We start from the raw sequence: 114,497 nt of genomic DNA, 5'->3' as shown, positions 1-114,497 counted from the left end.
AGCGGCGTCTGCGGCTTCTTGTCGTCGCCGAGCTTGACCGCGAGCACCTGGTGCAGCTGGACCACGTTGCGTTCGAAGCCGAGGCGCGAGCCTGCCATGTACAGGCCCCACAGGCGGGCCGTGCCCTCACCGACCTCGGCGACGCAGGCCTGCCAGTGCTTCTCGAGGTACTCGCACCAGCCCTTCAGCGTCAGGGCGTAGTGCTCGCGCAGGTTCTCCTCGTGCATCACCTCGAAGCCGATGTTCTGCGCCTCGGTGATGATGCGACCCGAACCGGTGAGTTCCCCGTCGGGGAAGACGTACCGGTCGATGAACCCGCCGGCCTTGGCGCGGGTGTTGTTGGTCGGCCGGGTGATGCAGTGGTTGAGCAGCAGACCGCCCACCCGCAGTTTGCCGTGGAGGAACCGGAAGTAGGCCGGATAGTTGGCGACACCGATGTGCTCGGTCAGGCCGATCGACGAGATGGCGTCGAATCCTTCCTCGGGCACGTCGCGGTAGTCGGAGTGCCGGACCTCCGCCAGGTCGCTCAGGCCTTCCTCGACGATGGCCTTCTGCGCCCATTCGGCCTGTTCCTTGGAGAGCGTCACGCCGAGGGCCTTCACACCGCGCCGAGCGGCGTAACGCACCATCCCGCCCCAGCCGCAACCGATGTCGAGCAGGCGGTCGCCCGGCTTCAACCGCAGCTTCTCGAAGACCAGACGGTACTTGTTCTCCTGGGCGTCCTCGAGGCTCTGATTCTCGGATTCGAAGACGGCGCAGGTGTACGTCATCGAGGGGCCGAGAACGTACTCGTAGAACTCGTTGGACACGTCGTAGTGGTGATGGATGACCTCGGCGTCGCGCGATTTCGAGTGCCGCAGACCCTCGGCGATGCGGCGCCAGCGCGGCAGGTGCTCCTGCGGCGGCGGTGCGATCGGCTTGAGCAGTTCGGTGCCGAGCGACCGGGCGATCTGCGCGAGGATACGTGCCGGGGGACGCTCGAAGTGCAGGTCGCCGAGCGAGGCGAGCAACTCGTAGGGGTTGCCGGGATGCACTCCCTTCGCCTGGAGATCGCCCGAGATGTACGCCCGTGCCATACCCAGATCGCCGGGGGCCGTGGCGATGTACGTCGCGCCCTTGGGCGACGCGAGATGTAGACCGTAGGGAGAGTCCTCGGGACCGGCCGCCGATCCGTCGTAGGCCGTGAAGCGCAACGGCATGTCGCCGCCGGTCACGATCTCCACGATCTGGGCGAGTGCGAGCTTGTCCTCGGTGGACCGATCGTTCTCGGTCCTGAATATGGTCACTTTCGTTGCACCGCCTTCGAAAACAGGTCCAGTAGACGGGACCGAGGGTCGTATTTCTGCTTGAGAGCGGGGTATTCACCGCCGCCGTAATAGAGCTTCTCGAACTCGTCCTTCGAGTAGTAGGAGTCCGAGTAGAGCGATTTGTGCCCGTCGAGTTCGGCGACCTTCTTCTCGATCAGCCGGTTGGCGGCGCCCTCCTCGGCGCCGGGCACGATGGGAACGGACGACCAGAACCCGACGTTCACATAGGCGCGCTTCGGCTCGAGCGGGTACAGCGGCCAGGGACGCTGGGCGTCCGAGGTGCTCGGACGGCCGGCGTCCGGGGACGACTCGATGTCGCGCAACTTCAAGGGGCACAACCAGATCGGCTCGATGGGAATTTCGTCGAGGAACCACTCGACGAACTCCTGCGTGCGTTCGAGCGGGACCTCGATGTCCTGCACGACGCGCTCGCGGGGTGGATTGCCCTTGCGTGCCTCGATCCGGTCGGCCACCGAATACTTGTGGTCGAGCGCGATGAGCTTCCAGTAGAAACTGCTGCGCAGCAACTGTTTCGGCCACATCCGGCGGATCTTCGGGTTCTGGGCGCCGAAAGCCCGGGAGCACCAGAACCAGTCGGTGTCCCACCGCCACAGATAGTCGCGGATCGTGAGCCGATCCTCCTTGGGTCGGTTGACGGAGACGTGCTGGATCGACCGGTAGTAGATGTCCTGCCCGGTGTAATCGCTGACGGGACCCGGCTCGTCGGTCTGTGTGCCGAGCGTCAGGTAGCTCTCGGTCGCGGAGAAGACGACACCGTCGAGATAGTCGACCGGTGTGCCGTCCCAGGTCCGTTCGTCGACGATCCGCGCGAGGGCGGACTGCAGATCGGCGATCGTGTCGAAACGCAGGTGACGCAGTGCGACGAAACGTTTCACCGGTTCGAGTGCGATGCGCAGGCGCGTGGCGTACCCGAGCGAACCGTACGAGTTGGGGAAGCCGTGGAACAGATCGGCGTGCTCACCCTCCGGGCGGGCCGTGATGATCTCGCCGGACCCGGTCAGGATGTCCATCTCGAGCACGGACTCGTGGGGGAGGCCGTTGCGGAAGGACGTCGACTCGATGCCGAGCCCGGTGACGGCGCCGCCGAGCGTGATCGTCTTCAGCTGTGGGACGACCAACGGTGCGAGGCCGTAGGGCAGGGTCGCGTCGACGAGGTCCTCGTAGGTGCACATGCCGGCGACGTCGGCGGTGCGGGCCTGCGGGTCGACGGAGATGACACCGCCGAGACCGGAGACGTCGAGCCCCGGCGCGTTCGCCGCGGCGCGTGCCCGGAAGAGGTTCGACGTCTTCTTCGCGAGTCGCACGGGCGCGTCGGCCGGAATCGCGCTGTACGAGCGCAGCAGGCGGTCTACACCCTGGCGGTGTACCGCCTCCCCGTACGGGACCTTGACACCTGACGATCTCGGCATCTGCATTCGACTCCTCCGGAGCGGCGCATCAGTGGCACGTCCACAATAGACCCGGCGGTCGCATCCGTCCCGGAACGCGCAGGGCAGGATGGATGCTGTCGTCACAGGCACATTCGAGCCCGCATCAGCGCGGAAGAAGCAGAAGGAGTCGTTCATGGCACAGGTCAGCGCAAGCAGTTCGATCCAGTTGGCGGCAGCTCCCGAGGTGGTGCTCACCGCCCTGGCCGACTACGAGACCGTGCGCCCGCGCATCCTCACCGAGCACTACCGCGACTACCGCGTGATCTCCGGTGGTCGCGGCGACGGCACCGTCGTGCACTGGATCCTCCAGGCCACGGAGAAGCGTCAGCGCGACGTGCAGGCCACCGTGTCGGTGAAGGGCAGTACCGTCACGGAGACGGACGCGAACTCGACGCTCGTGACGACCTACAGCGTCGTGCCGAACGGGACGGGTTCGACGGTCGTCGTGCTCACTCAGTGGAAGGGTGCCGGTGGCGTCAAGGGCTTCTTCGAGAAGACGTTCGCGCCGCTCGGCCTGAAGAAGATCCAGCAGCAGGTGCTCGAGAACCTGAAGAAGGAAGTCGACTGAGCCCGGTTCGGTCGACCTCGGCGTCTGTGTCCACCCCGATGCGCGGCGACTAGGCTGGCATCACAAACGTGCAGAAAGGACGTGCCGTGCAACCCGGTGGTGGAATGCCCGACATGCAGCAACTCCTCGCTCAGGCCCAGCAGATGCAGCAGCAACTCGTCGCTGCGCAGAACGAGATGGCGCAGGCGGAGGTCACCGGCCAGGCCGGCGGTGGCCTCGTGACCGCGACGGTGAAGGGCACGGGCGAGGTCGTGTCCGTGAAGATCGATCCGAAGGTCGTCGACCCCGAGGACGTCGAGACCCTGCAGGATCTGGTGGTCGGTGCGATCGCCGACGCCTCGGCGAAGGCCCAGGAGATCGCGGCCGAGAAGCTCGGTCCGCTCGCGGGTGGGCTCGGCGGCGGAATCCCCGGCCTGCCCGGTTTCTAGAGGTCGGCGTTGTACGAAGGACCGGTACAGGACCTCATCGACGAGCTGGGCAAGCTTCCGGGCGTCGGCCCGAAGAGTGCCCAGCGCATCGCGTTCCATCTGCTCTCGGTCGAGCCGCCCGAGATCGACCGCCTGCAGGCGGCGCTGCAGCGGATCCGCGACGGCGTGCAGTTCTGCGAGGTCTGCGGAACGGTCTCCGACCAGCGGCGTTGCCGCATCTGCTCCGATCCTCGCCGCGACCGCACGGTGATCTGCGTGGTCGAGGAACCGAAGGACGTGCAGGCGATCGAACGCACCCGGGAGTTCCGGGGGCGCTATCACGTCCTCGGTGGTGCGCTCGACCCGCTCAATGGCGTCGGCCCCGACCAGCTGCACATCCGCGAACTGCTCACCCGCATCGGCAACCAGGAGGACGGCGTCGACGTCTCCGAGGTGATCATCGCGACCGACCCCAATACGGAGGGCGAGGCGACGGCCACCTATCTGGTGCGTATGCTGCGCGACTTCCCGGGGCTGAGCGTCACCCGCCTCGCGTCGGGTCTGCCGATGGGCGGCGATCTCGAGTTCGCCGACGAGCTGACGCTCGGGCGAGCGTTGTCGGGGAGGCGGGCGATGTGACCGTGCGCAGCACGGAGGCATCGCACCGGGGTGAGCCCGAGAAGCGTCGCCGGACTTCCGACGAGACCCGGAAGCTGATCATCGAGGCTGCGGGGAAGGCGTTTGCGACGCGCCCCTACCGCGACATCACGCTCAAGGACATCGCGGAGGAAGCGGGGGTCAGCGCCCCGCTGATCATCAAGTACTTCGGCTCGAAGGAGCAGTTGTACGAGGAGCTCGTCGACTTCCAGTACGGCGCGCAGGTGCTGTTCGACGGGCCGCTCGAGAGCCTGGGGGAGCGGATGGTCGCGATGCTCGCCCGCCCGCTCGAACCCTACAAGCCATTGTCGATGAACATCCTGTTCATGAGCGGGGGCAGCGAGGAGAGCAACCGCATGCTCCGCGACAACTACTCCGCGCAGATGGTCGACGCGCTCGCCGCGCGGCTGCCGGGGTCGGATGCCCGTCTCCGGGCCGAGCTGGCGATGTCGGCGGTGATGGGGTTGGCGATCATGCGGCGCCGCATGATGCAGGAGCGCGCGACCGGCACGGTCGAGGAAGTTGTGGCCATGTACGCGCCGCTGGTTCAGCGGTTGCTCGACGGAGACGGTTCTTAGCGGCACGAATGACCTTGGTCACTACTCTTGAGGGTAAATAGCCGTTCACCTAATGTGGTGAACGGCTATTTACCTGTTTGGCGAGAGGGGGTGTCGATGTCGATCTCGCTCCCCCTGCGCCTGCACGTGGCGGGTAGGTCCGCCGCCGCGCCGACGCGCTCAGCGTCCGGAACGACGAAGGTGAGCGGACCGGCGGAGAAGAAGACGCGCAACCTGCGGCATCTCGTCTTCCCGGTTCTCGCGGTCGGCGCCGTCTTCCAGGCCATCATGCAGACCGTTATGGTGCCGCTCCTGCCGAGCATGCCGGGCTTCACCGGCGCCGGAACCACCGCCGTCTCGTGGCTGGTGACGAGCACCCTGCTGGTCGGTGCGGTGATGACGCCCATCTTCGGCCGTCTCGCCGACATGATCGGCAAGAAGCGGATGCTCCTCATCGCGTTCTCGCTTATGACACTCGGCTCGTTGATCTGCGCGCTGACCTCGGACATCGGACTGCTCATCGTCGCCCGTGGCCTGCAGGGCGCCGGCGCGGCGGTGCTGCCGATCGGCATGGCGATCCTTCGCGAGGTCCTGCCCCGTGAGCACGTGGAGCGCTCGATCGCGATGCTCAGTTCCACCCTCGGCATCGGCACCGCGGTCGGTATCCCGTTCGCTGCCGCCATCGTCCAGTTCGCCGATTGGCACCTGCTCTTCTGGACCACCGCCGCCATCGGCGCCGGTGTCGCCCTCGCGGCGTGGATCGTCATCCCGGAATCGGACACCCGCACCGGCGGTCGCTTCGACGCCGTGGGCGCCGCCGGCCTGTCCGCCGCCCTGGTGTGCCTGCTCGTGCCCATCACCCAGGGCAGCACGTGGGGCTGGACGAGCCCCGCAGTGCTGCTCTCGTTCGCCGCGTCGGTGCTGCTGTTCGTGCTCTGGGGAGTGCAGCAGCTGCGCAACCGCAACCCGCTCGTCGACCTGCGTGTCTCGGCCCGCCGTTCCGTCCTCGCGCCGCACCTGTCGGCACTGCTCGTCGGGTTCGCCTTCTACGGCAACACCCTCATCACCACACAGTTGCTGCAGGCGCCGTCCGGGCACGGAGCCGGATACGACCTGACCATCCTCCAGGCCGCGGCCTGCCAGCTCGCCGCGAGCTTCGCGATGATGATCTTCGCGATCGTGGCCTCCCGGATCACCGAACGTTTCGGACCCAAGATCACGATCATGACCGGAGCGGTCTTCCTGCTCNCCCGGCAAGCCGCTGTGGCTCGTCGTCGCCGCCATCTTCGTCGCGGCGATCGGCACGTCGCTCGTGTACTGCACGCTGCCGGTGCTCCTCCTCGGCGCGGTGCCGCTGTCGCAGAACGCCGCGGCGAACGGCGTCAACGTCCTGCTCCGCACCGTGGGCAGCACCGTCTGCAGCGCGGTCGTCGCCTCGGTGCTCGCGGCTCACACCCTCGGGGGCGGGCTCGGCATCGGCACCGCGGGCTTCGTGATCGCCTACCTCGTGTGCGCCGGTTGCGCCGTGGTCGTCTTCGTCTCGGGCTTCGCACTCCCGTCGAAGCAGGCCCTGCGGCCCGTCGAGAACTGACCCCGGCCCGCCCTCCCGGAACAGTTACGGCCCTGCACCCCGGTGGTGAAACCGGAATGCGGGGCCGCCCCTCCTGTCCCCCAGGTCTGTCGGTGCGTCAGTGTTCGACGCCCAGATCGTTCGGACGGTAACCGAGGGGGTAACCCGGATACGTCCGGTTGGTGGCGTTGCCCGCCGACAGCGACACGCGTCGCTTCGGCAGTCGCCGCACGAACGCCGACCGTGCCCGCAGCGCGCCCTCGACGATCTCCGTCACCTGCGGTGAGCTCTTCGGGAAACCGAACGCCGACGCCATGCGGTCGTCGATCAGCGCGAAAACGACCTTCTCGATGCCCTTGTTCAGCACCTTCGGGTACCACGACTGGAAGAGGTGCAGCGTGTAGGTGCCGATGGCGTGGTTGTCGTCGCTGTAGGTGAACTTCTCGCGCTCGTATTCGAGCTTGAACCGGTGGAACTCCTGGAACGACTCCGGGATGTCCTTGATGCCCATCCGGATGCCCACCTGGCGGTAGAAGTAGAACGACGCCAGCCGCTCCTTCGGGTGCAGGCGACGCCACCCGTAGCGGTCGATCCAGTCGAGCGGGTCGTACACGAAGGTCGACAGGACGTACAGCATGTCGTCGTTGTCGATCGAGTACTTGCCGTGCATCCGGTTGATGTTGCGCAGCGACTCGCGTCCCCGCTCGGCGTCGTAGCCGTGCTCGACCAGCTCGGCCATCAGCAGCGCCGTGTCGTCGTACCGCTTCTGCGGCCGCTTCTCGAACTCGCCGGTGCGGGCGAGCAACTCCGAGATGCTGGGCACACAGTACGTGCGGAAGAGGGCGAACTCGAGCGACCGCTGGTAGTCCCACGGGAACTCGTAACCGGCGGTGATCCGCACGATGTCCTGGTGCTGCGTGACCGGGTCGAGCTCCTCGATCACCTCGACCCAGCCCATCCGCCCACGCTTCGGGTGCGGGTCCCTGTTCGGGGGTGGGAACGTACCGGCCTTCTCGATGCGTGCCTCGGGCTTCGCGACGACGGCGGCCTTTCGGCTGCGAGTGCGCGGGGGAGTGGTCGTCATCGGCTCACCTTCCGTGCATGAACTGGAGCATCGCTCGCGAGATTTTCAGATCGCGCTCCGGACGCTCGAGGCTCATGAGTTTGAGCGGCGAGCTGAACTTCGCCACCGTGACCGACTTGGGACGGCTGAACTCGCGCAGGCCGTCGGCGCCGTGGATGCGGCCGAAGCCGGACTCGCCGATGCCGCCGAAGGGCAACGAGGCGATGGCGGCGAAGCCGAGCACCGAGTTGACCGACACCATGCCGTTGCGCAGGCGCTCGGCGAGCTGACGGCCTTTCTTCTTGTTGCGCGTGAAGATCGACGCACCGAGACCGTAGTTCGTGCCGTTCGCGCGTTCGACGGCCTCGTCGAGGTCGCGAACCTTGTTGACGACGACCGTCGGGCCGAAGGTCTCCTCGCACACCGCGGCCGAGGTCTCGGGCACGTCGGTGAGGATGACGGGCTCGACGATGCGCTCCTGCACCGAATCGAGTCCGCCGAGGACGGCCTTGCCACCGGACTTCAGGGCGTCCTCGATGTGACTGCGCACGATGTCGACCTGGCGCGGAAGCGTCATAGGGCCGTAGGTGGAGTCCTCGTCGCCGCCCGGCTTCGCGCGCCGGACGGTGGCGGTGAGCTTGTCGAGGAACTCGCGGTAGACAGGCTCCTCGACGTAGATGCGCTCGACGCCCGCGCAGGTCTGGCCGGCGTTGCCGAAGGCGCCGAAGGCGGCGAACTCGACGGCCTCGTCGATGTTCGCGTCGGCCGCGACGATCATCGCGTCCTTGCCGCCGCATTCGGCGACGAGCGGGGTGAGCGACTCGGCGCACACCGCCATGACCTTGCGGGCGGTGGGGCCGGAGCCGGTGAAGGCGACCTTGTCGACACCCGAACGCACGAGCGCCGAACCCGTCTCACCGAGACCGGTGATGACCTGGAAGACCGGCTGGGTGGGGGCGATCGAGTTCCACTTGTCCTCGAGCCACTTCGCAACACCGGGGGTGAGCTCGCTCGGCTTGAAGACGACGGCGTTGCCGGCGGCCAGCGAGTAGGCGATCGAACCCATCGGGGTGTACACGGGGTAGTTCCAGGGGCCGATCACGCCGATGACACCGAGGGGCTTGTACTCGAGGGTTGCGGCCTGGTTGAAGCTCGCGACGCCCGAGGGCACCTTGCGGGGCCTGAGCACCTTCTTGGCGTTCTTGGCCGCCCAGTCGAGGTGCTCGACCGCCAGCATGACTTCGAGGAAGGCGTCGCCGAAGGGCTTACCGGTCTCCTTCGCCACCACCGATGCGAGCGAGGTCGCGTCGGATGCGATGGCCTTCTTGAACTCGAGGAGCCAGTCGCGGCGGCCGCGGAAGCCCTGCGCCTCCCACCAGCGCGCGGCGACGCGGGCGCGCTCGACGGCCGCGCCCACGGCGGCCTCGTCGGCGACCGGATACTCGGCGATCACCTCGCCGTTCCGGGGGTCGAGGCTGGCGAAGGTGTCGGTGTTCGCTGCCGTGGATGCCTTGTTCGAGCTGCTCTTCGCGTTCTTCGGACTGGTGAGGTTCTGGGTCATGTTCGACACTTCCTGGTGAACCACATCACATATATTTGATGTGATAGCTGTAGTGGACATCACATTAGGCGTTCGCGGGACAATTGGACAACCCCCGTGCGCAGTTGTCCGGATTCCTACAGGAGACACGATGGCGGCACCGACACGTAGCCCCGGGACAGCGGCGGATCACGCTGCGGCATCCCGACGTTCGGAGGGGGCCGTACGGCGCCGTCCGCAGCTTTCCGACGAGGTGGCCGGTCACCTCCGCGGCTCGATCATGTCCGGCGTGTTGCGTCCGGGCGACTTCATCCGGCTCGACGAGACCGCCGTCGAACTCGGCGTCAGCGTCACCCCGGTCCGGGAGGCGCTGCTGACGCTGCGCGGGGAGGGGATGGTCGAATCCGCCCCGAATCGCGGCTACCGGGTCTCGCCCCTCACGCGCGGCGACATCGACGACATCTTCTGGCTGCAGGGGCAGATCGCCGTCGAGCTCGCGCTCCGAGCGGCCGACCGTGCCACGCCGGCCGACCTCGAGCGTCTGGCCGAACTCAACGAGAGGCTGCGCAGGCTCGTCGTTGCCCCGGAGGGAGTGACACCCGACATCGAGCGGATCGCCGACGCGGAGTTCGACTTCCATCGCGAGCTCAACCGCATCGCCGACAGCCCCAAGCTCGCGTGGTTCCTCAACACCGCCGCGCGCACGATTCCGTACCGCCTCTACGCGCGCGACGCCGAGTGGGGAACGCTCGCCATCCGATCGCACACGAAGCTGATCGAGGCGATCGCCGCGCAGGACCACAGCGAGGTGATCACGCAGACGCTGGTGCAGTTCGAGGACGCGGCCGCGCGTCTGGTCGTCCACCGCGAGCGAGCGGGTGTCGATTCGCCTCCCGGATAGGCACTTGCATATCTGAGTACGGGTGTGAACAATTTGTATGACAGTGCTGCACCAGTGCTTTCACCGTCAGGAGACCTCCGATGACGACCCACGCCGAAGAGCGCGTCCCCACCGTCACCACCGACGAACCGGTGGCGACCCCCGCTCCGCTTCCGGCGGGCTCGGTCGAACTGGCCGACTTCGTCGGAGAGTCGATGCTCCTGCTCGGCGCCGGCGCGACGGTCCTCCTGCAGCTGGCATCGCGCGGTGTCGGGCACGGCGTCGCCGATCACAGCACCACCCTGCAGCGGCCGCTCGACCGGTTGCGCACCACGATGACCTACGTCTACGCGGTCACGCTCGGTACTCCCGAGGAGAAGAAGCAGATCGTCCGGATGGTCAACAAGGCGCACGTCCCGGTGCGCTCGGAGACCTACAACGCCTTCGATCCCGAACTCCAGTTGTGGGTCGCCGCAACGCTGTACCGTAACGGTGTCGACATGTACCGGCGGATGTTCGGGCCTGTCACCGATGCCGACATCGAATACATCTACCGCCAGTCCGCGGTCTACGGCACGGCCCTGCAGGTCGAGGACGACATGTGGCCGAAGACGCGGGAGGAGTTCGACAGGTACTGGGACGAGATGATCGCGACCTTCGAGGTCGACCGGAAGGTGCGTTCGTTCACCCGCGATCTCCTCACCGGCGGTGACGCCCCGCTTCCCGTTCGCGCCCTCGTGCCGCTGCAGCGCTTCATGACGATCGGTCTTCTCCCGCAACGCATGCGCGACGAATTCGCGCTGCCGTGGAGCCCGCGCGACCAGCGGCGCTTCGACCTGTTCTGGAAGGTGGTCCCGCCGATCTACCGCGCGGTGCCCAGGCCGATCCGACAGCTGTCGGCCACCTACTACCTCAACGACATGCGCCGCCGGATGAAGGCGCACGGACACGTCATCTGAGCTCTCCGCCGAGAACGTCGAGTGGCCGGACGCGCGTCCGGCCACTGTGCGTTTCCCGTCCGACGGTCACACGGCGGTGTCGCGTTCGAGACCGAACCAGTAGTGCTCGCCGTCGTCGAACACCAGCGAGCCCTTGCCGTTCATCACCCCGACGACGGTGTCGTCGTCGACCTTCTTGAAGTGGTCGAAGACCGGCATGCCGTCGTAGACCATCGTCGCCGTCATCTCACCGCGGAAGACGATCTCCCACAGGCTCGCTTCGCCGCGTCCGGTCTTCGTGTCGGAGAACAACTCGCCGTCCTCGCCGTAGCACACGAGCGGCTGGACCTCGGACACCGACGCGAACGTCTTTCCGTACCACCGCGACCTGCCGAGCAGTGTGTGGGTGCGGTGCCCGGTGTCGAAACTGTAACCCTTCCACCGGTATCCGACGAGATCGTCGAGGCGTGCCGGAGCGAGATGCTCCCAGAGGGCATCGAGTTCGCGAGGATCGATCCGGTCGGTGCGGGCGCGCAGTTCCTCGAGTCGCTGGACGACGTTCATGTGTTCCCCCGGATGTCGAAGGTGAGTACGGCTCTGATGATCTCGCCGGAGGCGACAGCGGCGAGAGCGTCGTCGAGTTTCGTGAAATCGAAGGTCTGCACGAGTTCGTCGAGCGGAAAGTGCCCGTCGCGTCACGGCGCGGCCAGCTCGGGAAGGAGACACCGGGGCTGGTCAGCGACGACAGTGCCTGCCGGATCACGGATTCGGCGCCCACGGACTCCACCGCATCGCCGGCACCACCGCCGGTGAGGCGACGCAGATGGCGTCCGAGGTCGTCTTGATCGTCGGGGGAGAGGACCTCGGTGGCCCCGAGCGATCGCGCGAGCCCGTGCCGTCGTGGATCGGCGGCGACGAAGATGATGTTCTCGCACAAGGAAATCCGTTCTGTCATCACCGCGGCCGTGCCGACGGCGCCGAGATCGAAGACGACGATCGTCGAACCCTGTTCCGTGACGACTCCGGCACCCTCGTGTCCCGGTACGACGGGCCTCGGGACGGGAACGCCTCCCGCGGCGGCGGTGAGGTCGGTGTGGCAGATCCCGACCCCGTGGATCTGTACGAGCACTTCGTCGTCGCGCAGTTCGGGCACGGTCACGGTCTCGAGCCTCAGCGGTGCACCGTACTCGCGGAGTACCGCTGCGGCCCTGGTGCGGGTCATCCCACCGCCTCCGGCGAACCGGTGTCGCCGAGCAGTACCGAGAGCATCAGTTGCTGCACCCTGCGCTGCCGGGAGGGGGTGGGCAGGAAGTGCACGAGGTTGCCGGTGTCGAGCACGAGGTTGAGCGCGGCGTGCACGAGGAAACGGCATTCGACGGCGGGCAGCTCGGGGCGGAGCTCCCCGACCAGACGGGCCCATTCCTCGATGTTGAGCCGCTGGATGTTCCGCAGGTCGCTGCGATGGTGCGCGGGCAGGTTGCCGATCTCGGCGAAGTACACCGACATCAGTTCGCTGTTCTCGAACGACATCCGGACGTACGCCTCGGTGAGGACGTCGAGGGCCTGCGCGGAGGTCGTCGAGTCGGTGAGCGTTTCGCCGATGATCATCGCGACGCGATCACCGGCCCGGTGGAAGGCGGCGGCGAGCAGATCGGCCTTGCTCGCGAAGTGACGGTAGACGCCGGACGCGTTGATACCTGCCGCAGCACCGATCTCCTCGATGCTCACCTCGTGATAGCCCCGGGCGTCGAAGAGCAGCACGGCCTCGTGCAGGAGGACCTCGCGCTTGTTCGCCACGGACAACCCGCCCGGCTCGGGAGTCGGTGCGGGTTCGTCGATGTCGGGCACCAGGTCGGTTGCCGCGACCGCTGTGCACGCGTCGAGCAGCAGCTGCTGCAGGCGCCGGTTGGACAGCGGAACGCGGTGAGTGGTGATGGAGCCGATGACGCTGAGCATCGCGCTGCTGAGCAGCACGTAGTCGTCGTCGGTGAGATCGGGCCGCAGCCGCGCGGCCGTGCGGGCGAGATGGCGGTTGAGTGCCCGCGTCTTCGAGCGGATCTCGCTGTGGTCCTCACCCGTGAGGTAGCGGCGTTCCCAGCGGTACAACCCGCCCGTCCGGCGGTTCTCGATCGTGGTGCGGATGAGCGCGAGGAGTTTGCGTTCGAGCTCCTCGGCGGCGGCGAGTCCGGTGGCGTTCGCTCCGCTCTGCTCGTCGAACTCCGCGAGGGCGGCGCCGAGGGCGTCGGCGAGGGTGACCACGGCGTGGTGGAACAGGGCGTACTTGTTCGGGAAGTGCCGGTACAGGGCGGGGCCGGAGATGCCGACGGCAGTGGCGATCTCGTCGATGCTCACGCCGTGGTAGCCGCGTTCGCTGAACGCCTCGGCCGCGACCGTGGCGATCTGTGCCTTGCGGTTCTTCGGCCGGCGCCGCACGGTGGGGGTCGGGGTGCCGGTCTTGGCGGCTGTGCGTGCCCCGCCCTGCGCTTGTTCGGGCACCCTGCCTCCTCGTCGTGGATCCTGTTGCCGGCCGCGATGTCGCGGTGAATGTTCGTCGGCCTCAAAGGTAACAGTCGAACCCCCCTGCGCAGAAACACTACTTTTGGGTAAGAAATGCCAAAACTGCAGGGCAGAACGTATTGACAAACCAGCACCCAGACCGCAAAGTTAGCACCAATTCTCCAGCTGCGTCACCGCTGGGCGCATACGGAACCGTCACGACAGCGGCACTTTTCGAAGGACCGAGGAGGACTCGTGAGAACCCGATTCACCGAGATTTTCGGGGTGGAGCATCCCATCGTCCAGGGAGGCATGATGTGGGTCGGCCGCGCCGAACTCGTGGCCGCCGTGGCGGAGGCGGGAGCGCTCGGCTTCATCACTGCACTGACCCAGCCCACCCCGGAGGATCTCGTCCGCGAGATCGAACGGACACGCGAACTCACCGACAAGCCGTTCGGCGTCAACCTCACCATCCTGCCGTCGATCGATCCGCCGCCGTACGCCGAGTACCGCCAGGCGATCATCGACTCGGGCGTGAAGATCGTCGAGACCGCCGGCTTCAACCCGGCCGACCACCTGCCGCACTTCAAGGATGCCGGCATCAAGGTGATCCACAAGTGCACGAGCGTGCGGCACGCGGTCAAGGCCGAGCGCATCGGCGTGGACGCCGTGAGCATCGACGGCTTCGAGTGCGCCGGGCACCCGGGCGAGGACGACGTTCCGGGCCTGATCCTCATCCCCGCCGCGACGAGCAAGCTCAGCATTCCCGTGATCGCGTCGGGCGGCATCGCCGATTCCCGCGGGCTCGTGGCGGCACTCGCGCTCGGCGCCGACGGTGTCAACATGGGCACCCGCTTCATGTGCACGGTCGAATCGCCCGTGGCCCACGAGGTCAAGGAGCAGATCGTCCGCAACACCGAACTCGACACGAAGCTCATCTTCCGCACGCTGCGCAACACCGCTCGTGTCGCCACCAACGCGGTGAGCGAAGAGGTTGTCGAGATCGAATCGCGCGGAGCCGAATTCGGCGACATCGCCCACCTGGTCGCCGGCGCCCGAGGCCGCAAGGTCTTCGAGGACGGCGAACTCGACGCCGGCATCTGGACGGCCGGGCAGAGCCAGGGGCTCATCCACGACATCCCCACCGTCGGAGAACTGGTCGACCGCATGGTCGCCGAGGCGGAGGCCATCATCACGGGTCGCCTGAACGACATCGCCGGTGCAGATCGGGCGGTGCGCGCATGACCTCGACCACCACCGAGAGCCTGCGGTCCGAACTCGCCGACGGCATCCTGCGACTGACCATCACGCGTCCGCGCCGGATGAACGCGATCGACCTGACCACGATGAAGACGCTGAGCGACGCGGTGAAGGCGGCCGGCGACGACGAACGCGTCCGTACGATCGTCGTCACCGGTGAGGGATCGGCGTTCTGCACGGGCGCGGACCTGGCTGCGGGAGCGGCGGATCCGCAGGACCCCGGTGTCGTCATGGACACCGCCAACGAACTGGTCCGGACGATCGCATCCGTCCCGGTGCCCGTCGTCGCGGCGGTCAACGGTCCCGCGGCGGGCGTCGGTGTCTCGATCGCCCTCGCGGCCGATCTCACCTACGCGGCCGAGAGCGCGTACTTCCTGCTCGCCTTCGTCAACATCGGACTGATGCCCGACGGCGGCGCGAGCCTGCTGGTTCCGGCCGCGATCGGGCGGGCCCGGGCCGCCGAGATGGCACTGCTCGGCGAGCGGGTGTCCGCGCAGGACGCCGACCGGTTCGGGTTGGTCGCCCGCACCCTGCCCGATGCCGAACTCGCCGCGCACGTCGACGCCGTCGCCTCGCGGACCGCATCCGGTCCGCGACGTGCCCTGGAACTGACGAAGCGGGCCCTCAACGCCTCGACGCTCGGCGAGCTCGACACGGCGCTCGCGCGGGAGAAGGACGGTCAGGTCGAGCTCCTCGGCTCAGCCGACTTCGCGGAGGGTGCCATGGCGATGCTGGACAAGCGTCCCGCTCGCTTCGCCTGACGGGACGATCCTTCCCGGCATGGTTCTAGGAGGATCGACAAGGAACTTTCCGGACGGGAGCAGGAACCGACGTGCTCGTCGAACACCCGCTCCCGTCCGGTGAAACCAACGCTCTACCAGTGTTTTCTGCCTCTTTCACCCGTTCTCGCTCGGCGACGACGCCTGGAGCGAGGCGGTCCGCATTCGTGGAATCTCCGTTAACAAAAGCTCTGGCCCAAACCGTTCCGGGTCTGTAATGTGCCTCACACATCGACGGCTCGGAACAGGCCGTGCCCGCACTCCCGCCACGTCACGAGAGGATCATCGATGGTTCCCCCCTCTGTCGTTTCCGAAGCGGTCGGCTCCGACGCCACCCGCTTCCGTAGCAACAACTGGAACAATCAGGTGGCGCGCCACGCCCTGATGATTCCCCATCGCACGGCCTTCCGATTCCGCGGCGAGACCATCACCTGGTCGCAGCTGGACACGCGTGTCGAGAAGCTCGCCGATGCACTCTCGCGTCGCGGCATCGGCTTCGGCGACCGCATCATCATCCTCATGCTCAACCGTCCGGAGTACGTCGAGATCGTGCTCGCGGCCAACGCCCTCGGTGCCATCGCCGTGCCGGTGAACTTCCGCCTCATCGCACCCGAGGTCGCCTTCCTCGTGGGCGATTCCGGCGCCACGGCGATCGTCGCGGAGGGGCCGCTCGTCCCGCTCGCCGCCGCCGCGCGTGGCCAGGCGGAGGGCATCGAACTGTCCATCACGGTCGGAGTCGAGCCGGAAGGCGACTCGCTCTCCTACGAGGCACTCGTCGCCGAAGAGGGCGAACCCCACCCGCCGGTGGAGATCCCGAACGACACGCCCGCGCTCATCATGTACACCTCGGGCACGACGGGCCGGCCCAAGGGCGCCGTGCTCACCCACTCCAATCTCGAAGCGCAGTCGCTCACCTGCATCCGGGCCTTCCGTCTGTTCGACGAATCGGGCATCGGTTTCTGCGCGTCGCCGATGTTCCACATCGCGGCCCTCGGCTCGATCGCGCCGAGCCTGATGCTCGGCACGCCCACCGTCATCCACCCGGTCGGTGCCTTCGACCCGGAGGAACTGCTCGACGTGCTCGAGGCCGAGAACGTCACCAGCCTGTTCCTCGTGCCGGTGCAGTGGCAGGCGATGTGCGCCGCGCAGCAGGCCGAGCCGCGGAAGTTGAAGCTGCGCAACATCTCCTGGGGTGCGGCGCCGAGCTCCGACACGATCCTGCGGGCCATGGCGGAGACCTTCCCCGATGCCTTCAACGTGGCGGTCTTCGGCCAGACCGAGATGTCGCCCATCACCTGCGTGCTCGACGGCGACGACGCCATCCGCAAACTCGGCTCCGTGGGCCGGGTCATCCCCACAATCCAGGCGCGTGTGGTCGACGACGAGATGAACGACGTCGCTCCCGGTGAGGTCGGCGAGATCGTCTACCGCGGTCCCACCATGATGCGCGAGTACTGGAACAACCCCACCGCTACCAGCGAGGCATTCTACGGCGGATGGTTCCATTCCGGCGACCTCGTGCGCGTCGACGAGGAGGGCTTCGTCTACGTCGTCGACCGCAAGAAGGACATGATCATCTCGGGTGGCGAGAACATCTACTGCGCCGAGGTGGAGAACGTCCTGTTCGGGCACCCCAAGGTGCTCGAGGCCGCGGTCATCGGTCGCCCCGACGCGAAGTGGGGCGAGGTGCCCGTCGCCGTCGTCGCGCTGAAGCCCGGCAACGACGACCTCACCCTCGACGAGCTCCAGCCGTACCTGGACGAGCACCTCGCACGGTACAAGCACCCCAAGGAGGTCGTGATCGTCGACGCCCTGCCGCGCAACGCGAGCGGCAAGGTCGTCAAGGGTGAACTCCGCGGCGGTCTCCCCGCCGTCGCCCAGGGCTGATCCCCGGCTCACTCCTCGTACGAACGAACGGGGACCGGACCACTGCGGTCCGTGTCCGCGTTCGTCGTCGTGCCGGAGGGACGCACCGACGCGACCCGCTTCGTCATCACGTTGAAGAGGGTCGACGACCGGTGGTTGCTCGACGGAGCCGACACGCGGTAGCGCGGGCCGGCTTCCGTCGTAGCGGAACGTCGGGCACCACCGAATTCGTCAGGCCTCGGTGAGCGTCTTCGACGCGGTGTCGTCCGGGCTCGTATCGGCCCTGCGCGGGACGGTGAAGGTCGCAGCGACACAGGCGATTGCGACCGCGAAGCATGCGACTGTGTACCACAGGCTACCGATCGGGTCGCCTGCCTCGGTGACCCCGTCGACGGCGGAGAACCAGTCGGGCAGAGCACCGATCCACAGCACGGTCATCACGACGAGATAGGCGACGGCGTACCAGCGGACGAGGTCGTTCGAATAGGGCCGATCCGTGGGTGTACTCCGCAGCCGGGACCACTGGCGTGAGAGCACGTAGATCGCCACGATCGACAGGATCACGAGTTCGGCCGCGTAGATCGTTGCCCGAACCGTCGTGCTGCCCATGCCGATGACGGTCGCCGGCGCAGGGAGGATCACCACACCCACGGACGCGAGTAGTCCGACGGTGACCGTGCGCCAGGTCAGTTCGAGCCCGCCGAAGGTGCGACCGGCGTCGATGTGCCGGCCGACGAAGAACTGCGCGCAGAATGCGAGCGACATCGGCCACAGGGCAGCGAAGACCACGACGCTCGGGAGCGGAACGGAGTCGAAGAAGGGCTGGTTGATCGGGTTGTCGAGCGACCACTCCCACCACCGCAGCTGCGGTCCGAGGTGATCGAAGATCTCGTAGAAGGCGTGGTGGACGAAGCCCACGCAGACGGCGCCGACGACGGTGCCGTACTGCCGGAACACCCCGAGCATCCGAACGATGTCGAACGCGATCGTCGCCATCATCGGGTAGATCGCGATGATGTACAGCGGCAGGCGTCCCCACATGAACTCGACGGTGAACACGTTGTGCGCGAACATCGTGTCGAGGTAGTCCTCCACGCCGAAGGCGTCGGGGAAGTACAGCAGCGGTTCGATGATGAACAGGAACGCGAGGGTGCCGAGCCAGACGACGAGGTTCGTGGCGTCACCGGTGCGCCGCAACCGGACGATCGCGTACACGAGCATCAGCACCGCCCCGAGCACGATGGTCAGCTCGAGGACGGGCAGCGTCCAGTTCTCCAGCGCGAACGGACTGCGCAGTTCGAAGATTCCCCCGGCTTCGTCGCACGAGAATCCGAGGCGGGTCGAGAGGTCCTCGAAGGTGGGCGAGCACAGGTCCGACATCAGTTGTTCCTCCCGCCCACGGTTTCCGCCGTGTACCAGTGCGAGACGTCGTAGCCTTCGTCGAATCGACGGAACCACACGTCGGCGAGGGCCGGCAGCTTCTCGTGGTCGGGATTGTGCTTGGGCATCTGGCTGCGGATGATGCCCACCAGCGCGACGAGCTGTTCGCCGAGCGGCAGGACGTCGAAGGCGCGCGGCATCGGGCCGTGATCCTGGTACTGGAGGAACGGCAACCGGCGCCGCAGGTTCTGCTTACGGCGGTGCGACGCGAACATCGACATCGTGTTGATCTTCCGTTCCTGCAGCGGCACATGCTTGTTGAAGCCCTCGCACGCGATGGCGATGACGTCGAGCACGTGCTTGAACACCGAGGGGGCCTGCCGCATGCGGTACAGATCGCTGCCGACCACCGCGTCGAAGATGATGAGCGCCGAACTGCGGTGTTCGACCTCCTCGACGAAATGCCAGATGAACAACGAGGCGACCCGGTCGTCGCCGGGGCGGAAGAGCGCCGCGTCGTTGTCGAGCATGAGCTTGAAGACGGGAGTGAAGGTCGCCTCGAGATCGGCGGTGTACGCGAGGCGGTATTCGGGGGAAGTCTCGGCGGTGAGCTTGTCGAAGGCGCCGATGACGTCGTCGAGCGTCTCCTGCAACCCCGGATAGCTCTTGATCAGTCCCTTCACGTGCTGCCGGTGGGCGGTGGAGTGCTGCCCCTCCTGGTACATGAAGGCGTTGGCCTCTTCGAGGACCTCGGGATCGGTGATGCGCGGGGTGATCTCGCGGATCATGTTGACGATCATCTTCTCGAAGCCGATCGCGAGGAGCGAGACGGCGTTGGCCATGCTCGAGAAGGCCGGGTTCTCCTCGTTCCACAGGAACGGCACGTCGTAATCCGCGAATGCGAAACGCATCTTGCGGACCTGCAGGTTCGTCATGGGGCGGTACCTCGTCTCGTCGACGCCGGGCTGGCTGGGGACCTGTTTCGGGACACGGTCGGGAGGACCTCTAACGAGCCGGGAGGCCCCGATCGACGTGACCATACACGAAATGCGTCATGTGTATGATAGGTGTCCTATTCGCCCGCGGGAGCCCGTTTCGCACCACATCCACCGAGGTCGGCTGTGTTACCGTCGGGCCTTCTCCAGGCGACGGCTCGAGGAAGCGCGAAGTGGCACGTAGACGTGGGTGGGGTGGGAGTCCTCCCGCCGACGACGAAGAGGCGTCGCAGCGGATCGTTGCCGCTGCCGTCGACCTGATCGACCGGACCGGCGCGGAGATCAACATCGCCGATGTGGCCCAGTCCCTCGGGGTGATCCGCCAGACGGTCTACCGCTACTTCCCCAGCGCGGACGCCCTCATGCGTGCGGCCGCCATCGCCTCGGTCGAAGGATTCCTGGAACGACTCACCCGGCAGGTCGCGGGACTCGACGATCCGGTCGAGGCCATGACCGAAGGTGTGGTCTACACGCTCGCGGAGGTGCGTCGCACCCCGCATCTCGGCATCCTGCTGTCGAGCACCTATTCGAACCCGCATCCCGAAGCGATCGCCTCGGAGGAGGCGTGGATGTTCGGCATGGCGATGATCAAGCGGTTCGACGTCGACTGGGAGGAACACGGCTACGACGACGACTCCCTCGCGGAGTTGGTCGAGTACGTGCTGCGCACGATGCAGTCGTTCTTCGTCTCGCCGGGAACCCCGCCACGCTCCGACGACGATCTGCGCCGCTACCTGCGACGATGGATGGGTACGGCGATGCTCGCCCAGCGGGAGTGGGATTCCGGCAATCTCGCGAAGCGCGACTGCTCTCCCGTAGAGTCCGGCTCGTGACGAACGAGCAGCAGATCAGGCGTGCCGATCGTACGCGCGACGGCGATCCCCAGAACGTTCCCCGCCCGCTGGAGGGTGAAGCCGACCGCACGGTGGTGGAGACGACCTGGGGCGAGGTGCAGCCGATGCAGGTGGCGGCGGGCGTGGCGACCGTCGGTGAACTCGAGGTGATCGAACTGCTCGACCGGGGCGCTGCGCTGGTGGACACGCGGGTGCCCGATTCCCGGAGCGGGGTGAGCCTCCCCGGTGCCGTGAACATCCCGCACGAGGATATCGTCGAGAGGAGGGGTGAGCTCGACCCCGCCCGGACGACGATCGTCTTCTGCAACGGTCCCCAGTGCCCTCAGTCGCCCGATGCGATCCGGAAGCTGATCGATGCCGGATATCCCTCGTCCGCGCTCGCCTATTACCGCGGGGGACTGCACGACTGGGCGACTCTGGGATTCCCCCTCGCCCCGGTCCGGCCGGCGTCGTGAAAAGGGCTTGCGTTCGCACTGTGATGTAGCTAACATCGAAGGTGCGAATCGAGCTTATGAGACGTCCGCGGACGACAGAGAGAAGCTCGTGAAGCAGAGATCCGGCCCGGAGAACGCGTAAAGCGAATCACCGGGCCGAACCCCTGTTCAGGGGAGGTTTCGGGGCCGATCGCCGCGACTGCAGCAGGGGTTGCACAGGGCGTCTGGGAGGCGGTCGCGCCCCACCACCCCGCCGCCGTGACTACGGCCTCGACCTGCTCGTCGGCGACGTCGCGGCGCTCATCGAGTCGGTACCCGGTGGTCGCGCGCACGTTGTCGGCCACGACTGGGGAGCCGCCGTCGCGTGGGTGCTCGCGGCGCATCGTCCCGATCTCGTCCGCACCGTGACGGCGGTGTCCGTTCCGCATCCGACGGCGTTCATGCGCTCGTTCTTCACCAGCGGGCGATCGGATCCGCCGGGGTCGACGCGACGGCCCACTACGTCAGTGGGCCGTACCGACGGGAAACGCTCGTCGGTACGAGCCACTGGATTCCCGACGAGGAGCCGGAGAAGCTCGCGCGGCTGGTCCTCGAACACATCGCCGCGCACGGTTGATCACTCAGGCGCGCAACCGTTCCTGCCGCAGCAGATCGACCTCGGGCAGATCCAGCGGCGGCAGCGAGTCGACTCCCAGAGCGCGCATCAGGAGATGATCGGCGAGCTCGGGATTGCGGGCGAGCACGGGACCGTGCAGATAGGTGCCGATCACCGAACCCTGCACGGCACCTTCGAGTCCGTCGCCCACGCCGTTGCCGACACCGCGGTCGACGCGGCCGAGTCCGGTGGCATCGGACCCGAGAGTCGTTCCACCGCGGTGGTTCTCGAATCCCGTCAGCGGCTGGGTGAGGCCGGAGAGGGTGGGGCGGATGACAATCTCGCCGATCGCGCGGGTCTGCTGCGGCGAGGTGGTCGCGTCGAGGATGCCGACACCGTCGACGCGTTCGCCCGAGGACGTCTCGTACCAGTGGCCGAGCACCTGGATCGCGGCACAGATGGCCAGCACGGGCGCTCCGCGCTCGGCGGCGCGCTGCAGACCCGGATAACGCTGCAGGTGCCGCGTGGCCAGTCGCTGCGCGGCGTCCTCGGCACCACCGAGGGTGTAGAGATCGAGGGACTCGGGGACGGGATCGTTCAGTCCGATCTCGACGATCTCGGCGTCGTGACCGCGCATCCGCAGGCGCTGGCGCAGCACCAGGGCGTTGCCTCCGTCGCCGTAGGTGCCCATCACGTCGGGCAGGACGAGTCCGATGCGGACGGTCGACTCAGACATGGGCAGCTCTCCTGGCGATGGCGGTGTTGAGATCGCGGAACGCGGTGTAGTTGGCGAGCACCTCCACGCGGCCGGGAGGGCACGAGGCGATGGCCTTCAGCGGATCCGGCACCAGCGTGTGCTCGACACCCGCGTAGGTCAGGCGGACGGCGAGATCGGTGCCGCGTTCTCCGGCTGCCACCACCTGCACGCCTTCGAAGTGTTCGAAGCGGACGTCCCACAGCCACGACAGGTCCTCACCGTCGGGCACCTGACCGTTGACGGCGATCACCAGGCCGTCGACGGTCGGGTCGATCATCGACAGGGCCTCCTGCCAGCCGGCGGGGTTCTTAGCGAGCAGCATGTGCACCGAATGCGGTCCGACCTGCACCGTCTTGTAGCGACCGGCGACCTCTTCGACGACCGAGGCGGCAGCGACGGCCTTCGCCGGATCGGCACCGAGGGCGACGGCGGCCGCGACCGCCTGGGCGGCGTTGCCCCGGTTGGCGCGACCGGGGAGGGTCAGCTTCAGCGGGAGGACGAGGCCGTCCGGTCCGTACAGGTTCTCGTCGTCGACCCACCAGTCCGGTGTCGGCCGGGCGAAGTCGGAGCCGGTGCTGTACCAGTGGTCGCCTTCGCGAGCGATCGGCTCGCCCGTGCGCGGGCAGCTCACCGAGTCGTTGGCCCAGCCGGCGCCGGCGGCGACCCACACGACGTTCGGGTTGTCGTAGGCGGCGGACGTGACGAGCACGTCGTCGCAGTTCGCGACGATCACGGCGTCGGGATGCCGCTTCAGGCCCTCACGCAGCTTCCGCTCGATCATGTTGATCTCGCCGACCCGGTCGAGCTGATCGCGGGTGAGGTTGAGCAGCACGATCGCGCGGGGCTCGAGGGCGTCGGCGACGTGCGGGGTGTGGAGTTCGTCGACTTCGATCGCGGCGAGCGGCGCCCGGAGATCGGTGGCGAGCGCGGCGACGATCCCGGCGTCCATGTTCGCGCCGTCCGCCTGGGTGACGACCGAATCGATCGTCTCGAGCGCGGCGGCCGTCATACGGGTCGTTGTGGACTTGCCGTTCGTCCCGGTGACGAGCACGGTCTGCCGGCCGTGGCCGAGCTGCTTCATCAGTGCCGGGTCGATCTTCAGGGCGACGAGCCCTCCGATCATCGAGCCCTTACCGCGTCCGGCCTTCTGGGACGCCCACGCGGCGGCTCGGGCTGCGCGCAATGCGAGCCGTCCACGTGCGGTGATTCCTGTGCTGGTTCCCACGTCGGCGAGTGTTCCACAGGCGCGGGAGCGTTGTGTCGCCGGAGGAGCGTCCTGCTCGTCACACTGCGGTGTCCGCCCTGGGCGGCGAGGGCTCCGACGATGACGATCACACCGCCGATCAGGGAGGACGGTGCCGGTCGCTCGCCGAGCGTGATCCACGCGACGGTGAACCCGACGACCGGCACCATGAGGGAGAGCGGCGCGACGGCCCCGGCGGGATAGCGCGACAGCAGCGAGGCGTAGATGCCGGTGCCGGCGATCGTGCCCGCCAGGACGACGTAGGTGAGTCCGGCCAGCGCCAGGCCCCCGTCCACGGTGGTGACGGCGGTGCCGAGGGTGGACCAGACCTGCGGGCCCTCGGCGAACCAGGAGATCCCGAAGAAGGGGAGCACGGGCACGACGCACATCCACAGCATCAGGCGCATGGGGTCGGCGGCGCCCGCTTTGCGGGTCGCGATGTTGCCGACCGCCCACGACAGACCGGCGAGCACGGCGAGGGTCATGGGGAGCAGGCTCGCGTCCGCGACGCCCTGCCCCACGGCGACGATCACCATGCCGGACACGGCGACGACGAGACCGGCGAGGCGGACACCGTCGAGCCGTTCGCGCAGGAACAGTACGGCGAGCAGGACCGTGAAGGGCGCGGACGACTGCAGTACGAGCGACGCGAGGCCCGTGGGTAGACCGGCCTCCATCGCCCAGAACAGGAAGGCGAACTGGGCGAAGCCGAACCCGGCGCCGTAGAGCAGGAGCCAGCGCAGGGGAACGGCGGGTCGCGGGACGAACAGCAGGACCGGGACGGCGATGATCGCGAAGCGCAGTCCGGCGAAGAAGAACGGCGGGAAGTGGTCGAGGCCCAGTCTGATCGCGAGGAAGTTGCATCCCCAGAGCACCACGACGGTGAACGCGAGCAGACGGTCCCGGAACGACATGCCGTCAATTCTTTGCGCAGGAAACAATCAGGACAAGCGAATGTTCCTGAAGAAAGTGTGTAGTTTTACTACATGGATGTCGTGCGATTGCGAATACTGCGCGAACTCGCCGACCGCGGAACCGTGGCTGCGACAGCCGCAGCGTTGTCGATGACACCGTCAGCCGTCTCGCAGCAGCTCAAGGTGCTCGCCCGGGAGGCGGGAGTGCCCCTGCTCGAACCCGACGGCCGACGCCTGCGGTTCACCGACGCGGGTCGTGCGCTCGTGGTGCGCACCGACGAGGTGCTCGACGCCCTCGACCGGGCCGCCGACGAGATGACCGCCTATGCGCGGTCGCCCCGCGGACGGGTGCGCGTGGCGTCGTTCCCCTCCGGGGCAGCACTCCTGCTGCCGGCCGTGCTCGAGGCGGCCGGGGCGATCGGCGTCGAGTTGGACGTGAGCGACGAGGACGTCCCGGCCTCGGCCGCGCCCGCACTGCTCGCCGACTACGACGTGGTGCTCACCCACCGCGACGAGCGTTCGGCTCCGCTGTCCGGTCCGCGTGTCCACGTCGAGACGCTCATGCGCGAACCGATCGATGTCGTCCTCCCTCCCGGGCACCGGCTCGCGGCGCAGGACCGCGTGCAGGTCGACGAACTGGTGGGGGAGCACTGGATCAGCGTGCGGGGTGGATTCCCCGTCGACGACGTGTTGCTCTCCGTCGCGGCGGTGACGGGCATCCGTGCTCGGGTTGTGCACCGCATCAACGACTTCCGTGTCATCGAGGAACTCGTCGCGGCGGGGCACGGGGTGGCCCTGCTGCCGCGGTACTCGGTTCTGCATCCCGCCTTGGTGCGCCTGCCGCTGGCCGGTGTACGTGCGGCGCGGCTCTACGAGCTCGTCACCCGCCCGGGAGCGTCGCGACGGCCAGCCGTGGGTGCCGTGCTCGACAGCTTCCGGACCGCAGCGGCACGGAAGCTGTCGATGTGAACGAACGGGTGGTCGCGCGGGATCAGGCGAGTGCCTTGGCCTTCAGTGCGTCGAACTCGGCCTGGTCGATGACACCCTCGTCGAGCAGCTTCTTCGCGTCGGCGATGTGTTCGGCGGGCGACTTGCCGGCGACCGAGCGGATGTAGTCGTCCTGCACGGCCTTGTACTGCGCGGCCTCCTTCGCGGAGCGCTCTGCCATTCCGGTGCCGTGGACGATCAGATAGATCAGGCCCGTGAGCCACGGGAAGACGAACAGGAAGACGATCCAGATCGCCTTGACCCAGCCGGACTGTTCGCGGTTGCGGAACAGATCCCCGATGATCATCCACAGCATGATGAGGTACGCGATGAATGCGAAGCAGACGATGATGTACCAGATGATGTCCATGAATTCCATACGCACACTCCGGGTTCGAGCAGAACGACTCTGCGGGACGAGAATTGCGGAATTCGACGGATATCACCCGTGAACGGGTTCGTTCTCGTCGAACATTCGGAACTGTATCTTTCCGGAGAGTGCGGTAATTGCCCGAAACGGTATTTGCGAGATGAATTGTCGGGGTGAAAATCCCCGAAAACGACGAATGCGGTGGACCCTCATGGGTCCACCGCATTCGGTTCGGAGACGGATCAGCGGTGCGAGCGGTTCACCGCGGAGACCATCGCGCGCAGCGACGCCGTGGTGATCGACGGGGCGATGCCCACGCCCCACACCAGGACGGTCGTGCCGTCGGGACGCGTGACGTCGGCCTCGACGTAGGCCGCGGCGTTGGCGTCGTCGCCGGCGGACATGGCGTGCTCGGCGTAACCGCGAACGGCCACCTGGTAACCCAGCGACTCGAGGGCGTCCACGAAGGCCGCCAGCGGGCCGTTGCCGCTGCCGGAGATCTCCTTCTCCACGCCGTCGACCTTCAGCACGGCGACGATGCTGTCCTCACCGTCGTCGGTCTCGGCCGCGGTGACCTTCTGCCGGATGCGCTCGAGCGGCGAGACCGGGGCCAGGTACTCCTCGTGGAAGATGTCCCACATCTCCTTGGGGCTGACCTCGCCACCATCACCGTCGGTGACCTTCTGGACGGCCTGCGAGAACTCGATCTGCAGGCGACGCGGCAGGTTCAGGCCGTGGTCATGCTTCATGATGTACGCGATGCCGCCCTTGCCGGACTGCGAGTTCACGCGGATCACGGCCTCGTAGGTGCGGCCGACGTCCTTCGGGTCGATCGGCAGGTAGGGCACGGCCCAGGTGTGGTCGTCGACGTCGACACCGGCGGCTTCGGCGTCGACCTTCATCGCGTCGATGCCCTTGTTGATCGCGTCCTGGTGGCTGCCGGAGAAGGCGGTGTAGACCAGGTCGCCACCGTAGGGGTGGCGCTCGTGGACGGGCAGCTGGTTGCAGTACTCGACCGTGCGGCGGATCTCGTCGATGTTCGAGAAGTCGATCTGCGGGTCGACGCCACGGCTGAACATATTCATGCCCAGGGTCACCAGGCAGACGTTGCCGGTGCGCTCACCGTTGCCGAACAGGCAGCCCTCGATGCGGTCGGCACCGGCCTGGTAGCCCAGCTCGGCAGCGGCGACGCCCGTGCCGCGGTCGTTGTGCGGGTGCAGCGACAGGATGATCGAGTCGCGCTTCGCCAGATTGCGGTGCATCCACTCGATCGAGTCGGCGTAGACGTTGGGGGTGGCCATCTCGACCGTGGCCGGCAGGTTGATGATCACCGGGTTCTCGGGGGTCGCGCCCAAGGTCTCGACGACCGCGTCGCAGACATCCTTGGCGTACGACAGCTCGGTTCCGGTGTACGACTCGGGGGAGTACTCCCAGCGCCAGTTGGTGTCGGGGTGGTTCTTCGCCTCTTCGAGCACCAGCTCGGCGGCGTCGGTCGCGATCTTCTTGACGGTCTCCTTGTCGGCGCGGAACACCACGCGACGCTGCAGGATCGACGTCGAGTTGTAGAAGTGCACGATCACGTTCTGCGCCCCGGCGCACGCCTCGAAGGTGCGCTTGATCAGTTCGGGGCGGGACTGCGTCAGCACCTGGATGGTGACATCGTCGGGAATCGCGCCGTCCTCGATGATCTCGCGGACGAAATCGAAATCGGTCTGGCTCGCGGACGGGAAACCGACCTCGATCTCCTTGTAACCCATGCGTACGAGCAGATCGAACATGCGCCGCTTACGGGCGGGGCTCATCGGGTCGATTAGCGCCTGGTTGCCGTCGCGCAGGTCCACGGCGCACCACGCCGGGGCGCGATCGATGATCTTGTCGGGCCAGGTGCGGTCGGGCAGCGAGATCGACTCGACTTCCTCGGCGAACGGCCGGTACCGGTAGGTCGGCATCGACGAGTTCTTCTGCTTGTTCCACGACGGCTGGTCGGCCGGGGCCGGCTTGCTCGGCGGGGTGATGGTGCGCGAGCCGGAGGTGAAAGCGTCGGCGGGTGACATGACGTAACTCCAAAGAGAAAAGGGGACCTGTGGGCCCAGATCGAATATCGACCGGCGCGTCGAAACCCCGCGACGGGAAGCCGGTCTGGTCAGATCCCGCCGCGGCGGCCGAGGAGAAGCACGCGCTGCATGCCCTGCAGTGTATCGCGCCATACCCCACCTCGACCAAGTGGCACCTCCCACACGCATGCGTTCCGTGTGACCGGGCAGCGGTGATGTCGTGACCCGATCGATACGAACGCGCCTGACAGAGCGGTACTTGCGCCCCTAGCGTTACCGAACGTAACTCCCGCAACATCAGTAACACCGGTATCTCCGGTAACACGATGGGTGAAGGGCGTATCGATGGGATCGTTGCGCACGGCGATTGCCGGATCGTGCAGTGCACTGCTCGCACTCGGACTCATGGCGGTCTCCGCCCCCGCCGCGCACGGCGAACCCTGCGACTCGGGACTCCCCGGCTCGGGTTCGGGCTCCGGATCCTTCGGCACGGGATCATCAGGACCGCGGCTCGGAAGCAGCGGATCGGGGAGTGGAGGACTCGCACCCGAAGGCCCGCAGGGACCGCTACCGGCACTCGGCCCGGGCCCCACCAGCACCGTCGCCTGGGTGACCGGCCCGCGCAGCCCCAACAGGACCTACGACAGGTTCTCCATCTCGGGAACCGACCTCGGCATCATGTGGGACAACGGTGCGCAGGGCGAGGACCGTCAGGTCCTCATGGCCTTCGGCGACACCTTCGGCGACTGCTCGCTGCCCGACCAGCAGTGGCGCCACAACGTCCTCATGCGCACCACCGACGCCGACCTCTCCGACGGCATCGACGTGCCCGATCCGGTGCCCGGCGACCCGCGTGCGGGTTCGCCCGTCCTGCCCTCCGCGCCCGACATCTCCCGCGAACTCGTGGGCAGCCTCGCACTCGACGGCGTCGAGATCACCGTGATCCCCACGGCCGGCATCGCCGTCGACGGCATCCAGTACGTCAACTTCATGTCGGTGCGGTCGTGGGGCGACCACGGCGAGTGGTGGACCAACGCGTCGATGATCGCGACCTCGACCGACAACGGGGAGACCTGGCAGCTCGACCCGGCGACGGCGCGGATCAACCTGCCCCTCGACGTACCCACGGTGCAGCAGCTGTCCACCGGGAACGAGAACTTCCAGCAGCACGCCTACGTCCGCCACGAGGGATACGTCTACGACTTCGGCACACCGCAGGGCCGGTTCGGCGCGGCCTTCGTCTCGCGCGTCCCCGAGACCGCTCTGCTGGACCTGGCCGCCTACGAGTACTGGAGCGGCGACGACTGGGTGTCCGGCGACGCCGCCGCGGCCACCCCGGTCGTGCCGCCCGCAGTCGGGGAGATGTCGGTGCAGTTCCTGGGCGACGAGTTCGTCATGCTCTACGGCAACGAGGCGAACGGCACGATCGAGATGAGGACGTCCGCGAGACCCGAGGGGCCGTGGAGCGAGGCTCGCGTGCTGGTCACCCACCGTGAGATCGGTGGTCTCTACGCTCCGTTCATCCACCCGTGGTCCACGGATACGGACCTCTACTTCACCGCCTCGCGGTGGGGCGACTACAACGTCATGCTGTTGCGCACGACACTTTCCTGAGACGCCCCGGGTCGATGGAAGCCGCGGTCGGTAAGCTGGGCCACTGGACTTGTTCCCGAGACCCGGAGGTTGGCCAGCGTGGCACTCGTCGTCCAGAAGTACGGAGGATCCTCGGTCGCGACGGCCGAGCGGATCCGGCGCGTCGCTGAAAGGATCGTCGAGACCAAGAAGGCGGGCAACGACGTCGTGGTCGTCGTCTCGGCCATGGGAGACACGACCGACGAACTCCTCGATCTCGCACAGCAGGTGTGCCCGGCCCCGCCGGCCCGCGAGATGGACATGCTCCTCACCTCCGGTGAGCGCATCTCCAACTCCCTCGTCGCGATGGCGATCCACTCGCTCGGCGCCGAGGCCCGGTCGTTCACCGGTTCCCAGGCCGGCGTGATCACCACGGGCAGCCACGGCAAGGCGAAGATCATCGACGTCACCCCCGGCCGCGTGCGCACCGCCCTCGACGAGGGCAGCATCGTGCTGGTCGCCGGCTTCCAGGGTGTGAGCCAGGACAGCAAGGACATCACGACTCTCGGTCGTGGCGGTTCGGACACGACCGCCGTCGCACTCGCCGCCGCGCTCGACGCGGACGTCTGCGAGATCTACACCGACGTCGACGGCGTGTTCTCCGCGGACCCGCGCATCGTCAAGGACGCGCAGCGCCTCGAGAAGGTCTCCTTCGAGGAGATGCTCGAGCTCGCCGCGTGCGGCGCGAAGGTTCTCATGCTGCGGTGCGTGGAGTACGCCCGCCGCTACAACGTGCCCGTGCACGTTCGTTCGTCGTACACCACCAAGCCCGGCACCATCGTGTCCGGATCGATGGAGGACATCCCTGTGGAAGAGGCCCTGATCACCGGCGTTGCGCACGATCGCAGCGAAGCGAAGATCACCGTCGTCGGTATCCCCGACACCCCCGGTTACGCCGCCAAGGTGTTCCGCGCCGTCGCCGACGCCGAGATCAACATCGACATGGTGCTGCAGAACATCTCGAAGGTCGAGACCGGCAAGACCGACATCACCTTCACCTGCCCGAAGAGCGACGGCCCGCGCGCGGTCGAACTCCTCACCAAGCAGCAGGGCGACATCGGCTTCACTCAGGTCCTCTTCGACGACCACATCGGCAAGGTCTCCCTCGTCGGTGCCGGCATGAAGAGCCACCCCGGCGTCACGGCCAAGTTCTGCGAGGCCCTCGCCGACGCCGGCATCAACATCGACCTGATCTCGACGTCGGAGATCCGCATCTCCGTGCTCGTGGATGACAACGAACTCGACGACGCCGTGCGCGCTCTGCACGCGGCATTCGAGCTCGGCGGCGACGAAGAGGCCGTCGTGCACGCAGGAACGGGGCGGTAATCGTGACCACCAATCAGGCGAGCGAAGCGACGGGCAAGACCATTGCGGTCGTAGGCGCCACGGGGCAGGTCGGTATCGTCATGCGCACCCTGCTCGAGGAGCGCAACTTCCCGGCCGACACGGTTCGGTTCTTCGCGTCGGCCCGCTCGGCCGGCAAGAAGCTACCGTTCCGCGGTGAGGAGATCGTGGTCGAGGACGTCGCGGCGACCTCCGACGAGGATCTGAAGGGCATCGACATCGCGCTGTTCTCGGCCGGTGGCACCCTCTCCAAGGAACAGGCTCCGCGCTTCGCGGCCGCCGGTGCGATCGTCGTCGACAACTCGTCGGCATGGCGCAAGGACCCCGAGGTTCCGCTCGTCGTCAGCGAGGTCAACCCGGAGCAGGTGAAGAACCCACCGAAGGGCATCATCGCCAACCCGAACTGCACCACGATGGCCGCGATGCCGGTGCTCAAGGCACTGCACGACGAGGCCGGACTCCAGCGCCTGATCGTGTCGAGCTACCAGGCGGTCTCCGGTAGCGGACTGGCGGGCGTCGAGGAACTCGTCGGCCAGGTGCGTGCCGTCGCCGACGAGGCCGACAAGCTCGTCCACGCGGGCGACGCCGTCGACTTCCCGGCCCCGAACAAGTACGTCGCGCCCATCGCGTTCAACGTCGTGCCGCTCGCCGGCTCGATCGTCGACGACGGAACGGGTGAGACCGACGAGGACCAGAAGCTGCGCAACGAGTCGCGCAAGATCCTCGGCCTGCCGGACCTGCTCGTGTCGGGCACGTGCGTGCGCGTTCCCGTCGTGACCGGCCACTCGCTGTCGATCAACGCCGAGTTCGAGCGGCCGCTGTCGGTCGAGCGTGCGCAGGAGCTGCTCGCGAACGCTCCGGGCGTCCGTCTCGTCGACGTGCCGACCCCGCTCGCCGCAGCGGGCGACGACGTCTCGCTCGTGGGCCGCATCCGTCAGGATCCGGGTGCTCCTGAGGGCCGCGGTCTCGCGCTCTTCGTCTCGGGCGACAATCTGCGCAAGGGTGCTGCTCTCAACACCATCCAGATCGCTGAGCTGCTCGTCTAGGCGACCTTNGGGTGGACCTCTTCGGGTCCACCCGCTCCGTCGCGTTTCGGGCCTGATTCGGTATACCCGAGAAATATTTACAAGCAGTCTGGACTGTTTGTTGTTTTCCCGTTACGCTGCGATGCGTGATCCAGGACACTGCGCCGAACGGTGGTCGCACCCAGGCGCAACGCACAGCCGCGACGCGAGCCAAGCTGCTCGACGCCGCGGTCGACTCGCTCGTCGAGCATGGCTATTCGGGAACCAGCACGCAGGGCATCGCCAAACGTGCCGGAGTCTCGCGAGGCGCCCAGCTCCACCACTTCCCGACGAAGGAGAGCCTTGTCGTCGCGGCGGTCGGGCACCTCGTCGACAGGCGGCTGCAGGAGATCCTCGAGACACGACCCGATCCGGAGCACGGCTTCGAAACGCTCATGGATGCCTTCTCCGGCCCGCTCTTCGCCGCAGCGCTCGAACTGTGGGTCGCGGCGCGGACCGATCCGTCCCTGCACGAGGCGATGATCCCGCTCGAACGCAAGGTGTCGGACGCGCTCCGCGCGGGTTGCCTGGAGATCATGGGCGACCGGGTCTCGCCCGACCACATCGACCTCAGCATCGAAATCGCCCGGGGCTTCGCCGTCTCGGCCCTGATGCGTACCCCCGAATCCGATCGAGAATTCCGGGAGCGCCTGCTCCCGGTCTGGAAGGCGCTGGTGATGAAATGAGTCTCGCACTGCTTCCCGATCACGTGCACACACTCGTCGTCGGCGCGGGCTTCGGTGGCATCGGTATGACCGCAACGCTGTTGCGCGAGAACCCCGACGCCGACGTTCTCGTCCTCGAGCGCGGTGACGACGTCGGCGGAACCTGGCGCGTGAACACCTATCCCGGTGCCGCATGCGATGTTCCGAGCGCGCTGTACTCGTTCTCCTTCGCGCCCGAACCCGACTGGTCGCGAGCGTACGGCACCCAGGAGGAGATCTACGCGTACCTCCGCCGTGTTGCACGTGAGCAGGGCGTGACCGACCGGACGATGTTCGGGTGCGAACTGCGCGCGGCGCAGTGGGACGCCGAGCGTGCCGTGTGGCGGATCTCCACCTCCCGTGGCGACCTGACGGCCGACGTGCTCGTCGCCGCGACCGGCGCCCTCTCCACACCCACCTATCCGAAGGTTTCCGGCCTGGAGTTGTTCCGCGGCAAAAAGTTCCATTCGGCCGAGTGGGATCACGACCACGACCTCACGGGTGAGCGTGTCGCCGTCATCGGTACCGGCGCGTCGGCCATCCAGTTCGTGCCGGCGATCGTCGACCGCGTCGAACATCTCACGCTGTTCCAGCGCACGGCCTCCTGGGTGATGCCCAAGCACGACCACGTCATCGCGCGGTCGGTCCGCACGCTCTACCGGCGCTTCTCCCTGGCTCAGAAGCTCATGCGCGGATTCGTGTACGGGCACAGGGAGATCTACGTCGTCGGCATGACGAAGCCCTTCGCCCGCAAGTACCTCCTGCCGCTGTTCGAGGTCCGGGCACGCCAGGTGTTGCGCAAGAACGTGCGCGATCCTGAGCTGCGCAAGCGCCTGACCCCCGATTTCGCGATCACCTGCAAGCGGATCCTGTTGTCCAACGACTGGTTCCCGGCCATCACCCGCCCGAAGGTGGACGTGGTGTCCTCCGGTCTGGCGGCGGTCACCGAGAACGGTGTCGTCGACGACAAGGGCACCGAGTACCCGGTCGACACCATCATCTTCGGTACCGGTTTCACGCCGACGGAACCGCCGGTCGCGCACCATATCCGCGGTGGCGACGGCCGCACCCTCGCCGAGACCTGGGACGGCAGCCCCTCGGCCTATCTCGGCATCACCGTGCCCGGCTTCCCCAATCTGTTCCTCATGTACGGCCCCAACACCAATCTCGGCCACAGCTCGATCGTGTACATGCTCGAATCCCAGGCCAACTACATCTCCGACGCGCTGCGCACGATGGAGCGTCACGGCATCTCGGCCGTGGAGGTGCGCGACGACGCGGTGCGCCGCTACACCGCCGATCTCGACCCGGCGCTGAACAACACGGTCTGGAACCAGGGTGGCTGCAGCAGCTGGTACATCGACGAGAAGGGCCGCAATTCCGTGATGTGGCCGACCTTCACGTGGCAGTACCGGGCGCGGACCAAGCAGTTCGACCCGGAGAGCTACACGGAACACCGAGCGACGGCAGGAGCGGGCGCATGAAGCAGAGCGACGGCAGGAGCGGGCGCATGACCCATTACGACGTCCTCGTCATCGGATCCGGATTCGGCGGCAGCGTCGCAGCACTGCGCGCCACCGAGAAGGGATACAAGATAGGAGTTCTCGAGGCCGGACGGCGTTTCGAGGACGACGAGCTGCCCGAGACGAGTTGGCGGCTGCGCAAGTACCTGTGGGCGCCGCAGGTGGGATGCTACGGGGTGCAGCGCATGCACCTGCTGCCCAACGTGCTCGTCATGGCGGGAGCCGGTGTGGGCGGCGGGTCGCTGAACTACGCCAACACCCTGTACAAGCCGCCGACGCCCTTCTTCCGCGACCCGCAGTGGGGTCACATCACCGATTGGGAAGCGGAACTGACGCCGTACTACGACCAGGCGGCACGGATGCTCGGCGTCCGCCCCAATCCCAGCATCACGCCCGCGGACGAGGTGATGCGCCAGGTCGCCGACGAGATGGGTGTCGGCCACACCTACACGACCACCCCGGTCGGTGTGTTCTTCGACGAGCCCGGCAGGACGGTGCCCGACCCGTTCTTCGGTGGAGCCGGCCCCGACCGCACCGGCTGCACGGAGTGCGGCAGCTGCATGACGGGTTGCCGTGTGGGAGCGAAGAACACGCTCGCCAAGAACTACCTCTACCTCGCGGAGAAGGCCGGCGCGCACATCCACGCCCTCACGACGGTGACCCGTGTGGTGCCCCGTACCGGTGGTGGGTATGAGGTCCACACCCGCAGCACGAACGGCATCAGGAAGCGCCGCAAGGTCTTCACCGCCGACCAGGTGGTGATCGCGGCCGGTACCTACGGTACGGCGCGCCTGCTGCTCGCGAGCCGCGAGACCGGCGACCTGCCGAACCTGTCTCCGGCCCTCGGCACCGTGGTGCGCACCAACTCCGAGGCGGTGCTCGCCGCGACCGCGCAGGATCGCGTCGTCGACTACACGAAGGGCGTGGCCATCACGTCGTCCTTCCACCCGGACGACCACACCCACATCGAACCGGTGCGGTACGGCAAGGGCAGCAACCTGATCGGTCTGCTCCAGGCGCTGCTCGTCGACGGTGGCACGCGGATGCCGCGACTGCTGAAGTTCTTCGGTGTCGCCGCGAAGAATCCCGCCGCCTTCCTCCGCTCGCTGTCGGTCCGGAACTGGTCCGAGCGCACGGTCATCGCTCTCGTGATGCAGACCGACGACAACTCTCTCGAGCTCGCGACCCGGCGCACGCCGATCGGCCGGGGCCTGACCAGCAAGCAGGGGCCTGGCACTCCGCCGCCCGAGTGGATTCCGGTGGGCCACGAAGCGGTCCGCCGCGTCGCCGACAAGATCGACGGCGACGCCGGTGGTTCGATCGCCGACCTGTTCGACATCCCGATGACCGCGCACTTCCTCGGCGGGTGCGCGATCGGCGATTCGCCGCGTACCGGCACCGTCGACCCGTACCTGCGTGTCTACGGGCACAAGGGTCTGCACGTCGTCGACGGCTCCGCGGTGAGCGCCAACCTCGGCGTGAACCCGTCCCTCACGATCACCGCGCAGGCCGAACGTGCGCTGGCGCTGTGGCCGAACAAGGGGGAGAAGGACAACCGGCCTCCGCTCGGGTCGGCCTACGAACCCGTGCAGCCCGTGCAGCCCGTGCGTCCGGTCGTGCCCGTCGAGGCCCCGGCGGCGCTGCGACTGCCCATCACCCCCGTTCGGAAGGAGAGCGCCCGTGCTCTGGACAGTGCCTGAGAGCGAGGACGAACGCACCGACTATCCGGTCTCGCCGCCACCGCCATGGCCGGCCTCCGTGCGGGCCGCCCTGTGGTGGCATCGCAGCACCCCGGACGCCTCCCAGTACGGGCCGGCAGGCGCGACCCTGCCCATCACCCTCGCGATGATGGTCGACTACCTCGACTCGCCGGTCGGGCCGTACCGCGAGGTGCTGGCCAGCCCGGTGCTGCGCCGCGACCTGATCCCGGCGATGGCGGTGCCGTTCATCGCCGTCGACTCCGAGCCGTCGGTGCACGGTGGTCGCGAACACTGGAAGCTGCCGAAGGTGCTCGCGAAGTTCGACGGCGACGTCCTCGGCGATTTCTCCGCGACCGGCGCCCGATGGAGCGTGGCCACCTCGGCCGCGCCGAAGGGCCCGGAACTGCCGATCGCAGGTGGACTGACCTTCGCCCAGCCGATCCCCGGCGGCGCCGTCGAACGCGCCACCGCCCGGCTGCGGGGGAAGTTCCGTTACGCGCGGGTGACCGTCGCGGCGGAGGGACCGACGCTGAGCCGCTGGCTTCGCCCCGGCACCCACCACGGCATCGTCATCACCTCCGGACGGATGTCCACGGGCGCGTCGCGAGTCGTGTCGCGTATGTAGGTCAGCCGGTCTCTCCGCCGTCGAGGAGATCGCCGATGCCGACGCACACGCGATGTTCGACGTGCAGATCTTCGGGGTGCTGAACGTGATGGGGCGGCGTTTCCGGTGTTCAGGAGCAACCGTCGCGGGCACATCGTCAACGTCTCGTCGATCCTGGTGCTCACGACCTTCCCGGGCTGGGGGCTCTACAGTGCGGGCAAGTTCGCGCTCGAGGCCCTGACGGAAGCGCTCGCCGCGGAGGTCGCCGATCTCGGTATCGGGGTGAATCTGATCGAACCGGGATACGTGCGGACCGATTTCCTGACGAAAGACTAGCTCGCACTTCCCGATTCGACACTCGGTGAGGATCCGGCCGTGCGGAGAGACGACCGAGGCGCGCCGGGCGCCGGCGGGCGCCGACCGCACCGACCTCTGATCCGATCGGAGACCCGAAGTAGGCGTGACGGGCACCGCACCGATCCTTTTCTTGACTTATTCCAGAAAAGGGGCATACTTGGTGTCATGCAACAAGGACACGAGCATCACTTCGACCCCAAGGAGCAACTGCGCTCCGTGGGTCTGCGGGTGACCGCTCCCCGCGTTGCCGTACTGAGAACCGTTGCCGAGCATCCGCATTCCGATGCGGACGGAATTGCCGCCCACGTGCGCGACGAACTCGGCTCGGTGTCGACGCAGGCCGTGTACGACGTACTCAAGGCATGCGTGGGGAACGGGTTGCTCCGCCGGATCGAACCGGCCGGATCACCCGCACGGTACGAGACCCGCATCGGCGACAACCACCACCACCTCGTGTGCCGCGCATGCGGCACGGTCGTCGACATCGATTGCGTGGTCGGGGCCGCGCCCTGCCTGACGCCGTCCGACGACCACGGCTTCGTCATCGACGAAGCAGAGGTCACCTTCTGGGGCATGTGCCCCGATTGCCGCGCCGACTAGCGCCCACTCGCTTCACCGGTGGTCCGGCCCCTCCGCGGGCCGAACCACCGGCTTCGTGTCCCGAGACCCGGAACATCCGTATACGGAGGTCACCATGACGAATGCCCGTTACACCACGAACAACGTCGGTATCCCCGTCGCCAGCGACAACGAGTCGCTCACCGCGGGCACCCAGGGGCCGATCCTGCTCCACGACCACTACCTGGTCGAGAAGCTCGCGCACTTCAACCGCGAGCGGGTGCCCGAGCGCGTCGTGCACGCCAAGGGCGCCGGCGCGTTCGGTGAGCTCGTCGTCACCGAGGACGTCTCCGCCTACACGAAGGCCAAGCTGTTCCAGCCGGGCGTGAAAACCGAGATGCTGGCACGCTTCTCGACGGTCGCCGGTGAACAGGGCAGCCCCGACACCTGGCGCGACCCGCGCGGTTTCGCTTTGAAGTTCTACACCGAGGACGGGAACTACGACCTGGTCGGCAACAACACGCCGATCTTCTTCATCAAGGACCCGATCAAGTTCCCCGACTTCATCCACTCGCAGAAGCGCCTGCCCGGCTCCGGCCTGCGCGACCACACGATGCAGTGGGACTTCTGGACCCTGCGCCCCGAGACCGCACACCAGGTCACCTGGCTGATGGGCGACCGTGGCCTGCCGCGCACGTGGCGCCACATGGACGGCTTCGGTTCGCATACCTACCAATGGATCAACGCCGACGGTGAGCGCTTCTGGGTGAAATACCACTTCAAGACCGACCAGGGCATCGAGTTCCTCACCCAGGACGAGGCCGACCGCCTCGCCGGCTCGGATCCCGACTACCACCGCGCCGACCTCTACAAGGCGATCGAGCGTGGCGAGTTCCCGAGCTGGACGCTCCACGTGCAGATCATGCCGGTCGCGGAGGCGGAGAACTACCGGTTCAACCCGTTCGACCTGACCAAGGTGTGGTCGCAAAAGGACTACCCGTTGATCAAGGTCGGCACGATGACCCTGAACCGCAACCCACGCAACTTCTTCGCAGAGATCGAGCAGGCCGCGTTCGCCCCGTCGCACGTCGTGCCGGGCATCGGTTTCTCGCCCGACAAGATGCTGCTCGGCCGCGTGTTCTCCTACGCCGACGCCCACCGCTACCGCATCGGCGTCAACCACGCACAGTTGCCGGTGAACTCCGCGAAGGCCGCCCGTGTCGACTCCTACAGCAAGGAGGGCAACATGGCCTTCCCTTTCAACGATCCGCAGACCCCGGTCTACGCACCGAACAGCTTCGGTGGTCCGCATGCCGATCCCGAGCGGGCCGGCGACGAAGGTCTGTGGAACTTCGGAACCGAGGCCGTGCGCGCGGGCTACGTGCAGCACCCAGAGGACGACGACTTCGGTCAGGCGGGCACCCTCGTCCGCGACGTGATGGACGACGCGGAGCGCGAACGCCTCGTGTACAACATCGTCGGACACGTCCTCGGCGGTACCTCGGAGGCGCTCTACGAGCGGATCTTCGAGTACTGGCGCAACGTCGACGAGGAGCTCGGCAAGCGGGTCGAGGCGGGCGTGCGCGCCGGAGCCTGACCCGTCACCGGGGGAGATGCGACGGGATCAGAGCAGTCCCCACCAGTAGATCAGGGCTGCCAGCGCCAGCACGATCAGCGTGGTGTCCATGTCGCTCTCCCTCCATCCGACGACGACAACTCCATCTTCCTCGCAAACGAGGAATCCGGCACAGACGCCAGGGCCGTCCATCTCTCCGGTGGGCGGCCCTGCCGGCGTCTGCCGAGCATATCGGCTGTTCGAACACGCGTGTGACAGGTGTGTCGGCTGTGGTTGTTAGGTTGGAGATCCGGGGCCGGCGTCGTCACGCCGGGTCGGGTTCGCGCTCGTTCGTCGAAAGGTGTTGTCCGACATGGTGATGGGTCCTACCCATGCAGTATCCGGGGCGCTGGTGGGGCTCGTCGTCGCAGATCTGCTTCCTACCGACTGGGGTGCACCCGCGTCCACCGCGGAGACCTTCGCCTTCGCGGCGGTGTGTTCGGGGGCGGCCCTGCTTCCGGATCTCGACACGGCACAGTCGACGGTCGCGAGGTCGTTCGGGCCCGTGAGCCAGACCTTCGCCAGGGGCATCGACGCGGTCTCGCTCGGCTACTACTCGCTCACCAAGGGCAGCCGCGACCGGAAGCGGCGCGGCGGGCACCGCACCATGACGCACACCGCGCTGTTCGCGGCACTGCTCGGAGCCGGAGTCTCGGCACTCGTCGCGAGCTTCGGCAGGGAAGCGATCATCGGGGTCCTGTTCGTCACTCTCGGTCTCGCACTGCGCGGGTTGTTCGGGTCGTGGGCGAAGAAGCGCGGGTGGGTGATCGTCACCCTGAGCGCGGCAGTGCTGTCGATCCTGTCGTGGACGTGGTTCCCGCAGGAGGTTGCGTCGACGGGCCTGGGGGTCGCGGTGGCCCTCGGATGCGCGACGCACTGTCTCGGCGACGCCATCACCAAGGAGGGAATCCCCTTCCTCGCTCCGTTCGTGCCCTGGCGCGGGTCGCGCTGGTGGGAGATCAAGCTGCCGTCGGCGTTGTCCATCCGTGCGGGTGGCCCGTTCGAGCTCGGCATCCTCGGTCCGGCCCTCACCGTGGCGGCGGTCGCGATGGCGGTCTGGTCGGTCGACGGCGCTCCCGAACACATCCTCGGCACGTTGGAGGCGTCGGGTCTGTCGTTCTGGAGCGAGGGCGCCGCACACCGGTAGCGGTACTGGAGAATAGAGAGAACTTGTTCTATTTTCGCGGAGTCCGCGCCCGCAGAACAGAACGGAACCCGCCCTCGTGAGCGCTCGAGCCTCTGGTCCCACCCTCAGCCGTCGCGGTCTTCTCGGAGCAGCCGCCGGAGCAGCCGTCCTTGCAGGCACGGGATGGACGCTCGCGGGTGCGGTACCGCTCGGCGACCCGGCAGCCACGATCCCGGCGCCGCCGGACTTCCCGGCCGACATCCCGCTCTCGCAGCAACAGTTCGTCAACTGGGCGAAGACCATCCGGTTCGACGCGGTGTGGACCGCGACCGCGCGCACCGCCGACGACGTCGTCCGCCTCGCGAACTGGGCGCACGCCCACGGCTTCCGCATCCGTCCCCGCGGATCGATGCACAGCTGGAGTCCGCTCACCCTCGAGGCCGGGCAGGACATCGAGAACGTCGTGCTGGTCGACACCATGTCGCAGCTGAACCAGGTCGTCGTCGATGCGGACGCCGCACCTCCGCGCGTGACGGCCGGAGGGGGCGCGAGCATCGAATCCATCCTCACCACGCTCGAAGCGAACGGACTGGGCTGGGCCAACTCGCCCGCCATCGGCGACATCTCCATCGCGGGGGCACTGTCGATCGGTGCCCACGGAGCCACCTACCCGGCGGCGGGGGAGACGGTGATCCCCGGCCAGTCGTTCGGCTCCCTGTCCAATCTCGTCCTGGCTCTGACCGCCGTGGTGTGGAACCCGTCGGCCGCTGCCTACGAACTCCGCGAGTTCCGCCGCGCCGAACCGGAGATCAGACCCCTGCTCGCCCACCTCGGACGCACCTTCGTCACTTCGGTGACGCTGCAGGCCGGAGCGAACTACCGGGTGCGCTGCCAGAGCTTCACCGACATCCCGTGGCGCGAACTGTTCGCCCCGCCCGGCTCGCCGGGGCGCACTTTCGAGCGCTACGTCGAGGAGCACGGGCGGGTCGAGGCGATCTGGTTCCCCTTCACCGAGACACCCTGGCTCAAAATCTGGTCGGTCTCCCCGGAGAAGCCCGCCGCCTCCCGCGAGGTGCAGGATCCGTACAACTACTACTTCTCGGACAGTCTGCCCGAGGAACTCACCGACCTGCTGGGACAGGTCGTGCGTGGCGCCCAGGGCGTCACACCGACCTTCGGTGCGTCGCAGTTCGGTGCGGTGGCAGCGGGACTCGCAGCGACCGGCACGAAAGATCTGTGGGGCTGGTCCAAGGACCTGCTGTTCTACCTGCGCGCCGCGACCCTGCGCGTGGTCGCCGGTGGCGGTGTCGTCGTGACGAGACGCGACAACATCGCCCGCGTCATCAACGAGTTCACGACGTGGCTGCACGAGCGGATGACGCACTACGCCTCGCTCGGGCAGTACCCCGTGAACATGCCGTTCGAGGTACGTCTGTGCAAGGTCGACGACGCCGACGAGGTGCTCGTCGACGCCGCCGGTGTGCCCGACCTGTCGCCGGTGCGTCCCCGCCCCGACCGGCCCGACTGGGACACCGCGATCTGGATGAACGTCGTCTCCATCCCCGGAACGGCCGGGATGCCGGCCTTCTTCCGCGAGATGGAGCAGTGGATGGCCGCCCACTATTCGGGCGATTACGCGACCTTCCGGTCCGAGTGGTCGAAGGGTTGGGCGTTCGACGACGAGGGCGGCTACCGCGACCCCGGTTTCCTCGGTGAGACGGTGCCGGCCATGTACCGCACCGGCCTACCGTCCGGGCAGGGTTGGGACGCCGCGCTCGCGGCTTTCGAGCAGTACGACCCGCACCGGGTGTTCAGCAACCGGTTCCTCGACCGGTTGCTGCCCTGACGTTCCGCTTCAGCACCCCGTGTGCGAGAAGGCCCGCATGTAGCCGGCGGTCTGATAGGCGTACGCCCATGCCCAGTACGACAGGGCGATGTCGGCCGGGCTGGCGGCCATGATGAGTTCGCCGTCGAAGCATCGGTCGAGGATGAAGCGCGCGCGGGAGACGTGCGGCACGAACGTCACGACGATGACGCTGTTCCAGCCGCGCTGTTCCGCGAGACGACGCAGTTCCATGGCCTCACCGCGCGTGGTCGGCGGGTCCGGTTCGAAGCACGTGACGGGGAATTCGTAGCGCGGGTGGTCGCACAGGTCCGTCAGCCAGACGTCCTTCGCGCCGTTGGGATTCGACACCACGACCTCGGGTGCGAAGCCTTCGAGTGCGAGTTCGAGCGCGTAGGGATAGCGCTCGTAGATCGCACCGCCGAGGACGAAGATCGCGTCCGCCCGGCGATACGGGCTGAGGTTCTCGATCTCGATCTGCGGGGCCACGTAGACGGGAAGGCCCGCGGCGATGATCGCGCACGCGACGAGCACGAGGACGGCGAGCCACCGCCGTCGCCGGGGGCGTGGTCTGGTGAGTGTGGAACCTCCGGAATTCTCCGGTGCGTCCTGCCGGGAGGCCCTGTGTCGTCGCGTCATCCGCCGAGTCCGTTCCCGCCCGACCAGAGCCGAGGCGTCTCGCGAGTGCGGTGCCGCCTTTCAGTTTAGGGTATTCAAGTCTGTTTTAATCCCTAAAAACAGACTTGAAGAATCTTTTGTGACGGGAGGGGACGTCCTTTTCCGGAGAGGTGAACAAGGTGCCCCGGAATGCGGTCAGGGCACCTTCTCCGTGAGGAGAAAGTGCCCTGACGAGTTCTTCCACGAGTCGGGGTGGCGGGATTCGAACCCACGACCTCTTCGTCCCGAACGAAGCGCGCTACCAAGCTGCGCCACACCCCGTATTGAACCCCGGTCAGCTTACAACACGAGTCCGCAGAAGATTAAATCGGCTGGTCAGCGACGTAACCCGGCGCGCTCTGCCGAATCACCGCTGGCCTGCTGCGCGGTGTCGCGCGAGGCCGGAACGAGGGTCAGCAGGGTGGCCTCCGGACGGCAGAAGAACCGGGCGGGAGCGAACGGCGACGTGCCGATACCCGCGGAGACGTGCAGTCGCATGTGGGCACCCCAGCGCGACGCGCCCTTCACCCGCGACCGGTCGATCCCGCAGTTGGTCACCAGCGCGCCGTAGAACGGCAGGCACAGCTGGCCGCCGTGGGTGTGGCCCGCCAGAACGAGGTCGTAGCCGTCCTCGGCGAAGCGATCGAGCACCCGCGGCTCGGGGGAGTGAGTCATGCCCAGTCGCAGATCGGCCGAGGGATCGGCCGCACCTGCGATCGTCTCGTACCGGTCGCGGTCGAGATGCGGGTCGTCGACACCGCCGACGGCGATGCGCACGCCGCCGATCTCGATGTCGCGGCGCACGTGCGTCATGTCCTGCCAGCCACGTTCGGTGAACGCCGCACGCAGGTCGCCCCACGGGAGCGGAGGCCCGTAGACGCGGTCGTGGTCCTTGTCGAAGTAGGCCAGCGGATTCTTCAGCACGGGAGCGAAGTAGTCGTTGCTCCCGAAGACGAACAGACCCGGGCGGGCGAGGAGTCCGCCGAGGGCCTGGACGACGGCCGGAACGGCCTTCGGGTGCGACAGGTTGTCGCCCGTGTTCACGACGAGATCGGGCTCGAGGCCGTCGAGTTCGCGCAACCAGTTCTGTTTCAGCTTCTGATTGGGAGTCATGTGCAGGTCGCTGATGTGCAGGACCCGCAGTGTCGACGCGCCGGGCGCGAGCACCGGCACCGTGACCTCGCGAAGGGTGAACGCGTTCCGTTCGATCAGCGTGGCGTAACCGAGGCCGAGAGCGGCGGCGCCGGCAGCACCGAGGGTTACGCGGCGAATTGCAGACAGGTCAGGCACTTCTCCAGCGTACCGCCGTGCGTGGTCCTCGCACGTGGTTCGCCTGTCCCGCGTAGCGTTTCCGGCATGAGCGACACCACATCCTCCCTCGAATCCAGGCTGCGGACCGACCTGACCGCAGCGATGAAGGACAAGGACAAGCTGCGGACCGAGACCCTCAGGATGCTGCTCGCGGCGATCCGGAACGAGGCGGTGTCCGGCAAGGAGGCGCGTGAGCTGTCCGACGACGAGGTGCTCCAGGTCCTCGCGAAGGAATCGAAGAAGCGCGGCGAGGCCGCCGAGGTCTACACCGAGAACGGACGCGGAGAGCTCGCGGCCAAGGAGCACGCCGAGGCACGGATCATCGACGAGTACCTGCCCACCCCGCTCACCGATGCCGAACTCGTCGACGTCGTCGACACCGCCCTCGCGCGCGTTGCGGAGGAACTCGGCACGCGGCCGGGTCCGAAGAACATGGGCCAGGTGATGAAGGCCGCCACCGAGATCGCGGCAGGCAAGGCCGACGGCAAGCGCCTGTCCGCAGCCGTGCGTTCACGCCTGTAAACCGACCGTGGAAGCCCTGCGGCTCAGTTGTCGGGGCGGCTCGGTGTCGTCGTGGGAGTGGACTCCTCCTCCGCCGGCGGACTCGACTCGCTCTGCTCGAGCTCACGTCCCGGGATGGGCGCGGGCGTCGACCGGCGGGTCGTGTCGGGCACCTCGCGGTCGCGCGGGCGGGCCGGGGTGGCGCTCGTGGTGGGAGCGACGCGGACCGATCCGTCGCTGATGAACAGCGTGACCGTCGATCCCGGGACGGCCGAGCCGCTCGGGGACGTACCCGTCACCGTTCCGGCGCGTTCCTCACCGGCGATCGTCGCCTCCGAGACCGAGAATCCGGCGTCCTGCAGTCGCTGCACCGCGCGGTCCTTCGACAGGCCCGTCACGTCCGGAACCTGGGCGTTGCCCGCGCCGCGGACGTACCGGGGATCGGGGGCGGGCAGTTCGATGGAGCCGAACTTGTTCGCCACCGGCAGCATCGCTGAGAACCATGTCCGCGCCGGTTCGGTACCGCCGAAGAGGTTGCCGTCGTAGCAGGGGCGGACCGGACCCGAGCAGATCTGGCCGGGAGTGGGGGAGTCGCCGTAGGTGTAGACCACGCCGGCGAACCGGTTGGTGAAGCCGAGGAAGGCCGACGACATGTGCGACTCGGTAGTACCGGTCTTCGCCGCGACCGGCAGGTTCCAGCCCACCGACCCCGCGGCGCCCGAAGCGGTACCGCCGGCGGCGGTGTCCTTGCTCATCGCCGTCGTCAGGGTGTCGGCCAGACCGGGCTCGACGGCCTGCTCGCACGCCTGCTGCGTGATCGGCACGGGCTTGCCCTCGCGGTCGAACACCCCCTCGATCGGGGTGGGCGGGCACCACTTGCCGTGCGAGGCGAGGGTTGCCGCGACGTTCGACAGCTCCAGCGCGTTGATCCACGTCGGGCCGAGCGTGTACGAGCCGAGGTGCTGGTTCTTCTGCATCTCGGCCATCGACTGGTCGCCGAAGCCGGAGGTGCGGGGCTGCAGGTACGACCGCAGACCCAGGCGCACCGACATGTCGACAACCGCGTCGACGCCGGTCGCCTCGATGAGCTTGACGAACGCCGTGTTCGGTGACTGTGCCAGCGCGTCGGTCACCGACAGTCGCGACGGATACGGCGCGGCGTTCTCGACGCAGTAGTAGTTGGCCGGGCAGCCGCGGGCACCGCCGTCGCCCAGACCGCGGGCGTTGTAGCGGGACGGGACGTCGAGCACGGCGGAGGTGCCGAGACCCTGTTCCATGGCGGCGGCGACGGTGAAGATCTTGAAGATCGACCCGGCGCCGTGACCGGCCAGCGAGTAGGGCTGCGGCTGGACCGTCTCCTTGGCCTCGGCGTCGAGACCGAACTTGCGGCTCGACCCCATGGCGAGGACCTTGTGCGAATCCTGGCCCGGCTCGATCACGTTCATCACCGAGGCCACGTCGTCGACGGTGGGGCTGGTGAACCGGTCGAGCGACTCTTTGACGGAGTTCTGGACCTCGGGGTCGAGGGTCGTGCGGATGAGATATCCGCCCCGGTCGATCTGCTCGCGCGACAGGCCCGAGTTCTCGAGATACTGCAGCGCGTACTCGCAGAAGTAACCGCGGTCGTCGGCAGCGATGCAGCCGCGGGGGAGCGTGTTGGGCTCGGGCAGCACGCCGAGCGGCAGTTCCTTCGCGGCGCGGATCTCGTCGGCGCGCTCCGGGATGTTGTCGATCATCGTGTCGAGCACGATGTTGCGACGGGCGAGCACGCCGTCGGGATTGGTGTACGGGTTCAGCGCCGAGCTGGACTGCACCATGCCCGCGAGCATCGCGGCCTGCGGGATGTTCAGGTCCTTGGCGTCGATGCCGAAGTAGGTCTGGGCGGCGTCCTGGATGCCGAACGAACCGTTGCCGAAGGGGACGAGGTTCAGATAGCGGGTGAGGATCTCGTCCTTGGTGAGCTGATCGTCGAGGGTCAGCGCCATGCGGATCTCACGGATCTTGCGGGCCGGCGTCGTCTCGATCGCCGCGCGGCGTTCGGCGTCGGTCTTCGCGATCACGTGGAGCAGGTAGTTCTTGACGTACTGCTGGTCGATCGTGGAGGCGCCCTGCTCGACCTGACCGCTCGTGGTGTTGGTGAGGAACGCGCGGATGGTGCCCTGCCAGTCGACGCCCTGGTGCTCGGGGAACCGCTTGTCCTCGATCGAGACGATCGCCAGTTTCATCTCGTTGGAGATCTGGTCGCTGGGCACCTCGAAGCGACGCTGGTCGTAGAGCCACGCGATCGGCTCGCCCGCCTTGTCGACCATGGTCGTCACGGCTGGGACGACACCTTCGACGAGCTCTGCGGAACTGTTGTCGACGGTGTCCGCGGCTCGGTTCGAGACGTACCCGAAACCACCCGCGGCCGGGAAGAGCATCCCTGCTACGAGAACGCCGCCGAGGGCCGTGCAACCAGCGAGCTTCGCCACCGTTCTTCGGATCGACACGCCTACACACTACGTGGCGAGGGACCGGCCGGCCGTTTCCAGGGAGCGGGCGTGGCACGACGGGCGAGGTGAAAACGCCTCCGACGTGGGACTTTGTACGTGCGTACCAGAAAAGGTTTCGTTCGCCTTGCGCGTGGGCATCAGTTTACCTAGATTGAGACATCAGTGTGACGCAGATAACACCTTGACGGGCAGGTTTTGCGCCGTTGCGGCACACGGACGGCGCAGACCTCGAACACCGCGAACCGGCGTTCGGAAAGTAAAGGGGCAACTGAATGCACATGACCACCCCGACGACCCGACTCGACGTCGACCAGGCCGAAGCGCGTATCGCTTGGGTCTCCAAGGCTCGCTGCCGCGAAGTCGATCCAGATGAACTGTTCGTGCGTGGCGCAGCGCAGCGCAAGGCTGCGGTGATCTGCCGGCACTGCCCGGTGATGCTCGAGTGCGGGGCGGACGCCCTCGACAACCGTGTCGAGTTCGGCGTGTGGGGAGGCATGACGGAGCGGCAGCGTCGTGCTCTCCTCAAGCAGCATCCCGAGGTCGAGTCCTGGGCCGATTTCTTCCAGGCGCAGCGACAGCACCAGAGCGCGGTCTAGTCACCACCTCACCGGTACACGAACCGCCGAGATCATGACCCGCGAGACATCACGCCTCGCGGGTCAATTGCTCGCCCACCGCCCGCAGCGCCTCGAGATCCGAGACCTCGAAGGGCAGCGAGGGCACCCCGACCACGGGGACGGCAGGGTTCGCCGCGGTGAAGTTGCGTAGCAACCGCAGCTCCCGCTTGGCGATCACGGCCCGGTGCGCGTGGATGCGGAGAACGGCCTCAGCGGCCTTCCCGTCCACGCCCTCCTCCTCGGCGAGCTGGTCCGCCGCGGCGAGGGCGTGATCGGACGGCAACGCCGACAGTGTCGGATGGGTGCGGTTGAGCACCAGGCCCGACAGCGGCATGCGATCGCCCGACAGTCGTTCGACGAAGAACGACGCCTCGCGCAGGGCATCGGGTTCGGGTGCCGCGACCACCATGAAGTGGGTTCCCGGCTGCTGCAGCAACCGGTAGGTGCGGTTGGCGCGCTCGCGGAAGCCCCCGAACATCGAGTCCAGCGACTGCACGAAGGCCGATGCATCCGACAGCATCTGGCTCCCGACGATCGTCGAGACCGCCTTGAGTGCGAGCCCCATCGCGCCGGTCACCAGGCGGCCGAAGCCACGCCCGGGTGCCGTGAAGATCCGGATCATCCGCCCGTCGAGGAAGGCCCCGAGCCGCTGGGGAGCGTCGAGGAAGTCGAGCGCGTTCCGGGACGGCGGGGTGTCGACAATGATGAGATCCCACTCGTCGCTCTGCGCGAGCTGACCGAGCTTCTCCATCGCCATGTACTCCTGCGTGCCGGAGAAAGACGACGCCACGGTCTGATAGAAGGGGTTGTCGAGGATCTGCTGGGCCTTCTCCGGCGTCGAGTGCTCGAGCACCATGTCGTCGAAGGTGCGACGCATGTTGAGCATCATCGCGTGCAGCTCGCCCTTCGCCTCCGGCCCGAGCTCCACCTTCTGCGGTGAATTGTCGAGCGAGGCGACCCCGAGGGCCTGTGCCAGTCGCCGCGCCGGGTCGATCGTGAGCACCACGACGCTACGGCCCCGCTCGGCCGCGCGCAACGCGAGCGCCGCGGCGGTGGTCGTCTTGCCGACACCTCCCGACCCGCAGCACACGATCACCCGGGACGAGCGGTCGTCCAGGATGCGGGCGACGTCGAGGACCTTCCGGATCGGTGCGTTCATCGGACACCCTGCTCGGCAAGGACGTCGGCGAGTTCGTAGAGGCCACCGAGATCGACACCGTCGGCGAGGGCCGGTAGGGACATGCGTGCCACCTTCACTTCGTCGAGTTGAGCGGCGCTCACCTGTTGCGCCTGGAGTACCGCGGCGTGCTCGATGGTCTCGGTCAGCAGGCCGGCGAAATCGTCGTCGGAGAGCTTGATGGACACCTTCTCCAGCGTCGTCCGGATCGCGGGCCCGGCGATGCGGCCGGCGGCGACGTCGTCGACGAGTTCCTCGGGCAGGTGCTCGGGAGCGGTGCGGTTGACGATGACCGTCCCCATCCGGAGATCGGCGGCCTCGAGCTCCTCCACCGCGTCGGCCGTCTCCTGCACGGGCAGAGCCTCGAGTAGGGTCACCAGATGGACGACGGTCTGGTCGGAGTGCAGCAGCCGGACCACACCCTCGCTCTGCGACCGGATCGGACCGGACTTCGCGAGATCGGCCATGGCCTTGGTGACGTCGAGGAAGCTGCCGATGCGGCCGGTGGGCGGGGAGTCGACGACGACCGCGTCGTAGACGGGTGCGCCGGACGCGTCGGTCCGTACCACGGTCTCCTTGATCTTGCCGGTGAGGATGACGTCGCGCAGACCCGGCGCGAGCGTGGTCACGAACTCGATCGCTCCCATCCGTCGCATCGCGCGACCTGCGAATCCGAGGTTGTAGAACATGTCGAGGTATTCGAGGAAGGCCGCCTCGATGTCGATCGCGAGAGCCGAGACCTCACCGCCACCCGGTGCGGTCGCGATTTTCGTCTCGACCGGCGGGAGCGGCGGCACGTCGAACAGCTGCGCAATGCCCTGACGTCCCTCGGTCTCGACGAGCAGAACCTTGCGACCTCCGGCGGCGAGCGCCAGTGCGAGCGCCGCGGCCACGGTGGACTTCCCGGTGCCACCCTTGCCGGACACGAAGTGCAGTCGCGCCTGGGCGGCGCCTGCCGGCCATTCGCCGGAATGTGATGTCGGAGATGCCACGATCACGAGCCTATAAGTCGTGGACGGTGAACGGTGCCGGATAAGGTCAGGATATGAGTGAAACCACCACATGGGAATACGCAACCGTGCCGCTGCTCACGCACGCGACCAAGCAGATCCTCGACCAGTGGGGTGCCGACGGCTGGGAGCTCGTCACCGTCCTGCCCGGCCCCACCGGTGAGCAGCACGTCGCCTACCTCAAGCGTCCGAAGGGCTGATCGGTGTCGCACAACACCTGGAGCGAACGCCTGACCGAACTCGGCATCACCCTGCCGCCGGTCGCCGCCCCGGTGGCGGCCTACGTACCCGCCGTCCGCAATGGCGACGTCGTCTACACCTCCGGTCAGCTGCCGCTGGCCGACGGGAAGCTGACGCACACCGGCAAGGTGGGTGCCGAGGTGTCAGCGGAGGAGGCGAAGACCGCGGCCCGCACCGCCGCGCTCAACGCGCTCGCCGCAGTCGACGGTCTCGTCGGACTCGACAACATCGCGAGCGTCGTGAAGGTCGTCGGCTTCGTGGCGTCCGCCGAGGGCTTCACCGGACAGCCCGGCGTCATCAACGGCGCGTCGGAACTGCTCGGGGAGATCTTCGGTGAGGTCGGCGCGCACGCCCGCTCGGCCGTCGGCGTCGCCGAACTGCCCCTCGGCGCTCCCGTCGAGGTCGAGCTGATGGTGGAAGTACGCTGACGCCACCTCCCCGATCGGAGGCGGCTCCCGACGGATCCGACACGAGAGGCACATGTGATGGCGCTGGTCCACCCCGCCTACGCGCAGCTGCGCCAGGTCACCGAGAACGCCGCGGTGATCCTGGCCGAGAACCCCTCGATCATGTCCCTCGAGGGAACGAACACCTGGATCCTCCGGGCACCCGGCAGCGACGAGTGCGTCGTGGTCGATCCGGGTCCCCTCGACGAAGGCCATCTCGAGCGGATCGCGCAGGTGCCGGTGGCGGCGACCCTCATCAGTCACCGCCACTTCGACCACACCGAGGGTGCCGAGCGTTTCTCGCAACTCGCGGAATGCCCGGTGCACGCAGTGCTGCCGGAACACCGCCACGGCGGTGGGCAGCAACTGTCCGGCGGTGACGTCGTCGAGGCGGCGGGTCTGCGCATCCGGGTCGTCGCGACCCCGGGGCACACCGCCGATTCGCTGTCGTTCGTGATCGAGCAGGACCGCAGTGTTCTCACTGCCGACACCATCCTCGGCCGCGGCACGACCGTGCTCGACGACTCCGACGGCGACCTCGGCGACTACCTGCGGTCGTTGAGGTCGCTCATCGGTCTCGGCGGTGGCTACACGGTGCTGCCCGGGCACGGCCCCGAGCTGCCCGACCTCGAGACGATCGCGCGGGAGTACCTCGCGCACCGGGAGGGTCGGCTCGAACAGGTGCGCGGTGCGCTGCGCACCCTCGGCGCCGAAGCCACCACACGGCAGGTCGTCGAGCACGTCTACGCCGACGTCGACCCCTCGTTGTGGGGTGCGGCGGAGAAGTCCGTCAACGTGCAGTTGGAGTACCTGCGCAGCCACGGTTGAGTCGAAGCAGCCGGACGGCTGGGTCGAAGCAGCTACGGCTGGGATACGCACATACGAAAGGCCGGGACGCGGCGAGCGTCCCGGCCTTTCGTATGTGCGTGGGTCAGCGAGCGCGACGCGCCAGACGCTCCGAGTCGGAGATCAGCACGCTCTTGCCCTCGAGACGCAGCCAGCCGCGGTGCGCGAAGTCGGCGAGGGCCTTGTTCACGGTCTCGCGGGACGCGCCGACGAGCTGCGCGATCTCTTCCTGCGTCAGGTCGTGCGTGACACGCAGGGCGCCGGCCTCCTGGGTGCCGAAACGCTGGGCGAGCTGGAGCAGTGCCTTGGCGACACGACCGGGGACGTCGGTGAAGATCAGGTCGGCGAGGCTGTTGTTGGTGCGACGCAGACGACGGGCCAGCACGCGGAGGAGCTGCTCGGCGATCTCGGGGCGCTGGTCGATCCACGCCTTGAGCGCATCGCGGTCCATGCTCACGGCTCGCACCTCGGTGACGGTGGTGGCGGTGGAGGTGCGCGGACCCGGGTCGAAGATCGACAGCTCGCCGAACATGTCGGACGGGCCCATGATCGTCAGGAGGTTCTCGCGACCGTCGGGCGAACGACGTCCGAGCTTCACCTTGCCGGAAACGATGATGTACAGCCGGTCGCCGGGCTCACCCTCGTTGAAGATGACATGGCCGCGCGGGAAATCTACAGGCTGAAGCTCTTTGATCAGCGCCGCAACCGCCGAGGGCTCGACTCCTTGGAAGATGCCTGCTCTGGCCAGGACCTCGTCCACGTGCGCTCCTTTTGGGAATGATTCGTCATCTACTGCCGGGTCTGCACGTCGACGGACTTCCTGGGCAGGTCACCTGTCAGGCGTACGAGCGCCCAGTCTATCGTGCGCGCTGCACGAGTGAGTGACCGATACCACGGAAACGATCGACGAACCCGATCATCGGTACCTCAAGGCTACCGGCAAGTAGTCGTTCAGCTGGCGCGGCGCGCGCGCAGATGACCGTCCGAATCGTCCGCTCCGTCGGTGCTCGGTCCGCGGCGGCGGCGACGCTGGAAGCGGGCCAAAGCCCCGGGGAAACCTTCACGAGCGAGTGCCGCGACATCGGCCTGGTCCGCTTTGTCGAGGAACTCTTCCACTTCCTGCTCACGGACGGACAACCGGCTCAAGCGCGCTTCGACACGTTCCATGGACAGTGCGAACAACATGAGCAGCACCGGGAAGAGGACGACAGCAAGAGCTTGCATACCCGGAAGTAAACACCCGCAAGGTCTCGGAAGAGACACGGGGCCGGATCCTGGGGAGAGTGTTTACGTAGAGTGGATCAGGTGCATGCCTCCCAGTCCGAGAGCCCCGAGACGGCCCCGCGCCGAGTGAACGGAAAGGCTCGCGGACCGGAGTCGCGACTGGCCCTCGTCCGTCGCGCGCGACGGATGAACCGGCGCCTCGCCGAGGCTTTTCCGCACGTCTACTGCGAACTGGACTTCACGAATCCGCTCGAGCTCGCCGTCGCCACGATCCTGTCGGCGCAGTGCACGGATGTGCGGGTCAACCAGGTGACCCCCGCTCTGTTCGCCCGGTATCCCGACGCCCGCGCGTACGCGGAGGCGGACCGCGCCGAGCTCGAGGAGTACATCCGCTCGACCGGCTTCTACCGCAACAAGGCCAACTCGCTCATCGGTCTCGGCCAGGCCCTGCTCGAGCGGCACGACGGCGAGGTTCCGGCCCGGCTGAAGGATCTCGTCGCGCTGCCCGGCATCGGCCGCAAGACCGCCAACGTCATCCTCGGTAACGCCTTCGATGTGCCGGGTATCACGGTCGACACCCACTTCCAGCGGCTCGTGCGTCGCTGGGAATGGACCGACGAGACCGACCCGGTCAAGATCGAGCACGCGGTGGGTGTGCTCATCGAGCGCAAGGAATGGACGCTGCTGTCCCATCGCGTGATCTTCCACGGTCGGCGCGTGTGCCACGCACGCAAGCCGGCATGCGGGGTGTGTGTCCTCGCGAAGGACTGCCCCTCCTACGGGACCGGGCCCACCGATCCGCAGACCGCGGCCACGCTGGTGAAGGGACCGGAGACCGAGCACCTGCTCGAGCTGGCCGGGCGGTGACGGAGTGCGTCCTTCCACAGCAGGCCGCTGGAGCCTGGCAGCTCTCGTCGTCGTCATCGCATTGATCGTCGCCATCTGGCCGCGCGACCGCAGCGACCCTCCGCCGGCCACCGGCCCGGGACCGGCCGCACCCTCGACCGCACCCGTGGACCGCCGGCCCCAGGACGGCGCGCAGGCCCTCGCTCCGCTGCGGGAGACCGCCGCACTCGATCCGTGCCCGCAGCCGGGCGGGTCCACGCCTGCTCCCGCCGGTCCGCTCGCCGGTCTGGTCTTCGAGTGCGTGAGCGACGGATCCTCCGTCGACCTCGCGGCCGCCCTCGCCGGAAGGCCCGCCGTGGTGAACCTGTGGGCCTGGTGGTGCGCTCCCTGCGCCGAGGAACTGCCGGTCCTCCAGGACTACGCCGCCCGGGTGGGCGAGGAGGTCACCGTCGTCACCGTCCACACCGACCCGAACGAGTCGAACGCCCTCGGCCGGCTCGCCGACTACGACGTGCACCTGCCGGGTGTGCAGGACGGCTCGGGTCGCGTACAGGCCGCGGTCGGCGCGCCCGCCGTCCTTCCCGTGACGGTGCTGCTCCGCGCCGACGGGTCGGTCGCCGCCGTGCTCCCCATCCCGTTCCGGTCGGCCGACGAGGTCGCCTCGGTCGTCGAGGAGCATCTGGGGGTGGCCGCATGATCCCCGAATGGCTCCGGCGTGTCGCCTCGGTGTCGCCGACCGACCCGCACGGTCTCAACCCGATCCTGAACCGTCGCGCCCCGCGCGTCGCGCGGGTGCGGCAGGCCTCGGTGCTGGTGTTGTTCGGCGGGTCGCCGGAGGCCGATCCGATGGCCCGCGGCGGACTTCCCGCCGACGCCGACGTCCTGCTCACCCAGCGCGCCGCGACGCTGCGGCAGCACAGCGGGCAGGTGGCCTTTCCCGGAGGCGCCGCCGATCCCGAGGACTACGGCGCCATCCACACCGCACTTCGTGAAGCGGAGGAGGAGACCGGCCTGGATCCGTCCGGGATCCGGCCGCTCGCCGTGCTCCCCGAACTGTTCATCCCGCCTTCCGGCTTCGACGTGACTCCCGTGGTCGCCTACTGGGAGACCCCGAGCCCGGTCGGAGTGGTCGATCCGAAGGAGGCGACCCGCGTGGTCCGGGTGTCGCTGCACGAGTTGCTCGACCCCGACAACCGTTTCCAGGTCCGGCACCGTCTGGGTTATCAGGGCCCGGCCTTCCAGGTGGACGGGATGCTGGTCTGGGGTTTCACCGCGGGTGTGCTCGCGGGTCTGTTCGCGGTATCGGGGTGGGAGATCGAGTGGGATCACCACGACGTCCGTGATCTCGACGTCGTACTCGCCGAACTGGAGACGGGGGTGGTCGAATCATGACCGGATCGGGCTGGATCGATCTGATCATCGTGGTGATCGTCCTGATCGCCGCGTCCTCCGGGCTCCGGCAGGGCGCCGTCGCCTCGGCGCTGGCCTTCCTGGGTGTGCTGCTCGGTGCGGTCGCGGGCATCCTCATCGCCCCGCACGTGCTCGTGCACATCGACGATGCGCGCATGCGCATCCTCGCCGGCATCGCTCTGATCGTGGTGCTGGTGGTGATCGGCGAGGTGGCCGGCATGGTGCTCGGACGTGCCGCGCGCAGCGGCATCCACAGTCCGGGTGCGCGGGCGGTCGACAGCGTCGTCGGTGCCGGTCTGCAATCGGTCGCGGTGCTCGTCGCCGCGTGGCTGCTCGCCATCCCGCTGACCGCCACGACCCAGCCCGCCGTCTCCGCAGCCGTGCGGGGATCCCAGGTGCTCGGGACCGTCGACGACGTCGCCCCCGACTGGATGCGTGCGATCCCCAACGAGTTCTCGGCGTTGCTCGACACCTCGGGTCTGCCCGAGGTGATCGGGCCGTTCGGGCGTACCCCGATCGCCGAGGTGGAGGCACCCGACGGCGGTCTCCTCGAAGGATCGGTCCCGGCCCGGCTGCAGACGAGCGTGCTGCGCATCAACGGTGTCGCACCCAGCTGCCAGAAGGCACTGGAAGGATCCGGTTTCGTCGTGGCCCCTGAACGGGTGATGACGAACGCGCACGTCGTGGCCGGAACCGCAGCGGTGACCGTCGATACGGACGGCGGCCCGCTCGAAGCGACCGTCGTGCTCTTCGATCCGGAGGTGGACGTCGCGATCCTCGCGGTGCCGGGACTGACCGCGCAGCCGCTGGATTTCGCCCCGGAGCCGGCGGAGTCGGGTGACGACGCGATCGTGCTCGGCTACCCGGGCGGCGGTCCGTACACGGCGAGCGCGGCGCGGATCCGCGAGACGCTCGACCTGCAGGGCCCGGACATCTACCGCGGCGGCACCGTCGAACGCGAGGTGTACACGGTGCGCGGCACGATCCGGCAGGGCAACTCGGGGGGTCCGCTGGTCGATCCGTCCGGCGATGTCCTCGGCATGGTCTTCGGCGCGGCGGTCGACAACACCGACACCGGTTTCGTTCTCACCGGTGCAGAGGTGAGCCGGCAGCTGGAGATGGCCGGGGTGAATCAGCCGGTTGCGACCGGCGCCTGCATCGTCTGACGTCTGCCCGTCCGGCGGACGGGCAGATCAGTCGAGTCCGCGGACGAAGTCGGCGAGCAGTGCCGTCACCGCTTCGGGCTTCTCCTGATGGGCGTAGTGGCCGGCCCCGTCGACGAGTTTCAGGATCCGTCCGGGGGCGTGCCGCACGCAGCGTCGGAGGGTCGCGGCGAGCACGTAGGGATCCAGCGCGCCGTGCAGCTGCAGGATCGGCAGGGTGAGCTCGACGTCCATGGCCTTCATGAAGCGGCGACCGTCGGGACGCCACTGGCTGCGGAACGCCCAGCGCTGGTATTCGAGGGTCAGGTGCGCCGTGCCCGGGATGCGGATCGCGGTGCGCAGCCGGTCGACGACATCGGCGAACTCGTCGGTGCGTCGCCAGCCCGGGCCGCACCGCACACGCATCAGCCGTTCGATCTCCAGGCCCTTGTCGCGAACCAGCTTCCGTTCGGGACGCCACGGCAGCTGGTAGGCGAGGAAGGTCGGCACCAGAGCCTTGCGTTGCGCGCGGTCGCGCAGGGTCGCGTCGCGCAGCGAGATGGGGTGCGGGGAGTCGACGACCGCGATGGCCCGCACGACATGCGGATGGATCACCGCGGTCGCCCAGCACACGAGGCCCCCGTCGGCATGGCCCACGAGGACCGCCTCGGTGTGCCCGAGCGCGCGGATCAGTCCCGCGATGTCGTTCGAGAGCGTCCAGCCGTCGTATCCGCGGGGCGGCTTGTCCGTGTCGCCGTAACCACGCAGGTCCACCGCGACCGCCCGGTAGCCGAGATCGGCGAAGGCGGTGAGCTGGTGACGCCACGACCACCACAGGTCGGCGAAGCCGTGCACGAACACCACGAGAGGTGTGTCCGGGTCGTGCGGACCGGCTTCGACGGCATGGAAGCGGATGCCGTTGGCGTGAATGTCTCGATGCGTCCACGGTCCGGGATACCGGACCGTGGACGGGTCGGGGACGGGCACTGGCTGTTCCGGTTCGTCAGCGGGTGACGCGGCGCGGCGCGGCGTGGCGCGGGCCGTCCGCATCGTGTCCGTCCTGGCTGCTCGGGAGGATCGACGCGGTCTGCTTGAGCGAGTCGATGGTCTTGTTCGGTGCGCGCAGCTTCCGGACCCGCATATAGCCGATCAGGGCCAGCAGGCCCGTCACCACCAGCATGATCAGGAAGACGATGAGGAAGGCGAGCCAGCGCGCCACCCAGACATCGAGGAGTTCGGCGAGAAAGAAGAAGAAGAAGAACGAACTGAAGGTCAGCACGGCGAGCGCGAGGATGAAGAACAGGCTGCCCTGCACGCCCTTCTTGACCTCGCCGGTCACCTCGGCCTTGGCGAGCTGGACTTCGGCGCGGAACAGTGTGGACAGCTGTGTCGCTGCGTCGCGTACCAGTTCGCCCACACTGGCATCGCGGGGTGTCGGAGCGTCCACCTTCGTCAACGGGATGCCCGAAATGCTCGACGGGACTCCGTTCTCCGGACGATTCGCGTTCGTCACGCTCACTACTCGACCCCTTCGGTTGGTTCGTTCCGTTGGCGGTGGGCGCGCCCACGCCGTAACAGTAGCGCCGACCCGAGGACAGAGGCGATCAATGATGTCACCAGCACGGCGGCCTTGGCGATCTCGGCGGGCTCGCCACCGTGGATGTCGCCGAGCGAAAGTTCGGCGATGAGCAGGCTCACCGTGAACCCGATGCCGCCGATCACGGCGAGCGCGAGCACGTCTCCCCACATCAGCCCGGTCGGGCGGGTGGCGAGACCGAGCCGGATCGAGATCCAGGTGGCGCCGAAGATCCCGACGGTCTTGCCGAGGAGCAGTCCGAGGACGACGGACTGGCCGACAGGATCGGTGAACACCTGGCCGAGCATCTCCGCACCGATGGGTACACCGGATGCGAACAGGGCGAACAGCGGGACGCACAGACCGGCGGACCACGGTTGGATGTGGTGGACCAGCCGCTCGGCGGGTGCGTAGTCCTCCCCGGGATCGGTGCGGACACGGGTGAGCAGGCCGAGGAGGACCCCGGCGACGGTCGCGTGGATGCCTGCGTTGTGCATGGCGTACCAGGTGAACAGTGCGAGCGGCACATACAACCACGGCGTGGTGATGCGCTTCTGCTGCGCGAACCAGTACGCCGCCGCTGCGGCCACTGTGGCGAGCAGCCACGCGACGGCGAGTCCCGAGGTGAACAGGATCGCGATGAGCGCGATGCCGATGAGGTCGTCGACGACCGCCAGGCTCAACAGGAACACCCGGGCGCTGGTGGGGATGCGCGAACCGGTGAGGGCGAGCACGCCGAGAGCGAAGGCGATGTCGGTCGCGACGGGGATCGCCCAACCCCGGTCCATTCCCGGCGCACCCCAGCCCACGACGGCTGCGATGACGGCAGGAAGGATCACGCCGCCGCATGCGGCGATCACGGGCAGGATCGCCTTCCTGCGATCGGCGAGTTCGCCTGTGACGAGTTCGCGCTTGAGTTCGAGGCCCGCGACGAAGAAGAAGACGGCGAGCAGGCCGTCCTTGGCCCAGTCGCCGACCGAGAGGTGCAGGTGCAGGAACTCCGGGCCGATCTCGAAGTCCCGCAGAGCGACATAGGAGTCGCCGAAGGGGGAGTTGACCCAGATCAGCGCTATCGCTGCGGCGATGAGCAGCAGTGAACCGCCGACCGTCTCGGTGCGGAGGAAGCGACCCAGAGGTGCGGTCCAGGTGGGTGAGGAGGTGTCGGACACGGGCGTCTTTCGCTGGGCGGATACGGGCACGGGCGAACCGTCGCCGACCAGACTTCCCGGCACACCGGGGAAGAGTCTAACGCCGGACGGAGGGCGTCCGTAGGGGTGTCCGATTTGCGGTGGGCGGAAACTCGGGTGTTCACTTTCCTAGTAAGTGGGATCTGGTCTCAGAATGTGAGTGGAGTAGTGGGGATGGTTCAGTGAGCACATCGGTCGGAGTCGAGGACGGGGGTTCCTCGCTCGTCGCAGGCGTTCCGCGCCGGCGCATCGTCGTCGCCAGCATGGTCGGCACGTCCATCGAGTTCTACGACTTCTACATCTATGCGACAGCCGCCGTCTCGGTCTTCCCGCACCTGTTCTTCCCGCAGGGCAACAGCACGACCGCGCTGCTCGCCTCCCTCGCGACCTTCGGTATCGCTTTCGTCGCCCGCCCGGTCGGATCCGTCGTCTTCGGGCACTTCGGCGACCGCATCGGCCGCAAGGTCACGCTCGTCGGCTCGCTCCTGACGATGGGCATCGCGACCTTCCTCATCGGCCTGCTGCCGACCTATCACCAGGCCGGGCTCATCGCACCGGCGTTGCTGGCGCTCATGCGCTTCTGCCAGGGCCTGGGTCTCGGTGGGGAGTGGTCGGGTGCGGCGCTGCTCGCCACCGAGACGGCCGAACCCGGCAAGCGCGCCTGGGCGGCGATGTGGCCGCAGCTCGGCGCACCCATCGGCTTCATCGGCGCCAACGGCCTGTTCCTGATCATCACGCTGGCGCTCGGCCACGACAACGGCGACCCCGACCTGTCGAGCGCCTTCCTCGAATGGGGCTGGCGCATTCCGTTCCTGCTCAGCGCGATCATGGTGATCATCGGGCTGTACGTGCGGCTCAAGCTCGAAGAGACGCCGGTCTTCGCCAAGGCCGTCGCCGAGGGCAAGAAGGTCAAGACGCCTCTCGCCGAGGTGTTCAAGAACAGCTGGCGTGAGCTGATCATCGGCACCTTCGTCATGCTCGCGACGTACACGCTCTTCTACATCATGACCACCTGGGTTCTGAGCTTCGGAACGGGCAAGACCCCCGAGGAAGGTGGCCACGGTGCCGGTTTCCAGTACGCGGACTTCCTCGTGCTGCAGCTGGTCGCGGTGCTGTTCTTCGCCGCGGCGGTTCCCGTCGCCGGGTGGCTCGCCGACCGCTACGGTCGCCGCTCGACCCTGCTGGTCGTCACGGGCGCGATCATGGTGTTCGGCCTGTGCTTCCAGTTCCTGCTGTCGAGCGACGGCATGAGCTCCGGACGCATGCTGTTCTTCCTCATCGTCGGCATGCTGCTCATGGGTCTGACTTTCGGGCCGCAGAGTGCGATCCTGCCCGAGCTGTTCCCGACCAACGTCCGCTACACGGGTTCCGGAATCTCGTACAACGTGTCGAGCATCCTCGGTGCCGCGGTGGCCCCCTTCATCGCGACGTGGCTGGCCACGAGCTACGGCGTCGGCTGGGTGGGCATCTACCTGCTGATCGCCGCGGCGACGACCTTCGTCGCGCTGCTCGTCGTCAAGGAGACCCGCGACCGGTCGCTCGACGAGGTGTAGTCGTACCGACCGCGAAAGGCCCCTTCCGGATCCGATCCGGAAGAGGCCTTCGTCGTTCGGCTACTTGCCGCGGATCGCGTCGAAGACGGCCGGATCGACGAGCGTCGAGGTGTCGCCGAGCTCGCGGCCCTCGGCGACGTCGCGCAGCAGGCGGCGCATGATCTTGCCCGACCGGGTCTTCGGCAGTTCCGGCACAACGGTGATCTGACGGGGCTTGGCGATCGGGGAGATCTCCACCGCCACGTGATCGCGCAGTTCCTTGATGAGCGTGTCGCCGGTGTTCTCGACGTGCTCGCGCAGGATCACGAACGCGACGATGCCCTGACCGGTGGTCTCGTCCGCCGCGCCGACGACCGCGGCCTCGGCGATGGACGGGTGCGACACGAGCGCCGACTCGACCTCCGAGGTGGAGATGCGGTGACCGGAGACGTTCATGACATCGTCGACGCGGCCGAGCACCCACAGCGCTCCGTCGTCGTCGTAACGCGCACCGTCGCCGGCGAAGTACCAGCCCTGCTCGGCGTAGCGCGACCAGTAGGTCTCGCGGTAACGCTGCTCGTCGCCCCAGATGCCGCGCAGCATAGCCGGCCACGGCTGATCGAGCACCAGGTAGCCGTTACCGCCCGCGCCGAGCGGGGTGGCCTCGTCGTCGACGATCTTCGCCGAGATACCGGGCAGCGGCGCCATCGCCGAGCCGGGCTTGGTGGCGGTGATGCCGGGCAGCGGCGAGATCATGATCGCGCCGGTCTCGGTCTGCCACCAGGTGTCGACGATCGGGGCCGAATCCGCGCCGATGACCTCGCGGTACCAGCGCCACGCCTCCGGGTTGATCGGCTCGCCGACGCTGCCGAGCAGACGGATCGACGACAGGTCGTGGGCGTCGGGGATCTCGCGACCCCACTTCATGAACGTGCGGATCAGCGTCGGGGCGGTGTAGTAGATCGACACCCCGTACTTCTCGATGATCTCGAAGTGCCGGTGCTCGTTCGGCGAGTTGGGGGTGCCCTCGTAGACGACCTGGGTGACACCGTTGCTCAGCGGGCCGTAGACGATGTAGCTGTGGCCGGTGACCCAGCCGATGTCGGCGGTGCACCAGTAGACGTCCTTGCCCGGCTTGTGGTCGAAGACGTAGTGGTGGGTGTACGACGCCTGCGTCAGGTAGCCACCCGAGCTGTGGATGATGCCCTTGGGCTTACCCGTGGTGCCCGAGGTGTACAGGATGAACAGCGGGTGCTCGGAGTCGAACGGCTGCGCTTCGTGCTCGGGGGAGGCCTTCTCGACGGTCTCGTGCCACCACAGGTCTCGCCCTTCGGTCCACTCCACGTCGATGCCGGTGCGCGCGACGACCAGCACGTGCTCGATCGACTTTGCGTCGGCGACGGCCTCGTCGGCGGCGTTCTTGAGCGGCGCGGCCTGGCCGCGCCGCCACTGCCCGTCCACGGTGACGAGCAGCTTGGCCTGCGCATCGTCGATGCGCGACCGCAGCGCCGACGACGAGAAGCCGCCGAACACCACCGAGTGGGTCAGGCCGAGGCGCGCGCACGCGAGCATGGTGACGATGGCCTCGGGGATCATCGGCATGTAGATCGCGACGCGATCGCCGGCGACCAGGCCGAGCTCGGTGAAGGTGTTCGCGGCGCGGGAGACCTCGGCGAGGAGGTCGTTGTAGGTCAGCGACCGGCTGTCGCCGGGCTCGCCCTCGAAGTGGATGGCGACCCGATCGCCGTTACCGGCCTCGACGTGCCGGTCGACGCAGTTGTAGGCGACGTTGAGCTTGCCGCCGACGAACCACTTCGCGAACGGAGCGTTCGACCAGTCGAGCACTTCCGTCCAGGGCTCCGCCCAGTCGAGTCGTTTCGCCTGTTCGTCCCAGAATCCGAGCCGATCGGCGTCGGCCGCGGCCTGCAGTTCCGGACCGGCGTTGGCCGTGGCGGTGAACTCCGGGCTCGGCGGGTACGCCTTCGATTCGTGCTCCTGGGCTGCGCTCGTCATGGTGCAGGGCCTCTTTCCGGGATGGTTCCATTCGGGCTCTTGTGAGCGTAATCATCTGTGACCGGCGCCGCACCGTTGCATCGATATGCAACCCCGTCACTTTCGCTCATCGGTCGAATTCGCGCGACGAACGGCATTCGGGCACGACCGGTGAACCTCTCGTCCGTCCACCGCGTGCGCGCCGGTACCGTCGTCGGCGTGACCGACCCTCTTCAGCCTCTCGTCGACCTTCCGGGCGTACGCGACGCCGCCGACCGTGCCCGCGACGCGCTCGCGGAGGTGCATCGTCATCGAACCAATCGGCGTGGTTGGGCGAACACCGCCGCGGAGGCATCGGTGCGGGCCGCCCGCGCCTCGGCGTCGATCGACGGCGGGTCGATGGAACTTCCGCAGCCGGGGGAGAGTGGCGATCCGATCCTGGCCGGAGCGCTGCGGGTCGCGCAGTCGCTCGACGGCGACGCGCTCGACAACATGGTCGCGACGTGGCGACGTGCCCCGCTTCAGGCACTGGCCCGCCTGCACCTTCTCGCTGCCGCGGATCTCGTGGAGGACGCCGAGGAGCTGGGTCGTCCGCGGACGGAGCCGGGGGTCGCCGAGCGTCTCGACGGGCTCGCGCAACTCGTCACCGGGGGGACGAACGCCCCGGCGCCCGTTCTCGCTGCGGTCGTGCACGGTGAACTGTCCGTCCTGAAGCCCTTCGGGGTCGCCGACGGCATCGTGGCGCGGGCCGCGTCCCGGCTCGTGTGCGTCGCGTCCGGACTCGATACGCGCAATCTGGGCGTACCGGAGGTCCACTGGATGCGCCGGTTGCAGGCCTACCGCGACGGGGTCGCCGGATTCGGGGCGGGAACCGTGGAGGGCGTCGGCGGCTGGGTGCTCTTCTGCTGTGGGTCGCTCGAGGCCGGGGCTCGTGAGGCCGGCTCGATCGCCGAGGCGTTCGCCGGCTGAGTGCCGGGCGGGGCTTCGCCGGCCGAATCGCGGCCTGTACGCGAAACCCCCTGCACGCGAAAGCGGGTGGCATATCGATCGAGATCGATTCCGCCACCCGCTAGCACGGGCGGTCCGAGTTACCATGCGTGCTGAAATGGGTTGTGATTCAACGGCCTCGGCGATGATCCGGGTATCGTCGATTCGTCCTCGCAACGGGTGCAGGGTACTCGTCTTCGAAAATCCGGAACTCGCAGGCCCACAACACTCGTGCCCTTATAGTGGCATCGGCTTCGCGTGGGTACTCGGTGTCCGTGCTGGGAAGAACAGTCGGGAGATCGAATCTTCTCTTCCGATTCGGTCTTGGCCTTCCGTCCTTCCGTAACTCCTTTCTACCCCGTCCGCGAGATGTCGGCAAGCCCCCGACGGCAATGTTTGTTCTCGATTTCGCGGCGAGTGACCCTGAGTGTCAACGCATCCGGCGCTTGGCCAGTCGGCGGGTGGCACCCAGTATCAGTGCGGTCGCTCCGAGGGTCGCGGCCAGCGTCGCCAGGGCGCGCGGCGACGGACGGGCACGACGTCCGAGCGGTACGGGCCGGGCGAAAGTGAGAACAGGCCAACCGTTTTCGTTTGCTTCCCGGCGCAGCGGGCGGTCGGGGTTGACCGCGCGCGGATTGCCGACCTCCAGCAACATCGGCAGGTCGGTGGCCGAATCGGAGTACGCGTAGCTGCGGGAGAGATCGTAACCGTACTGCTCGGCGAGCTCGCGGATCGCGACCGCCTTCGCCTCCCCGAAGCAGTAGAACTCGAGCTCGCCGGCGTAGCGGCCGTCGACGATCCGCATCCGGCTCCCCGTGCTGTGGGAGGCACCGAGTGTCCGGGCGATCGGAGTCACCACTTCCTGGCCGGATGCGGACACGATGATCACGTCGTGACCGCGGGCCCGGTGATCGGCGATCAGATCCTTCGCCTCCGCGTAGACGAGCGGTGTCACGACGTCCTGCAGGGTCTTCTCGACGATCGATCCGACCTGCTCGACATCCCATCCTTTGCACATGTGCGCGATGTGTTCTCGCATCCGGTCCACCCGGGCCTGATCGGCCGCCGACAACAGGTAGAGGAGCTGGGCGTAGGTGCTCTGCAGCACGGCCCGGCGGCTGAGGAGACCCTCCTCGAAGAACGGCCGGGTGAACGCCAGCACGCTCGACTTGGCGATGACGGTCTTGTCGAGATCGAAGAACGCTGCGATGCGAGCCGAGTCCGGTGAGCCCCCCGTCGACGGGGCCGGTCGGGACGGATTCACGGACGTATCGGTCACGACCACCACAATAGGGGCGCGCCGCGCCGGTGTTTGAAGTTGCAAGCAGTCGCGCCTAGCGGTGTACTATCGCGAATGCCCGGGTCGATACTCGGGTTGTGTTCAGCCCGACCCCCCGGGGCTGAACGCAGACGGCCCTCGCCTCCTCCCCCCTGGCGAGGGCTGTCGCTTTGTCCGAGGCCTTTTCCGCACGTCTCCGTACTGTCTTCTACACCCGCCGACCTGCGCACAGGTGCGACGAGGGTGCGCACGGCCGGGTTGTCCACAGGCCCCTGATCCATCCACAGGCGGGGCTTCCGAGGCCGTTTCCGCGACACTCACGACCCCGTAGCGGGGCAGCCTGTCGGGCATGAACGACATCCTCGGACTGGTCGACGATCCCGCGCTGGTCGCCGACCTCCATCGTGTGGTCGCGGCGGCCGACCGCACACTGCACGAGATGTCCGTGCCGGTGCCCCGCAGGGCGTGGACCGACGCGGCGATCGTCGTCCTCGATGCGTCCGCCGCAGCGGCATGCGCGGCCGGATATCCCCGCCGCCCCGGCGTGATCCTCGTGTGCAGCGGGACGGCCGGCCTGGCGGACTGGCAGGCCGCCGCGACCGTCGGCGCCGAACACGTCCTCGCCCTCCCGTCCGAGGAGGTGGAACTGCTCTCGATCGTCGCGGCCGCTGACGAGCCCTCGACGGGTGCCGGCACCGTCCTCGCGGTCGTCGGAGGATGCGGGGGAGCGGGCGCGTCGACCTTCGCCGCCGCACTCGCCTGGGCCGCGGGGAACGACGAACGACGCGACACCCTGCTCGTCGACGCCGATCCGTTCGGCGCGGGACTCGACGTCCTGACCGGTCTCGAGGAGTGTCCGGGAGTGCGGTGGTCCGGTCTCACCGTCGACGGTGGACGGGTCTCGGCGCGTGCCCTGCGCGACGCCGTACCCGTATGGGCATCCGGGGTGGGCGTCCTGTCCACCGACCGCGAGAACACCGATCGGCTCACCGCCGTCGCCGCAGAGTCGGTCGTCGACGGGGTGCGCGGAGCGGGAGCAACCGTCGTCTGCGATGTGGGGCGCAGCTTCGACCCGGTCGCCGACGCGGTGATCGCACTGGCCGACCTCACCGTCGTCGTCGTGCCGGCCCGGATCGGTGCGGTGCTCTCCGCTACCCGGGTCGCCCGCACGCTCGCGGCGCGGGGTGAACCGGCCGGAGTCGTCGTCCGCGGGCCCGCACCCGGTGGCTTGCGAGCCGTCGACGTGTCCGACGCGGTGGGCCTGGACGTGCTCACCTCGATGCGTCCCGAGCCGGGCTTGAGCGAGATGCTCGAACGCGGGGGCCTGCGGCTGCGGTCACGCTCGCCGTTGCTCGGTGCGGCGCACGACGTGCTGGCGGCCGTCGGGGCCGACCGCGCCGGCCCGGGACGTGCGGCATGACCGGGACCCTCGGGGACGACCTCCTTTCGCGGGTCCGCGACCGGCTGGCCGACGAGACCGGGGAGCTCACTCCGACCCGCGTCGCCGCAGCCCTGCGCGCGGAATCCGGTGGAGTACTCGGAGACTCCGATCTGCTTGCGGCACTGCGGCATCTGCAGACCGAACTGACCGGTGCGGGCCCGCTCGAGGATCTGCTGGCAGACCCGGCCGTGACCGACGTGCTCGTCACCGCGCCCGATCGCGTCTGGGTGGATCGTGGCAACGGGCTGCACCTGACCGAGGTCACCTTCCCCGACGAGGCCGCGGTCAGACGACTCGCGCAGCGATTGGCGCTGTTCGCCGGGCGTCGGCTCGACGACGCCCAGATGTGGGTCGACGGCAGGTTGCCCGGGCACGGTGAGTTCGGTGTCCGGCTGCACGCGGTGCTCTCCCCGGTCGCGCAGGCCGGGACGTGCCTGTCACTGCGGGTCCTGCGGCCCACGACCCAGGGACTCGAAGCACTGCGGGATCGCGGTGCGGTCTCCGAGGTCGCCTATCGGTTGCTGCTGCGCATCGTCCGCGCGCGCCTGGCCTTCCTCGTCGTCGGCGGCACGGGTGCGGGCAAGACGACGATGCTCGCGGCGCTGCTCGGCGCGGTGGATCCGGCCGAACGCATCGTCTGTGTCGAGGACGCCGCCGAACTGGTCCCGGCCCACCCGCACGTGGTGCGCCTCGTGGCACGGGCACCCAACGTGGAGGGCGTCGGCGAGGTCACCGTCCGCGATCTCGTGCGGCAGGCGCTGCGGATGCGACCGGATCGCATCGTCATCGGCGAGGTGAGAGGCGCCGAGGTCGTCGATCTTCTGACCGCGCTGAACACGGGTCACGACGGCGGCGCAGGGACCGTGCACGCCAATTCGCCCGACGAGGTGCCCGCGCGACTCGAGGCTCTCGCCGCACTCGGCGGCCTCGATCGAGCGGCGCTGCACAGCCAGCTCGTCGCCGCGGTGCAGGTGATCCTGCACGTCCACCGCGGCAGCGACGGAGCGCGACGTCTCGTGGGGATCGGCGTGGTCGAGCGGGACCCCGTCGCAGGCGTGATCGTCACACCGGCATGGACCCACGACAGGGGCGACGAGCACGGCATGGACGCCCTCGAGCGGATCCTGCGTCGACGGGATGCGCCGTGAACGCGACGATCCTGTGCCTCGCGGCGGCGCTGTTCGTCCTGCCGTCGTCCTCGGCCCGCCGTCGACTGCGACGCGGGGTGCCCGACGCGGCGCCGCGCCCGATACCGCGCGCCCTAGTCGTCGGGGTGATGGTCGTCGTGCTCGCGACGGTTGTGGTGTGGGCGGGAATCACACCGGCTGTGGCCGGCGCGACCGTCGCGACGACCGCGGTGTGGCGTCGCCGAGCCCGGCGCCGCGCTGCTGAGCTCGATCGGCAACGACGGATGTTGCTGTCGGGACTCGACACCGTGATCGCCGATCTGCGGGTGGGGACGCATCCCGCCGACGCGTGCGAGACGGCGGCCCGGGAGACGGCCGGGTCCGTCGCCGATGCCTTCCGGGTCGCTGCGGCCCGGGCGCGACTCGGCGGGTCGGCGGCACACGGACTACGTTCGGCCACAGCATCCTCGAATGGTGTCGCCGACAGCCTGGGTCGTGTCGCCGATGCGTGGGCCGTCTCCGACCGCCACGGTCTCGCCCTCGCCGAACTGCTCGGGGCCGCGCGTATCGATCTGGCCGCGCGTATGCGGATCCGTGCCCGTACGGAGGCCGGACTTGCCGGTGCTCGGGCCACGGCGACGGTTCTGGCGGGACTGCCGGTGCTCGGGGTGGGTCTCGGGCAACTCATGGGCGCTGCTCCGCTCGGCATCCTCCTCGCCGGTGGGCTCGGCGGCATCATGCTCGTGGTCGGCACTGCGTTGGTCTGTGCGGGTCTGCTGTGGACGGACCGGATCGCGGCACGGGTGAGGGCATGAGCGCGACGTGGGCGGTGTTGCTGGGAGCGGCCTCTCTCGTCGTCGCACCGACCCCTCGTGGAACCACCCGCTTGTTCTCCACGAGAACCCTTGCTGCCGAGTCGGATACAACTAAACCCGAGACCGACCCGCACGCGTTTCCCGCTGCCTTCGATCTCTTCGCGGCGTGCCTGCGCGCAGGGATGCCCGCCGGTTCTGCGGCGCGGGTCGTCGCGGAATCCGCTCCACCCGACCTCGCGGCGGCGTTGCGGAGAGGTGCCGACCGATTGGCGCTCGGAGCCGATCCGGCCGATGCGTGGGGAGGTTCGGGAGCGGTCGACGCGCTGGACGATTTCGCCCGCGCGGCAAGACGATCCGCGAAATCCGGTGCGCCCCTGTCGGACACCGTCGCCGAACTCGCGGTCCGGCATCGCGCCGAGACGGAGGACCGGGTCGCCGCCGAGATCGATCGGGCCGGAGTACTCGTGAGCGGGCCGCTCGGTCTGTGCTTTCTGCCTGCCTTCGTGTGCCTGGGCATCGTGCCGGTCGTCGTCGGCCTGGCGCGGGACGTCCTGGGTGCGGGGCTGATGTGAACGTCGGCGCGGACGGTCCGCGCCGCTCGGATGGGAGGGACGGAAGATGGGGAAACGAACAGTGACCGAAGCGTTCGCACACGGTCTGCGTGGTCGCCTCGGCGGGCTCGTCCTGCAGGACGACGGCATGTCGACGGCGGAATACTCCATAGTTCAAGTTTGATACCGCCTGGTCAAGGCCCTGTTGTTGGATAATTCTTCACTGACACAACCGATTTCAGACCGTCGGCACCGCCGCCGGCGGATGCCTCCTCGAACCACTGAGGAGGTCATCATGTCCACCGATTGCACGCCCACGGTCTGGCTCGGCTGCCTGACCTGCTACAACGACGGTCGCCTCGTCGGGGGCTGGTACCCCGCCGCCGATGCCGCTGAGGTCACCCCGTCGCAGCTGCACGGACGACCGATCCCCGAGCACGTGCACGAAGAGCTGTGGTGCTTCGACCATGAGCACATCCCCGTCGACGGCGAGCTCGACCCGCTGACTGCAGCCCGCTGGGGCCAGCTCTACGACCAGCTCGACGACCCCTCGCAGTGGCCGGCTGTCTGCGCCTGGGTCCGCGGCGGCAGTTACGTCGAGGATGGCGACGGCATGCCGTCGCTCTCGGATTTCACCGAGCGCTACTGCGGCACGTGGGACAGCTTCCGCGATTACGCCGAACATCTCGCCGAGGAGACCGGGGCGTTCGCCGGCGTCCCCGAGGACCTGCGCTCCTACATCGACATGCGGGCCTGGGCCCGCGACATCGAGGTCGACTACACCGTCGAGCCCGCGCCCGATCACCAGGTCTTCATCTTCCGCAGCTTCTGACCACCGAGGAGGTCATCATGTCCGCATCCACCACCACCACCTGGCTCGATCCCTGGGTCGAGCGGCAAATCAGCGCCGGCCGGCTCGCCCCCGGCGCCCGCGGCATGTCCCGCGCCGACGCCGCCGCGCAGTACAACGCGGCCAACGCGCTGAGCGCTGCCGACGAGGACTACCTCTACACCCCCGAGCAGGCCCAGGCTGCCGTTCGTGAAGTGCTGGCCGCCGTCGGCGTCCACGTCGACGCCGCGACCACCGTCACCCTCACCGACGGTGCCGCCGGCCCCTGGTCGCAGGCGTACCTGGTGAACCCCGGCCAGATCGAGGCGGGGTTGGAGCAACTTCACCTCATCACCGGCGAGACGATCCACGCCGACGCCGTGATCCGCCAGCTCCCGTGGCACTGACCACCCCGGACGGCCCCGTAGCCGCGACCCAGGCTCACGCGCTCTACTGCGGCGCTGTCCTGGTCGGTCGAGACGGCCTACTCGGTCGTGTGATCGAGATCCGTGACGGTCCTGCCCAGCAGCTCATCCTCGGCGTCGTGCTGCGGAGGGGGCACGAGCGCCTGGGCACCTACGAGGTGCACGCCCACCCTGACGAGATCCTGTTCATCCGCCCCAGCCCGAGGCCGTGGGGGTGACCTGCACCCGCCCCGCACCTACCCAGGTGCGGGGCTCTGCTTTTCACGTCGCTCTGCCGAGAGCGGCCACGCGCCGGCCTCGTGCCTCGGCAGGCCCGTGGTCTGAGGTCTCGTGGTCACCTTCGTAGCCACCGCAGCCGCCGCGGCGCGGTGGCGGGATCTGTTCTGGTCCACCGAACGAACGACGTGCGGCACCCCACCGCTTGTGCTTTGTCGGATGATCCGTAATCTAGTGGCCGTTGCACTAGTGCAACAACAATGAGAAACGAACACTGCGGGGGATATTCATGCAGGTCTACGTGACAGAATCGCTGGGTGCCGAAACCCAAGCCCGATTCTCTGACGCCTCACCAGCGGTGGGTGCGTGACGTGCGTCGGCAGGCACTCGCAGCGGCCCTCATCGCTGCACGCGAGCAGCAGGGACTCACCAGGGCGGAGCTTGCCGAGCGAGCTCGCATCGACCGGACAATGCTCTACCGCGTCGAGACCGGGCGAACCTCGCTCTCGGTCGATCTGCTCTGGGACGTCTGCCGAGCCCTCGGCATCACGCCATCGGCCCTGCTGGCAGCCGCCGAGGCCGACGACGCCGCCGCCCAGACGCTCAGCGACGACTGACCGTCACCACCTGCATCTTCTTCCCCCGCATCCTCCGAAGGGATGCACCATGACACACCGCCGCCGACGGCCCGCAGCCGTCGTCATCCTCCTGCTCCTGGCGCTGGTCGCCGCACTCACCGCCTGTGGCGATGACAAGAGCACCGGCGCGCCAACCGGCTTCGGCACCAAGGGGACCTGGGCCGAGAAGGGCTCGGACTCCACCGGCTCCTCCGAAGCCCACGACTCGGCCAAGATCAGCTACACGGCGTGGAAGAAGAACCGGGACAAGCCCAGCTACGCCATCGTCTTGACCAGCGAGATCAAGCTCCCGAGCGAGTTCGACATCGTGAAGAGCCAGCCCGGCCTGCTCAAGGGCTACGTGACCACCTACAGCCCTGCCGTCGGTCGCGGTTTGTCGCAGCTTCAGGACAAATCAGTCACGGTTACGGTACCGATCTTCGATGAGACGACCTCTAGCTACTCCGACGATGCGTTGCTCATCGCCGTGATCGGTCAAGACGGCACGGTCACCTCGGCCACCCGATACCAGTACCCGGCCGAGGGGCGACCGCAGTCGTTCGACCTGGCGAATGAGCCGACCAGCGGCTACGCCCGCGTAACCGCGGCGTCCGGCTCCGACATCTCCATCCCGGCCGAGGCCGCCGGTGACCGGCCGGAGAAGAACTACGTGACCAGTGTCCTGCGAGACGCCTTCGACGACCATCTCCTGTGGGTCATGGTCCGCGGCAGCTCGTCGGTCTACAAGGCCGAGATCAAGAAGCTGGGGGAGTGACCATGAACGCTCGTACCACCCTTGCAGCCCTGGTCATCGGCCTGATGGCCGCCCTCGGTTTCGGCACCGCCGCCGCCCCCGCCCAGGCCGCCCCCGGCGGCGTCCAGAGCGGCACCTACTGGTTCCACAGTCCCGGTTACTTCGGACAGGTCAACCACAATCCCGCTGTCGTCCGAGGCAACACACTCACCGTGCGCTACGGCCCGCTCGTGTACCACTACCCGTTGATCAAAACCCCCAACGGCGCCTACTTCGACAACCGGATCGGGACACGCATGACCCTGACCAAGAAGGGCAACCGCCACTACGCCGGGACCATCTACTACTACGGCATCGATGGCGGGAAGGTGTCTCTGACCAAGCGCTGACCCACGTGAAACCCCCGGAGCGGCCACCCGTTTCGGGGGTTTTGTCGTCGCTGCGGCAACCCCCGCTACCCCGGGAACGGGCTCGTGTCAACGCAGGTGGGCGTCTATCCAATCGTCGCCACAGTAGACGGCGTCGACCATCATGCCCATCGACGTGTACCCCGTCGCCTGCAGCGGTCCCTCGTCGTCTGTCTCGCCGTCCAACACAAACGAGTCCCGCTCATCGTCGGCTCCTCGCCCGACCTTAAGGAACTTCATCCGGCCGGCATCACGGATGTGTACCGCTACGGTCCCGCCGTCAGGGAAGTAGTGCTGCAGCCGTTCGACCACGACGTCGTCGGCGGGATCATCGTCGATACACGTCACAGTGTTGCGCACCCACGGATACTCCACGTCGCGGAACTCTGGTCTGCGATTGTGTTGCGCGAACCCGAACGTGGCGATCGTGCGCGGGTCCCGCGTCTCGTGTCGAGCGTCCCACTGGTCGGCGAGCTGCTTCATGAAGAAGGTGTAACCGGAGTCCACTAGGTGTACTGACCAGGGACGTTGATCGTTAGACAAGTGCCCACTTGTCACACAAAGAAGCGCTTGTCTATAGTGTGGGTATGACAGTTTCACTGGATGTTGCCATGCCGCGCACGGACCTGTCGGCGCGGGATCACGCGCGGATGCTTGCTCCGTTGTTGAAGCCTTTGTCAGACGAGAACAGACTGATGATCGTGCTGACGCTTGCGGCGGGGGCGTGCTCGAACAAGCAGTTGCAGGAGGCCACCGGGTTGAGCCAGGCGCTGGTGAGTCACCATGTGGCAGCCTTGCGGGAAGCGCGGCTGATCAGTGTGCGGGCCGAGGGCCGGTCCAACATCTACGAGCTGTGTTGTGAGCAGTTGGCGGCGCCGGTGCAGTGGCTCGCTCACTTGGCGACTCTCACTCCACGTCCAGCAAAGAGGGCCACTGGAAAACTCGGATGAGTGGTGGTCGAGCCTGGGCGATGTCCTTGCGGTCGAGCGACTAGAAAACGGCGAAGATCAACCAACCCGACTGAATCTACTATGTCGGTGGCAAGTTGGACTTCACGCTGATTCGTATCGATGAGGAGCGCGGGGTGTACGACCGCCCGTTCACCGTCTTGCTGGATAAGGATGAGGTAGCTGGTGATTTCACGCTCTGCGCTCCTACGGTGGTAGGCCCCACTCAGGCAGTGTTCGACGAATCCGCCAATTGGGCGGGTGCTGCAGTGTTGATGACCGCCAAAGCAATCATGCGTGATGAGCCCTGGTCGGTGATGATGCGTGACGCTGATTTCAAAGTTGAACTGCTTCGCATGATCGAGTGGGATCATATCCTGCGATACGGATCTTCCCGTGACGTGAGATACCTGGGGACACAGATGAGATCGTGGATGGACATCGGTGTTCAACATGTCCTTGACACCTGCACTGTGACGTATGGAGCTGATAACCGAGATGCCCTCTCTGCAGGGATCGAATTCTTCAGCCGTCTTTCCCATCAGGTGGCGGGTGAAGGTGGACTCGCGCCGTTTCCTTTCGAACGGATCGAGACCGAGGTCCTCCGCATCTTCAGTGCTTCATCATGGGCATGACCAACCACTGTATGGGCCCCTCACATAGTCGAGATGAAAGTTCGGATGACCAGGACAAGCAGGTCAGGCATCCGCGTGCTGTGATATGATTCGCGCCATGGGCGTAATGAATGCAATTTTCACCACCTTCGGTCGGCTCCGGAGCTCCGGAGCCGCCGGTGGGTGTGTGCGCTAACGGAGGACGTTCCACGGAGGTAGAGACACCCACCGCTCAGCTTGTCCAGCCGGGCGGCCGTTTCGGCATGCCCGGAGCACGATATCTGCTGCGGAGTGTCTTTTCTATGCCTACCTACAGGCCGAACAAGGGCCGTCACGAGAACGGCCAGAACTACCTTGTCAACAAGTCAATGATTAAGAAGGTCGTTGACCTTGTCCCTGTCAGTGCGTCCGTCCCGGTCATAGAGATCGGCCCGGGACACGGGGCGCTGACCTTTCCCCTCCAGGACCGTGTCCTGGCTACCGGTGGATCGTTGACCGCCATCGAGATCGACCCGGCCTCCGTCCGGTGGCTGGAGGAGCGGCTGCGCCCGGAGGTTCACCTGTACGAGCAGGACGTCCTTGATTTTGTGCTGCCGGACGGCCCGCACGTCCTGGTGGGGAACCTGCCGTTTCACCTGACCACCGCGATCCTGCGGCACGTCCTTCACTCACCGGGGTGGACTCACGCGGTCTTCCTGGTGCAGTGGGAGGTCGCGCGTCGCCGCGCCGGCGTCGGTGGTGCCACGATGATGACAGCCCAGTGGTGGCCCTGGTTCGACTTCGAACAGCACGGGCGAATACCATCCACACATTTCCGTCCCCGCCCCACCGTCGACGCCGGTGTCCTGGTGATGCGTCGCCGGGAAGAGCCTCTCGTCAACTGGTCGGAGCGTGCGCGGTACGCGTCGTTCGTCCATGCCGTGTTCACCGGCAAGGGCCGAGGCATCGCCGACATCGTGTCCCGGGTCGTGGGGCGTCGGCGTGAACGACGGTGTGCTGAGGTCCTGCGTGAGGCCGGTGTTCCGGCAAACGCACTGCCGAAACAGTTGGACGCGGGGCAGTGGGCCACACTGTTTAAGGCCGTGGGGCGCTAAAGGCGAGCTGATCGCGATGTGATCGGTCGCTGCGTCTGATGTCGGCAGCAGAAGAAGTGCCATCCCTCCCAGATCCTGTTCCAGGGAAACTCTAAAGACAGCACCGTTGGCCATACGAAGAGCAATGTCTTCCCGGTCCATCAGACCAGCACGCCATAGAGTGATCAAGAATCCACGCCATATAGCGCTCATATTCACACCGCCCAGGTTCCACCGTCTCATAAGACCCGCCCGCTGATAGTCGCATTAAAGGTACCTCTAACGTACAATCGAGCCATGAAGATCGGCTACGCGCGCTGTTCGACCGACGAGCAGGACCTCACCGCGCAGATCGACGCGCTGCAGCGCCTGGGTGTCGAGCCTGCGCACATCTACACCGACCTCGGCTACACCGGCACCAACCGAAACCGGCCCGGGCTGCAGCAGGCGCTCGCCGCCGCCAGCCGCCCCGGCGATGAGCTGGTGGTAACCAAGCTCGACCGCCTGGCCCGCAGTGTCCCTGATGCCCGAGACATCGTGGCTGGCCTCACCGACCGCGGCGTGCGACTCCGCATCGGCGAGAGCCTGCACGACCCCGAGGACCCGACGGGCCGACTGCTGTTCAATGCGTTGGCCATGGTCGCCGAGTTTGAGGCCGACCTCATCCGGGCCCGGACCCGCGAGGGCATGGCCGTGGCCAAGGCCCGCGGTCGCCTGCGCGGCAAGCGGCCGAAGCTGCCGCCCAGCCAGGAGCGCCGTCTCGTCGAGCTTTTCCGGTCCGGCGAGCACACCGTTGGCGAACTGGCCGAGGACTTCGGTGTCAGTCGGGCCACCGTCTACCGTGCTGTCCAGCGTGTCGGAGGTCCATGAGCACAATTGACGTCGAACCCGAGCAAGTCCAGCCAGATCCGGGTGGTCCGTTAGGAGACGGCGTCCCGGCGAATCGAAAGACCGTATCCACTTGACCAGCATTGACACCGCAAAGAACAGTAGTCTGCGATCGGCGCGGAGCGCGATGCCGGGAGGCGCCCGTGGCAGGCCGGGTCGCTGCGCTCCCGGCCGACCACGGTTCGACTGCCGTGGTGCCGGTTGGTGCGGTGTACTGGGGGCGTGGAAGACGAGGACATGACCGAGGCCGAGATCGACGCGCTGTTCCGTGCGACCCAGCCCATCGGCAACGCGATCAACGCTCTGGCTCAGGCCGAACTGATCGTCGCGGCCGTCGACGACGGCATTCCGCCCCACGTTCGCGCTCGTCTCGACGCCACCCTGCGCGACCTCACCGACGACAAGGACACCCCATGAGCGACCCCGGCTTCACGCCGGCCACCGACGCCCAGATCGCCCTGGCCTTGGCCCAGGCCGACGGCGCACTGGCCGCGGCCGGCCACTATCTCGACCCGGCCGACCGCGCCGCGTCCGACGCTGAGATCCCCGCGGCCATGCGCGGTGAGCAGTCCTTCGACGACGCCGTCGCCGCCGGGCTGGCCCGCATCACCGGAAAGGATCCCGCATGACCGCGCAGGACCCACTGCACGTCTTCTTCCGACTCCCTGACGAACGCCTCGCTCGTCATCTCGACCGCATGATCCACGACGCGGGCGGCGATCCTGACCGCTGGCTCGCCGACATCATCGAAGCCGACCAGGACCGTTGTCGAGCCGAGGTCCAGGCCCGGCTGGCCGCGCTGGCCGAGAAGGTCAGCGCACACATCGACCGCGACGCTGTGGCAGCGTGGGACGGCAAAGCGCCGCCCATCGACGGCGAAGTCCGGCGGCCACGCCGTCCGAGGCCGTCGTCGGAGTGGCGCACGCGTTGAGCCGGAATCTGCGCATCAGATCAGCGGTGTTAGGTACGGATTGTCGCCCTCGTCTCGCGCGGTGTGCCGGTGGAATCGACCCATGTCACGAGGCAGTCGACAGCGTTCGGCGACCCCATCGCCAATAGCAGAGGGAGCCGGATCTCTTGTCCGGGCGGAATGGTTCCAAGTGGCTGTTCATCCCGTACAACACGGAACATCGCGTGTTCTGGCAAGTCTTGGAACTCGAAATCGACCTCGGACGCGGGTCCCTTCGACATGTTGTGGAGCACCAGCGACCAGCGCCGTTTCGTTTTGACACGCCCTCTGCTGTCGGTCTCGACGTTCTCACGCACTTCAGCTCTAGGCCAAACTCCTTCGGCTGGATCAGGGGTTTCGGCGTCGTTCTCACTCACCTTCGACGACTCGACCGACTGCTGGAACCGTCCCGTTGCCCGACTCAGAAAGTTGTTGATGTGCCCGACGAGTGCGCCGTCGTCGGAGTAGTCGAGCACGATCGCCGACTCCCGGACCTCGGCCAAGTAGCCATCCAGCCTCTGTCGTTCCGACAGGCGTTCGCCGCTCAGCGGAGCTCGGGGTGCGGAACTCACCAGAATCGCCACGGATTTCCCCGCGGCGACAAGCTTCTTGATCTCTTCGACGGTTCCAGACTCGGCCTCACCCGTCGGCGTGCCCAAGCGATCGCAGAATACGGCGATGGCCATGTCCGACTCGTCGACGATCTGGTCATTGAGGATCGCCTGCGGTCGCTCGCCGAACTCGGCCGCTGCATGCTCAGTCCAGGACACAGGAAGGACGGTGAGACCAACGGTGCGGCCGAAATTGAGATTCCACTGGCTGATCGTCTTACGGATCAGTGCCAGATCCGGTCCAGGAACATCACCGGGCGCTGAGACGAGAAGATGGAGCGCGAGAGTTGGGTAGGCCATGGGTGGTTTCCTTCGTGCTGGATCGGTTCATACGGCCGCGTCACGGTTCGCGAACCTGATTCTGGCAGCAGCATCTGACATACGCCGCGGTGCCGCCGGCTCCGTGCGGCGCCGCCTGGTCAAGGCGCCCCGTGGAGAAGCCGCGATATGTCGTACCTGCTCACTATGGTCGTGGTCAGCTGTCCGCCGGAGTCGGCGGGGCGGAGTGGAGGAATGCCATGGAGACCATCGACGTGTGCTTGGGGCGCGATCGCGTGCCGATAAGTTTGGACGTGTTCCGCACGTTGTTCCAGAACTCCAGCGTGAACATGTACCGCGGATACTCCCGGGCGATCGAGAACGGGCGGATTCCGTTCAGCAACTTGAAGTTTCTCGCCGGTCGCGCCGAGATCCCCTATCCACTGTTCTTCGCTCCGCTTCCACTCGTCGAAGCGCAGGTCAAGGCGAAGACTGACAAGCTCCTCGCTGGGACCAGCAAGACGACGTTCTCTGTCAACTCCAGAGGAGACGTCGATCTGAACGAGGTCGGATTGATCGTGAAGGATCTGCTGCGCAAGCAGGAGACGCTCAAGCGACTCGACCCCGGCCTGAAGAAGAACCAGATCGTCGGCCTGTTGCGCAGGCCCGGGCTCACTCCTGAAGCCGACGCCCTCGTGCTCCGGGACGCGCTCGGGCTGTCCAGGGACGAGATGCTCGGCGCGCGGAACCGCGAAGCCTTGCTGGACCTGATGATCGCTCGCCTTGAAGCGAACCAAGTGCTGGTGTCGCAGAGCTCGCGCACCGCCATGCCGCAGCTGCTCAGAACCGAGTTCAGCGGCTTGACGCTCAAGGACAACAAGATCCCGTACATCTTCTTGGCCGGCGACCCAGTCGCCGAAGAACCCGTCGGCCGCAAGATCTTCACGCTCGCACTGCTGACGGTGCTCGTCGCGCGGAAGATCTTCGCGCCGGTGCGGATCGGAGCGCACAGCGAAGGCGCCGAACCAGGTCGCGAGTATGACATCGCCGCGGCAATGCTCATGCCTGGGGACGAAGTCGCCAGCCTCGACCTGGAGACGCTCGACGACATCACGGCGGCGGCCGAGAGATTCAAGGTCACCCCAAGCGCGATGACCATCCGGGCGATGCGGCTACGCCTCGTCGAACCCGACGCTGCCGGCGAGTACCTGGCCGAGCTCCGACGTGCGTTCGCCTCCCGCGCGAAGAGCGGCGGCCGGACCCCCTACATTCAGAACGCCATGCGCAAGTACGTCGGACGCGAGATGGCGAGGAGGATGTTCGACGTACTCGACGCCGGGAGGATCTCTCCTGGCGAATTCAGCAGGGTGGTCTGCGTCAAGAAGATCGCGCCCGCTGACTTCGATGCCTTCCGGGAGGCTGTCCGGTGAGCAACAGCATCTACCTCGTGGACAACAACGCTCTGGCGAGACTGACTCGCGACCAGCGGTCCAGCCGGTTCTTCGCAGACTTCTGCCGCATCCCCACCGACGTGCTGGAGGAGGCAAGCGGCTTCCCCGACATCGACCAGCTGCGCAAGGTCGAGTACAAGACGACGGTCTCAGTACTGGAGCGACTGATTGAAGTCATGAAGACCGTGCCGTCCGAAGACACTGAGCTCCTCGACCTCTACGGCAACAAGGGGCGCGCCGATCCCGTCATCGTTGCCTGCGCGCTCGACGCGCACGCCGACGAGACGGCCACGCTGCTGCCGCAGACCATTGTGATCGTGACGCACGACAAGGCTGTGCGGGACAAAGCCACGGAGTTCGGCTTCATCGTTGAGACGAGCGAAGAGCTCGCTGCGGCGATCGACGCTACCTAACGGTGCCGCTAACGCGCTGTTGGTCTGCTATTCGATAGACCCGGCTGTTATTGCCTGCAGTCCAGGCCTCCGTGACGGAATCGCCGGGCAGCCTCGCGTAATCGGGGCCGACTCTTGTCGGACCTGGAAGCTAGTGTGCGGCGCATGGCGCCAAATCACAGCCCGTCGCGCGGGAAGACGTACTTGTACATCTATCGAAACGACGTGCTCAACCGCGTCTATGTCGGCATAGGATCGAGTCCGGCTCGTGCTTGGCAGCCGCACAACCCCGCAGTAGATACCCTGCGGGCGCACTCAGACACCGAGGTGTTCATTACAGACGCGCCGTTTCCGGACCGGCCATCAGCTGAAATGGCAGAGTCTGCAGCGATCTGTGCCGCGGCTGCCGCCGGAACCGAGGTGTTATCCGACCGGGATGATCTCAGCGCACTAACCAACATCGCGAAGGTCAGCTCATCCAAACATCTTCGAGTCGCGGTCTATCGGCGGGATGGAGTCGTGAGATTCGACGATCTCGAACGCACCGCTCTCGTCACACTCTCATTCGATGCCATCGGACGTGGGAGCACTCGTCGGCCTGTCCTACACGGAGGAAGGAGCGCACAGGTGTTCCATAAGCGGGCCACCAGGTTTTGGGGCCTGAGTGCCGCTGATCAGCGTCGGCGGCGTAAACAACTTCCCGATGGCACTCTCCCACGGGACGTCGAACGCCTCATCGCGGTGCAGAAGTCAACCCATACCATCCTCGGCGCATGGACGCTCGACGATCGTCAATGGCGACAGACATCCGGTGGTTGGGTATTCATCACGAGGGACGAACTGCCGGAACTGCGCGGACAACAGCTCGACTGGTGCGGTGCTCAGCCAGGCAACTTGCTGACGTGGAGTCCGGACATAAGGGCAGAGATCAAAGCCTGAACGGGTTGGCCGAACGAGTGCTATGCGTCGGTGTCGACTGCTCACACGAACGGCACCGACAGCTTCTCCACCGCTGCGCGCCGGGCCTCGATCCCGCGCCGGTCGTAGCCGGCCGTCGTCGACGGTGAGGTGTGCCCGACGATCTTCGACACCGACGACAGGTCCGCACCCGCGTCCAGCAGGTCTCCGACGAACGTCCTTCGCAGATCGTGCGGCCGCACAGTCGCGTCCTCACCGGCGAACCGCCGCTTGACCGCGGCCGCGACGGCGTTCACCGACAACCGCCGACCGGTCTCGGCCACCCGCGGCACCGTCTTGCTCATAGGCGTCAGCAGGGGGCCGGGTTCGTCGCAGCGCACCTCCAGCCACGCGACTATCGCCCGGCGTACGCCTGGCGCCAGCGGCACCGACCTGACCACCGCGCCCTTGCCCGTCACCACCAGCGTCTCGCGCCCACTGTCCAGGTCCGCCAGGTCCAGCGCCGCCGCTTCCTCGCGCCGCAGGCCGGCACCGACTAGCAGCGCGATCAGCGCGGCATCGCGCCGGGCAGTGGGCGACTCGTCGGCGGCCATCGCCGCGAACGCGGCCTTGACCGCCTCGCGGCCCAGGTGTCCGCGTGCCTGCTTCTCCTCGTCGCGGCCAATCTTCTCCGGCCGCAGCGCGCTCAGCGCCACCGTCGCCCGATCATGCGTCATCAATCCGGCGTCGCGGCAGGCGCGCACCACCGCACGCACGCTGTCGCGCATCGCATTGCGCGTCGACGGCGCACCCCACGTCGCGCCGATCGAGCGGTCGAGCGCTTCGTAGGCCGCGCTTGGCAGTGTGCTCCAGTCGGTCGACCACACCGCCACGGGGGAGTCGACCTGTCCGGTCGACATCACCACTCGGGCCAGCCGCTCCAATCGCAGTCGCGCCGTCTTCTCCGACCCGCGCGCCACCGCCAGCGCCACTGACCGGTGCACGCCCGTCGGCACCGGGCTGCGCGCGTCGTCGACCGCCGCGCGCACCACCGCGGCCGGCACATGCGCCGGTGCCGTCAGACTCTCTCGGTCCAACCCCTCGTACACCTCGATGTCCATGCGCCCAGCGTACCGGGAATGATTTGTCGATAACATACATTAGCGCTATACGATGTGAGAGGCTGGAGGACCGATACGTGATTCAACCGCGCTGGTAACCGGCCCATGGAGTCCGGGATCTGTCTGAGGCGTCTCCTACAGTTGGTCGGGCCAGATGGGCGCTACCGACCAGTGGAGAAGACTTGACTGACAATCCCGAGCTCGACGACACGACCCGTCTCGTTGCTTTCGTGCGACGGCTGCGCAGAATCGCTGCTCATCCCCTGATCGCTGCCGATGGCGGCGAGAGCATGCGGGACCTTGCCTCGAGCAAGTTCAAGATGGTCGTGTTCCCGCAGACCGGCGACGTGATCATGAAGCATGAGGTGCCCGAGGAAGTCTTATTCGAGTCGATGGCTGCGCGTCTGCGGCCAATGACGCTGACCCGCGACGACTTGGCTCACAAGAAGGTGATGCAGTCGCTCGAGGCCTGTACCGACACCAGCCACCCGCGGGTCGCTGTGGCCTTGGCCAAGATGCGAGCGGACTGGGCCGAGGTGACTGTACGCGACGCACGCAACCCCGGCAAAGTTGGACAAGCGTTCAACCTGGTCTCAGGAAATCTCGACGGTGCTGAGGTAGAGACGATGACTGATGTCGATCTCGCCTACGCCTGGCTGTACGGCGACTGCATTCACGGTGATGTCAAGAACTTCGGCGGTTCCTCGAGTCGTGATCGTTACCATGCCGCCACCAGCGTCTTTGCGAGGATCGCTGTAGTGGCAATGGGTACGCTCGAATACATTCGGCATCTCGTGGACGAGGGGCTCCTGTCGCTGCCGGAAGAAGCGTTCACCGACGCCGTTGTCGTTTCGGAGACGTACTGGGAGACCAAGGGGAAGGCGTACGCCAGCGCCGACGGCACCGTTCCGGATCTCGGCGCGATAGCCGACCTCGCCTCGGTACCGACAGGTATGATCCCCATTCACGACGCAATCACACCGCATCTGGAACCGTTGGGCGACGACGAGTAGCCGCGCAGCCGCCACTGATGACCTCCTTGAATCCGATTCGAGGAGGCCTTTCATGTCCACACCCACGAACCCCGCCACGCGCAGTGGCTCCCGCGTCCGCGTCGTCCGCACCGATCCGCACCGACGACGTGATCGCCGGCGCCGCTCCGGTCATCTCCGTCCGCAGTGACAACGCCGACGTGCTTGACCTGAACCCCACGACTGCGAGGGCCCTGGCCGGCATGCTCACCCGCGCGGCCGATGCCGAGCCGGTGCCGCCGAGCCCGCAGCAGCGCGCCCGCGACGTCCTGCGCGGCATCGGCATCGACGTCGCCGACGGACGCTCGGTCGTGCTCACCGACCGCGACGACACCGGCGAGCGCGTCTTCACCTACCTGATCAACCCCGGCCAGCTCGCGGCCGCCTGCGAGGAGTTTCGGCTCACGACCGGTGAGTCGATCGACTACGAGGGCTTGGAGAGCGCCCTGCCCTGGCTCGACACCGAGGAGGACTTCTGATGACCAACTCACCGCTGCGGCCGAGCGTGACCATCACTGAACCCGACCGGCCACGGTGTTGGATCGGCTCCCTCGCCGCGTACAACGGCTCGCACGACGGCGTGCCCCGACTCATCGGCGACTGGTTCGACGCCACCGACGCCGGCGAGGTCACCGTCGCCGAGCTACACAAGGGCACCGGCGTGCCGTTCGACCCCGACGACGAGCTCTGGGTCATGGACCTGGACGGCACCTGGCCAGTCCAGGTGGAGATGGACCCGACCACCGCGGCGAAGTGGGGCGAGATCTACGACGAGGTCGGCCCCGAGCAGTGGCCGGCCCTGTGCGCCTGGGTGCGCAACGGCAGCTACGTTGCCGAGAGCGATACCGACTACCCGGTGCTGTCCGACTTCGAGGAGCGGTACGTGGGCGAGTGGTCGACGTTTCGGGAGTACGCCGAACAGTTGGCCGACGACATCGGCCTGTTGACCGACGTTCCCCAATCGCTGCAGCCCTACTTCGACTGGGCGAGTTGGACCCGCGACTTGAAGTACGACTACTCGGTCGAGGACGCACCGAACGGAGGTGTCTACGTCTTCCGTGACCTATGAACCGCACGAGCCTGAGCTCGCGGATTTCACCATCGTCGCGGTCCACGACCTTCGCGATGGCGATGTTCTTCGCGACCTGGGTACTGAGCCAACTGGGCGGATCACCATGCTGCACAGCGTCGATCTGTCCGAACCCGGCGATCACGGCCTTGCTGAACGCTCCGTCGTCCTCTGCTGGCGAGATGAGGAGCTCATACGCACGACGATCATCGCCGACCAGATTGACCTGCGCGTCATCAAACCCCGAGAGGAGCTGTCATGACCAGCCCGATCGCGATCACCGTCTACATCACGAACTCGTACCCGGTGTTCGGCCGCGCGTTCATGCGCGACGAGGTCGTCACCGTCGACGCGCCGATGGCCGCGGTGATGGCCGAACCCGACTCGCTCGCCGACTGGGCGCAGGACCAGCTCATGGACCTCACCGGCGAGGGGCCCGATTACTCGGCTGTCCACGGTGTCTACGAGATCGTCGTCACCGCTGCGTCGGTCGGCTACAAGGCCCTCGTCGGCCTAGCAGCATACGCCGAGGGATGAGGGTGTCACAGCGCCTGCTGCGAGGATCAGCGCGGCAGGCGCTGTCATTTGTGATGCCTTCGCCCTGTGCCGACCACCACGATCACAGTGACGGACAGTTGTGTCGGTGATGTCTGAGATAGTGAGAGACATGCAGATCAAGACGCGCCAGCGGGTGCGAGACCTCGCCGAGGTGTACACCCACTCACGCGAAGTTAACGCCATGCTCGATCTGGTCCCGACCATGTTCCCCAGTGCTGAGGACCCAGGTAACACCGACCGCAAGTTCTTCGAGCCCGCGGCCGGCTCCGGAAATTTCCTCGAAGAGATCTTGGTCCGCAAGCTCGCTTTCGTGACTCGGGAGCGTTATCAAACCGGCCAGCAATACGAGCACCGTATCCTTCGGGCGCTGGCGTCGATCTATGCCATCGACATCGACGCCGAGAACGTCGCCGAGTCCAAGCAACGGTTGCGCGCTGTCATCATCGCGCACCTGGACAACGATCTGAACACCCGCGAGACCACCCCCGGCTTCGCCGGTGCGGTCGAGGCGATCTTGGCGACCAACATCGTGCAGGCCGACACCCTCACCGACCTCGACTCGATCGAGTGGGTTGACTACCGTGCCGGCCGCAACGGCACATTCACTCGTGAATGGTCGACTGTCGCGGCCGAAGAGGATCAGCTCGACCTGTTCGCTGTGCCGAAGCTCGACACAACACCGGTGCCTTACGCATTGCTGCTGGCCAATCCCGAGCCGGTCATCGGCCAGGTCAAGAGGATCGGCGCATGAGCCGATTCGACCAGCACGTCCCCGACATCCTCGACTGCCTCGCGCAGTTGTCCAATGACGAGGTTCCGACTTCGCCGAAGTTGGCCAGCGCCATGCTCGACCTGTTGCCTGAGCATGTCTGGCACGAGCCGAACTATCGGTGGCTCAATCCGTTCAGCAAGTCGGGGGTGTTCCTACGTGAGATCGCCACTCGACTGCTCGACGGCTTGGAAGCCTGGGAGCCCGACTTCCTTGCTCGCCGAGAGCACATTTTCCGCAACATGCTCTACGGCGCGGCGATCACCGAGATGACCGGCATTATCTCCCGGCGCAGCGTCTACTGCACCGCCGACGCCTCTAGCGCCTACAGCGTCGTGCGGTTTGACGACCCGGACGGCAACATTCCGTATGTCCCATCCACGCACGATTTCAACGCCGATGGAAGATGCCGCCTATGCAATGGGCCAAGGGATCTTGAGCGCGGCGATATGCGCGAGAACTACGCCTATTCGTTCATCCATGGCACTTACCCCACCGAGGAGCTGGCTGACATGAAGTTCGACGTGATCGTTGGCAACCCGCCCTATCAGATTGATAGCGACGGCAACACGCGCACGATGCCAGTCTATCAGAAGTTCGTCGAGCGGGCCATCGAAATGGACCCCCGTTACGTCTTGATGATCACCCCGTCGCGGTGGTTCACCGGCGGGCTCGGTCTGGATGAATTCCGGGCCCGGATGATCGCCGACCGCCACCTCTCGAACCTCGTCGACAACCCGAAGCTGTTCGACTGCTTTCCCGGCGTTGAGATCAAAGGCGGCGTCAGCTACTTCCTCTGGGACCGTGACCACGACGGTGATTGTGAATTCTCCACCCGCGTGAACGGCAAGATCATCTCAACCATGACCCGAGATCTGCGCGCAGGTGACGGAGTGCTCATGCGCGACAACCTCGCCGCATCGATCGTCGAGAAGGTCCGTGCGCGATCTCTCCCCACGGTGGAGGCCCGATTCGCACCGCAGGTCCCTTTCGGTTTCCGCACGAACTACGGGGGCGCTAGTGATGAACCATTCTCGGGCGGCATCCCCCTCGTCTACGGCAACAAGGTCGGCTATGTTCGACCTGACCAGCTAGAACGGCTGCACGATTGGGTTGACCGCTGGAAGGTTCTCATCCCGAAGGCAGGTGACGGCCACGGGCGAGAGATCTCGTACGTTCTCGGCGAACCGATCGCACTCGCACCGGGATCGGCGTGCACGCAGACATACCTGATCGCGGCGTCGTTCGATTCTGAGGAAGAAACTCGCAACTACGCCAACTACATGGCAACGAAGCTCTACCGATTCCTCGTGCTGCAGCGCAAAGTGACCCAGGACCTCACTTCAGACCGCTTCCGATTCGTACCGATGCTCGACATGACGCGACCGTGGACCGACGGGCAGCTCTATGACTACTTCAATCTGACCGACGACGAACGCAGATACGTCGAATCCTCAATCGCACCCAGAGGAGTCAACTGGTCCCTCGACTCGCCGATCCCGGCCAGCCACCTACCCGGCGGCTCCAAGTACAAGCCCGGCAAGTCTGCTGACGCTGACGACGAGGACTAGACGAGTGAGCAACCGTATCTACGCCTACACCGTTATCGGCAAGGACAATGAACCCTGGGAGCGCCCGGATGGGGAGACCTTGACCACTGGCCGTGGCCTGATCAAGGTCGGTCAGACCACCAAGGGCACCGCTCGCGCACGCATCAAGCAGCAGCTGGGCACTGCCTATCCGAGCCTCAAAGGTGTGCAAATCCTGCTCGATGAGCCCGCGGTGCGCATCGACGGGACCGAGTTCTCTGACCACGACGTCCATTCAGCTCTGGTCGCCGCTGGAATCCACCGCATCGGGGGCGAATGGTTCGAGGCGACCCTCGACGAGGTTAAGGCAGCAGTCGCCACCGTGGTCTCAGGCACCGCCTACCAGCCGACGCGCACACAGACCTTCCGGCCGCGACCCGAACAACAGGCCGCGATCGACCAGACCGCCGCCTACTTCCGGGCTCACACCGGCACGCAGGCCCCCAAGTTCCTGTGGAACGCCAAGATGCGGTTCGGCAAGACGTTCGCCACCTACGAACTGGCCAAGGAGATGGGCTGGCAGCGCGTTCTGGTGCTGACCTTCAAGCCCGCCGTGGCCACCGCCTGGCACGACGACCTAGTCAGTCACGTCGACTTCGACGGTTGGCAGTACGTCGACAAGAACACTCCCGACGACGAGCGCGACGCTGCCGCGGACTACGAAGGCCCCGTGGTTTGGTTCGCCTCCCTGCAGGACCTGGGCGGCCGCGACGCCGACGGCAACATCAAGGCCCGCAATGAGGTCATCCACCTCGTCGACTGGGATGCCATCGTGCTCGACGAGTACCACTTCGGCGCCTGGCGAGACTCCGCGCGCGCACTGTACGACTCGGTCGACAAGAGCATTGCCGAGGCCGAGGAGCCCGACGATCAGGTCACTGCCGACGAGATCGACGAAGAGCTGGCCGTGCACGCCGATCACTACTTGTACCTATCGGGCACCCCTTTCCGTGCCATCACCGAGGGTGAGTTCACCGAGGACGCGATCTTCAACTGGACCTACATCGACGAACAGCGCGAGAAGGAGCACTGGGAACCGGGCGCGGGCCCGAACCCCTACCTGTCGCTGCCGCAGATGCAGATGTACACCTACGACATGGGTGCCGGCGCGGCCGAGTACGCCGAGGACGGAGAGTTCGCGGGATTCAGCCTCAATGAGACCTTCAAAGCGACGAAGGGTCCCGGCGGTTACAGCTTTGAGCATCCCGATGAGGTTGCCGAGTTCCTGGAGATGCTCCGCGGAAAGCTCAGCGAGCAGATGAAGCTGCAGGTGCAGGTACAGGACAAGCCGCCGTTCCCGTACGAAGCCCATCGGTTCAAGTCCGCAATCAAGCACTCGGTCTGGTACCTGCCCAGCGTCGCATCGTGTTTCGCCATGGCCGACATGCTCAGCGACCACCCGTACTTCACACAGTTCGAGATTGTCGTCGCCGCTGGGAACAAGGCCGGCCAGGGCGCTGCGGCACTGCCACCTGTCGAGGCCGCGATAGCCGAGGTCAAGACTGCTGGCGGGCCCGGATCGATCACCCTGTCCTGCGGCAAGCTGATGACCGGCGTCACTGTGCGCGAGTGGGGAGCCATCTTCATGCTTCGCTCACTCAAGAGCCCGGAATCCTACTTCCAAGCCGCCTTCCGCGTTCAGTCCCCGTGGGCGCACCGCGACGCGGAGGGGAACCTCGACGTCCACAAGCCCACCTGTTACGTCTTCGACTTCGACCCCAACCGCGCATTGAGCCTCGTTGCCGAGTACGGCTCGAAACTCGCCACCACCGGCGAGTCCACCCCGACCGAGGCGATCGGCGAGCTGATCAACTACCTGCCGATCTTCGGCTTCACCGGCGGTGCCATGACTGCGCTCGATGCCAATGCGGTGCTGGACTGGGCGACGGCCGGCATCGGCGCTGCGGCTCTGGCCAGGCGATGGAACTCGCCGCTGCTGGTCGACATCAATGAGCGCACCCTGGCCGCCGTGCTCGATCGCCCTGACTTGATGGAGACCCTCAGCAACATTGAGGACTTCCGGGCACTGGTCGACAACGCCGCGCAGGTCATCACCAATACGAAGGACTTGAAGAAGGCCAAGCGTGAACAGGGAGGCAAGCTCGACGCCGATCAGAAGAAGCAGCAGAAAGAGACGGCGAACAAGCGAAAGGAGATCCGCGAGAAGCTGCAGAAGTTCCTCGCCAAGATCCCGGTGTTCATGTACGTCACCGACTTCCGCGAGGAAGCCCTCAAAGACATTATCGAGTCTCTCGACTCCGACTTGTTCGAGCGGGTGACCGGGCTAACTGTCAATGACTTCCGAGCTCTCAACGAGATCGGACTGTTCAACGCCGCGCATCTTAACCACGCGATCTACCAGTTCAAGCGCTTTGAATCGGCCAGTCTCGACTACGCCCTGACGCCTGAGGAGCGCGAATGGCGTCATGCCAACGAACAGATTGGCCTCTGGGACACCGTCGAGACTGGTTGATCCGCCCTGGCTGGTGGAGTTCTGTGGTCTTGGAAACAAGGATGGGTTCATGCTCATGATCACCCGGGGAGCGCCGAGCGACTCGGGAGCGAACCAAGCCGAGGCGCTGTCCTTCTTGCTTCCATTGCAGAAGACCGGTCGCCGCCCAGAGCCGTGTCCATCGAGCACGATCAGGTCAGCGGGCTCGGCCATCGCACGAATCGTTGCGGCCACGTTTTCGTTCGTGGCGCCCCGCGACCTGATCTCGATTCCCGGGATGCGCTGGCCCATCTGGGCCAGTCCGTTGGCGGTTCGTCCCTCGATGTGTGAAGACGCGCGTGCGCAAGTGATTCGACATGCGCGGCACCATAGTTGTTTTTCGACGCGGGGCCCGGAATCTCCCTTGGTTGAGACGGCCAGCAACGTTATGGCGTTCGTCACACCCAAGTGTCGATTCGGGTAGAGTCTCTGGTCGTGAACCAGCAGTACTGGGCCGATCTCGTCTACGAGGGCGAGAAACTGACTGAAGTCGCCGAAGGCGTCCCGCGTGACCTGAGCGAGAACATCTCCCGATCGGAAGCTGGGCGCGCCCAGACACGACTTGACGCCGAGCGATACCGCGCACTCGTGAACGACACACGCCCGCGCGACCCGAATCGGCAAGAGCACCAGCTGCAGGACGTGATCGACGCCTACCGATGGAACCACCGCGACGCCGCGCGCGAGGTCCAGCACGGTATCGGCTTTACTCGTCCGGGTCGATAAGAGCCCGGTTTCGGCGAGTTTCGTGGCTCAGCACGAGGCGTTCGTCTAGCCGGGGCGCCGCTAGCTGGACCGACAGTCCGAGGAGACATCCTGTCCGGCCCCCGTGATACTGTTTGATCAATAGTTCGGCCCGCACCAGGACGTGTTCCTGGGAGCGGGCCGGATGTCTTTTGCAAGGTGTTTCGGCATGACCCGCCCGCTCAAGTCATGGCTGTCGATTGAGGACCAGATCCAGCAACTCGCGGACCGGGGAATGCAGATTCCCGATCACGCCCAAGCGGAACACGCTCTCGCCACGATCGGCTACTACCGACTCAGCGGCTACTGGTACCCATACCGCGAACCCGATCCAAGCGACCCCTACCGCCGGCTCGATACATTCCTTCCCGGCACGGACTTCTCCGAGGTGATCGATCTCTACGACTTCGACCGTGCACTCAAGACCCAGGTGCTCCACGGTATAGAACGAGTCGAGGTCGCGTTCCGCAGCCGCATTGGATACCTGATCGGCAAGCATGGGGCACTCGCGCATACCGACCCAACGCGCTTCCGCTCGACCTTCGACCATGCGAAATGGTGGGGCACCGCGCAGCGGCGGATCAATCGAGCCCGCGGACGGGACGAAACCGTCGACCATCACGACAAGTACTACGGCGGAGACATCCCCATCTGGGTGCTGACTGACCTGCTGGACTTCTCAGACCTATCCATGCTGTACGCCGGGATGATCGCCAACGACCAGAAGGAACTCGCTCAGTGGTTCAAGGTGACCGTCGCCCCCGACGCCTCGCAGTCGGCGCGTCGGGCATGGGCCCGTCGTCCTCCACTCGTCAACTGGCTCGAGCACCTGACGATCGTCCGCAACATCTGCGCTCACCACGGGCGGTTGTGGAATCGGCAACTAACCCCGCTTGGTGTGCCGCTGCGCATCCACCACCTGCCAGTATTCTCCGAGGTCGTCGCGACGTTCGACCCAACGCGTCCAGATGCGCACCAGATCGAGCGAGTGTTCGGCACGATCTGCGTCATTAGCTACTTGCTTGAGTCCGTCGAGCCTGGCAACAAGTGGCGCAAGTCCATCGACAAGCTCGTGGATACTTCGTTTCCAGGCGGCCATCACCGCAGTGTTGCCGAGATGGGATTCCCCAACCTCTGAACCTCGACGCCAACTTCGCCAGCGGTCCTACTTCTTCAGTGAGGCTGTTTTCAGCGCCTCATCGACGGCATCCACAAGCGACCGCAGCCACACGATGTCGTCCTTGAACTCGCCCCCGTCGACGTTCTGTCGCTTGATGCTACGTGGGCGCGACTGACGCTGCAGGTCTCCTTCGTGGACGATCTGATTCCTGCGCCGGACGATGTGATCCAGTCGGTCCTTGATCTCCGACACCGACTGCGCTGGTGTGATGTGCTCTTTGATCTTCGAGAAAGCCTTTCGTACGCCCAGCATCTGCATCGCCGTTTCCACGTTGCGACTGCTCTGGAAGGTCTTCGTCAATATCACTCGTTCAAGAACGTGGCGTGCGCGTACCTTGGGCCGAATCTTCTCACGGTTGGCGACCATCGCCTCGCTGAGTGCGATCAGATCCTCGAAGGGAATCTCCAAGTTTCTGAGGGCGGACGGCATGTTCACCAACGGAGCGTCGGCGATCGCCCAGTGGAAGTAGGTGTCCAGTGCGGCCACACCTTCGGCGAGAGCGTGTCTTCGGCGACGAGCGCATCCGCCACGCCATCTGCGGCGGCGAGGAGGTTTTCGGCACGATCGAGCACATCTTTGGCGGCTTCAAGCGGGGACAGTGCCATGACCGAGAACACTAGCAACAGCAGTCACATTGGGGTGCACTCTGCTGTGCGAGACGGTGCGTGTCCGTTTCCCGTTACAACAGACTTCGTCGAGGTTTGTTTGACAACATCACATCAGGGCCTTAGAGTCTAACGTGACACATACGCGGTGCCGCGATCAATGCGGACGACTCGAACGGAAGAACTATGGCCAACTACTCGATTCCCGTGACCGACACAGACGCCGTGCAGGCTCTGCTGGACGAAGTCCAGCATCGTTGCACTGCCCGCATCTACGACGCTGACGACATCTGCAAGCTTGCGGAAAAGGCCGACCAGTTGCTTGAAGGGCTGCCCGAGAAGCTGCGGACCGGAGCGACCGTCTACGCTGCACGTTCGGGAGCGGTCGCAAAGCGCGCGTCCTACGGCTACACGGTCGGCGTGACTGGGGTCCGGCTTCGTCGAGTTAACCGTCAGTGGCGGCTGGAGCGCGCGACCCGTATCAAGGATGACTCCACCTACGGAATCTTCGAGGTGCGTCTTTCAGACCGGATCGATCCCTCTGACCTCGGCCGCGTCTTCGCCAAAAACGCCGGCCTCACGCTCGGCGAGTTCCCACCCTCCAAGAGGACCGCAAAGCTTGCCGAGCTGACGGGATGACCTCAGCAGGGAGGCTCATCGGCTACCGCAGGGTCTCGTCGGCGGACCAGAACGCAGACCGTCAGCTCGAAGACCTCATCTCCTCGGGTGCGATTGATTTCAATGAGGTTTTCACGGACAAGGCCTCGGGCAAATCAACCGATCGTCCCAAGCTTGCCGAGGCACTCCGATACGTCCGCCCAGGCGAGACCCTCGTCGTACACAGCATGGATCGCCTGGGCCGAAACCTTCGCGATCTTGACGCCATCGTCGAAGCTCTGACAAAGGGAGGGGAGGTGCAGGTCGGTGCCGAGGCCGTCCACTGCAAGGGCGGAGCCCGTGTCCGCTTCGTGAAGGAGAACCTGACTTTTACCGGTGACGCGGGTGACTGGCGCGACCGGCTGTTGTTTCAAATGCTTGGTGCCATTGCGGAGATGGAGCGCGAGATGATCCGCGAGCGCCAGCGTGAAGGTATCGCACTCGCCAAAGCGAAGGGCGTCTACAAGGGAGGCAAACCGAAACTCACCGCAAACCAAACCGTCGAAGTTGCGCGTAGAGTCGCCGCTGGCGAGTCTGTGGCATCCTTGGCCCGCGAGTTCCACGTTAGCCGCCAGACGGTATACCGCTACGCTGCGCAGGCGAAAAACCCCTGAACAGCGAGGAGCACGATCGGTTGCAGCGGGTTCTGCGACTTCTCGGTGCTCGTCATTTCAGTTCCTTTCCTGGTTCTTGTCCTCGGCCACTCACATGCCGCTCCTTTTGCCTTGCCTCGTAGAACTCTTGCCGCGCGTCCTCCTCATCTAGCCTTCGCACCAGGACGTCGATGTCACTGTTCGGGTGTTCACGACGGCGCTGTCGCTCCATACGTTCTTCGACGAGCTCCACCAGCCCCATCAGCGGCCGCTCGAGCCGCGCGAACCTTGTCGCCGCAGGCACCAGCTGCCTGTGCACCTCGGCGTAGTAGTCCGCCGTGCCCTCGCCGCGCTGTGCTCGGGCGCGCTCTTCATCTACGAAGTGCTTCAATTCCCTCAACGTCAAGTCTCTGGCCGCCGACGCACCCGGCGCGTCCGTTGCTGGCACCGTCAGCTCCAGTGAGCCGAGGCTGTCGTTCCATCGCACGACCAGCTGCTCACCGGTACCGGCACGCTGCTGCTGCACACGCTCGATCACCTGGCTGGCCTCATCTGTGATTCGCATCGGCCGTTCTCCTTCTAGACGGTATGGGTAGCTCCCGACGATGTGTTGGGGGTTGCGGGCCGGAGCCTCACGCACAAAGACTCGTGGGTTACCGAGCAGGAGGCGCCTGCCCAGCCTATCCGACATTTGTGGGAGGCCCCGGTGTTTACAGAGCGTACGAGTGTAGGACTCGATGTGCACGCACGATCGATCGTGGCGGCGGCGGTTGACGGCCAAACAAGTGAGCTGCATCAGGCGAGGCTGACGCTCTCATTTGAGCACGTCAGATCATGGCTGGCGACGTTGCCGGGTCCGGTTGCGGTGGCCTACGAAGCCGGTCCGACCGGGTTCGGTCTGTACCGCGACCTGACGGCGGCGGGTATCCGGTGCGAGGTGGTGGCGCCGAGCAAGCTACAGCGTCCGGTCGGTGACCGGGTCAAGACCGATGTGCGCGACGCGATCCACCTGGCGAGATTACTACGGCTGGGCGAGACCACCTCGGTGTCGATCCCGACTGTGGAGCAGGAAGCGGCGCGCGGATCTGGTCCGGGCCCGCGAAGACTGCCGGGGCGATCTGATGCGGGCACGTCACCGGCTTTCGAAGCTGTTGCTGCGCCACGGCATGGTGTACGACGGTGGGGCGGCCTGGACCGGCGCGCATGATCGATGGTTGCGGACAGTCGCAGCGCCGGCGTTGACCGGGGTGGCCACACAGATGGCCTTCGATGCCGATTATGAACACGTGCTGACGATGAAAGCTCGACGTGACCGGTTGGATGTGACGATCGCCGAGATGGCCGGTGATAGCGAGTTCACACCGATTGTGCGGCGGATGTCGTGCCTGCGTGGAGTCAGTACGCTGACCGCGTTTGCGTTGAGCGTGGAGATCGGTGATTGGGATCGGTTTACCGGCAACAGTATTGGCTCGTTCGTCGGGTTGGTTCCCAGCGAGTGCTCGTCGGGAACGTCGCGGGTGCAGGGGGCGATCACCAAGACCGGCAATACCCACGCCCGCCGGTTGCTGGTTGAGGCAGCCTGGCACCATCGTGCGCGGTATCTCGTCGGTGCGGTGATTGCGCGAACGCTGGGAGCAGGCCCCCCGCAGCAGCTCGGGTACGTGGCGATGAGGGCAACCGTCGCCTCCATCAACGCTGGGTGAACTTCCTCGATCGCCGGAAACGCCCCGTCATTGCCAACGTCGCCATCGCGCGTGAATTGGCCGGCTGGTGCTGGTCGTTGGCCGTGATGGACTGCTAACACAATGGGCCTGCTTCATGTAGCCGATCGGTGGTGACAGCGCGTGGATCGATCCGCGATACAACTATGAGCAAACCCGGTTCCGGGTTGACGCTCGACCCTAGACACGCGGTCGCGATCCAGCCGAAACCCCGTCCTGCGGTATCCAATCCGCGTATATCAGTCTGACCGCGCGTCGTGATACGACACGCTCACCACACAGATCGCTGATGAAGCACCGAGGTACCGCCGGGACAGCTTCCCGGCGGTACCTCGCCCTGCTCACTTGACAAATTTCTCTACATATCAGTTGTTGAATGTCGGGATCACCAGCACCGCGATCCCCGCTTACTGTTGCTGCCACGCTTTGACCCGACAGCCGCCCAAAGCGAGCCCCGCGACGATCAAGCCGATCAGTGCGAATGCGGCTGCCGGTCACGGTCACGCACTCCGCCTTGCCCGGTGCTCCAGATCTCGGACTGGCCAACCGCGTGCTTCGGCACGCATGTCCTGTGCGGTCACCTCGGCCATATCAACCCCTCTCAGTCACCGACACCCAGACCGGTGTCCTTGACCTTGTCCTGAGAAAGTGCCTCCTGCGCCGCGGCGAGACGATTAAGCTCGGCCTTGGCCGACTCGTCGGTGGCGGCCTGCTCGCGGAGCCGATCGCCGTAGGTCTTCGTCGGCACCTTGCCCGCTTGGGTCTTCGCCCACTTCGCCTCGGTCTTGTCCACCGCCGCATCCCACATCGACGTCGGCACAGGGTTGCCGTCCTTGTCGTACACATTGATCTTCGTGTTCCGCAACATCATCACCAGCTGAGCGTTCATGTTCTCCGCGGCGATCTCGGGGCTGAATCGCTGCTCGTGTGCCCGCTCCAGCTCGTCGAGCAACTGACGCGACTTGGTTTGCGACTCACGCGCGGCATCCCACATCTGGTTGGCCTTTGCCATACGGTCCGCGGCCGTCTTCGCATCGCGCTCGGCGCGCTCCCGAGCCTGTGCGGCCTCACGCTCATGCGCCTCCGCTGCGGCCTGGGTCGACTGCGCAGCCAACTTCTCCGCCTCCGCATCGGCGCGCGCCTGTGCAGCAGCGGCCAGATCGGTAGCGATCTTGGCCCGGCCCTCGTCCTCGGCCTTCTTGACTAGGCCCGGCCGATCCTCGCGCTCCCATCTGGCGATCTCCTTCGCCACCGAGGCATCAACTGTGTCCTGAGCGTTGGCCAGCAACGTATCGGCATCGGCCTGCGCCTTGTCGGTGATCCTCGCGGCCCGCCTCTCCGCGTGCGCCACGATCTCCCCCGCCCGTGTCCTGGTGCGGGTCTTCAGCTCCTCGACCTCGGTGTGCGACTTCTCACGGAACTGCCGCACCTCACCCAACTCAGCGGCCTTGCGCTCATCGAACGCGCGCTGATCAGCGCGGCGCTCCAGCCGGGCCACGGCCTCGGCTTCGCTGAGCTCAATGGCTCGCGCCTCGGTCTCGTCATCGAGCACCTGGGTCGCCTCGGCGAACTCGAGGAGATCCTCGTCATGGGCCTCCTGCGCCTGGGCGACCTCCTTGTAGTCCTCGGCCGACAGACGGCGCAGGTGTCGCTGCTCGTCGACGCCCTTCTCGACATGGAAGCCCTTACCCTCGCCGAGATCGTGCTCGAGCTGCTTACCCAGCTCGTGCATGCGCTCGCGGAAATTACGCTGATGCAGCTCCATCTTGCGGCTGGGCCCGATGCTGGCGTACACCGGCGAGCCGTCCTTGCCGTACATCAGCTCCCCGGCGGCGTCCCGCTTGTGATAGCGGTACTCCGGCACGGTGACGTCGTAGCGCGGGTAGCGGCCGAACGCCTTGGTGAAACCGTTGCTCAGCGCTCGCGGATCTCGCTTCGTCGGCGTGGCGTAGAAGGTGTCGCCAATGACCTGAAGGTGCGGTCTCATCTCGTCGAGGTTCAGCGAGCCGCCGAAGATCGCCTCCTTCCCACCGGGAAGGGTCTTGCCGATCTGATCCAGCGCTGCGGCCTTGAAGGCCTCGAACGCCTCCTTCTTGACCTCCTTGATCCGGAAGCGCTGATTGCGCACCAGCGGTCGACCGTCCTGGCCGTCCAACGGCAGGCCGGTTACCCGATGCAGCGGGTGGTAGTACTCGCCCGGGATCGGCTCCAGCAGATCCCACGGCACCGGGATGACGAACGTCTCGGCGAAAACCTCGCCGTTGCCCTCCATCGAATCCGGCNATGCTCGTCGCCTCGCGGAAATCGCCCGTCGCCTCGTCGTAGACGAAGTCCCAATTCTCCGCAGTCCGCGCCGGATTGATCGCTGGATTCTCCAGCGCATATTTCTCAGTGGCCCGTTCGCCCGCAGTCTTGCGCATGGCCTCGTAGAGGGTCGCCGTCAGCCGGGCACGGTCGCCCTTCAGGTCCTTGCTCTTCATCTTCCGTGCGTCGAACCCTGCCCGCGAGACCTTCGCCATGACTGCTCACCTCCGTCCGTGTCGTTCGCTGCGGCGCTGCTGCCGCTGCCTGCGCTGCTGCCGCCGGCTGGCGCCGGTCCCGCCGTCCCCGGCGCTGCGCCCCGAGTCCGTCGACGGTCCCTACGGCCGCGCGGGGCCCCTGGCTCGTCGCTAACGCTCCTCACCCGCCCCGCACGTCCTTCGGTCCCGGCCACGCCGCTGTGCCAGGGGACCCTCGCATCAGCCGGGTCCCTCGCTTCGCTTCCCCGGCTGATGCTACCCCTGACACACCGTCGTGTCCAAGGCGCCATTGGACAAGTCGATCGGGGGGCTATCGCCCACCCTCCGACTTGTCCAAACCACTCGCCCTAGCGGGCTCGTTTGGCGCCCTGCCGGGGGCAGCCCGGCCTGCGGCCGGGAAGGGGGTTCCTGCGGCAAATGCTCGCTAGCTCGNCACCCTTCCCGGCGGGTCTGCGGCAGGCGTCCACCGCGGCGCCTGGCGGCCCTTCGCCCGCTGGCCTATTCGGCGCGGGCGTGCGGCCCCTACGGCTGGGCCACGGACTGCGCCCATCACTGCAGCGATGGGCTGGCCCAACGGGCTGGCACAAGGCCTCCGAAGCCCGTTGAGGAGAGCCTGCGGAGAAACTCTGCTGGAAACTCTGCTGGAAACTCGCAGCGGTCTGAGGCTGTTTCTCCACAGGCGGTGACAAGGCCTTTCGTGACAGCACAACTGTCACTTTGGTGCCGCTCAAGTGCTGTTTTGCTGTCACTCAAGTGCCGCTCAAGTGCTGTTGTGGTGCCGCTCAAGTGCCGGTTTCGTGTCACTGAGACAGCACTGCCTCGGCGCACGACAGGAATGCGGCAGTTGTACTGTCACTCAACTACCGCTTTGTCGACCGACTACTGCCGCGGTAGTGACACCGTAGTGCCACTCTGCTGCCCTCTGGACACGAGAAAGCCCCCTGGAGACGTGCTCCAGGGGGCTGTCTGCGGGGCCTAGTTGCTGATGACGCGCAGTCGTGGCGTCGCCTCGGCCAACTCCTTGGCTCGAGCCACCCACCGCCGCAGCGTCGAGTACGGGACGTCCAGCTCGGTGCTCGTCTTCCGCAGCGACAGCCCGGACTCCTGCAGCACCAGGGCTTGGCGGATCAGATCTTCATCGGCGTCACCGCCCAGCGCCTCTGCCGTCTGCCGCGCCAGNCGGCCAGCCGATCCTCGGCCGCCGCCGAACCGTGGCTCGGCCGGATCGGTTCGCGGCTCGGCCGCGGCTCACGCGCCTGATCCACATCATGGTTCGCCTCGCGGATCACCTCCTGAACCGGCGCGTGATCGGCCGGGTGATCCGCCTCGTGGCTCAGCCACTGATCCGCCGGTTCATCCGAGTCACGGCTCACCGTGAACCACTCTTGATTCGCCTCGTGAATCACCTCCTGGATCACCTGCTCGAGGTCTGCGGGGATCAGCTCGACGAACATCTGGTCCGCCTCGTCGCCCTCGCGGATCACCTGCGGTTCGCGCAGGTCAGAGGTGTGAGCCGCCTGAACCACCGGCCGAGCCGGTTCACGGATCACCCCGTGATCCACCGGCTGAGCCACAGGCGCCGAGCCGCGAGCTGCAAGCTGAGCCACCGGGGTCGGCTCACCCTGAGCCGCGTGCTGCGGAGCAGGCCGATCCACTGGCTGAGCCGCCTCGTGATCCGAGCCGCGGCTCACCGCGTCGTCAGCGTCCGAGTGAACCTGATCCTCCGCCTCGGCCGCCCGCGCATCCTCACCCATCCGGTGACGCGCCTTGATGAAGCCCAGCGTCGCGATCAGAGCGGGCAGGTCGAGCATCAACGGCAGCGACCAGGAAACCAAACCCTTCCAACCGGCCATCTCGCCGACCGTCGCCAGCGACTTCGCCGAAACGCCGAGAGTGACCACCAGAGTCACCGACGTCAGAGTGACGAGCACCGTCGCAAGAATCAGGTCTCCATAACTCCAGCTACGGAACCACCGCTTCACGCGCTGGAACACACCCGGCAGCGGCGGCCAGGCACGGATCGTCGGCCGCGTCAGCGGGTCACGACGGATCGAGCCCATGAACGACGTCCGGATCGTCGCGACCATGTGGATCATCAACACGGCGATCACCGGCGGGATCGCGTGAATGAACAGCGCCACCTTGAACGGCAGCTCCTCGACTCCGAACGCGATGACGTTGCCCGCCACCGAGAGCACCGCAGCGCCGCCGATCACGCCCAGGTAGTAGCGGCGGCCGTAGTCCTCGACCTGTTCGCCCGTGGCCCCAGGGAGCGGGCGGCTCGTTTTCGTCATCATCAGTTGCCCTCCTTCGGGCTCGTCAGGTCCGTCTCTGGGTGTGGCGGTGCCGGCCATGTGGCAGGCCCGCCGGGGTTCGTGCTGTGGGATGCGACGTTGGTGAAGTGAGAGGTCATGACGCCACCTCACTGGCCGCAGTCGCCGGGGAAGCCGGAATCGGCTCGACGTCCTTGAAGTCACGCCAGACCACCCGGTTGTCCACGACCGTCACCTGGCCCGTAGCCCGCCAATACGAAACCGTGGCGTTGACGAAGTGCTGAGCCCGCTCGCCGTAGAGACGCAAATGTTCAGGCACCTGCCCCTCCATCGCCTTGACCAGCTCGCGCTGGTACCGACCCCACGTACCCTGCTCAGCCACCACCGTCAGCAGTGCATTGCGCCGCTCGCGTACGACCTCGTCAGACTCCACCGGTGGCAGACCGTTGATCCGATCCAGCAGCTCAATGCTCGGGGTTGATGCGTGCGGGCGCGGATCGGTGAACGGATCACCGGGCACGGGCTCGTCGGGAAGCGGCGGTGCGACCTTGTCCGGGCCGACCACACGCTGGCCCACCCGGCCCCAACCAGCCACCACTGCGTCAGCCTCATCGCTGTCCCAGCGGCCGTCCTGCTCCCAGACATTCCACAGCCGGGCCACCGCGAGCACCTCGGGGTCAATGCCCACCCGCTTGGTACCCAACGCATCCGCCGCCATCTTCGACAGCCCAAGCAGCTCCTGCTGCTGACGGCTCAGCGACGACAACGGCTGGTCCACCTCTGCACCAGTCCGTTCGACCGGGGCGACCTTGTCCCAGGACTTTCGGCACAGCACACCGTCGACGCGCTGGCGCTTCGGCGACCGCTGATAGCTCGGGTGTGCGTCCAGGGCGGCCTCGATACGCTCGACCGTCTGCTTGTGCCCCTTGTTCGTCGGATTGACGTCTCGCAGATCCGGCACATGCTTGCACACCAGCGCCACACTCAAACGCGACACGTCGACGGCCGGACCCGTCGTACTGCCGTTCTGGCGGGGGTCCTCCAGCCAGGCGTACACCGCATCGCGTACGGGATCGTCGACATAACCGGCCCGCACCCGCTCAGCCAGCGCCTCGAACTCTGCGCTGTAATCCAGCCGCTCACCGGCGCGGTAGCGGTCTCGAGCTTCGGCCAGCACCAGATCCATATGTTGCCGGGTCAGGACTTCCTCCGGAATGACGTCATCGACCGAGATCACCCAGTAACGACGGTTACCGGTGTGATCGACAAGGAAGTCCTCCTTGTTCGTCGTAGCGGCCACAATGAACTGCCGCTTATGCGTCTCATTGACCCGGCCGAACGGTGCGCGCCAGGTATCCGCGCGACCTGTGATGAATGCTTTCAAAGCGGCCTGATCGGCCTTGCGATTGAGCTTGTCGAGCTCGTCGATCAGCACGATCGGCGACTCGTGCGCAGCAGCCATCGCGTCCTTATGCCGATTCGAATCGGGCACATCCGCCAGCTCGGCAACGACCAGCCCATCCGGCACGATCGCACGGAAAAACGACGACTTACGCCCGCCCTGACCCCCGTGAAGCACGAGAATGCTGTCCACCTGGCAACCAGGTTCGTACGCCCGCTGCATCATCCCCAGGAACCACGAGTCCAGAACTCGGGAAAGGTACTCCTCGACCTCGCCGCCCGCGCCGACTCCTCGGGCTGTGGGAATGCAGGTCGCGATTCGACGCACGCCATCCCACCTGGGCAGCGAGTTGAGGTAGTCGCGCCACGGCGAGAACCGGTTCTGGCCGGCATACAGCAATGTCGCTGCCTCAATCGCCTTGGACTCAAGAGAACTGTGACGAGCACCGTAATACCAGTGGACAATCCGCGTGACCTCCGCCAGGTCGGCGTTGGTGATGAACCGCAATCGATCGTCGGGCTTACGCCAGGTCGGCAACTCGCGCCACGCGAGCCGACCGCCCATCTCATTGATGCCCACATGCTGAAGCTCCGGGTCATGCCGGAAGATCAGCGACGTGTTCGCATACGAATCGACGACCACCTCGCGCGCATTCTTGCCAGAGCCCACCCACTCGGTCATGAGTGAACCGAGGATCGCCTCACGGACACGCAGAAGTTCAGCAGCACTCATCTCCCGGGGGACGTACCGCCGCACGCGGCCGAGCTCACGCTGCACCTCATCGACGCCGGAATGCGCGCCTGACGCATTTGACGCGTTTGACACATCTGACGCATCTTCCGATACACTGAGGGCGGCTTCAATATTGTTTTCCAGGACGGTCGCGTTGGCAGCGCGGCCGTTTTCTTTTGTGCTCATACAGGCGCACCTGCCCGGAGCCGGGAACGCAGCGAGATCAGGGCCGCGGTGAGTTCGTCGGGGTGCAAATCCCGTAGCGCGTTGGCGGCAACCTCGACCTGGGCCTGAACCTCGCCGGACAGTGGCGTGGACGCCACACGCTGGTCAAGCGTGGCAAGTTCACTTACCCGCACGCGATAGCTGTTGCCCACCATCCGTGCGGGCAGCAACCCACGCCGGATGTAGCGACGCAGGGTGAATCGACTGGGATACCCCAGCTGCTCCGCCTGATCGAGAGTGACCTCGTCAGTCAACGCGGCCGCGGCAGGCAAAGAAGAGGTGGATGTGGCAGGCATGGTCCGCCCGCCTCCTTTCGCAAGAAAAGAGAGGGGCGACAGCTGCCAAGTCTCGGAGTGGGGCCATCTCGGCGCGGGGCCTCTTGCACCAACCGGTGTCCCGCGCGGTAGCCATCCCAGCTGACTACGGGCTGCCGGGTATCGTGCCTTACCCCCCGGACGGGTCGTCGCCGCCCGGCATCCTGCACCGGGCGACACTCAGCGTACCTGAAGCGACCAGTTACGACCAGTGCGACACACCGGAGCAGCAGCGTCGAGCAGCCACCAGCAGGCTGCTGTGCCACGTGTGCCGGGGTGGCACAGCTGTGGCACACCCTGTGGCACAGCTGTTTCCGCAGGTCAAGGCCACAGAACTGTGGTGGTGTGCCACTTGTACCGCAAAAACGCTATATGAGCCGCGTACAGCGTCACCCCTACAGCGCTTTTCTCTCCAGCGACTCCTAAGCAAAAAAGTGGCACAAGTGGCACAACAAGACCTAAAACCACGATCTAGCTGCAGTTTTAGGTGTGACAAACCCTGTGCCACCCCTGTGCCACCCTGTTCCGGGGTGGCACAGACTATCCACAGCCCTGTGGATAAACGACGTGTTGGAAGCGGGGGTGCTACGAAGGCAAACCACAGCAGCACCTCACACCAGCCATGCGTCTCCTTTCACGTCGTAACCCACAGGACTCTCGCCACAGCACTGTTGGTCACGACGCGTGAGAAGTGACCATGTCCGCAGGGACTACGCCGCCGCAGGCATGGTCACCGACGCCGCTTGGCGGCACCCTTCCGCCGCGGTCGCTCCGGCTCCTCCTCCACGACGCTCGGCTGCGCGGGTCCCTGCCGCATCCACACCGCGGCCAGGGCCTCCGGCAGGTCACCGAGGCCGGCCGCGGACCACGCGCCGGCGGCTTTCCGCCGCGCCAACTCCGTGAGGGGCTCCAGCAGCACACCGCCGTCCAGGTCCGGCGCTTTCATCGCGATCTCGATGTCATCGACCACCGTCCGCACCCCCTCACTGTGCGCGCGCCACCGCATCGAGACGTTCTCTCGCAACCAGACGTTGCGCTCCTCCAGCGGGGCTGTCGCCCACCAGTCACCGAAGTTCTGCCCGGTGCCCTCGTACCGCCACTGCGCGGGCTCCTGCGGCATCGCAGCAAGTTCCTCCCGCCGCGCCGCCAGCGCCGCGATCCGCTCATCCAGGCGTGCCCGCTGCGGTGTGCCTCTGCGGTATGCACCGGTGCCGACGAGGTCGGTGAGGTCGGCCAGTGCCTCGTCCACCTCAGCGAGCTCGTCGCTGTGGTCGCTGCCCTCGAACCAGACCCTGCGCATCCGCTCCATGTCGCCGAGCACGCTCAGCAGGCGGTCCTCGAGTGTCTGCTCGGCCAGCTCCAGTGGGATGCTGCGGTTCTCGCACGTGGCTGCGTACTGTGCCGAGGCGCAGCGGTATCGGGGCTTGCGTCCCTGGCCGCCCTTGAGCCGGTACGCGCCCCGGCCGCACACGCCGCAGACCAGCACGCCGGTGAGCAAGCCTTTGGCTCGCACAGTCGGCTCTTTCCGGTTCTCCCTGCTCTTCAACTCCCTGGCCACACGGTCGAACATCGTCCGCGTGAGGATCGGCTCGGCCCGCACCAGCGGCCTACCGCTGTCGTGGGTCAGCACCCGCTCCGGTCCCAGCACGCGGTGCCCCCGACTGTTGCGCACTGGATTTCCGTCCTCGTCGAGCACCGGCTCCCGGCCCACGACCTGCCCCAGCAGTGTGCGAGAAGTCAGCGCGCGCTTGAGCGGCGCCGAGTGCCATTCATAGCCCCGGACCTCGCGGCCGCGCAGTTGCGCGAAGCGATCTCTCGGCGTCAGCACTCCTCTTCGCGTCAGGTCGTGGGCGATCGCTCGCAGGGGCTCACCCGCGAGCACGCGCTTCACGACCTCGTGGATGACCTCGACCTGTTCCGGGTCCTGCACCAGACGCCAGCCATCGACCCGCTCCGGCTTGTATCCCCATGGCGGTACGCCGCCACGCCACTTCCCGGCGGCGAAGTTGTGCTTGAAAGCGGCGTGATTCCGCGCCGAGATCGCTTCCAGTTCCATCTCCGCGACCTTGGCGACCAGCAGCGCGATGATGTCGCCGAATGGTTGGCTCAAGTCCAGGAAAGACTCTGTGGCGCTTACCAATACGATCCGATGATCCTGCGCCCAGCGGATCATCTCCGCCAGATCGAGCAGCCGCCTGACGAGGCGATCCATCCGGTAGAAGACCAGCACGTCGACCTCGTGGTGGCGCTCACGCAACCACTTGCCCAGCTGTGGCCGATCGAAAGGTGTTGTCGCACCAGCACTCACGTCCAGGTCCTCGGCCACGCCGATGACCTCGTAGCCGCGTTGCGCACACAATTCCCGGCACGCCTGTAGTTGCCGCTCTGGTGACGTCGTCGCCTCGGTCACCCGCGACAGTCGTACAACGATCAGCGCCCGCTTCGCAGTCTTCGGCTTTCCCCCCATATGTCGGATCATACGACACGGTGTTAAAGCCGCACGATGGAGTATGCGATCGGGACCATTGCGGCGGCGGCTTTAGGGGCGGTGCTGTACACCGTGGTGACCGGCGATTCGATCGTGTCCGCGCTGACGGGCATCGTCGAGCGTGCCCTGAACACGGCGGTGTGATACCGACGCATGCGAAAGATGCTCGGACGACGCTGGTTACGCGCTTTCGTTCGTGAGGACGAAGGCGGGGTCACCGTCGAAGCGGCTCTCGCCGTCGCAAGCCTGATCACGGTGCTCGTGCTGTGCCTCGGCGCGGTGCTGGGCATCGCGTACCAGGTGCGGTGCCATGACGCCGCCCGTGAAGCCGCCCGCCTCGCCGCGCGGGGAGATCAAGCGAGGGCGGTCGATGTGGCCACGCGAGTCGCGCCTCCGGACGCACGCGTGGCGGTACGCGAGGAAGGAGATCTGATCGTGGCGGTCGTGACCGCGGAGAGTCCGCTGCTCCCGTTGCTGACCCTCACGGCCGAGGCGGTGGCGGTGCGCGAGCCGGAAGAAACGCGATGAGGTCGGGTCCGTCCCTCCTCGGCGACGACGGGAGCGCGAGTGTGATCGGCTGCGCCGTGATGGCCGGACTCATCGCGATCACGGCCACGTTGCTGCACGTCGGGTCGGTCGTCGTCGCACGTCATCGTGCGCAGGCGGCGGCCGACCTGGCGGCGGTGGCGGTCGCCTCGGCACTGGACCGCGGGGTCGTGGAGGCTTGCGAGGCGAGCGAGGCGATCACCACACGGATGCGAGTACGATTGCGGCGCTGCGAGATCGAAGAGTGGGATGCGCTCGTCGAGGTCACCGCTGAGGTGTCGGCTCTCCTCGGCGGGAAGAAGGCGACGGCCGTCGCGCGAGCCGGTCCTGCCCGATGAGGCCCGTCGGCGGTCGCTCGCGGCCGTATCCAGCGCATTCGCGCTCGTTGCTTGCCTGTGCTCGCATCCAGCGGTTGCCGCCCGACCCGTACACGAAGCGGCTGCGGGAAGCGTTCCCGTCCCGGATCCGGCCGAGTAGGCGCGCCGGTGGCCTGAATCGCCGTCACCCCTCGATCGCAGCGAGGACGGCATCGAGGACGGCGACCGCCCCGGACTTGTCGAGCGGATCGTTGCCGTTCCCGCACTTGGGGGAGTACACGCACGACGGGCATCCGGCGGCACATTCGCAGGCCGCGACCGCATCGCGGGTCGCGGTGAGCCACTTGGTGATCCGGTGGTATCCGCGTTCGGCGAATCCGGCGCCGCCGGGCTGTCCGTCGTAGACGAAGACGGTGGGCAGCCCGGTGTCGGGGTGCAGATCGGTGGAGACGCCGCCGATGTCGCCCCGATCGCACGTCGCGAGCAGGGGGAGCAGGCCGATCGCGGCGTGCTCGGCGGCGTGGAGTGCCCCGGGCACGCGATCGGGGGTCACCCCGATCCGGTCGAGCAGGTCGGGGTCGATCGTGTACATCACCGCGCGGGTGTCGAGCGTGTGCTCGGGCATGTCGAGGGGAATCTGGTCGAGCACCTCTCCGGACGGCAGGCGGCGCAGATAGCCGACCACCCGGTGCGTCACCTCGACCCCCACGGACGCGACGGTGACGGGTCCGAACTCGCGGTGTTCGTCGACGGAGATGCAACAGATGTCGGTGATCTCGCGTGCGCTCGTCGACCATTCCGGGTCCTCGGCGTGCACGAGGGCGATGCCGTCCTCGAGATACAACTCGTCGACGACGACGGTCTCACCCTGGTGCAGGTGCACAGCTCCGGGATGGACGGTCGCGGGGGCGCGGGCGGCGTCGACGGTGCCGAGCATGCGACCGGTGTCACCCTCGACGATCGAGACCTGGCGGCCGATCCCGCCGCGGATCTCGACATCACCGTGCGGTTGCGTTCCCGGGGTGACGAACCAGCCGTGCGGGCGGCGGCGGATCAGTCCCTGCTCCGCGAGGTCCGTGAGGACGTCGAGCGCGCCGAACTCCTCGACCTCGGCATCGCTGATCGGCAGTTCCGATGCGGCGCAGAGAAGTTGGGGCCCGAGCACGTACGGATTGTTCGGATCGGTGACCGTCGCCTCGACCGGCCGGTCGAGCAGTGCCTGCGGATGGTGCACGAGATAGGTGTCGAGCGGATCGTCCCGCGCGACCAGCACGACGAGCGAACCCTGCCCGCGGCGACCGGCGCGACCGCCCTGCTGACGGAAGGACGCGACCGTGCCCGGGAATCCGGCGACGATCACCGCGTCCAGACCAGCGATGTCCACGCCGAGTTCGAGGGCGTTGGTGCTGGCGACGCCGAGCAGACGGCCGTCGGAGAGCGCGGCCTCGAGGTCGCGCCGGTCCTCGGCGAGGTAGCCCGCCCGGTAGGCCGCCACCCGGTCGACGAGATCCGGTGCCGCCTCGGCGAGAAGCCGACGTGCACCCATGGCCGTGAGCTCGGCGCCGTGACGCGACCGGACGAACGCCAGGGTGCGGGCACCCTCGACGACGAGGTCGGCGAGAAGGCGCGCGGCCTCGGTCCCGGCGGCCCGCCGCACCGGGGCGCCGTGTTCGCCCGTGAGTTCGCGCAGCAGGGGCGGCTCCCACATCGCGACCGTGCGGGGTCCGTGCGGCGAGCCGTCCTCGGTGATCTCGCGGCAGGGTGCTCCGATGAGCCGGGACGCCGCTGCCCCCGGTTCCGCGGTCGTCGCGGAGGCGAGGACGAAGACGGGATCGGCGCCGTACCGGCGGGCCACGCGCCGGAGCCGACGCAGGATCAGGGCGACGTGCGAGCCGAACACACCCCGGTAGGAGTGGCATTCGTCGACGACGACGTACCGCAGGCGGCGCCACAGCCGGGCCCATCGTGCGTGGGCGGGCAACAGCGACAGGTGCAGCATGTCGGGATTGGTGAAGATCCAGCGCGAGTGCCGGCGCGTCCACTGCCGGATCTCGGTGGAGGTGTCGCCGTCGTAGGCACACGCGCACACGGTCGACAGGCCGTCGATGTCGGAGGTCAGTTCGGTGACCGCGCGCAGCTGGTCGGCGCCGAGGGCCTCGGTGGGCGACAGGTAGAGAGCGGTGGCCTGCGGGTCGTCGGCGAGCGCGCTCAGGACGGGCAGCTGGTAGGCGACCGACTTGCCCGACGCGGTGCCGGTGGACACCACCACGTTCTCCCCGCCGGCCGCGATGTCGGCGGCGCTCGCCTGGTGGTGCCAGGGACGCTCGACGCCCTGGTCGCGGAAGGCCCGGACAACGTCCTCGTGCGCCCACTGCGGCCAGTCGCTGTGGTGGGCGGGCCGGGCCGGGATCTCTGCGACGTGGGTCAGCGGTGACTCGCCCGTCGGGGTGCCGGCGAGCAGCCGGTCGAGCAGCTCGCGACCGTAGGTGGGGGCGGTGGCGTCGCCGTTGTGGAGGAAGGGCGAGCCGGTCACGCAGTACTCCGCTGGGTCGGACGAGGTGTCTGTCGAAAACGTCTGTCGGATAGGAATGTGTCGGATACGGCGAGGCTGTGTCGGATGCGGGAGACCCGGGTCCGGGACGAGTGGGGCCACAGTGGCCTCCCGTAACATGGGAGCAACAGCTACCCGTGGGTAATGCTACCGAGACATGAACAAGATCAGGGAATTGGCACGTTTGTGCCCATTCCTACTGTTGCGCGTGCCCAGAACGTGGTTGACTGACACCCGGTCGCAGCTTCTGTGTTCGTAGACTTGGAAAAGTGCACGCTCGCAGGATCGATGGTTGCGAGCGCGGTGCTTTAGCTCTTCCAACGGGGGACTCGAGAAGTACAGCGGTCGGAACCGGGACCTGGCGGATCGCGTACCCGGCGGTTCGTCGAATCCGGTGTTAGAAAGAGAAGGAAAAGCATGGCACAGGGCACTGTGAAGTGGTTCAACGCGGAGAAGGGCTTCGGCTTCATCGCTCCTGAGGACGGCTCCGCCGACGTGTTCGTTCACTACTCCGAGATCCAGGGTTCCGGCTTCCGCACCCTCGAGGAGAACCAGCGAGTCGAGTTCGAGGTCGGTCAGGGCACCAAGGGCCCGCAGGCCACCGGCGTGCGCGCACTCTGATCCACCCGCTCGAGCGAGCAACCGGGCAAGGTCAACCACCTCGCCCGATCGTCCCCCGTCGCCTCAGGTGATGGGGGACGATGCATTTCCGGGACGTGTGCGCGAACCGGTCGTGGGACCTCACCGCCTCGTCGCGCTCACGGAGCCGGGAGAGGAGGACCCGTGAGTCAACTGTCCTTCTTCGGGGCCGACACGATGCCGCCGGCCCTGGCCGACCTGAGCGGCCTGCTCGCGGCACACGGACGTGCGCGTCTCACCGCCGACGGCGCGGTGCTGACCGTGGAGGTCGACGCCGAATGGCGCGCCCGTGCGATCGGGCAGCTCGTGACCGACACGGGAATCGAGGCGGACATCGCCGTCGACGGCGAGCTGTTCACCGTCAGCACATCCGTCGACCCCGCTCTCGTCCCGCTCGCGACCCAGTGGAGCAGCGACGACGGCAAGACGGTCCCGACCGGCTGGGTCCCGTCCTCGCGGGCCCAGCGGGCGTGGTTCCTCGCGTCCGGTCGCATGGAGGTCGAGGGAGCACAGTATGTTCTCGGTCTGGATGCGACGGCTCCCGACACTCATGCAGTTCTGGCGCAGGCGCTCATGCGCGCCGGCATCGCACCGACCCTGATCGGTACGCACGGCACCGGTGGACCGGGGTTGAGGATCTCCGGCCGGAGGCGTCTGACGAGGCTCGTCGAGAACATCGGTGCACCTCCGGACGCCGACGCGGCACGACGGATCTGGCCGCACGTGGAACCGGGTGATCATCACTTGTGAAGAGCCGTTCCCCGAGGATGTGCGACCCTGTGTGTGGCCGCGTCTGGGGAACGGGTCGGTATACATGTCTTCGAACAAGGCGACATGTCGGCAATGAGGGAAGGTGCGGGCGGCACGGTGGCAGCACGGGAGAAGAGCACTGCGGGCGGTTCGTCGGGCACGCGTCGGCTCGTGATCGTCGAGTCCCCGACCAAGGCGAGGAAGATCGCCCCCTACCTCGGCCGCGACTACGTCGTCGAGGCATCGGTCGGTCACATCCGCGACCTGCCGCGCGGTGCCGCGGACGTCCCCGCCAAGTACAAGGGCGAGTCGTGGGCGCGCCTCGGTGTCGACGTCGATCACGACTTCGAACCCCTCTACGTCGTCAGCGCCGACAAGAAGACCAAGGTCTCGGAGCTGAAGAGCCTGCTCAAGGACGCCGACGAGCTCTACCTCGCCACCGACCCCGACCGCGAGGGCGAGGCCATCGCCTGGCACCTGCTCGAGACCCTGAAGCCCAAGGTGCCGGTCCGGCGCATGGTCTTCCACGAGATCACCGAGCCCGCTATCCGCGCGGCCGCCGAGAACACCCGCGACCTCGACAACGACCTGGTCGACGCGCAGGAGACCCGCCGCATCCTCGACCGTCTCTACGGCTACGAGGTCAGCCCCGTGCTGTGGAAGAAGGTCATGCCCCGTCTGTCGGCGGGTCGTGTGCAGTCGGTGGCGACCCGCGTGATCGTGCAGCGCGAACGCGAGCGCATGGCGTTCAAGTCCGCCGAGTACTGGGACATCGCGGCCACGATGGACGCCGGCGCCGACGCGAGCCCCCGGTCGTTCGGTGCCCGCCTGGTCAACGTCGACGGTTCCCGTGTCGCCTCGGGTCGCGACTTCGGGCCCGACGGGAACCTGAAGTCGAACGGTGTCGTCGTCCTCGACGAGGACCGCGCCCGCCGCCTCGCGGAGGCACTCGCCGGTGTCGCGTTGACGGTGTCGTCGGCCGAGAGCAAGCCGTACACCCGCAAGCCCTACGCGCCGTTCATGACGTCGACGCTGCAGCAGGAGGCGGGCCGCAAGCTGCGGTTCTCGTCCGAGCGCACCATGCGCACCGCGCAGCGTCTGTACGAGAACGGCTACATCACCTACATGCGTACCGACTCGACGACGCTGTCCGAGTCGGCGATCGCGGCGGCCCGCGCACAGGCCACCCAGCTGTACGGTGCCGAGTTCGTCCATCCGACGCCGCGCCAGTACACCCGCAAGGTCAAGAACGCGCAGGAAGCACACGAGGCGATCCGTCCCGCCGGCGACGTCTTCGCGACCCCCGGCGAGCTGCACGCGCGCCTCGACGGCGACGAGTTCAAGCTCTACGAGCTCATCTGGCAGCGCACCGTCGCCTCCCAGATGGCCGACGCGCGGGGCACCACGCTGACGCTGCGCATCACCGGCACCGCGGGCACCGGCGAGGAGTGCACCTTCTCGTCGTCGGGCCGCACCATCACGTTCCCGGGCTTCCTCAAGGCATACGTCGAGAGTGTCGACGAGGAAGCCGGTGGTCAGTCGGACGACGCGGAGTCGCGCCTGCCGAACCTGTCCGAGGGTGCCTCGGTCACCGCGACGAAGCTCGATCCGGACGGTCACTCCACCAACCCGCCGGCCCGGTACACCGAGGCGAGCCTGATCAAGACGCTCGAAGAGCTCGGGATCGGCCGGCCCTCGACCTACGCGTCGATCATCAAGACCATCCTCGACCGCGGCTACGTCTACAAGCGTGGCAGCGCGCTCGTCCCGTCGTGGGTGGCGTTCGCCGTCATCGGCCTGCTCGAGGCGCACTTCGCCCAGCTCGTCGACTACGACTTCACGGCCGGGATGGAGGACGATCTCGACGAGATCGCCTCCGGTCACCGGCAGCGCACCGACTGGCTGACGCGGTTCTACTTCGGCAGCGACGACGGTCACGAGGAGTCGGTCGCGCGCAAGGGCGGCCTGAAGAAGCTGGTGGGGGAGAACCTCGAGGACATCGACGCCCGCGAGATCAACTCCATCCGCCTGTTCGACGACTCCGAGGGTCGCGAGATCCACGTGCGTGTGGGCCGCTTCGGTCCGTACCTCGAACGGATGGTCACCGACCCGAACAACCCCGACGCCGAGCCGACCTCGCAGCGCGCGAACCTGCCCGACGACCTGCCGCCGGACGAGCTCACCCTCGAATACGCCGAGAAACTCTTCTCGACGCCGCAGGAGGGACGTGTCCTCGGTGTCGATCCGTCGACCGGCTACGAGATCGTCGCGCGGGAGGGTCGCTTCGGTCCCTACGTGACCGAGCTGATCCCCGATCCGGAACCCGAGCCCGAACCGGAGCCGGACGTCACGCCCATCCCCGTCGATGAACTCGGCTCGGAGGGAGAGGGCGGCACGAAGACCGCCACCAAGAAGGCCGTCGCCAAGAAGGCGGCGAAGAAGGCTCCCGCGAAGAAGACCGGTCCGAAGCCGCGCACGGGTTCGCTGTTCAAGACGATGGACCTGTCCACGGTCACCCTGGAAGACGCCCTGAAACTGCTGTCGCTGCCGCGCGTGGTGGGTGTCGATCCGGAGTCCGGCGACGAGATCACCGCCCAGAACGGCCGCTACGGTCCGTACCTGAAGAAGGGCAGCGACTCGCGGTCGCTCGCCAACGAGGAGCAGATCTTCACGATCACGCTCGACGAGGCGCTGAAGATCTACGCGGAGCCGAAGCGCCGCGGCCGGCAGGCCGCCGCCACGCCGCCGCTGCGCGAGCTGGGCACCGACCCGGTCAGCGGCAAGCAGATGGTGATCAAGGACGGCCGGTTCGGTCCGTACGTCACCGACGGTGAGACGAACGCGAGCCTGCGCAAGGGCGACGAGGTCGAGTCCATCACCGACGAGCGGGCGTCCGAACTGCTCGCCGACCGTCGGGCACGCGGTCCCGTCAAGAAGACCGCGAAGAAGACAGCGGCGAAGAAGACGGCCGCCAAGAAGACGGCCGCCAAGAAGACCACTGCCAAGAAGGCAGCGGCGAAGAAGACGACAAAGAAGGCCGCCGCGAAGAAGACGACGGACTGACGGTTCCCGTCGGCGTACGCGGATAACCTCACGGGGTGGACCGCGAACTGCCGTCGGGGATCCCCGGCGTCACACTGTGGCGATCCGAGCCGGGCCGGTGCCTGCGTGGGGGGGAACCCACGTGTTGCCGGACGGATGCATGGACCTCATCCGGCACGCCGACGGCTTCCCCGTCGCCGGTCCGGACGCGACGTCACAGTTCTCCGGCCGATCGCCGCTGACGGCGGTCCGGTTCGAACCCGGCCTGGGACCGCCGTTCTTCGGCGTCGACGCGAGCGAGCTGACCGATCGACGGGTTCCGCTCGACGATCTGTGGCCGTCATGTCGTGTGCGGCTCCTCGCGGTTCGAGCCGAGGACGATCCCGTCGCTGCACTGGTCGACGCCGTCCGAGGTGCGGTCGACGCACACGATCCGATGGCCGCCCTCGCGCTGGCGCTGGCCTCCGGCACGGCCGTCTCGGAAGTCGCCGCGACCCTCGGCTGGAGCGACAGGACACTGCGTCGTCGCTCGGCGGTACCTCGGGTGCTTCGATGGGCAGGTCGAGGCCGAGCATGCGATAGCACGCGAAGGACCGATCGAGATCGGCGACGGCGAGCCCCACGGCGGAGAAATGAATGGTCATGGCCCGACGATGGGACCGAGGACGTGCAGCCGTCCTGAACGTTTCGGACACGTGATCCGGACCCGTCGGACCCGGTCGTTAGGCTGAGCGCATGTCCGGGGTCTTCGATCGTCTCGTCGGTCAACGCGATGTCGAGACCGAACTCGTCGCGGCCGCGGTAGCTGCCCGTCGGGGCGACACCGGGTCGGCGATGACGCACTCGTGGCTGTTCACCGGTCCTCCCGGGTCCGGTCGCTCGGTCGCGGCGCTGTGTTTCGCAGCCGCTCTGCAGTGCACCGACGAGGAGCCTCCCGGTTGCGGGCGATGCCACGCCTGCACCACCACTATGGCAGGCACCCACGGCGACGTACGGCGGGTCGTGCCCGAGGGACTGACGATCAGCGTCAAGTCGATGCGCGACATCGTGCAGGTCGCCTCGCGGCGTCCCAGCACAGGACGATGGCAGGTCGTGGTGATCGAGGATGCCGACCGCCTCACCGAGGGAGCCGCGAACGCGCTGCTGAAGGTGGTCGAGGAACCGCCGCAGCGAACGGTCTTCCTCCTGTGCGCGCCGTCGATCGATCCCGAGGACATCTCGGTGACGCTGCGCTCGCGCTGCCGTCACGTCGGGTTGGTCACTCCCAGCGCCGACGCCATCGCGCGCGTCCTCGAGGCCACCGACGGCATCGATCCGAAGACGGCGCAGTGGGCTGCATCCGTCAGTGCAGGCCACGTCGGTCGGGCCCGACGGCTGGCCACCGACGAGGGCGCCCGCGACAACCGGACACGTGCCCTCGCTGTCGCCGGCGCGGTCCTGCGCCCCGCCACCACCTACTCCGCAGCCGACGATCTCGGACGCAGTGCCGAGACCGAGGCGAAGGAGATCAGTGCGGAGCGCGACGAGCACGAGACCGAAGAGCTCAGGACCGCTCTCGGTGCCGGCGGTACCGGCAAGGGGGCTGCGGGTGCGCTTCGCGGTTCGGCCGGGGTCCTCAAGGAACTCGAACGCACTCAGAAGTCGCGGAAGACGCGAACCGAGCGCGACATCATGGACAGAGCGCTTATCGATCTCGCCGGTCTGTATCGGGACGCGCTGGTGCACGCCTTCGGATCGCGGGTCACGCTCAACCATCCGGACATGTCGGATCGTGCGGTCGACCTCGCGTCGAGGACCCGGCCGGAGTCGCTGCTCGAGTGCATCGAGGCCATCCTCGACTGCCGGGAGGCGCTCGCCCAGAACGTCAAACCCCGCTTCGCTCTCGCGGCGCTTGCAGCCCGGTTGAGCTCGGCGTTCCGGTAGCCGAAGTGCCGGTTTGCGTCGGGGTGGGGGTAGTCCGCTAGACTTCGGACGCCGAAAGGCTCGCTGCCTTAGCTCAGTCGGTAGAGCATTTCACTCGTAATGAAAAGGTCGTCGGTTCGATTCCGACAGGCAGCTCCACGAAGGCCCCTCGCCACGGTGAGGGGCCTTCGACGTTTCTGCGCGGTGTGCGATTCGCACGGATGATGGAGACATGTTGATGGAACTGTTCTCCTTGGTCCTGATCATCGGCGCTCTCGCCGTGGTGCTGCCTATGGCCGTCCGGGTCTTCCGGGACAAGGACCGTTGACGCGAAGCGACCGCGACCATCGACGCGCACGAGAGCGGTCTCGGACACGGCGTCGAAATCCTCGACAACCCGGTCACCGCGCAGCATGCTTCTCTCATGGCTGAGTCGTTGAAGGACCGGGTTCGGGAGAAGATCCTGCGGCAGCGCGCCGAGGATGGGGGCCGGCCGATCGGCGACGCCGAAGGGGACGACCCTCGCCTCATGGATCTCCGCAGCGACCTCGCGATGCTGGAGCAGGCCGGCGAGGACGATCCGATCGTCCAGCACCTCGCGGCGAAGTACTGGGTCCCCTGAACACCCTCACAACGACGCTTCGAAAGTCGATAAACCAGCTTTGACCTGGCGATTTGGTGTTCTCGGAGATGTTCGCGTAACTTATTCCAGGTCAGAGCGACACGGACACCGACCCGGGCCGAGAGGAACGGGACAACGAGGTTGGACGAAGGCGCCTGCAGATTTCACTGGTTCGAAACCTTCTGGTAAGGTTTGGAGCCGTGCCCGAGAGCCGGAAGGCCCTCGGATGAACAGTCACCCCGGAGTGAACGAACCGGAAGGTTCGGGAGCGATGGTGTGTGCGTGTTCTTTGAGAACTCAACAGTGTGCCGATGAATGTCA

The 114,497-nt window shown here is 66.8% G+C and carries 112 protein-coding genes, 2 tRNA genes and 5 pseudogenes (1 of these 119 running past the window's edge); 82 read left to right on the top strand and 37 right to left on the bottom strand.

From position 1 onward, the window contains the following. Together QR64_RS18515 and QR64_RS18510 are read right to left on the bottom strand one after the other, a co-directional pair. Positions 1-1,286: the 5' portion of a class I SAM-dependent methyltransferase gene (locus QR64_RS18515; protein ID WP_019290265.1), read on the bottom strand. 22 nt of this gene lie to the left of the window's left edge; 1,286 of the gene's 1,308 nt are visible here — the first part of the coding sequence; the start codon lies at positions 1,284-1,286; its stop codon lies off the left edge, out of view. Next, positions 1,283-2,743, bottom strand: coding sequence for an FAD-binding oxidoreductase (locus tag QR64_RS18510; RefSeq protein WP_033097925.1), 1,461 nt, complete (start codon positions 2,741-2,743; stop codon positions 1,283-1,285). The genes QR64_RS18515 and QR64_RS18510 overlap by 4 nt, the downstream gene beginning before the upstream one ends. A 148-nt stretch (positions 2,744-2,891) precedes the next feature. On the opposite strand from QR64_RS18510, the gene QR64_RS18505 reads away from it, so the two are divergent. From QR64_RS18505 to QR64_RS28170, 6 genes and pseudogenes are all read left to right on the top strand, one after another. Beyond that, a complete protein-coding gene (locus QR64_RS18505) occupies positions 2,892-3,326 on the top strand; it encodes an SRPBCC family protein (protein WP_006552473.1) in 435 nt (144 codons plus the stop codon). A 104-nt stretch (positions 3,327-3,430) separates the two neighbouring features. Continuing rightward, on the top strand, positions 3,431-3,754 hold the full coding sequence (locus QR64_RS18500; RefSeq protein WP_019290262.1) for a YbaB/EbfC family nucleoid-associated protein: 324 nt from the start codon (positions 3,431-3,433) through the stop codon (positions 3,752-3,754). A 9-nt stretch (positions 3,755-3,763) separates the two neighbouring features. After that, positions 3,764-4,372 carry a recombination mediator RecR gene (gene recR, locus QR64_RS18495; RefSeq protein ID WP_019290261.1) on the top strand — a complete coding sequence of 203 codons (609 nt, stop codon included), beginning with the start codon at positions 3,764-3,766 and terminating at the stop codon, positions 4,370-4,372. Then, positions 4,369-4,968: a TetR family transcriptional regulator gene (locus QR64_RS18490; RefSeq protein WP_006552470.1), complete on the top strand. Its 600-nt coding sequence runs from the start codon at positions 4,369-4,371 to the stop codon at positions 4,966-4,968. The genes recR and QR64_RS18490 overlap by 4 nt, the downstream gene beginning before the upstream one ends. 96 nt (positions 4,969-5,064) lie before the next feature. Next, positions 5,065-6,195 (top strand): annotated as a pseudogene (locus tag QR64_RS18485) (MFS transporter); the annotation flags it as partial. Position 6,196: 1 nt separating this feature from the next. Beyond that, positions 6,197-6,538 (top strand): annotated as a pseudogene (locus QR64_RS28170) (MFS transporter); the annotation flags it as partial. Between the two features lie 97 nt (positions 6,539-6,635). Here QR64_RS28170 and QR64_RS18480 read toward each other — a convergent pair. Both QR64_RS18480 and QR64_RS18475 read right to left on the bottom strand, forming a co-directional pair. Then, positions 6,636-7,601 carry an oxygenase MpaB family protein gene (locus tag QR64_RS18480; protein ID WP_039586675.1) on the bottom strand — a complete coding sequence of 322 codons (966 nt, stop codon included), beginning with the start codon at positions 7,599-7,601 and terminating at the stop codon, positions 6,636-6,638. A gap of 4 nt (positions 7,602-7,605) precedes the next feature. After that, positions 7,606-9,141, bottom strand: a complete 1,536-nt coding sequence (locus tag QR64_RS18475) for an aldehyde dehydrogenase family protein (protein ID WP_039586673.1) — start codon at positions 9,139-9,141, stop codon at positions 7,606-7,608. A gap of 130 nt (positions 9,142-9,271) precedes the next feature. Here QR64_RS18475 and QR64_RS18470 point away from each other — a divergent pair, with 130 nt between their 5' ends. Beyond that, entirely contained in the window at positions 9,272-10,021 is a 750-nt protein-coding gene (locus QR64_RS18470; RefSeq protein ID WP_162836420.1) for a GntR family transcriptional regulator, read from the top strand. A gap of 80 nt (positions 10,022-10,101) precedes the next feature. Continuing rightward, the gene (locus tag QR64_RS18465) at positions 10,102-10,959 is read left to right on the top strand and encodes an oxygenase MpaB family protein (protein ID WP_039586670.1); all 858 of its coding nucleotides are present in this window, start codon (positions 10,102-10,104) and stop codon (positions 10,957-10,959) included. A 66-nt stretch (positions 10,960-11,025) separates the two neighbouring features. On the opposite strand, the gene QR64_RS18460 is transcribed toward QR64_RS18465, so the two are convergent. From QR64_RS18460 to QR64_RS18455, 3 genes and pseudogenes are all read right to left on the bottom strand, one after another. Further along, positions 11,026-11,502: a DUF4334 domain-containing protein gene (locus QR64_RS18460; RefSeq protein WP_039586668.1), complete on the bottom strand. Its 477-nt coding sequence runs from the start codon at positions 11,500-11,502 to the stop codon at positions 11,026-11,028. 220 nt (positions 11,503-11,722) lie between these two features. Next, positions 11,723-12,160: pseudogene (locus QR64_RS26100) on the bottom strand (alcohol dehydrogenase catalytic domain-containing protein); the annotation flags it as partial. Beyond that, positions 12,157-13,434 carry a TetR/AcrR family transcriptional regulator gene (locus QR64_RS18455; RefSeq protein ID WP_039586666.1) on the bottom strand — a complete coding sequence of 426 codons (1,278 nt, stop codon included), beginning with the start codon at positions 13,432-13,434 and terminating at the stop codon, positions 12,157-12,159. The pseudogene QR64_RS26100 and the gene QR64_RS18455, both read right to left, overlap by 4 nt. Positions 13,435-13,689: 255 nt before the next feature. Here QR64_RS18455 and QR64_RS18450 point away from each other — a divergent pair, with 255 nt between their 5' ends. The 3 genes from QR64_RS18450 to fadD5 all read left to right on the top strand — a co-directional run bounded on the left by QR64_RS18450 (position 13,690) and on the right by fadD5 (position 17,360). Further along, entirely contained in the window at positions 13,690-14,679 is a 990-nt protein-coding gene (locus QR64_RS18450; protein WP_006552461.1) for an NAD(P)H-dependent flavin oxidoreductase, read from the top strand. Next, positions 14,676-15,455: an enoyl-CoA hydratase gene (locus QR64_RS18445; protein WP_039586665.1), complete on the top strand. Its 780-nt coding sequence runs from the start codon at positions 14,676-14,678 to the stop codon at positions 15,453-15,455. Before QR64_RS18450 ends, QR64_RS18445 begins: the two co-directional genes overlap by 4 nt. Positions 15,456-15,761: 306 nt before the next feature. Next, entirely contained in the window at positions 15,762-17,360 is a 1,599-nt protein-coding gene (gene fadD5, locus QR64_RS18440) for a fatty-acid--CoA ligase FadD5 (protein ID WP_039586663.1), read from the top strand. Positions 17,361-17,570: 210 nt separating this feature from the next. Here the strand turns inward: fadD5 and QR64_RS18435 are convergent, their stop codons facing one another. Together QR64_RS18435 and QR64_RS18430 are read right to left on the bottom strand one after the other, a co-directional pair. Beyond that, positions 17,571-18,719 carry a hypothetical protein gene (locus tag QR64_RS18435; RefSeq protein WP_033097920.1) on the bottom strand — a complete coding sequence of 383 codons (1,149 nt, stop codon included), beginning with the start codon at positions 18,717-18,719 and terminating at the stop codon, positions 17,571-17,573. Further along, entirely contained in the window at positions 18,719-19,654 is a 936-nt protein-coding gene (locus QR64_RS18430; protein ID WP_039586662.1) for a metal-dependent hydrolase, read from the bottom strand. Before QR64_RS18430 ends, QR64_RS18435 begins: the two co-directional genes overlap by 1 nt. Before the next feature lie 233 nt (positions 19,655-19,887). Here QR64_RS18430 and QR64_RS18425 point away from each other — a divergent pair, with 233 nt between their 5' ends. The 4 genes and pseudogenes from QR64_RS18425 to QR64_RS28730 all read left to right on the top strand — a co-directional run bounded on the left by QR64_RS18425 (position 19,888) and on the right by QR64_RS28730 (position 21,618). Next, positions 19,888-20,547, top strand: coding sequence for a TetR/AcrR family transcriptional regulator (locus tag QR64_RS18425; RefSeq protein WP_033097919.1), 660 nt, complete (start codon positions 19,888-19,890; stop codon positions 20,545-20,547). Then, a complete protein-coding gene (locus QR64_RS18420; RefSeq protein ID WP_006552455.1) occupies positions 20,544-21,023 on the top strand; it encodes a rhodanese-like domain-containing protein in 480 nt (159 codons plus the stop codon). Before QR64_RS18425 ends, QR64_RS18420 begins: the two co-directional genes overlap by 4 nt. 143 nt (positions 21,024-21,166) lie before the next feature. After that, positions 21,167-21,475, top strand: a pseudogene (locus tag QR64_RS27360) (alpha/beta fold hydrolase); the annotation flags it as partial. Then, on the top strand, positions 21,367-21,618 hold the full coding sequence (locus tag QR64_RS28730; RefSeq protein WP_033097918.1) for a hypothetical protein: 252 nt from the start codon (positions 21,367-21,369) through the stop codon (positions 21,616-21,618). The pseudogene QR64_RS27360 and the gene QR64_RS28730, both read left to right, overlap by 109 nt. A gap of 4 nt (positions 21,619-21,622) precedes the next feature. On the opposite strand, the gene QR64_RS18410 is transcribed toward QR64_RS28730, so the two are convergent. The 3 genes from QR64_RS18410 to QR64_RS18400 are packed head-to-tail and all read right to left on the bottom strand — an operon-like array spanning position 21,623 to position 24,511. Continuing rightward, positions 21,623-22,333 carry a type 1 glutamine amidotransferase gene (locus QR64_RS18410; protein WP_006552453.1) on the bottom strand — a complete coding sequence of 237 codons (711 nt, stop codon included), beginning with the start codon at positions 22,331-22,333 and terminating at the stop codon, positions 21,623-21,625. Then, the gene (locus QR64_RS18405; protein WP_024102795.1) at positions 22,326-23,579 is read right to left on the bottom strand and encodes a Mur ligase family protein; all 1,254 of its coding nucleotides are present in this window, start codon (positions 23,577-23,579) and stop codon (positions 22,326-22,328) included. Before QR64_RS18405 ends, QR64_RS18410 begins: the two co-directional genes overlap by 8 nt. After that, entirely contained in the window at positions 23,474-24,511 is a 1,038-nt protein-coding gene (locus QR64_RS18400) for an EamA family transporter (RefSeq protein ID WP_039586660.1), read from the bottom strand. The genes QR64_RS18405 and QR64_RS18400 overlap by 106 nt, the downstream gene beginning before the upstream one ends. A 72-nt stretch (positions 24,512-24,583) precedes the next feature. Here QR64_RS18400 and QR64_RS18395 point away from each other — a divergent pair, with 72 nt between their 5' ends. Continuing rightward, on the top strand, positions 24,584-25,480 hold the full coding sequence (locus tag QR64_RS18395; protein ID WP_039586658.1) for a LysR family transcriptional regulator: 897 nt from the start codon (positions 24,584-24,586) through the stop codon (positions 25,478-25,480). A gap of 22 nt (positions 25,481-25,502) precedes the next feature. On the opposite strand, the gene QR64_RS18390 is transcribed toward QR64_RS18395, so the two are convergent. Both QR64_RS18390 and leuA read right to left on the bottom strand, forming a co-directional pair. After that, positions 25,503-25,877 carry an SHOCT domain-containing protein gene (locus tag QR64_RS18390; RefSeq protein WP_006552449.1) on the bottom strand — a complete coding sequence of 125 codons (375 nt, stop codon included), beginning with the start codon at positions 25,875-25,877 and terminating at the stop codon, positions 25,503-25,505. 233 nt (positions 25,878-26,110) lie between these two features. Then, complete coding sequence (leuA, locus tag QR64_RS18385; protein ID WP_039586656.1) at positions 26,111-27,922, bottom strand: 2-isopropylmalate synthase; 1,812 nt, start codon at positions 27,920-27,922, stop codon at positions 26,111-26,113. Between the two features lie 345 nt (positions 27,923-28,267). On the opposite strand from leuA, the gene QR64_RS18380 reads away from it, so the two are divergent. The 10 genes from QR64_RS18380 to QR64_RS18335 all read left to right on the top strand — a co-directional run bounded on the left by QR64_RS18380 (position 28,268) and on the right by QR64_RS18335 (position 39,005). Continuing rightward, positions 28,268-29,536, top strand: a complete 1,269-nt coding sequence (locus tag QR64_RS18380; protein ID WP_019290242.1) for a DUF4185 domain-containing protein — start codon at positions 28,268-28,270, stop codon at positions 29,534-29,536. 78 nt (positions 29,537-29,614) lie between these two features. Continuing rightward, a complete protein-coding gene (locus tag QR64_RS18375) occupies positions 29,615-30,880 on the top strand; it encodes an aspartate kinase (protein WP_019290241.1) in 1,266 nt (421 codons plus the stop codon). Positions 30,881-30,882: 2 nt separating this feature from the next. Further along, a complete protein-coding gene (locus QR64_RS18370) occupies positions 30,883-31,944 on the top strand; it encodes an aspartate-semialdehyde dehydrogenase (protein WP_071936173.1) in 1,062 nt (353 codons plus the stop codon). A gap of 125 nt (positions 31,945-32,069) precedes the next feature. Continuing rightward, the gene (locus tag QR64_RS18365; protein WP_039586649.1) at positions 32,070-32,648 is read left to right on the top strand and encodes a TetR/AcrR family transcriptional regulator; all 579 of its coding nucleotides are present in this window, start codon (positions 32,070-32,072) and stop codon (positions 32,646-32,648) included. Then, entirely contained in the window at positions 32,645-34,150 is a 1,506-nt protein-coding gene (locus tag QR64_RS18360; RefSeq protein ID WP_033097913.1) for a flavin-containing monooxygenase, read from the top strand. The genes QR64_RS18365 and QR64_RS18360 overlap by 4 nt, the downstream gene beginning before the upstream one ends. A gap of 26 nt (positions 34,151-34,176) precedes the next feature. Further along, a complete protein-coding gene (locus tag QR64_RS18355; RefSeq protein WP_039586761.1) occupies positions 34,177-35,889 on the top strand; it encodes an FAD-dependent oxidoreductase in 1,713 nt (570 codons plus the stop codon). After that, positions 35,882-36,514 (top strand): hypothetical protein, encoded by a 633-nt coding sequence (locus QR64_RS18350; protein ID WP_039586647.1) that lies wholly within the window; start codon positions 35,882-35,884, stop codon positions 36,512-36,514. Before QR64_RS18355 ends, QR64_RS18350 begins: the two co-directional genes overlap by 8 nt. Positions 36,515-36,619: 105 nt before the next feature. Continuing rightward, positions 36,620-36,829, top strand: coding sequence for an SDR family NAD(P)-dependent oxidoreductase (locus QR64_RS26090; protein WP_052227363.1), 210 nt, complete (start codon positions 36,620-36,622; stop codon positions 36,827-36,829). A gap of 186 nt (positions 36,830-37,015) precedes the next feature. Then, positions 37,016-37,450 carry a Fur family transcriptional regulator gene (locus QR64_RS18340; protein ID WP_039586760.1) on the top strand — a complete coding sequence of 145 codons (435 nt, stop codon included), beginning with the start codon at positions 37,016-37,018 and terminating at the stop codon, positions 37,448-37,450. A 94-nt stretch (positions 37,451-37,544) separates the two neighbouring features. Next, positions 37,545-39,005: a catalase gene (locus QR64_RS18335; RefSeq protein ID WP_039586645.1), complete on the top strand. Its 1,461-nt coding sequence runs from the start codon at positions 37,545-37,547 to the stop codon at positions 39,003-39,005. A 27-nt stretch (positions 39,006-39,032) separates the two neighbouring features. On the opposite strand, the gene QR64_RS26850 is transcribed toward QR64_RS18335, so the two are convergent. Continuing rightward, on the bottom strand, positions 39,033-39,176 hold the full coding sequence (locus QR64_RS26850; RefSeq protein ID WP_019290230.1) for a hypothetical protein: 144 nt from the start codon (positions 39,174-39,176) through the stop codon (positions 39,033-39,035). Between the two features lie 160 nt (positions 39,177-39,336). Here QR64_RS26850 and QR64_RS18330 point away from each other — a divergent pair, with 160 nt between their 5' ends. Both QR64_RS18330 and QR64_RS18325 read left to right on the top strand, forming a co-directional pair. Further along, the gene (locus tag QR64_RS18330) at positions 39,337-40,170 is read left to right on the top strand and encodes a metal-dependent hydrolase (RefSeq protein WP_039586759.1); all 834 of its coding nucleotides are present in this window, start codon (positions 39,337-39,339) and stop codon (positions 40,168-40,170) included. A gap of 76 nt (positions 40,171-40,246) precedes the next feature. Beyond that, on the top strand, positions 40,247-41,995 hold the full coding sequence (locus tag QR64_RS18325) for a cholesterol oxidase substrate-binding domain-containing protein (protein WP_024102808.1): 1,749 nt from the start codon (positions 40,247-40,249) through the stop codon (positions 41,993-41,995). Between the two features lie 9 nt (positions 41,996-42,004). Here the strand turns inward: QR64_RS18325 and QR64_RS18320 are convergent, their stop codons facing one another. The 3 genes from QR64_RS18320 to QR64_RS28590 form a co-directional block, all read right to left on the bottom strand. Next, positions 42,005-42,526 carry a YdcF family protein gene (locus QR64_RS18320; RefSeq protein WP_039586643.1) on the bottom strand — a complete coding sequence of 174 codons (522 nt, stop codon included), beginning with the start codon at positions 42,524-42,526 and terminating at the stop codon, positions 42,005-42,007. 331 nt (positions 42,527-42,857) lie between these two features. Further along, positions 42,858-42,931: transfer RNA gene (locus tag QR64_RS18315), tRNA-Pro, on the bottom strand. 54 nt (positions 42,932-42,985) lie between these two features. Next, complete coding sequence (locus tag QR64_RS28590; RefSeq protein WP_006552435.1) at positions 42,986-43,939, bottom strand: metallophosphoesterase; 954 nt, start codon at positions 43,937-43,939, stop codon at positions 42,986-42,988. Positions 43,940-44,005: 66 nt separating this feature from the next. Here QR64_RS28590 and QR64_RS18305 point away from each other — a divergent pair, with 66 nt between their 5' ends. Further along, entirely contained in the window at positions 44,006-44,482 is a 477-nt protein-coding gene (locus QR64_RS18305) for a GatB/YqeY domain-containing protein (RefSeq protein WP_006552434.1), read from the top strand. A 23-nt stretch (positions 44,483-44,505) separates the two neighbouring features. On the opposite strand, the gene QR64_RS18300 is transcribed toward QR64_RS18305, so the two are convergent. Then, the gene (locus QR64_RS18300; RefSeq protein WP_033097907.1) at positions 44,506-46,932 is read right to left on the bottom strand and encodes a penicillin-binding protein; all 2,427 of its coding nucleotides are present in this window, start codon (positions 46,930-46,932) and stop codon (positions 44,506-44,508) included. A gap of 293 nt (positions 46,933-47,225) precedes the next feature. Between QR64_RS18300 and QR64_RS18295 the strand changes: the two genes are divergently transcribed. After that, positions 47,226-47,549: a WhiB family transcriptional regulator gene (locus tag QR64_RS18295; protein ID WP_006552432.1), complete on the top strand. Its 324-nt coding sequence runs from the start codon at positions 47,226-47,228 to the stop codon at positions 47,547-47,549. Between the two features lie 49 nt (positions 47,550-47,598). Here QR64_RS18295 and QR64_RS18290 read toward each other — a convergent pair whose 3' ends face one another. Together QR64_RS18290 and QR64_RS18285 are read right to left on the bottom strand one after the other, a co-directional pair. Beyond that, positions 47,599-48,729, bottom strand: coding sequence for an ArsA family ATPase (locus QR64_RS18290; protein WP_039586641.1), 1,131 nt, complete (start codon positions 48,727-48,729; stop codon positions 47,599-47,601). Next, complete coding sequence (locus QR64_RS18285) at positions 48,726-49,742, bottom strand: ArsA family ATPase (protein WP_371683113.1); 1,017 nt, start codon at positions 49,740-49,742, stop codon at positions 48,726-48,728. Before QR64_RS18285 ends, QR64_RS18290 begins: the two co-directional genes overlap by 4 nt. 50 nt (positions 49,743-49,792) lie before the next feature. On the opposite strand from QR64_RS18285, the gene QR64_RS26610 reads away from it, so the two are divergent. Genes QR64_RS26610 through QR64_RS18275 form a run of 3 tightly spaced genes read left to right on the top strand, consistent with a single transcriptional unit; the run spans position 49,793 to position 51,271 of the window. After that, positions 49,793-49,957 (top strand): DUF4177 domain-containing protein, encoded by a 165-nt coding sequence (locus QR64_RS26610; RefSeq protein ID WP_006552429.1) that lies wholly within the window; start codon positions 49,793-49,795, stop codon positions 49,955-49,957. A 3-nt stretch (positions 49,958-49,960) separates the two neighbouring features. Beyond that, entirely contained in the window at positions 49,961-50,425 is a 465-nt protein-coding gene (locus QR64_RS18280) for a RidA family protein (protein ID WP_006552428.1), read from the top strand. Positions 50,426-50,482: 57 nt separating this feature from the next. After that, positions 50,483-51,271: an MBL fold metallo-hydrolase gene (locus QR64_RS18275; RefSeq protein ID WP_039586639.1), complete on the top strand. Its 789-nt coding sequence runs from the start codon at positions 50,483-50,485 to the stop codon at positions 51,269-51,271. 103 nt (positions 51,272-51,374) lie between these two features. Here the strand turns inward: QR64_RS18275 and QR64_RS18270 are convergent, their stop codons facing one another. Continuing rightward, the gene (locus tag QR64_RS18270) at positions 51,375-52,049 is read right to left on the bottom strand and encodes a Crp/Fnr family transcriptional regulator (protein WP_006552426.1); all 675 of its coding nucleotides are present in this window, start codon (positions 52,047-52,049) and stop codon (positions 51,375-51,377) included. Positions 52,050-52,240: 191 nt separating this feature from the next. Further along, a complete protein-coding gene (locus tag QR64_RS27200) occupies positions 52,241-52,513 on the bottom strand; it encodes a hypothetical protein (RefSeq protein WP_033097906.1) in 273 nt (90 codons plus the stop codon). A 72-nt stretch (positions 52,514-52,585) separates the two neighbouring features. Between QR64_RS27200 and nth the strand changes: the two genes are divergently transcribed. The 4 genes from nth to QR64_RS18245 are packed head-to-tail and all read left to right on the top strand — an operon-like array spanning position 52,586 to position 55,935. Beyond that, positions 52,586-53,380, top strand: coding sequence for an endonuclease III (gene nth, locus QR64_RS18260; RefSeq protein WP_006552424.1), 795 nt, complete (start codon positions 52,586-52,588; stop codon positions 53,378-53,380). Positions 53,381-53,384: 4 nt separating this feature from the next. Further along, complete coding sequence (locus tag QR64_RS18255) at positions 53,385-54,056, top strand: TlpA family protein disulfide reductase (protein WP_039586637.1); 672 nt, start codon at positions 53,385-53,387, stop codon at positions 54,054-54,056. Then, a complete protein-coding gene (locus QR64_RS18250) occupies positions 54,053-54,751 on the top strand; it encodes an NUDIX hydrolase (RefSeq protein WP_039586635.1) in 699 nt (232 codons plus the stop codon). The genes QR64_RS18255 and QR64_RS18250 overlap by 4 nt, the downstream gene beginning before the upstream one ends. Beyond that, positions 54,748-55,935, top strand: a complete 1,188-nt coding sequence (locus QR64_RS18245; RefSeq protein ID WP_006552421.1) for a MarP family serine protease — start codon at positions 54,748-54,750, stop codon at positions 55,933-55,935. The genes QR64_RS18250 and QR64_RS18245 overlap by 4 nt, the downstream gene beginning before the upstream one ends. A gap of 27 nt (positions 55,936-55,962) precedes the next feature. On the opposite strand, the gene QR64_RS18240 is transcribed toward QR64_RS18245, so the two are convergent. The 3 genes from QR64_RS18240 to nhaA are packed head-to-tail and all read right to left on the bottom strand — an operon-like array spanning position 55,963 to position 58,656. Beyond that, positions 55,963-56,898 carry an alpha/beta fold hydrolase gene (locus QR64_RS18240; RefSeq protein ID WP_039586758.1) on the bottom strand — a complete coding sequence of 312 codons (936 nt, stop codon included), beginning with the start codon at positions 56,896-56,898 and terminating at the stop codon, positions 55,963-55,965. A 16-nt stretch (positions 56,899-56,914) separates the two neighbouring features. After that, on the bottom strand, positions 56,915-57,430 hold the full coding sequence (locus tag QR64_RS18235; protein ID WP_006552419.1) for a phage holin family protein: 516 nt from the start codon (positions 57,428-57,430) through the stop codon (positions 56,915-56,917). After that, positions 57,430-58,656 carry a Na+/H+ antiporter NhaA gene (gene nhaA, locus QR64_RS18230; RefSeq protein WP_006552418.1) on the bottom strand — a complete coding sequence of 409 codons (1,227 nt, stop codon included), beginning with the start codon at positions 58,654-58,656 and terminating at the stop codon, positions 57,430-57,432. Before nhaA ends, QR64_RS18235 begins: the two co-directional genes overlap by 1 nt. 200 nt (positions 58,657-58,856) lie before the next feature. Here nhaA and QR64_RS18225 point away from each other — a divergent pair, with 200 nt between their 5' ends. After that, positions 58,857-60,227: an MFS transporter gene (locus QR64_RS18225; RefSeq protein ID WP_006552417.1), complete on the top strand. Its 1,371-nt coding sequence runs from the start codon at positions 58,857-58,859 to the stop codon at positions 60,225-60,227. Between the two features lie 60 nt (positions 60,228-60,287). On the opposite strand, the gene acs is transcribed toward QR64_RS18225, so the two are convergent. Next, entirely contained in the window at positions 60,288-62,219 is a 1,932-nt protein-coding gene (acs, locus tag QR64_RS18220; protein ID WP_006552416.1) for an acetate--CoA ligase, read from the bottom strand. Positions 62,220-62,417: 198 nt separating this feature from the next. Here acs and QR64_RS18215 point away from each other — a divergent pair, with 198 nt between their 5' ends. Continuing rightward, entirely contained in the window at positions 62,418-63,167 is a 750-nt protein-coding gene (locus QR64_RS18215) for a hypothetical protein (RefSeq protein WP_033097956.1), read from the top strand. A gap of 448 nt (positions 63,168-63,615) precedes the next feature. Here the strand turns inward: QR64_RS18215 and QR64_RS18210 are convergent, their stop codons facing one another. Further along, positions 63,616-64,470 (bottom strand): HAD family hydrolase, encoded by an 855-nt coding sequence (locus QR64_RS18210; RefSeq protein ID WP_371850709.1) that lies wholly within the window; start codon positions 64,468-64,470, stop codon positions 63,616-63,618. 343 nt (positions 64,471-64,813) lie between these two features. On the opposite strand from QR64_RS18210, the gene ssd reads away from it, so the two are divergent. The 10 genes from ssd (at position 64,814) to QR64_RS18155 (ending at position 71,628) form a co-directional block, all read left to right on the top strand. After that, on the top strand, positions 64,814-65,884 hold the full coding sequence (gene ssd / locus QR64_RS18205; protein WP_019290220.1) for a septum site-determining protein Ssd: 1,071 nt from the start codon (positions 64,814-64,816) through the stop codon (positions 65,882-65,884). Further along, on the top strand, positions 65,881-67,053 hold the full coding sequence (locus QR64_RS18200) for a TadA family conjugal transfer-associated ATPase (RefSeq protein WP_019290219.1): 1,173 nt from the start codon (positions 65,881-65,883) through the stop codon (positions 67,051-67,053). The genes ssd and QR64_RS18200 overlap by 4 nt, the downstream gene beginning before the upstream one ends. Further along, positions 67,050-67,847 (top strand): type II secretion system F family protein, encoded by a 798-nt coding sequence (locus QR64_RS18195; RefSeq protein WP_033097903.1) that lies wholly within the window; start codon positions 67,050-67,052, stop codon positions 67,845-67,847. Before QR64_RS18200 ends, QR64_RS18195 begins: the two co-directional genes overlap by 4 nt. Continuing rightward, positions 67,844-68,419, top strand: coding sequence for a type II secretion system F family protein (locus QR64_RS18190; RefSeq protein WP_039586754.1), 576 nt, complete (start codon positions 67,844-67,846; stop codon positions 68,417-68,419). The genes QR64_RS18195 and QR64_RS18190 overlap by 4 nt, the downstream gene beginning before the upstream one ends. Positions 68,420-68,693: 274 nt before the next feature. Continuing rightward, positions 68,694-69,230 carry an antirestriction protein ArdA gene (locus tag QR64_RS18180; protein WP_052227362.1) on the top strand — a complete coding sequence of 179 codons (537 nt, stop codon included), beginning with the start codon at positions 68,694-68,696 and terminating at the stop codon, positions 69,228-69,230. Between the two features lie 17 nt (positions 69,231-69,247). Further along, positions 69,248-69,634 carry a hypothetical protein gene (locus tag QR64_RS18175; RefSeq protein WP_039586630.1) on the top strand — a complete coding sequence of 129 codons (387 nt, stop codon included), beginning with the start codon at positions 69,248-69,250 and terminating at the stop codon, positions 69,632-69,634. Next, entirely contained in the window at positions 69,625-69,870 is a 246-nt protein-coding gene (locus QR64_RS18170; protein WP_039586628.1) for a hypothetical protein, read from the top strand. The genes QR64_RS18175 and QR64_RS18170 overlap by 10 nt, the downstream gene beginning before the upstream one ends. 315 nt (positions 69,871-70,185) lie before the next feature. Further along, the gene (locus tag QR64_RS18165) at positions 70,186-70,485 is read left to right on the top strand and encodes a helix-turn-helix domain-containing protein (protein ID WP_039586626.1); all 300 of its coding nucleotides are present in this window, start codon (positions 70,186-70,188) and stop codon (positions 70,483-70,485) included. A 49-nt stretch (positions 70,486-70,534) separates the two neighbouring features. Beyond that, positions 70,535-71,260 carry a hypothetical protein gene (locus tag QR64_RS18160; protein WP_052227361.1) on the top strand — a complete coding sequence of 242 codons (726 nt, stop codon included), beginning with the start codon at positions 70,535-70,537 and terminating at the stop codon, positions 71,258-71,260. Between the two features lie 2 nt (positions 71,261-71,262). Further along, on the top strand, positions 71,263-71,628 hold the full coding sequence (locus tag QR64_RS18155) for a hypothetical protein (protein WP_039586622.1): 366 nt from the start codon (positions 71,263-71,265) through the stop codon (positions 71,626-71,628). An 87-nt stretch (positions 71,629-71,715) separates the two neighbouring features. On the opposite strand, the gene QR64_RS18150 is transcribed toward QR64_RS18155, so the two are convergent. Then, positions 71,716-72,129, bottom strand: a complete 414-nt coding sequence (locus QR64_RS18150) for a hypothetical protein (protein WP_235367223.1) — start codon at positions 72,127-72,129, stop codon at positions 71,716-71,718. Positions 72,130-72,233: 104 nt separating this feature from the next. On the opposite strand from QR64_RS18150, the gene QR64_RS18145 reads away from it, so the two are divergent. The 7 genes from QR64_RS18145 (at position 72,234) to QR64_RS18115 (ending at position 76,099) form a co-directional block, all read left to right on the top strand. Further along, positions 72,234-72,596 carry an ArsR/SmtB family transcription factor gene (locus QR64_RS18145; protein WP_039586748.1) on the top strand — a complete coding sequence of 121 codons (363 nt, stop codon included), beginning with the start codon at positions 72,234-72,236 and terminating at the stop codon, positions 72,594-72,596. Between the two features lie 95 nt (positions 72,597-72,691). Next, a complete protein-coding gene (locus tag QR64_RS18140; protein WP_052227360.1) occupies positions 72,692-73,228 on the top strand; it encodes an aminoglycoside 6-adenylyltransferase in 537 nt (178 codons plus the stop codon). A gap of 281 nt (positions 73,229-73,509) precedes the next feature. After that, positions 73,510-74,301: a 23S ribosomal RNA methyltransferase Erm gene (gene erm, locus QR64_RS18135; RefSeq protein WP_039586621.1), complete on the top strand. Its 792-nt coding sequence runs from the start codon at positions 73,510-73,512 to the stop codon at positions 74,299-74,301. Between the two features lie 276 nt (positions 74,302-74,577). Next, positions 74,578-75,150 (top strand): recombinase family protein, encoded by a 573-nt coding sequence (locus QR64_RS18130; RefSeq protein ID WP_039586620.1) that lies wholly within the window; start codon positions 74,578-74,580, stop codon positions 75,148-75,150. A 240-nt stretch (positions 75,151-75,390) separates the two neighbouring features. Then, complete coding sequence (locus QR64_RS18125) at positions 75,391-75,585, top strand: hypothetical protein (RefSeq protein ID WP_039586618.1); 195 nt, start codon at positions 75,391-75,393, stop codon at positions 75,583-75,585. Next, entirely contained in the window at positions 75,582-75,797 is a 216-nt protein-coding gene (locus QR64_RS18120) for a hypothetical protein (RefSeq protein WP_039586617.1), read from the top strand. The genes QR64_RS18125 and QR64_RS18120 overlap by 4 nt, the downstream gene beginning before the upstream one ends. Beyond that, a complete protein-coding gene (locus QR64_RS18115) occupies positions 75,794-76,099 on the top strand; it encodes a hypothetical protein (protein ID WP_039586615.1) in 306 nt (101 codons plus the stop codon). The genes QR64_RS18120 and QR64_RS18115 overlap by 4 nt, the downstream gene beginning before the upstream one ends. A gap of 29 nt (positions 76,100-76,128) precedes the next feature. Here the strand turns inward: QR64_RS18115 and QR64_RS25250 are convergent, their stop codons facing one another. Continuing rightward, positions 76,129-77,028, bottom strand: coding sequence for a hypothetical protein (locus QR64_RS25250; RefSeq protein WP_052227359.1), 900 nt, complete (start codon positions 77,026-77,028; stop codon positions 76,129-76,131). Between the two features lie 218 nt (positions 77,029-77,246). On the opposite strand from QR64_RS25250, the gene QR64_RS18105 reads away from it, so the two are divergent. From QR64_RS18105 to QR64_RS26600, 3 genes are all read left to right on the top strand, one after another. Continuing rightward, on the top strand, positions 77,247-78,416 hold the full coding sequence (locus QR64_RS18105) for an ImmA/IrrE family metallo-endopeptidase (RefSeq protein WP_152640973.1): 1,170 nt from the start codon (positions 77,247-77,249) through the stop codon (positions 78,414-78,416). Beyond that, complete coding sequence (locus tag QR64_RS18100) at positions 78,413-78,850, top strand: hypothetical protein (protein ID WP_039586611.1); 438 nt, start codon at positions 78,413-78,415, stop codon at positions 78,848-78,850. The genes QR64_RS18105 and QR64_RS18100 overlap by 4 nt, the downstream gene beginning before the upstream one ends. 144 nt (positions 78,851-78,994) lie before the next feature. Continuing rightward, positions 78,995-79,768 (top strand): hypothetical protein, encoded by a 774-nt coding sequence (locus QR64_RS26600; RefSeq protein WP_152640972.1) that lies wholly within the window; start codon positions 78,995-78,997, stop codon positions 79,766-79,768. Between the two features lie 41 nt (positions 79,769-79,809). Here the strand turns inward: QR64_RS26600 and QR64_RS18095 are convergent, their stop codons facing one another. After that, the gene (locus tag QR64_RS18095) at positions 79,810-80,847 is read right to left on the bottom strand and encodes a tyrosine-type recombinase/integrase (protein ID WP_039586610.1); all 1,038 of its coding nucleotides are present in this window, start codon (positions 80,845-80,847) and stop codon (positions 79,810-79,812) included. A gap of 182 nt (positions 80,848-81,029) precedes the next feature. Here QR64_RS18095 and QR64_RS18090 point away from each other — a divergent pair, with 182 nt between their 5' ends. The 10 genes from QR64_RS18090 to QR64_RS18045 all read left to right on the top strand — a co-directional run bounded on the left by QR64_RS18090 (position 81,030) and on the right by QR64_RS18045 (position 90,236). Then, the gene (locus QR64_RS18090; RefSeq protein WP_039586609.1) at positions 81,030-81,860 is read left to right on the top strand and encodes a hypothetical protein; all 831 of its coding nucleotides are present in this window, start codon (positions 81,030-81,032) and stop codon (positions 81,858-81,860) included. Positions 81,861-81,943: 83 nt separating this feature from the next. Further along, positions 81,944-82,357, top strand: coding sequence for a hypothetical protein (locus QR64_RS25245; RefSeq protein ID WP_052227358.1), 414 nt, complete (start codon positions 81,944-81,946; stop codon positions 82,355-82,357). Then, positions 82,357-82,947: an antirestriction protein ArdA gene (locus QR64_RS18080; protein WP_052227357.1), complete on the top strand. Its 591-nt coding sequence runs from the start codon at positions 82,357-82,359 to the stop codon at positions 82,945-82,947. The genes QR64_RS25245 and QR64_RS18080 overlap by 1 nt, the downstream gene beginning before the upstream one ends. After that, entirely contained in the window at positions 82,937-83,209 is a 273-nt protein-coding gene (locus QR64_RS18075; protein WP_039586602.1) for a hypothetical protein, read from the top strand. The genes QR64_RS18080 and QR64_RS18075 overlap by 11 nt, the downstream gene beginning before the upstream one ends. Beyond that, complete coding sequence (locus QR64_RS18070) at positions 83,206-83,484, top strand: hypothetical protein (RefSeq protein WP_039586601.1); 279 nt, start codon at positions 83,206-83,208, stop codon at positions 83,482-83,484. The genes QR64_RS18075 and QR64_RS18070 overlap by 4 nt, the downstream gene beginning before the upstream one ends. Positions 83,485-83,614: 130 nt before the next feature. Continuing rightward, on the top strand, positions 83,615-84,256 hold the full coding sequence (locus QR64_RS18065) for a type III restriction endonuclease subunit M (protein WP_235367222.1): 642 nt from the start codon (positions 83,615-83,617) through the stop codon (positions 84,254-84,256). Further along, positions 84,253-85,845, top strand: coding sequence for an Eco57I restriction-modification methylase domain-containing protein (locus tag QR64_RS18060; RefSeq protein ID WP_039586600.1), 1,593 nt, complete (start codon positions 84,253-84,255; stop codon positions 85,843-85,845). The genes QR64_RS18065 and QR64_RS18060 overlap by 4 nt, the downstream gene beginning before the upstream one ends. 4 nt (positions 85,846-85,849) lie before the next feature. Next, a complete protein-coding gene (locus QR64_RS18055; protein WP_052227356.1) occupies positions 85,850-88,336 on the top strand; it encodes a GIY-YIG nuclease family protein in 2,487 nt (828 codons plus the stop codon). A 453-nt stretch (positions 88,337-88,789) separates the two neighbouring features. Next, the gene (locus QR64_RS18050; protein ID WP_039586598.1) at positions 88,790-89,080 is read left to right on the top strand and encodes a hypothetical protein; all 291 of its coding nucleotides are present in this window, start codon (positions 88,790-88,792) and stop codon (positions 89,078-89,080) included. A 187-nt stretch (positions 89,081-89,267) separates the two neighbouring features. After that, positions 89,268-90,236 (top strand): Abi family protein, encoded by a 969-nt coding sequence (locus tag QR64_RS18045; RefSeq protein ID WP_039586597.1) that lies wholly within the window; start codon positions 89,268-89,270, stop codon positions 90,234-90,236. A gap of 27 nt (positions 90,237-90,263) precedes the next feature. Here QR64_RS18045 and QR64_RS18040 read toward each other — a convergent pair whose 3' ends face one another. Continuing rightward, complete coding sequence (locus tag QR64_RS18040) at positions 90,264-90,764, bottom strand: HEPN domain-containing protein (RefSeq protein WP_039586596.1); 501 nt, start codon at positions 90,762-90,764, stop codon at positions 90,264-90,266. 305 nt (positions 90,765-91,069) lie between these two features. On the opposite strand from QR64_RS18040, the gene QR64_RS18035 reads away from it, so the two are divergent. Both QR64_RS18035 and QR64_RS18030 read left to right on the top strand, forming a co-directional pair. Next, entirely contained in the window at positions 91,070-91,522 is a 453-nt protein-coding gene (locus QR64_RS18035) for a hypothetical protein (RefSeq protein WP_039586595.1), read from the top strand. Beyond that, on the top strand, positions 91,519-92,154 hold the full coding sequence (locus tag QR64_RS18030; protein ID WP_039586593.1) for a recombinase family protein: 636 nt from the start codon (positions 91,519-91,521) through the stop codon (positions 92,152-92,154). Before QR64_RS18035 ends, QR64_RS18030 begins: the two co-directional genes overlap by 4 nt. 52 nt (positions 92,155-92,206) lie before the next feature. Here the strand turns inward: QR64_RS18030 and QR64_RS18025 are convergent, their stop codons facing one another. Beyond that, positions 92,207-92,698, bottom strand: coding sequence for a hypothetical protein (locus tag QR64_RS18025; protein ID WP_039586589.1), 492 nt, complete (start codon positions 92,696-92,698; stop codon positions 92,207-92,209). Positions 92,699-92,839: 141 nt separating this feature from the next. Here QR64_RS18025 and QR64_RS28910 point away from each other — a divergent pair. Continuing rightward, positions 92,840-93,934 (top strand): annotated as a pseudogene (locus QR64_RS28910) (IS110 family transposase). A 4,848-nt stretch (positions 93,935-98,782) separates the two neighbouring features. Here QR64_RS28910 and QR64_RS18005 read toward each other — a convergent pair. The 3 genes from QR64_RS18005 to QR64_RS17995 all read right to left on the bottom strand — a co-directional run bounded on the left by QR64_RS18005 (position 98,783) and on the right by QR64_RS17995 (position 103,786). After that, on the bottom strand, positions 98,783-100,966 hold the full coding sequence (locus QR64_RS18005) for a VapE domain-containing protein (RefSeq protein WP_084222367.1): 2,184 nt from the start codon (positions 100,964-100,966) through the stop codon (positions 98,783-98,785). After that, the gene (locus QR64_RS18000) at positions 100,963-101,301 is read right to left on the bottom strand and encodes a helix-turn-helix domain-containing protein (protein ID WP_039586575.1); all 339 of its coding nucleotides are present in this window, start codon (positions 101,299-101,301) and stop codon (positions 100,963-100,965) included. The genes QR64_RS18005 and QR64_RS18000 overlap by 4 nt, the downstream gene beginning before the upstream one ends. A gap of 748 nt (positions 101,302-102,049) precedes the next feature. Continuing rightward, positions 102,050-103,786 carry a recombinase family protein gene (locus tag QR64_RS17995; RefSeq protein WP_084222366.1) on the bottom strand — a complete coding sequence of 579 codons (1,737 nt, stop codon included), beginning with the start codon at positions 103,784-103,786 and terminating at the stop codon, positions 102,050-102,052. Between the two features lie 36 nt (positions 103,787-103,822). Between QR64_RS17995 and QR64_RS26080 the strand changes: the two genes are divergently transcribed. Genes QR64_RS26080 through QR64_RS17980 form a run of 3 tightly spaced genes read left to right on the top strand, consistent with a single transcriptional unit; the run spans position 103,823 to position 104,691 of the window. Further along, positions 103,823-103,951: a DUF4244 domain-containing protein gene (locus QR64_RS26080; protein WP_084222365.1), complete on the top strand. Its 129-nt coding sequence runs from the start codon at positions 103,823-103,825 to the stop codon at positions 103,949-103,951. Between the two features lie 9 nt (positions 103,952-103,960). Beyond that, on the top strand, positions 103,961-104,335 hold the full coding sequence (locus tag QR64_RS17985) for a TadE family type IV pilus minor pilin (RefSeq protein WP_235367220.1): 375 nt from the start codon (positions 103,961-103,963) through the stop codon (positions 104,333-104,335). After that, a complete protein-coding gene (locus QR64_RS17980) occupies positions 104,332-104,691 on the top strand; it encodes an Rv3654c family TadE-like protein (protein ID WP_039586570.1) in 360 nt (119 codons plus the stop codon). The genes QR64_RS17985 and QR64_RS17980 overlap by 4 nt, the downstream gene beginning before the upstream one ends. 163 nt (positions 104,692-104,854) lie before the next feature. On the opposite strand, the gene QR64_RS17975 is transcribed toward QR64_RS17980, so the two are convergent. Beyond that, entirely contained in the window at positions 104,855-107,203 is a 2,349-nt protein-coding gene (locus QR64_RS17975; RefSeq protein WP_039586561.1) for a DEAD/DEAH box helicase, read from the bottom strand. A gap of 435 nt (positions 107,204-107,638) precedes the next feature. Here QR64_RS17975 and QR64_RS17970 point away from each other — a divergent pair, with 435 nt between their 5' ends. The 7 genes from QR64_RS17970 (at position 107,639) to QR64_RS17940 (ending at position 114,176) form a co-directional block, all read left to right on the top strand. After that, positions 107,639-107,842, top strand: coding sequence for a cold-shock protein (locus QR64_RS17970; protein ID WP_003935252.1), 204 nt, complete (start codon positions 107,639-107,641; stop codon positions 107,840-107,842). A 162-nt stretch (positions 107,843-108,004) separates the two neighbouring features. After that, positions 108,005-108,610, top strand: coding sequence for a hypothetical protein (locus QR64_RS17965; RefSeq protein ID WP_039586556.1), 606 nt, complete (start codon positions 108,005-108,007; stop codon positions 108,608-108,610). 93 nt (positions 108,611-108,703) lie between these two features. After that, positions 108,704-111,673, top strand: coding sequence for a type I DNA topoisomerase (topA, locus tag QR64_RS17960; RefSeq protein WP_235367219.1), 2,970 nt, complete (start codon positions 108,704-108,706; stop codon positions 111,671-111,673). Positions 111,674-111,812: 139 nt separating this feature from the next. Beyond that, complete coding sequence (locus QR64_RS28725; protein ID WP_318025583.1) at positions 111,813-112,334, top strand: hypothetical protein; 522 nt, start codon at positions 111,813-111,815, stop codon at positions 112,332-112,334. 53 nt (positions 112,335-112,387) lie between these two features. Next, the gene (locus tag QR64_RS17950; protein WP_019290210.1) at positions 112,388-113,575 is read left to right on the top strand and encodes a DNA polymerase III subunit delta'; all 1,188 of its coding nucleotides are present in this window, start codon (positions 112,388-112,390) and stop codon (positions 113,573-113,575) included. Between the two features lie 62 nt (positions 113,576-113,637). After that, positions 113,638-113,713, top strand: a tRNA-Thr gene (locus tag QR64_RS17945). Between the two features lie 265 nt (positions 113,714-113,978). Continuing rightward, a complete protein-coding gene (locus tag QR64_RS17940; RefSeq protein WP_006552400.1) occupies positions 113,979-114,176 on the top strand; it encodes a hypothetical protein in 198 nt (65 codons plus the stop codon). Positions 114,177-114,497 lie beyond the last annotated feature (321 nt).

Origin of the sequence: Rhodococcus sp. Chr-9 (assembly GCF_000801125.1) — a bacterium.
Taxonomy (GTDB): Bacteria; Actinomycetota; Actinomycetes; order Mycobacteriales; family Mycobacteriaceae; genus Rhodococcus; species Rhodococcus pyridinivorans.
This window is presented reverse-complemented; position numbering and strand designations above follow the sequence as displayed.

Coding starts and splice junctions, on each gene's coding strand:
- QR64_RS18505 (WP_006552473.1), top strand. CDS start 2,892: ATGGCACAGGTCAGCGCAAGCAGTTCGATCCAGTTGGCGGCAGCTCCC.
- QR64_RS18410 (WP_006552453.1), bottom strand. CDS start 22,333: ATGTCTGAGTCGACCGTCCGCATCGGACTCGTCCTGCCCGACGTGATG.
- QR64_RS18340 (WP_039586760.1), top strand. CDS start 37,016: ATGCAACAAGGACACGAGCATCACTTCGACCCCAAGGAGCAACTGCGC.
- QR64_RS18465 (WP_039586670.1), top strand. CDS start 10,102: ATGACGACCCACGCCGAAGAGCGCGTCCCCACCGTCACCACCGACGAA.
- QR64_RS18395 (WP_039586658.1), top strand. CDS start 24,584: ATGGATGTCGTGCGATTGCGAATACTGCGCGAACTCGCCGACCGCGGA.
- QR64_RS18430 (WP_039586662.1), bottom strand. CDS start 19,654: ATGACGAACCTGCAGGTCCGCAAGATGCGTTTCGCATTCGCGGATTAC.
- QR64_RS18120 (WP_039586617.1), top strand. CDS start 75,582: ATGAGCGACCCCGGCTTCACGCCGGCCACCGACGCCCAGATCGCCCTG.
- QR64_RS18070 (WP_039586601.1), top strand. CDS start 83,206: ATGACCAGCCCGATCGCGATCACCGTCTACATCACGAACTCGTACCCG.
- QR64_RS27200 (WP_033097906.1), bottom strand. CDS start 52,513: ATGCAAGCTCTTGCTGTCGTCCTCTTCCCGGTGCTGCTCATGTTGTTC.
- QR64_RS18160 (WP_052227361.1), top strand. CDS start 70,535: ATGACACACCGCCGCCGACGGCCCGCAGCCGTCGTCATCCTCCTGCTC.
- topA (WP_235367219.1), top strand. CDS start 108,704: ATGAGGGAAGGTGCGGGCGGCACGGTGGCAGCACGGGAGAAGAGCACT.
- QR64_RS18400 (WP_039586660.1), bottom strand. CDS start 24,511: ATGTCGTTCCGGGACCGTCTGCTCGCGTTCACCGTCGTGGTGCTCTGG.
- QR64_RS18080 (WP_052227357.1), top strand. CDS start 82,357: ATGACCAACTCACCGCTGCGGCCGAGCGTGACCATCACTGAACCCGAC.
- QR64_RS18500 (WP_019290262.1), top strand. CDS start 3,431: ATGCCCGACATGCAGCAACTCCTCGCTCAGGCCCAGCAGATGCAGCAG.
- QR64_RS18390 (WP_006552449.1), bottom strand. CDS start 25,877: ATGGAATTCATGGACATCATCTGGTACATCATCGTCTGCTTCGCATTC.
- QR64_RS18175 (WP_039586630.1), top strand. CDS start 69,248: ATGTCCGCATCCACCACCACCACCTGGCTCGATCCCTGGGTCGAGCGG.
- QR64_RS18035 (WP_039586595.1), top strand. CDS start 91,070: ATGGCCAACTACTCGATTCCCGTGACCGACACAGACGCCGTGCAGGCT.
- QR64_RS18380 (WP_019290242.1), top strand. CDS start 28,268: ATGGGATCGTTGCGCACGGCGATTGCCGGATCGTGCAGTGCACTGCTC.
- QR64_RS18510 (WP_033097925.1), bottom strand. CDS start 2,743: ATGCAGATGCCGAGATCGTCAGGTGTCAAGGTCCCGTACGGGGAGGCG.
- QR64_RS18060 (WP_039586600.1), top strand. CDS start 84,253: ATGAGCCGATTCGACCAGCACGTCCCCGACATCCTCGACTGCCTCGCG.
- QR64_RS18155 (WP_039586622.1), top strand. CDS start 71,263: ATGAACGCTCGTACCACCCTTGCAGCCCTGGTCATCGGCCTGATGGCC.
- QR64_RS18445 (WP_039586665.1), top strand. CDS start 14,676: ATGACCTCGACCACCACCGAGAGCCTGCGGTCCGAACTCGCCGACGGC.
- QR64_RS26610 (WP_006552429.1), top strand. CDS start 49,793: ATGAGTGAAACCACCACATGGGAATACGCAACCGTGCCGCTGCTCACG.
- QR64_RS17995 (WP_084222366.1), bottom strand. CDS start 103,786: ATGGGGGGAAAGCCGAAGACTGCGAAGCGGGCGCTGATCGTTGTACGA.
- QR64_RS18065 (WP_235367222.1), top strand. CDS start 83,615: ATGCAGATCAAGACGCGCCAGCGGGTGCGAGACCTCGCCGAGGTGTAC.
- QR64_RS18025 (WP_039586589.1), bottom strand. CDS start 92,698: ATGCGAATCACAGATGAGGCCAGCCAGGTGATCGAGCGTGTGCAGCAG.
- QR64_RS26850 (WP_019290230.1), bottom strand. CDS start 39,176: ATGGACGGCCCTGGCGTCTGTGCCGGATTCCTCGTTTGCGAGGAAGAT.
- QR64_RS26080 (WP_084222365.1), top strand. CDS start 103,823: ATGGAGTATGCGATCGGGACCATTGCGGCGGCGGCTTTAGGGGCGGTG.
- QR64_RS18245 (WP_006552421.1), top strand. CDS start 54,748: ATGACCGGATCGGGCTGGATCGATCTGATCATCGTGGTGATCGTCCTG.
- QR64_RS26600 (WP_152640972.1), top strand. CDS start 78,995: ATGGCGCCAAATCACAGCCCGTCGCGCGGGAAGACGTACTTGTACATC.
- QR64_RS18200 (WP_019290219.1), top strand. CDS start 65,881: ATGACCGGGACCCTCGGGGACGACCTCCTTTCGCGGGTCCGCGACCGG.
- QR64_RS18295 (WP_006552432.1), top strand. CDS start 47,226: ATGCACATGACCACCCCGACGACCCGACTCGACGTCGACCAGGCCGAA.
- leuA (WP_039586656.1), bottom strand. CDS start 27,922: ATGTCACCCGCCGACGCTTTCACCTCCGGCTCGCGCACCATCACCCCG.
- QR64_RS18130 (WP_039586620.1), top strand. CDS start 74,578: ATGAAGATCGGCTACGCGCGCTGTTCGACCGACGAGCAGGACCTCACC.
- QR64_RS18470 (WP_162836420.1), top strand. CDS start 9,272: ATGGCGGCACCGACACGTAGCCCCGGGACAGCGGCGGATCACGCTGCG.
- QR64_RS18275 (WP_039586639.1), top strand. CDS start 50,483: ATGGCGCTGGTCCACCCCGCCTACGCGCAGCTGCGCCAGGTCACCGAG.
- QR64_RS18095 (WP_039586610.1), bottom strand. CDS start 80,847: ATGGACATCGAGGTGTACGAGGGGTTGGACCGAGAGAGTCTGACGGCA.
- QR64_RS28725 (WP_318025583.1), top strand. CDS start 111,813: ATGGACCTCATCCGGCACGCCGACGGCTTCCCCGTCGCCGGTCCGGAC.
- QR64_RS18435 (WP_033097920.1), bottom strand. CDS start 18,719: ATGTCGGACCTGTGCTCGCCCACCTTCGAGGACCTCTCGACCCGCCTC.
- QR64_RS18460 (WP_039586668.1), bottom strand. CDS start 11,502: ATGAACGTCGTCCAGCGACTCGAGGAACTGCGCGCCCGCACCGACCGG.
- QR64_RS18145 (WP_039586748.1), top strand. CDS start 72,234: ATGACAGTTTCACTGGATGTTGCCATGCCGCGCACGGACCTGTCGGCG.
- QR64_RS17950 (WP_019290210.1), top strand. CDS start 112,388: ATGTCCGGGGTCTTCGATCGTCTCGTCGGTCAACGCGATGTCGAGACC.
- QR64_RS18150 (WP_235367223.1), bottom strand. CDS start 72,129: ATGAAGCAGCTCGCCGACCAGTGGGACGCTCGACACGAGACGCGGGAC.
- QR64_RS18000 (WP_039586575.1), bottom strand. CDS start 101,301: ATGCCTGCCACATCCACCTCTTCTTTGCCTGCCGCGGCCGCGTTGACT.
- QR64_RS18480 (WP_039586675.1), bottom strand. CDS start 7,601: ATGACGACCACTCCCCCGCGCACTCGCAGCCGAAAGGCCGCCGTCGTC.
- QR64_RS17940 (WP_006552400.1), top strand. CDS start 113,979: ATGGCTGAGTCGTTGAAGGACCGGGTTCGGGAGAAGATCCTGCGGCAG.
- QR64_RS18105 (WP_152640973.1), top strand. CDS start 77,247: ATGGAGACCATCGACGTGTGCTTGGGGCGCGATCGCGTGCCGATAAGT.
- QR64_RS18005 (WP_084222367.1), bottom strand. CDS start 100,966: ATGAGCACAAAAGAAAACGGCCGCGCTGCCAACGCGACCGTCCTGGAA.
- QR64_RS18115 (WP_039586615.1), top strand. CDS start 75,794: ATGACCGCGCAGGACCCACTGCACGTCTTCTTCCGACTCCCTGACGAA.
- QR64_RS18030 (WP_039586593.1), top strand. CDS start 91,519: ATGACCTCAGCAGGGAGGCTCATCGGCTACCGCAGGGTCTCGTCGGCG.
- QR64_RS18360 (WP_033097913.1), top strand. CDS start 32,645: ATGAGTCTCGCACTGCTTCCCGATCACGTGCACACACTCGTCGTCGGC.
- fadD5 (WP_039586663.1), top strand. CDS start 15,762: ATGGTTCCCCCCTCTGTCGTTTCCGAAGCGGTCGGCTCCGACGCCACC.
- erm (WP_039586621.1), top strand. CDS start 73,510: ATGCCTACCTACAGGCCGAACAAGGGCCGTCACGAGAACGGCCAGAAC.
- QR64_RS17970 (WP_003935252.1), top strand. CDS start 107,639: ATGGCACAGGGCACTGTGAAGTGGTTCAACGCGGAGAAGGGCTTCGGC.
- ssd (WP_019290220.1), top strand. CDS start 64,814: ATGAACGACATCCTCGGACTGGTCGACGATCCCGCGCTGGTCGCCGAC.
- QR64_RS17985 (WP_235367220.1), top strand. CDS start 103,961: ATGCGAAAGATGCTCGGACGACGCTGGTTACGCGCTTTCGTTCGTGAG.
- QR64_RS18475 (WP_039586673.1), bottom strand. CDS start 9,141: ATGACCCAGAACCTCACCAGTCCGAAGAACGCGAAGAGCAGCTCGAAC.
- QR64_RS18305 (WP_006552434.1), top strand. CDS start 44,006: ATGAGCGACACCACATCCTCCCTCGAATCCAGGCTGCGGACCGACCTG.
- QR64_RS18330 (WP_039586759.1), top strand. CDS start 39,337: ATGGTGATGGGTCCTACCCATGCAGTATCCGGGGCGCTGGTGGGGCTC.
- acs (WP_006552416.1), bottom strand. CDS start 62,219: ATGACGAGCGCAGCCCAGGAGCACGAATCGAAGGCGTACCCGCCGAGC.
- QR64_RS18355 (WP_039586761.1), top strand. CDS start 34,177: ATGACCCATTACGACGTCCTCGTCATCGGATCCGGATTCGGCGGCAGC.
- QR64_RS18045 (WP_039586597.1), top strand. CDS start 89,268: ATGACCCGCCCGCTCAAGTCATGGCTGTCGATTGAGGACCAGATCCAG.
- QR64_RS18335 (WP_039586645.1), top strand. CDS start 37,545: ATGACGAATGCCCGTTACACCACGAACAACGTCGGTATCCCCGTCGCC.
- QR64_RS18250 (WP_039586635.1), top strand. CDS start 54,053: ATGATCCCCGAATGGCTCCGGCGTGTCGCCTCGGTGTCGCCGACCGAC.
- QR64_RS25250 (WP_052227359.1), bottom strand. CDS start 77,028: ATGGCCTACCCAACTCTCGCGCTCCATCTTCTCGTCTCAGCGCCCGGT.
- QR64_RS17980 (WP_039586570.1), top strand. CDS start 104,332: ATGAGGTCGGGTCCGTCCCTCCTCGGCGACGACGGGAGCGCGAGTGTG.
- QR64_RS18190 (WP_039586754.1), top strand. CDS start 67,844: ATGAGCGCGACGTGGGCGGTGTTGCTGGGAGCGGCCTCTCTCGTCGTC.
- QR64_RS18290 (WP_039586641.1), bottom strand. CDS start 48,729: ATGAACGCACCGATCCGGAAGGTCCTCGACGTCGCCCGCATCCTGGAC.
- QR64_RS18180 (WP_052227362.1), top strand. CDS start 68,694: ATGTCCACCGATTGCACGCCCACGGTCTGGCTCGGCTGCCTGACCTGC.